At 33.6% G+C, this 115,343-nt stretch carries 121 protein-coding genes and 2 riboswitches (2 of these 123 cut by a window edge); of the genes, 98 read left to right on the forward strand and 23 right to left on the reverse strand.

The window, feature by feature from the left end; all coding sequences use genetic code 11:
• From KFV12_RS05470 to tenA, 5 genes are all read left to right on the forward strand, one after another.
• On the forward strand, positions 1-682 hold the 3' portion of the coding sequence (locus KFV12_RS05470) for a glycogen synthase (protein ID WP_254257488.1). Its footprint begins 719 nt before the window's first position; the window shows 682 of its 1,401 coding nt (coding positions 720-1,401); the start codon falls outside the window, past its left edge; its stop codon occupies positions 680-682.
• Positions 683-692: 10 nt separating this feature from the next.
• Entirely contained in the window at positions 693-3,098 is a 2,406-nt protein-coding gene (locus KFV12_RS05475) for a glycogen/starch/alpha-glucan phosphorylase (RefSeq protein WP_254257489.1), read from the forward strand.
• 209 nt (positions 3,099-3,307) lie between these two features.
• Entirely contained in the window at positions 3,308-3,607 is a 300-nt protein-coding gene (locus KFV12_RS05480; protein ID WP_239242935.1) for a hypothetical protein, read from the forward strand.
• A 106-nt stretch (positions 3,608-3,713) separates the two neighbouring features.
• The gene (gene fabG, locus KFV12_RS05485) at positions 3,714-4,469 is read left to right on the forward strand and encodes a 3-oxoacyl-ACP reductase FabG (protein ID WP_254257490.1); all 756 of its coding nucleotides are present in this window, start codon (positions 3,714-3,716) and stop codon (positions 4,467-4,469) included.
• 38 nt (positions 4,470-4,507) lie between these two features.
• Positions 4,508-4,605: riboswitch (TPP riboswitch) on the forward strand.
• Between the two features lie 37 nt (positions 4,606-4,642).
• The gene (tenA, locus tag KFV12_RS05490) at positions 4,643-5,317 is read left to right on the forward strand and encodes a thiaminase II (RefSeq protein WP_254257491.1); all 675 of its coding nucleotides are present in this window, start codon (positions 4,643-4,645) and stop codon (positions 5,315-5,317) included.
• 21 nt (positions 5,318-5,338) lie between these two features.
• On the opposite strand, the gene KFV12_RS05495 is transcribed toward tenA, so the two are convergent.
• Complete coding sequence (locus KFV12_RS05495; protein ID WP_254257492.1) at positions 5,339-6,550, reverse strand: esterase/lipase family protein; 1,212 nt, start codon at positions 6,548-6,550, stop codon at positions 5,339-5,341.
• A gap of 145 nt (positions 6,551-6,695) precedes the next feature.
• On the opposite strand from KFV12_RS05495, the gene KFV12_RS05500 reads away from it, so the two are divergent.
• From KFV12_RS05500 to KFV12_RS05575, 17 genes are all read left to right on the forward strand, one after another.
• Complete coding sequence (locus KFV12_RS05500) at positions 6,696-7,430, forward strand: MerR family transcriptional regulator (RefSeq protein WP_254257493.1); 735 nt, start codon at positions 6,696-6,698, stop codon at positions 7,428-7,430.
• 161 nt (positions 7,431-7,591) lie between these two features.
• Positions 7,592-8,620 (forward strand): S66 family peptidase, encoded by a 1,029-nt coding sequence (locus KFV12_RS05505; protein WP_254257494.1) that lies wholly within the window; start codon positions 7,592-7,594, stop codon positions 8,618-8,620.
• Positions 8,621-8,724: 104 nt separating this feature from the next.
• Entirely contained in the window at positions 8,725-9,147 is a 423-nt protein-coding gene (locus KFV12_RS05510) for a GNAT family N-acetyltransferase (RefSeq protein ID WP_254257495.1), read from the forward strand.
• Between the two features lie 150 nt (positions 9,148-9,297).
• Positions 9,298-9,849, forward strand: coding sequence for a GNAT family N-acetyltransferase (locus KFV12_RS05515; protein ID WP_254257496.1), 552 nt, complete (start codon positions 9,298-9,300; stop codon positions 9,847-9,849).
• Entirely contained in the window at positions 9,824-10,441 is a 618-nt protein-coding gene (locus KFV12_RS05520; protein ID WP_254257497.1) for an alpha/beta fold hydrolase, read from the forward strand. The genes KFV12_RS05515 and KFV12_RS05520 overlap by 26 nt, the downstream gene beginning before the upstream one ends.
• On the forward strand, positions 10,428-10,757 hold the full coding sequence (locus tag KFV12_RS05525) for an alpha/beta fold hydrolase (RefSeq protein WP_254257498.1): 330 nt from the start codon (positions 10,428-10,430) through the stop codon (positions 10,755-10,757). Before KFV12_RS05520 ends, KFV12_RS05525 begins: the two co-directional genes overlap by 14 nt.
• Positions 10,754-11,248 carry a GNAT family N-acetyltransferase gene (locus KFV12_RS05530; protein WP_254257499.1) on the forward strand — a complete coding sequence of 165 codons (495 nt, stop codon included), beginning with the start codon at positions 10,754-10,756 and terminating at the stop codon, positions 11,246-11,248. The genes KFV12_RS05525 and KFV12_RS05530 overlap by 4 nt, the downstream gene beginning before the upstream one ends.
• 8 nt (positions 11,249-11,256) lie before the next feature.
• Entirely contained in the window at positions 11,257-11,721 is a 465-nt protein-coding gene (locus tag KFV12_RS05535; RefSeq protein WP_254257500.1) for an NUDIX hydrolase, read from the forward strand.
• Positions 11,722-11,849: 128 nt separating this feature from the next.
• Positions 11,850-12,089 (forward strand): hypothetical protein, encoded by a 240-nt coding sequence (locus KFV12_RS05540; RefSeq protein WP_254257501.1) that lies wholly within the window; start codon positions 11,850-11,852, stop codon positions 12,087-12,089.
• A gap of 54 nt (positions 12,090-12,143) precedes the next feature.
• On the forward strand, positions 12,144-12,641 hold the full coding sequence (locus KFV12_RS05545) for a GNAT family N-acetyltransferase (RefSeq protein ID WP_254257502.1): 498 nt from the start codon (positions 12,144-12,146) through the stop codon (positions 12,639-12,641).
• A gap of 123 nt (positions 12,642-12,764) precedes the next feature.
• Positions 12,765-12,950 carry a GNAT family N-acetyltransferase gene (locus KFV12_RS13360; protein ID WP_367304775.1) on the forward strand — a complete coding sequence of 62 codons (186 nt, stop codon included), beginning with the start codon at positions 12,765-12,767 and terminating at the stop codon, positions 12,948-12,950.
• Between the two features lie 1,040 nt (positions 12,951-13,990).
• On the forward strand, positions 13,991-14,461 hold the full coding sequence (locus KFV12_RS05550; protein ID WP_254257503.1) for a GNAT family N-acetyltransferase: 471 nt from the start codon (positions 13,991-13,993) through the stop codon (positions 14,459-14,461).
• An 81-nt stretch (positions 14,462-14,542) separates the two neighbouring features.
• Positions 14,543-14,647, forward strand: a riboswitch (TPP riboswitch).
• Between the two features lie 81 nt (positions 14,648-14,728).
• Positions 14,729-15,481: a 3-oxoacyl-ACP reductase gene (locus KFV12_RS05555; protein WP_254257504.1), complete on the forward strand. Its 753-nt coding sequence runs from the start codon at positions 14,729-14,731 to the stop codon at positions 15,479-15,481.
• Positions 15,482-15,493: 12 nt separating this feature from the next.
• Positions 15,494-16,780, forward strand: a complete 1,287-nt coding sequence (locus KFV12_RS05560) for an NtaA/DmoA family FMN-dependent monooxygenase (RefSeq protein ID WP_254257505.1) — start codon at positions 15,494-15,496, stop codon at positions 16,778-16,780.
• 92 nt (positions 16,781-16,872) lie between these two features.
• On the forward strand, positions 16,873-17,721 hold the full coding sequence (locus KFV12_RS05565; protein WP_254257506.1) for an ABC transporter permease subunit: 849 nt from the start codon (positions 16,873-16,875) through the stop codon (positions 17,719-17,721).
• Positions 17,721-18,614, forward strand: a complete 894-nt coding sequence (locus KFV12_RS05570; RefSeq protein WP_254257507.1) for an ABC transporter permease subunit — start codon at positions 17,721-17,723, stop codon at positions 18,612-18,614. The genes KFV12_RS05565 and KFV12_RS05570 overlap by 1 nt, the downstream gene beginning before the upstream one ends.
• A 586-nt stretch (positions 18,615-19,200) precedes the next feature.
• Positions 19,201-19,773, forward strand: coding sequence for an NUDIX hydrolase (locus KFV12_RS05575; RefSeq protein ID WP_254257508.1), 573 nt, complete (start codon positions 19,201-19,203; stop codon positions 19,771-19,773).
• Here the strand turns inward: KFV12_RS05575 and KFV12_RS05580 are convergent.
• From KFV12_RS05580 to KFV12_RS05600, 5 genes are all read right to left on the reverse strand, one after another.
• Complete coding sequence (locus KFV12_RS05580) at positions 19,672-21,000, reverse strand: MFS transporter (RefSeq protein WP_254257509.1); 1,329 nt, start codon at positions 20,998-21,000, stop codon at positions 19,672-19,674. The two genes, KFV12_RS05575 and KFV12_RS05580, sit on opposite strands and share 102 nt — an antisense overlap.
• Positions 21,001-21,075: 75 nt before the next feature.
• Entirely contained in the window at positions 21,076-21,366 is a 291-nt protein-coding gene (locus tag KFV12_RS05585) for a DUF3784 domain-containing protein (RefSeq protein ID WP_254257510.1), read from the reverse strand.
• 4 nt (positions 21,367-21,370) lie between these two features.
• Entirely contained in the window at positions 21,371-21,646 is a 276-nt protein-coding gene (locus KFV12_RS05590) for a hypothetical protein (RefSeq protein WP_254257511.1), read from the reverse strand.
• A 4-nt stretch (positions 21,647-21,650) separates the two neighbouring features.
• Positions 21,651-21,917 carry a hypothetical protein gene (locus KFV12_RS05595; protein WP_254257512.1) on the reverse strand — a complete coding sequence of 89 codons (267 nt, stop codon included), beginning with the start codon at positions 21,915-21,917 and terminating at the stop codon, positions 21,651-21,653.
• A 49-nt stretch (positions 21,918-21,966) separates the two neighbouring features.
• Positions 21,967-22,581 carry a LysE/ArgO family amino acid transporter gene (locus tag KFV12_RS05600; RefSeq protein WP_254257513.1) on the reverse strand — a complete coding sequence of 205 codons (615 nt, stop codon included), beginning with the start codon at positions 22,579-22,581 and terminating at the stop codon, positions 21,967-21,969.
• 92 nt (positions 22,582-22,673) lie between these two features.
• Between KFV12_RS05600 and KFV12_RS05605 the strand changes: the two genes are divergently transcribed.
• The gene (locus KFV12_RS05605; RefSeq protein ID WP_254257514.1) at positions 22,674-23,186 is read left to right on the forward strand and encodes a GNAT family N-acetyltransferase; all 513 of its coding nucleotides are present in this window, start codon (positions 22,674-22,676) and stop codon (positions 23,184-23,186) included.
• A complete protein-coding gene (locus tag KFV12_RS05610) occupies positions 23,183-23,989 on the forward strand; it encodes a hypothetical protein (protein WP_254257515.1) in 807 nt (268 codons plus the stop codon). Before KFV12_RS05605 ends, KFV12_RS05610 begins: the two co-directional genes overlap by 4 nt.
• 1 nt (position 23,990) lies before the next feature.
• Here KFV12_RS05610 and KFV12_RS05615 read toward each other — a convergent pair whose 3' ends face one another.
• Positions 23,991-24,188 (reverse strand): DUF6366 family protein, encoded by a 198-nt coding sequence (locus KFV12_RS05615; protein WP_254257516.1) that lies wholly within the window; start codon positions 24,186-24,188, stop codon positions 23,991-23,993.
• A 133-nt stretch (positions 24,189-24,321) separates the two neighbouring features.
• Between KFV12_RS05615 and KFV12_RS05620 the strand changes: the two genes are divergently transcribed.
• From KFV12_RS05620 to KFV12_RS05650, 8 genes are all read left to right on the forward strand, one after another.
• Positions 24,322-24,807, forward strand: coding sequence for a GNAT family N-acetyltransferase (locus tag KFV12_RS05620; RefSeq protein ID WP_111714570.1), 486 nt, complete (start codon positions 24,322-24,324; stop codon positions 24,805-24,807).
• A 43-nt stretch (positions 24,808-24,850) separates the two neighbouring features.
• A complete protein-coding gene (locus KFV12_RS05625) occupies positions 24,851-25,252 on the forward strand; it encodes an HIT family protein (RefSeq protein ID WP_254257517.1) in 402 nt (133 codons plus the stop codon).
• Positions 25,253-25,459: 207 nt separating this feature from the next.
• Positions 25,460-25,861 carry a hypothetical protein gene (locus KFV12_RS05630; RefSeq protein ID WP_254257518.1) on the forward strand — a complete coding sequence of 134 codons (402 nt, stop codon included), beginning with the start codon at positions 25,460-25,462 and terminating at the stop codon, positions 25,859-25,861.
• An 11-nt stretch (positions 25,862-25,872) separates the two neighbouring features.
• Entirely contained in the window at positions 25,873-26,367 is a 495-nt protein-coding gene (locus KFV12_RS05635) for a DUF805 domain-containing protein (RefSeq protein ID WP_254257519.1), read from the forward strand.
• A 406-nt stretch (positions 26,368-26,773) separates the two neighbouring features.
• Positions 26,774-27,436: a hypothetical protein gene (locus KFV12_RS05640; RefSeq protein WP_254257520.1), complete on the forward strand. Its 663-nt coding sequence runs from the start codon at positions 26,774-26,776 to the stop codon at positions 27,434-27,436.
• A gap of 113 nt (positions 27,437-27,549) precedes the next feature.
• On the forward strand, positions 27,550-27,672 hold the full coding sequence (locus tag KFV12_RS13280) for a hypothetical protein (RefSeq protein WP_302054732.1): 123 nt from the start codon (positions 27,550-27,552) through the stop codon (positions 27,670-27,672).
• 113 nt (positions 27,673-27,785) lie between these two features.
• The gene (locus tag KFV12_RS05645) at positions 27,786-27,983 is read left to right on the forward strand and encodes a helix-turn-helix transcriptional regulator (protein WP_099577539.1); all 198 of its coding nucleotides are present in this window, start codon (positions 27,786-27,788) and stop codon (positions 27,981-27,983) included.
• The gene (locus KFV12_RS05650; protein WP_254257521.1) at positions 27,976-28,446 is read left to right on the forward strand and encodes a hypothetical protein; all 471 of its coding nucleotides are present in this window, start codon (positions 27,976-27,978) and stop codon (positions 28,444-28,446) included. Before KFV12_RS05645 ends, KFV12_RS05650 begins: the two co-directional genes overlap by 8 nt.
• A gap of 75 nt (positions 28,447-28,521) precedes the next feature.
• Here the strand turns inward: KFV12_RS05650 and KFV12_RS05655 are convergent, their stop codons facing one another.
• Positions 28,522-29,262 (reverse strand): DUF3169 family protein, encoded by a 741-nt coding sequence (locus KFV12_RS05655; protein ID WP_111714578.1) that lies wholly within the window; start codon positions 29,260-29,262, stop codon positions 28,522-28,524.
• A complete protein-coding gene (locus tag KFV12_RS05660; protein ID WP_111714579.1) occupies positions 29,259-29,462 on the reverse strand; it encodes a helix-turn-helix transcriptional regulator in 204 nt (67 codons plus the stop codon). The genes KFV12_RS05655 and KFV12_RS05660 overlap by 4 nt, the downstream gene beginning before the upstream one ends.
• 173 nt (positions 29,463-29,635) lie before the next feature.
• On the opposite strand from KFV12_RS05660, the gene KFV12_RS05665 reads away from it, so the two are divergent.
• Both KFV12_RS05665 and lepB read left to right on the forward strand, forming a co-directional pair.
• Positions 29,636-30,136 (forward strand): DUF805 domain-containing protein, encoded by a 501-nt coding sequence (locus KFV12_RS05665; RefSeq protein WP_254257522.1) that lies wholly within the window; start codon positions 29,636-29,638, stop codon positions 30,134-30,136.
• A 106-nt stretch (positions 30,137-30,242) separates the two neighbouring features.
• Positions 30,243-30,830: a signal peptidase I gene (lepB, locus tag KFV12_RS05670; protein WP_254257523.1), complete on the forward strand. Its 588-nt coding sequence runs from the start codon at positions 30,243-30,245 to the stop codon at positions 30,828-30,830.
• Positions 30,831-30,870: 40 nt separating this feature from the next.
• Here the strand turns inward: lepB and KFV12_RS05675 are convergent, their stop codons facing one another.
• The 3 genes from KFV12_RS05675 to KFV12_RS05685 all read right to left on the reverse strand — a co-directional run bounded on the left by KFV12_RS05675 (position 30,871) and on the right by KFV12_RS05685 (position 33,316).
• The gene (locus KFV12_RS05675) at positions 30,871-31,539 is read right to left on the reverse strand and encodes an MIP/aquaporin family protein (RefSeq protein WP_254257629.1); all 669 of its coding nucleotides are present in this window, start codon (positions 31,537-31,539) and stop codon (positions 30,871-30,873) included.
• 127 nt (positions 31,540-31,666) lie between these two features.
• Entirely contained in the window at positions 31,667-32,398 is a 732-nt protein-coding gene (locus KFV12_RS13285) for a transglycosylase family protein (RefSeq protein ID WP_275439902.1), read from the reverse strand.
• 222 nt (positions 32,399-32,620) lie between these two features.
• Positions 32,621-33,316 (reverse strand): transglycosylase family protein, encoded by a 696-nt coding sequence (locus KFV12_RS05685; protein ID WP_111714584.1) that lies wholly within the window; start codon positions 33,314-33,316, stop codon positions 32,621-32,623.
• A 665-nt stretch (positions 33,317-33,981) separates the two neighbouring features.
• On the opposite strand from KFV12_RS05685, the gene KFV12_RS05690 reads away from it, so the two are divergent.
• Entirely contained in the window at positions 33,982-36,051 is a 2,070-nt protein-coding gene (locus tag KFV12_RS05690; protein ID WP_254257524.1) for an ATP-dependent Clp protease ATP-binding subunit, read from the forward strand.
• Positions 36,052-36,323: 272 nt separating this feature from the next.
• Here the strand turns inward: KFV12_RS05690 and KFV12_RS05695 are convergent, their stop codons facing one another.
• Positions 36,324-38,003: an Rqc2 family fibronectin-binding protein gene (locus KFV12_RS05695; protein ID WP_254257525.1), complete on the reverse strand. Its 1,680-nt coding sequence runs from the start codon at positions 38,001-38,003 to the stop codon at positions 36,324-36,326.
• A 167-nt stretch (positions 38,004-38,170) separates the two neighbouring features.
• Here KFV12_RS05695 and gmk point away from each other — a divergent pair, with 167 nt between their 5' ends.
• The 15 genes from gmk (at position 38,171) to KFV12_RS05770 (ending at position 53,701) form a co-directional block, all read left to right on the forward strand.
• Positions 38,171-38,791 carry a guanylate kinase gene (gmk, locus tag KFV12_RS05700; protein ID WP_111714587.1) on the forward strand — a complete coding sequence of 207 codons (621 nt, stop codon included), beginning with the start codon at positions 38,171-38,173 and terminating at the stop codon, positions 38,789-38,791.
• The gene (gene rpoZ, locus KFV12_RS05705; protein ID WP_099577587.1) at positions 38,792-38,998 is read left to right on the forward strand and encodes a DNA-directed RNA polymerase subunit omega; all 207 of its coding nucleotides are present in this window, start codon (positions 38,792-38,794) and stop codon (positions 38,996-38,998) included.
• Positions 38,999-39,046: 48 nt separating this feature from the next.
• Complete coding sequence (gene coaBC / locus KFV12_RS05710) at positions 39,047-40,243, forward strand: bifunctional phosphopantothenoylcysteine decarboxylase/phosphopantothenate--cysteine ligase CoaBC (protein ID WP_254257630.1); 1,197 nt, start codon at positions 39,047-39,049, stop codon at positions 40,241-40,243.
• Positions 40,240-42,618: a primosomal protein N' gene (gene priA, locus KFV12_RS05715; RefSeq protein ID WP_254257526.1), complete on the forward strand. Its 2,379-nt coding sequence runs from the start codon at positions 40,240-40,242 to the stop codon at positions 42,616-42,618. Before coaBC ends, priA begins: the two co-directional genes overlap by 4 nt.
• A gap of 102 nt (positions 42,619-42,720) precedes the next feature.
• The gene (locus KFV12_RS05720) at positions 42,721-43,080 is read left to right on the forward strand and encodes a hypothetical protein (RefSeq protein WP_254257527.1); all 360 of its coding nucleotides are present in this window, start codon (positions 42,721-42,723) and stop codon (positions 43,078-43,080) included.
• Between the two features lie 183 nt (positions 43,081-43,263).
• Positions 43,264-43,464 carry a hypothetical protein gene (locus KFV12_RS05725; protein WP_254257528.1) on the forward strand — a complete coding sequence of 67 codons (201 nt, stop codon included), beginning with the start codon at positions 43,264-43,266 and terminating at the stop codon, positions 43,462-43,464.
• 543 nt (positions 43,465-44,007) lie between these two features.
• The gene (locus KFV12_RS05730; RefSeq protein WP_254257529.1) at positions 44,008-44,190 is read left to right on the forward strand and encodes a hypothetical protein; all 183 of its coding nucleotides are present in this window, start codon (positions 44,008-44,010) and stop codon (positions 44,188-44,190) included.
• A gap of 597 nt (positions 44,191-44,787) precedes the next feature.
• Positions 44,788-45,276, forward strand: coding sequence for a peptide deformylase (def, locus tag KFV12_RS05735; protein WP_239242608.1), 489 nt, complete (start codon positions 44,788-44,790; stop codon positions 45,274-45,276).
• Positions 45,263-46,201 carry a methionyl-tRNA formyltransferase gene (fmt, locus tag KFV12_RS05740; RefSeq protein WP_254257631.1) on the forward strand — a complete coding sequence of 313 codons (939 nt, stop codon included), beginning with the start codon at positions 45,263-45,265 and terminating at the stop codon, positions 46,199-46,201. The genes def and fmt overlap by 14 nt, the downstream gene beginning before the upstream one ends.
• Complete coding sequence (gene rsmB, locus KFV12_RS05745; protein WP_254257530.1) at positions 46,191-47,501, forward strand: 16S rRNA (cytosine(967)-C(5))-methyltransferase RsmB; 1,311 nt, start codon at positions 46,191-46,193, stop codon at positions 47,499-47,501. The genes fmt and rsmB overlap by 11 nt, the downstream gene beginning before the upstream one ends.
• A gap of 2 nt (positions 47,502-47,503) precedes the next feature.
• A complete protein-coding gene (rlmN, locus tag KFV12_RS05750) occupies positions 47,504-48,595 on the forward strand; it encodes a dual-specificity RNA methyltransferase RlmN (protein WP_099577601.1) in 1,092 nt (363 codons plus the stop codon).
• A 4-nt stretch (positions 48,596-48,599) separates the two neighbouring features.
• Positions 48,600-49,337, forward strand: coding sequence for a Stp1/IreP family PP2C-type Ser/Thr phosphatase (locus KFV12_RS05755; protein ID WP_254257531.1), 738 nt, complete (start codon positions 48,600-48,602; stop codon positions 49,335-49,337).
• Positions 49,338-51,395 (forward strand): Stk1 family PASTA domain-containing Ser/Thr kinase, encoded by a 2,058-nt coding sequence (gene pknB / locus KFV12_RS05760; protein ID WP_254257532.1) that lies wholly within the window; start codon positions 49,338-49,340, stop codon positions 51,393-51,395.
• A gap of 110 nt (positions 51,396-51,505) precedes the next feature.
• Positions 51,506-52,372, forward strand: a complete 867-nt coding sequence (locus tag KFV12_RS05765; protein ID WP_254257533.1) for a PDZ domain-containing protein — start codon at positions 51,506-51,508, stop codon at positions 52,370-52,372.
• A gap of 51 nt (positions 52,373-52,423) precedes the next feature.
• A complete protein-coding gene (locus KFV12_RS05770; protein WP_254257534.1) occupies positions 52,424-53,701 on the forward strand; it encodes a cytochrome P450 in 1,278 nt (425 codons plus the stop codon).
• Between the two features lie 41 nt (positions 53,702-53,742).
• Here the strand turns inward: KFV12_RS05770 and KFV12_RS05775 are convergent, their stop codons facing one another.
• Entirely contained in the window at positions 53,743-54,051 is a 309-nt protein-coding gene (locus KFV12_RS05775; protein WP_111714595.1) for a rhodanese-like domain-containing protein, read from the reverse strand.
• A gap of 90 nt (positions 54,052-54,141) precedes the next feature.
• On the opposite strand from KFV12_RS05775, the gene KFV12_RS05780 reads away from it, so the two are divergent.
• The 6 genes from KFV12_RS05780 (at position 54,142) to KFV12_RS05805 (ending at position 59,687) form a co-directional block, all read left to right on the forward strand.
• On the forward strand, positions 54,142-54,465 hold the full coding sequence (locus tag KFV12_RS05780) for a hypothetical protein (protein ID WP_254257535.1): 324 nt from the start codon (positions 54,142-54,144) through the stop codon (positions 54,463-54,465).
• Between the two features lie 91 nt (positions 54,466-54,556).
• Positions 54,557-56,539, forward strand: coding sequence for a KUP/HAK/KT family potassium transporter (locus tag KFV12_RS05785; protein WP_254257536.1), 1,983 nt, complete (start codon positions 54,557-54,559; stop codon positions 56,537-56,539).
• Between the two features lie 131 nt (positions 56,540-56,670).
• Positions 56,671-57,510 carry a formate/nitrite transporter family protein gene (locus KFV12_RS05790; protein ID WP_111714598.1) on the forward strand — a complete coding sequence of 280 codons (840 nt, stop codon included), beginning with the start codon at positions 56,671-56,673 and terminating at the stop codon, positions 57,508-57,510.
• A gap of 14 nt (positions 57,511-57,524) precedes the next feature.
• Positions 57,525-58,400 (forward strand): ribosome small subunit-dependent GTPase A, encoded by an 876-nt coding sequence (gene rsgA / locus KFV12_RS05795; RefSeq protein ID WP_254257632.1) that lies wholly within the window; start codon positions 57,525-57,527, stop codon positions 58,398-58,400.
• Positions 58,397-59,044, forward strand: coding sequence for a ribulose-phosphate 3-epimerase (rpe, locus tag KFV12_RS05800; protein ID WP_254257633.1), 648 nt, complete (start codon positions 58,397-58,399; stop codon positions 59,042-59,044). Before rsgA ends, rpe begins: the two co-directional genes overlap by 4 nt.
• 1 nt (position 59,045) lies before the next feature.
• Positions 59,046-59,687 (forward strand): thiamine diphosphokinase, encoded by a 642-nt coding sequence (locus tag KFV12_RS05805; RefSeq protein ID WP_254257537.1) that lies wholly within the window; start codon positions 59,046-59,048, stop codon positions 59,685-59,687.
• Positions 59,688-59,742: 55 nt separating this feature from the next.
• Here KFV12_RS05805 and rpmB read toward each other — a convergent pair whose 3' ends face one another.
• The 4 genes from rpmB to KFV12_RS05825 form a co-directional block, all read right to left on the reverse strand.
• Complete coding sequence (gene rpmB, locus KFV12_RS05810; protein ID WP_096076757.1) at positions 59,743-59,931, reverse strand: 50S ribosomal protein L28; 189 nt, start codon at positions 59,929-59,931, stop codon at positions 59,743-59,745.
• Between the two features lie 87 nt (positions 59,932-60,018).
• Entirely contained in the window at positions 60,019-61,038 is a 1,020-nt protein-coding gene (locus KFV12_RS05815; RefSeq protein WP_254257538.1) for a hypothetical protein, read from the reverse strand.
• Positions 61,028-62,119, reverse strand: coding sequence for a hypothetical protein (locus KFV12_RS05820; protein WP_254257539.1), 1,092 nt, complete (start codon positions 62,117-62,119; stop codon positions 61,028-61,030). Before KFV12_RS05820 ends, KFV12_RS05815 begins: the two co-directional genes overlap by 11 nt.
• The gene (locus KFV12_RS05825) at positions 62,106-63,005 is read right to left on the reverse strand and encodes an AAA family ATPase (RefSeq protein WP_254257540.1); all 900 of its coding nucleotides are present in this window, start codon (positions 63,003-63,005) and stop codon (positions 62,106-62,108) included. The genes KFV12_RS05820 and KFV12_RS05825 overlap by 14 nt, the downstream gene beginning before the upstream one ends.
• A 200-nt stretch (positions 63,006-63,205) precedes the next feature.
• On the opposite strand from KFV12_RS05825, the gene KFV12_RS05830 reads away from it, so the two are divergent.
• The 21 genes from KFV12_RS05830 to rplS all read left to right on the forward strand — a co-directional run bounded on the left by KFV12_RS05830 (position 63,206) and on the right by rplS (position 82,997).
• Positions 63,206-63,580: an Asp23/Gls24 family envelope stress response protein gene (locus tag KFV12_RS05830; protein ID WP_096076753.1), complete on the forward strand. Its 375-nt coding sequence runs from the start codon at positions 63,206-63,208 to the stop codon at positions 63,578-63,580.
• Positions 63,581-63,590: 10 nt separating this feature from the next.
• Positions 63,591-65,234 carry a DAK2 domain-containing protein gene (locus KFV12_RS05835; protein WP_254257634.1) on the forward strand — a complete coding sequence of 548 codons (1,644 nt, stop codon included), beginning with the start codon at positions 63,591-63,593 and terminating at the stop codon, positions 65,232-65,234.
• A gap of 122 nt (positions 65,235-65,356) precedes the next feature.
• On the forward strand, positions 65,357-66,022 hold the full coding sequence (sdaAB, locus tag KFV12_RS05840; protein ID WP_111714605.1) for an L-serine ammonia-lyase, iron-sulfur-dependent subunit beta: 666 nt from the start codon (positions 65,357-65,359) through the stop codon (positions 66,020-66,022).
• 10 nt (positions 66,023-66,032) lie between these two features.
• The gene (sdaAA, locus tag KFV12_RS05845; protein ID WP_111714606.1) at positions 66,033-66,917 is read left to right on the forward strand and encodes an L-serine ammonia-lyase, iron-sulfur-dependent, subunit alpha; all 885 of its coding nucleotides are present in this window, start codon (positions 66,033-66,035) and stop codon (positions 66,915-66,917) included.
• Positions 66,892-68,931, forward strand: a complete 2,040-nt coding sequence (gene recG / locus KFV12_RS05850; RefSeq protein ID WP_254257541.1) for an ATP-dependent DNA helicase RecG — start codon at positions 66,892-66,894, stop codon at positions 68,929-68,931. The genes sdaAA and recG overlap by 26 nt, the downstream gene beginning before the upstream one ends.
• A 10-nt stretch (positions 68,932-68,941) precedes the next feature.
• Complete coding sequence (locus KFV12_RS05855; protein ID WP_111714608.1) at positions 68,942-69,613, forward strand: class A sortase; 672 nt, start codon at positions 68,942-68,944, stop codon at positions 69,611-69,613.
• 112 nt (positions 69,614-69,725) lie between these two features.
• A complete protein-coding gene (gene fapR / locus KFV12_RS05860) occupies positions 69,726-70,298 on the forward strand; it encodes a transcription factor FapR (protein ID WP_111714609.1) in 573 nt (190 codons plus the stop codon).
• Entirely contained in the window at positions 70,291-71,274 is a 984-nt protein-coding gene (gene plsX / locus KFV12_RS05865; protein WP_111714610.1) for a phosphate acyltransferase PlsX, read from the forward strand. The genes fapR and plsX overlap by 8 nt, the downstream gene beginning before the upstream one ends.
• Positions 71,267-72,178 carry an ACP S-malonyltransferase gene (fabD, locus tag KFV12_RS05870; protein WP_111714611.1) on the forward strand — a complete coding sequence of 304 codons (912 nt, stop codon included), beginning with the start codon at positions 71,267-71,269 and terminating at the stop codon, positions 72,176-72,178. Before plsX ends, fabD begins: the two co-directional genes overlap by 8 nt.
• Positions 72,169-72,903, forward strand: a complete 735-nt coding sequence (gene fabG, locus KFV12_RS05875; RefSeq protein WP_111714612.1) for a 3-oxoacyl-[acyl-carrier-protein] reductase — start codon at positions 72,169-72,171, stop codon at positions 72,901-72,903. The genes fabD and fabG (KFV12_RS05875) overlap by 10 nt, the downstream gene beginning before the upstream one ends.
• 40 nt (positions 72,904-72,943) lie before the next feature.
• A complete protein-coding gene (locus KFV12_RS05880; RefSeq protein ID WP_096076743.1) occupies positions 72,944-73,177 on the forward strand; it encodes an acyl carrier protein in 234 nt (77 codons plus the stop codon).
• A 128-nt stretch (positions 73,178-73,305) separates the two neighbouring features.
• A complete protein-coding gene (gene rnc, locus KFV12_RS05885; protein WP_302054733.1) occupies positions 73,306-74,031 on the forward strand; it encodes a ribonuclease III in 726 nt (241 codons plus the stop codon).
• A gap of 1 nt (position 74,032) precedes the next feature.
• Positions 74,033-77,620, forward strand: coding sequence for a chromosome segregation protein SMC (gene smc, locus KFV12_RS05890; RefSeq protein ID WP_254257542.1), 3,588 nt, complete (start codon positions 74,033-74,035; stop codon positions 77,618-77,620).
• Positions 77,620-78,885, forward strand: a complete 1,266-nt coding sequence (gene ftsY / locus KFV12_RS05895; protein WP_254257543.1) for a signal recognition particle-docking protein FtsY — start codon at positions 77,620-77,622, stop codon at positions 78,883-78,885. The genes smc and ftsY overlap by 1 nt, the downstream gene beginning before the upstream one ends.
• Positions 78,878-79,219, forward strand: coding sequence for a putative DNA-binding protein (locus tag KFV12_RS05900; protein WP_239242632.1), 342 nt, complete (start codon positions 78,878-78,880; stop codon positions 79,217-79,219). The genes ftsY and KFV12_RS05900 overlap by 8 nt, the downstream gene beginning before the upstream one ends.
• 13 nt (positions 79,220-79,232) lie before the next feature.
• On the forward strand, positions 79,233-80,585 hold the full coding sequence (gene ffh, locus KFV12_RS05905; RefSeq protein WP_111714617.1) for a signal recognition particle protein: 1,353 nt from the start codon (positions 79,233-79,235) through the stop codon (positions 80,583-80,585).
• Positions 80,586-80,734: 149 nt separating this feature from the next.
• Positions 80,735-81,010, forward strand: a complete 276-nt coding sequence (gene rpsP / locus KFV12_RS05910; RefSeq protein ID WP_099577672.1) for a 30S ribosomal protein S16 — start codon at positions 80,735-80,737, stop codon at positions 81,008-81,010.
• A 5-nt stretch (positions 81,011-81,015) separates the two neighbouring features.
• Complete coding sequence (locus KFV12_RS05915) at positions 81,016-81,243, forward strand: KH domain-containing protein (protein ID WP_096076735.1); 228 nt, start codon at positions 81,016-81,018, stop codon at positions 81,241-81,243.
• A gap of 52 nt (positions 81,244-81,295) precedes the next feature.
• The gene (rimM, locus tag KFV12_RS05920) at positions 81,296-81,796 is read left to right on the forward strand and encodes a ribosome maturation factor RimM (RefSeq protein WP_111714618.1); all 501 of its coding nucleotides are present in this window, start codon (positions 81,296-81,298) and stop codon (positions 81,794-81,796) included.
• Positions 81,793-82,518 (forward strand): tRNA (guanosine(37)-N1)-methyltransferase TrmD, encoded by a 726-nt coding sequence (gene trmD / locus KFV12_RS05925; RefSeq protein WP_254257544.1) that lies wholly within the window; start codon positions 81,793-81,795, stop codon positions 82,516-82,518. Before rimM ends, trmD begins: the two co-directional genes overlap by 4 nt.
• A gap of 128 nt (positions 82,519-82,646) precedes the next feature.
• Positions 82,647-82,997: a 50S ribosomal protein L19 gene (rplS, locus tag KFV12_RS05930; protein WP_096076732.1), complete on the forward strand. Its 351-nt coding sequence runs from the start codon at positions 82,647-82,649 to the stop codon at positions 82,995-82,997.
• A 128-nt stretch (positions 82,998-83,125) separates the two neighbouring features.
• On the opposite strand, the gene KFV12_RS05935 is transcribed toward rplS, so the two are convergent.
• The 5 genes from KFV12_RS05935 to KFV12_RS05955 form a co-directional block, all read right to left on the reverse strand.
• Positions 83,126-84,994 (reverse strand): DUF2079 domain-containing protein, encoded by a 1,869-nt coding sequence (locus tag KFV12_RS05935; RefSeq protein ID WP_254257545.1) that lies wholly within the window; start codon positions 84,992-84,994, stop codon positions 83,126-83,128.
• Between the two features lie 223 nt (positions 84,995-85,217).
• The gene (locus KFV12_RS05940; RefSeq protein WP_254257546.1) at positions 85,218-87,824 is read right to left on the reverse strand and encodes a YfhO family protein; all 2,607 of its coding nucleotides are present in this window, start codon (positions 87,822-87,824) and stop codon (positions 85,218-85,220) included.
• Positions 87,825-87,852: 28 nt separating this feature from the next.
• Positions 87,853-90,486: a YfhO family protein gene (locus KFV12_RS05945; protein WP_254257547.1), complete on the reverse strand. Its 2,634-nt coding sequence runs from the start codon at positions 90,484-90,486 to the stop codon at positions 87,853-87,855.
• Positions 90,483-90,872 carry a GtrA family protein gene (locus KFV12_RS05950; protein WP_111714624.1) on the reverse strand — a complete coding sequence of 130 codons (390 nt, stop codon included), beginning with the start codon at positions 90,870-90,872 and terminating at the stop codon, positions 90,483-90,485. The genes KFV12_RS05945 and KFV12_RS05950 overlap by 4 nt, the downstream gene beginning before the upstream one ends.
• The gene (locus KFV12_RS05955) at positions 90,862-91,809 is read right to left on the reverse strand and encodes a glycosyltransferase family 2 protein (protein ID WP_254257548.1); all 948 of its coding nucleotides are present in this window, start codon (positions 91,807-91,809) and stop codon (positions 90,862-90,864) included. Before KFV12_RS05955 ends, KFV12_RS05950 begins: the two co-directional genes overlap by 11 nt.
• Before the next feature lie 114 nt (positions 91,810-91,923).
• Between KFV12_RS05955 and ylqF the strand changes: the two genes are divergently transcribed.
• The 21 genes from ylqF to KFV12_RS06060 all read left to right on the forward strand — a co-directional run.
• Complete coding sequence (ylqF, locus tag KFV12_RS05960; RefSeq protein WP_254257549.1) at positions 91,924-92,796, forward strand: ribosome biogenesis GTPase YlqF; 873 nt, start codon at positions 91,924-91,926, stop codon at positions 92,794-92,796.
• Positions 92,786-93,553: a ribonuclease HII gene (gene rnhB, locus KFV12_RS05965; RefSeq protein ID WP_254257550.1), complete on the forward strand. Its 768-nt coding sequence runs from the start codon at positions 92,786-92,788 to the stop codon at positions 93,551-93,553. The genes ylqF and rnhB overlap by 11 nt, the downstream gene beginning before the upstream one ends.
• Positions 93,554-93,705: 152 nt before the next feature.
• Positions 93,706-94,875 carry an ADP-forming succinate--CoA ligase subunit beta gene (sucC, locus tag KFV12_RS05970; RefSeq protein WP_111714631.1) on the forward strand — a complete coding sequence of 390 codons (1,170 nt, stop codon included), beginning with the start codon at positions 93,706-93,708 and terminating at the stop codon, positions 94,873-94,875.
• A 15-nt stretch (positions 94,876-94,890) separates the two neighbouring features.
• On the forward strand, positions 94,891-95,799 hold the full coding sequence (sucD, locus tag KFV12_RS05975; RefSeq protein WP_111714633.1) for a succinate--CoA ligase subunit alpha: 909 nt from the start codon (positions 94,891-94,893) through the stop codon (positions 95,797-95,799).
• A 271-nt stretch (positions 95,800-96,070) separates the two neighbouring features.
• The gene (dprA, locus tag KFV12_RS05980; protein WP_254257551.1) at positions 96,071-96,943 is read left to right on the forward strand and encodes a DNA-processing protein DprA; all 873 of its coding nucleotides are present in this window, start codon (positions 96,071-96,073) and stop codon (positions 96,941-96,943) included.
• 167 nt (positions 96,944-97,110) lie between these two features.
• Positions 97,111-99,183: a type I DNA topoisomerase gene (gene topA, locus KFV12_RS05985; protein ID WP_254257636.1), complete on the forward strand. Its 2,073-nt coding sequence runs from the start codon at positions 97,111-97,113 to the stop codon at positions 99,181-99,183.
• Positions 99,184-99,337: 154 nt separating this feature from the next.
• The gene (gene trmFO, locus KFV12_RS05990) at positions 99,338-100,639 is read left to right on the forward strand and encodes an FADH(2)-oxidizing methylenetetrahydrofolate--tRNA-(uracil(54)-C(5))-methyltransferase TrmFO (protein ID WP_254257552.1); all 1,302 of its coding nucleotides are present in this window, start codon (positions 99,338-99,340) and stop codon (positions 100,637-100,639) included.
• Between the two features lie 69 nt (positions 100,640-100,708).
• On the forward strand, positions 100,709-101,584 hold the full coding sequence (gene xerC / locus KFV12_RS05995) for a tyrosine recombinase XerC (RefSeq protein WP_436970158.1): 876 nt from the start codon (positions 100,709-100,711) through the stop codon (positions 101,582-101,584).
• Positions 101,585-101,593: 9 nt separating this feature from the next.
• Positions 101,594-102,139, forward strand: coding sequence for an ATP-dependent protease subunit HslV (hslV, locus tag KFV12_RS06000; protein ID WP_254257638.1), 546 nt, complete (start codon positions 101,594-101,596; stop codon positions 102,137-102,139).
• 14 nt (positions 102,140-102,153) lie between these two features.
• Complete coding sequence (gene hslU / locus KFV12_RS06005) at positions 102,154-103,536, forward strand: ATP-dependent protease ATPase subunit HslU (RefSeq protein ID WP_254257553.1); 1,383 nt, start codon at positions 102,154-102,156, stop codon at positions 103,534-103,536.
• A gap of 64 nt (positions 103,537-103,600) precedes the next feature.
• Complete coding sequence (codY, locus tag KFV12_RS06010) at positions 103,601-104,374, forward strand: GTP-sensing pleiotropic transcriptional regulator CodY (protein ID WP_111714645.1); 774 nt, start codon at positions 103,601-103,603, stop codon at positions 104,372-104,374.
• 195 nt (positions 104,375-104,569) lie between these two features.
• The gene (gene rpsB / locus KFV12_RS06015; protein ID WP_111714646.1) at positions 104,570-105,346 is read left to right on the forward strand and encodes a 30S ribosomal protein S2; all 777 of its coding nucleotides are present in this window, start codon (positions 104,570-104,572) and stop codon (positions 105,344-105,346) included.
• Positions 105,347-105,476: 130 nt separating this feature from the next.
• A complete protein-coding gene (gene tsf / locus KFV12_RS06020) occupies positions 105,477-106,361 on the forward strand; it encodes a translation elongation factor Ts (RefSeq protein WP_254257639.1) in 885 nt (294 codons plus the stop codon).
• Between the two features lie 203 nt (positions 106,362-106,564).
• On the forward strand, positions 106,565-107,287 hold the full coding sequence (gene pyrH / locus KFV12_RS06025) for a UMP kinase (protein WP_111714649.1): 723 nt from the start codon (positions 106,565-106,567) through the stop codon (positions 107,285-107,287).
• Positions 107,288-107,330: 43 nt separating this feature from the next.
• Positions 107,331-107,888 (forward strand): ribosome recycling factor, encoded by a 558-nt coding sequence (frr, locus tag KFV12_RS06030; RefSeq protein WP_111714651.1) that lies wholly within the window; start codon positions 107,331-107,333, stop codon positions 107,886-107,888.
• Between the two features lie 170 nt (positions 107,889-108,058).
• On the forward strand, positions 108,059-108,793 hold the full coding sequence (uppS, locus tag KFV12_RS06035; RefSeq protein WP_372486726.1) for an undecaprenyl pyrophosphate synthase: 735 nt from the start codon (positions 108,059-108,061) through the stop codon (positions 108,791-108,793).
• A 10-nt stretch (positions 108,794-108,803) separates the two neighbouring features.
• Entirely contained in the window at positions 108,804-109,595 is a 792-nt protein-coding gene (locus KFV12_RS06040) for a phosphatidate cytidylyltransferase (protein ID WP_254257554.1), read from the forward strand.
• A 111-nt stretch (positions 109,596-109,706) separates the two neighbouring features.
• Positions 109,707-110,843 carry a 1-deoxy-D-xylulose-5-phosphate reductoisomerase gene (locus KFV12_RS06045; protein ID WP_111714655.1) on the forward strand — a complete coding sequence of 379 codons (1,137 nt, stop codon included), beginning with the start codon at positions 109,707-109,709 and terminating at the stop codon, positions 110,841-110,843.
• A gap of 1 nt (position 110,844) precedes the next feature.
• Positions 110,845-112,122, forward strand: coding sequence for an RIP metalloprotease RseP (gene rseP / locus KFV12_RS06050; RefSeq protein ID WP_111714657.1), 1,278 nt, complete (start codon positions 110,845-110,847; stop codon positions 112,120-112,122).
• A gap of 158 nt (positions 112,123-112,280) precedes the next feature.
• On the forward strand, positions 112,281-113,987 hold the full coding sequence (locus KFV12_RS06055) for a proline--tRNA ligase (RefSeq protein ID WP_111714658.1): 1,707 nt from the start codon (positions 112,281-112,283) through the stop codon (positions 113,985-113,987).
• 71 nt (positions 113,988-114,058) lie between these two features.
• On the forward strand, positions 114,059-115,343 hold the 5' portion of the coding sequence (locus tag KFV12_RS06060; protein WP_254257555.1) for a PolC-type DNA polymerase III. It continues 3,017 nt past the right edge of the window; 1,285 of the gene's 4,302 nt are visible here — the first part of the coding sequence; its start codon is at positions 114,059-114,061; its stop codon lies off the right edge, out of view.

The following is a 115,343-nucleotide window of genomic DNA, read 5'->3' on the forward strand; positions in this document are numbered from 1 at the left end:
TATTGTGAATGGCATTGATGTTGATGATTATCATTCAATGAAAGATCCGTCAATACCGGTTAATTTCAAAAGTTCAATTCCTAAAAAACAAGAGAATAAGACAATTTTACAAGAGAAAATTAATTTACCAGTCAATAAAGATATCCCTATGTACGCGGTTATTACAAGAATGGTTGAACAAAAGGGACTCGATCTTGTTATGCGTATATTAGAAGAATTTGTTCAGCAAGATGTTCAAATTGTTATTTTAGGTAATGGTGATTATCGATATGAACAATATTTCCATTATTTAAGCGATAAGTATCCTGATAAAGTGAGTTTACATCTTGGATTTAATGAAGCATTTTCAAGAGAAATTTATGCTGCAAGTGATTTCTTTATTATGCCATCATTATTCGAACCATGTGGGTTAAGTCAGTTGATAGCACTTCAGTATAAATCAATACCAATTGTTAGAGAAACAGGTGGATTAAAAGATACTGTTATGCCATTTAATTATGTGACACATGAGGGTACTGGTTTAAGTTTCGCTAATTATAATGCACATGAATTACTGGACCGATTATATGCTTCATTAGCAATTTATAGAAATAAAGAAGAGTACAAATCATTAATTAAGAATATTGCCAAAGTAAATCATAGCTGGGATGCTTCAGCTCAAAAATATCTAGAGATCTATTAAGGAGACTTCAATGAAAACTTATTCAAAAACAGAATTCCGTGAACGCCTGGAGATGAAATTAACGAACAAAAGAAATACAACATTAGAAGATACGACTGATACAGATTTATTCTATGCGATTTGTTCAATTTTAAAAGATGAAATCAACCAAGCGAGTGTTGAAACGAAAAAAACTAATATAGAAAGAAAAAAACGTCAAATCAACTATTTATCTATGGAATTTTTAATTGGTCGTTTAATTGAAAGTAACTTACTAAATGCAGGATTGTTAGATGTTTGTAACGAAGTATTAACTGAATTAGGAAGAGATCCTAAAAAAGTATATAGTGAAGAAAATGATGCTGGACTTGGTAATGGTGGATTAGGACGACTTGCAGCCTGTTTCTTAGATTCTATCGCGAGTCTTGGTTATTTAGGTAATGGTTTCGGTATTCGTTATCGTTATGGATTATTTGAGCAACGCATCGTCAATGGTACGCAAATTGAATTACCAGATAACTGGTTACAAGAAGTATATCCTTGGGAAACACGTAAAATAGATGAAGCGGTGCATGTTAACTTCGGTGGTGAAGTATCAAGTGAAGTCGATGAGCAAGGTAATTTTAAATTCACGTATCACAATCAGGAAACAGTATTAGCTGTCCCATATGATGTGGGTGTAGTGGGATATGACAATGACGTTGTGAACCAGTTAAGATTGTGGAGCGCTGAATTACCATCAGACATCATCGATCATGGCAATTATAAAAATAGATTAGAACATATGCAGAATGTTGAACGTATCTCAGGATTCTTATATCCGGATGATTCGACTGAAGAAAGTCGTTTCCTGCGTCTAAAACAACAATATTTCTTAGTATCATCAACGATTCAGACATTAATTAAGCAATTTAAAGAAAAATATGATTTACCTGTGACGCAGTTCCATGAATATCATTGTATTCAAATTAATGATACGCATCCTACTTTCGGTATCCCTGAACTCATGCGTATTCTAATGGATGAAGAAGGATTAGGTTGGGATGAAGCCTGGTCGATTGTTACTAAGACATTTGCTTATACCAACCATACAATCATGCAGGAAGCATTAGAAAAATGGCCAGTAAGTCAAGTTCAAAAGGTAAATCCAAGAATCTTTATGATTATTAATGAAATTAATGAAAGATTCTGTCGTGAAGTATATGAGAAACATCCAGAAATGCGCGATAAAATAGCTGATTTAGCAGTAATTAGTAATGATGTCGTGCATATGAGTAAGTTAGCTATCGTGGGTTCGTTCTCAGTAAATGGTGTTGCAGCACTTCATTCTGAAATTATTAAAGATCATACATTTAATGATTTCTATAAGATACAACCTGAAAAATTCAATAATAAAACAAATGGTATTACGCACCGTCGTTGGTTAATGACAGCAAACCCTGGTTTAACACATTTGATCAATGAAGCAATAGGTGATGCTTGGCATAAATCACCACAGGAATTAACACAGTTAATGCGTTATTATAATGATGAATCATTCTTAAATAAATTAGCTGATGTAAAGTTAGAGAATAAGCGCGTATTAAAAGAAGTGATCTATCAAAAGACTGGTATCGAAGTTGATGAAAATTCAGTATTTGATGTACAGGTTAAACGCCTGCACGAATATAAACGTCAATTGCTGAATGTATTACACATTATTTATCTATATAATGAAATTAAACGCAAGCCATCAATTAAAATACAGCCAAGAACATTTATCTTTGGCGCGAAGGCCGCACCAAGTTATCATATTGCAAAAGAAATTATTAAGTTAATTCATTCTGTAGCACAAGTAGTCAATAATGATGCTGATGTAGATAACAGAATTAAAGTAGTATTTTTAGAGAACTATAATGTAACACTTGCAGAAGATATTATGCCAGCTGCTGAAATCTCTGAACAAATATCTACAGCATCTATGGAAGCATCTGGAACTGGTAATATGAAGATGATGATGAATGGTGCTGTAACACTTGGAACAATGGATGGTGCGAATGTTGAAATCGCTGAATTAGTAGGTAAGGAAAATATCTTTATCTTTGGATTAAGTTCAGAAGAAGTGATTAACTACCAGAACAATGGTGGTTATCAGGCGGAAGCTATCTATCAAACAGATGGACGTGTTAAAGGTGCGATGGATGCACTTAAAAACGAACAGTTTGGCCGTGACTTTGCATTTAACGATTTATATTATCATGTACTTACAAATAATGATCCATATTTCTTATTAAAAGACTTTAATTCTTATGTAGATATTCACTTAACTGCGATGGCAACATATCAGGATAAGAAGAAATGGAATCAAATGAGCTTGATGAATATTCTGAAATCAGGGCAATTCTCAAGTGATAGAACAATCCAGCAATATGCAACTGATATCTGGAAATTAGTATAAGATTGGTGAAGCCAAACCTAGTGATAGGATTGGCTTTTTTATTTGCTGGCAGAGATTTAGCGGAATCGAGGGTATGAAGAGTGCGATACCGCTAGAGGTAGTGAGTAATAGCGGAATCACTAACTAAAATACACAATATCGCTATTACTTTCGCTATAAATCCATTCTCTGATAATATATAATATAAATAAATGGAAGGAGTGGATAAAATGACTAAACATATCATGAGTGTCAATACATCGATGTCTTTATATCGATCAACTTTAGTACCAGGTAAATTAAATTTATATGATGACGTCATAACTTTTGAAGCACAGGGTCCCTTGTCAGGAACTGAAGTAAAGGATACTTTTTTATTAGATGAAATTAAGAGTATCAAAAGCGGTATCTCAACAGTCCCATTCCGTATCGTGATAATGGAAAAAAACGGTGAATCGTGGCTGTTTGATCAAGTGAATCGAAAGGAAGCAAAAGCATTTGTAGAAGCATATAAAGCAACCGTTGGATAATTATCTGATGGTTTTATCTTGTGTTTAACATTCTTAAAGCATCTCTCCTTTCTTACATGTATTATTTTATGATACATGTTATATTTAAGGAAAAGGAGGAGATCAAATGTTTAGTTTATCTAATCAAATTGCATTAGTTACTGGTGGAGCAAATGGTATTGGTCGTGGTATTGTAGAAGCTTTATATCAGGCTGGGGCATTCGTAATTATCGCTGACATTGATGAGGAGAATGGTCAGAAAGCATCAGAGGATGTGCAAGGTCAATTTATTAAATTAGATGTAACTGATCAGCATCGTTGTAAAGCAATTATCAAAGAAATAATTGATGAGCATGGAAAGTTGGATATATTATGTTCAAATACAGGGATTTTTCCACAGGTAATGATTGAAGACATGACTGAGGAAGATTGGGACAAGACACTTAATATTAACTTAAAAGGGATGTTTAATATAACGCAACAAGCATTATTAGCGATGAAAGAAAAGGGTTATGGTCGTGTCATTCTTACATCTTCTGTGACTGGTCCTATTACGGGTTACCCAGGATGGGCACATTATGGTGCATCAAAGGCGGGTCAGTTAGGCTTTATGAGAAGTGCTGCATTAGAATATGCAAAGTATGGTATTACTATCAATGCAATTCAACCCGGTAATATATTAACAGCAGGCTTAAAAGCACAAGGTGAAGATTACTTAGAAGGTACAAAAGCGATTGTACCGACACATGAGTTAGGTGAACCGATAGATATCGGATATGCTGCAGTGTTCTTTGCTTCAAAGGAAACTAAATATATTACGGGTCAAAGTATTGTAGTAGACGGAGGACAAATACTTCCAGAGGAGCCAAGCGGCATTTTGTAATTTGTTAAAACATTGTTATACTTATAGTAAATACTATACTTATACACTAGGGGTGCACAATTTGTGCTGAGAGGAAAATTCCGACCCTTTGAACCTGATGGTTAACACCAGCGTAGGGAAGTGGGATGATACCTATACCTTACGTGTATAGGTATTTTTTTAGGAGGATTAATATGTTTACAGAACGAATTTGGAAAAGAGTAGAACCAATTTGGAGTTCTTATTTAGAGCATCCTTTTGTGAAAGGTTTAGGAGATGGGACACTTTCAAATGAAAAGTTCCAGCATTGGTTGAAACAAGATTATGTCTATTTAATTGAATATGCAAAATTAATGGCAATTGGAAGTGCGAAATCAAGAGATTTATCTACAATGAGTACATTTGCTAATTTATTGCATGGTACATTATTCATGGAGATGGATTTACATCGCAAGTTTGCAGCATCATTTGGCATATCTTCTGATGAACTTGAAGCGACTGACTCTGCTGCTACAAACACTGCTTATACGAGTTATATGCTAAATCATGCACAAAGAGGCGGTGCAGAACATGTAGTTGCATGTCTACTTGCATGTGCATGGAGTTATAATTTTATTGGAAAGTCTTTAGCGGAAAAAGGTGGATTATCACAATCAAACCCTTATCATGCGTGGGTAGAAACTTATTCTGGAGAAGAATTTACTGATTTAACAAACGATGCAATTAGATTGATGGATGAGTTAACTGAAGGTAAACCTGAAGCGGAATTAGCAGAGCTAGAAGAAATTATCGTAAAAACAAGCTATTATGAATATATGTTCTGGGACATGTGTGAAAATCTTGAGACATGGAATATCCCACAAGAATAAACCTAGGAATGACCTAGGTTTTTATTTTTCAAATAAAACGAGTTCTTTAACGAGTGTCCGATAGAAATCAATTAATTCTCCTGGCGTATGAAGTAAATTTGTCATATTGCCGCCAATCTGATCCATATGATCCCAGCCATACATTCTAGGAACAACATGCCACACACCACGATCTATCATCACCTTTTTGTTGTAAGATTTAGGTTCGGTGAATGGACCTTCAGCAGAAATTGCTGGGACAAGTCCATCATTTTCCCACCATTCTGGTGTTCCTGATATTGTACTGATCATACCCGTAAGATAGAAAGGGGCAAACATCCCAACATTTGCAATTTGATATTTCGTGAAGAAACTTTTATGTGTAGCAACAGTCGAATAACTTTTATATCGAATGTTGGGATTGATTGAAAGCTTGTTATTGATTTCCTCTGAGCCTTTTAATGTTAAGTCATAAAAGCCGTTATCAGCAGTCTGCCAAAGCTTATTCGCTCTAACACGTTTAATGTATGCAAAGTAACTTTCACCTTTTTGTTGACGTAACCCCCATTGACCAAAGCCCCAGTCTACTTTAAAGCTTGCTAAACCTTCGTTCTCAACGAGACGATAAAAGAATGATTTAATCAAATTCTTAATACCTAATCGATCTGCAATATATGTTCCATTATGAGGTGTGCCAATTGTCGTAATTGTATTGATCATATTATCTTGTCCACCTATAAATAGAGGAGCAACTTTTAAATGGTGGGCGTTTGCATAGGCTACTTCTTCAGGACGACCAAAACGTAACATATGCTCTAATATACGAATTGTCTGTCCGCCCATACTATGACCTATGAAATGCACTTTTTTACCTGGCTGCCAATCTGGAAAAATGCCCTCATATGTCTTACCGAAACGATGATGCCCAAATTTCTTACTATGAAAAGCACCATAGTCTACACGACCACCTTTTATATAATAATATAATTCAACAGCGCGGTCATAACTCGAGGTCATAGAACCTATGCTCGCTTCATAAATATTATAGCCTTCAATATTTAGTGTAGAAGTTATATTAACTTTTAAACCACCCCAATAAGGCATTAACCCATGCGGTGTATTGTCCCTTGCAAATCCTGCAAAACCATGGACTAAAATAATCGGCTCTTTGTTAATTTTTAAATCATTGTCTGCGACTTTCTCAGGTAGAATCGGTGCACGTTCTGTAAGTAGTGTTGTAAGACGTTTACGCATTATCAAAACTCCTTGAAGAAAATAAGATCTTACTAAATTGTTTAATATATTATATCACTTCAAAATATTTATATCAGAAACTAAATTTATATATTGACCATGACGTAACGTTATAGTTTAAAGTAACATTGTGAGGAGGTAGGATATGAATATTAAAAAAGTATCTGAATTAACAGGTGTAAGCATAAGAACTTTGCATTATTATGATGAAATCGCATTACTATGTCCAAATAAAAATGACAACGGGTATCGTGATTATAGTGATTTAGATTTAGACAGACTTCAGCACATAATGCTCTATCGCAAAATGAATTTATCACTAAATGAAATCAAAGCCCTTTTAAAGAACAATGCAAATATGATAGATGTCCTTACAGATCAACGAACAAGACTGGAAGCGCAACAACAACAGATTCATTCAATGATTACACTAATCGACCAAACAATAAAAAGAAAAAAAGAGGGTAAGAAGATGACACCAGAAGAAAAATTTAAAGGTATTAATTTTAACGATAACCAGTATGAACAAGAAGCGCGTGAGAAGTATGGTGATAAAGCGGTAGATTTATCACAAAAGAAAATTAACCAGCTTTCAGATGATAGTAAAGATCAACTTTCACAGGAATGGATAGATATATTCGTGACATTTAATCAATTAAAAGATAAACCTATTGAAGACCAAACAGTCTTGCAGCATACTGAAAAATTTTATCACTTTCTAAATGAAAATTTTGGAACTTATTCACGAGATGCCTTTTATGGATTAGGTGATATGTATATAATTGATGAACGATTTACTAATAACATCAATCAGTATGGCGAAGGACTTGCGGAATATATGAGTGAAGCAATGAAATATTATGCTACGATAAATTCTTAAAACAGCGCATTAGCTGTTTTTATTTTGAATAAATTTAACTATGCAAAATAATTATTATACGTTAAAAATAAAGTCCTTAGTAATAAATTTTTACAAAGACTTTTAAAAATTCAGAATTTAATATAAAATGTTATTAACAAATATGAAAAATAGGTGACATGATGATAAAACCAGTAAAAATAAAAAAAGGTGATACAATCGCCATTGTATCTTTATCTAGTGGCATGGCAGGCGATGAAGATTTCATATGGAGAACGAAGCAGGGCTTAGAAAGACTTGAATCTGTATTCGGGTTAAAATATAAAGTAATGCCGAATGCATTAAAAGGTTCGGAATATTTATATGCACATCCTGAAAAAAGAGCAGAAGATTTCAATCAGGCAGTATTAGATCCAGAAGTTAAAGCAATTATTTGTACAATAGGCGGTACCGAATCAGTGCGTATTATGCCTTATATAGATGTAGAAGCGTTTAAACAGAATCCAAAGATTTTTATGGGATACTCAGATACGACAGTACAACATCTATATTTCTACCAGCACGGAATAACAACTTATTATGGTCCTGCACTGTTAACTGACTTTGCTGAAAATGTAAAGATGGATGAATATACAATCAGTCAAATATTAAATTTACTTTTTACTGATAATCCAGTTGGACGTATTTATACTTCAGAAACTGTGCGTAAATTTGGATTGTTATGGGATGAGATTGCCAAAGATTTTGAACGAGAAAATTTACTAAATACAGGGTACGAAGTGATTAATGGCGTAGGTAAAGTTCAAGGACACTTAATAGGTGGCTGTGTTGAATCGTTAAATCATATACAAGGAACGAAATACTTTCCAGAATTATCAGCATTTAAAGATGCGATTCTGTTCCTTGAAACATCAGAAAGACACACACATCCTGAAGTGTTAGAGCAATATATCAGAACGTATGCAGTGATGGGAATCTTTAAAATAATAAATGGGATGATTATCGGTAGACCACAAGATGGGGTTTATTATGAAGAAATTAAAGCAGTCTTTCAAAAGATACTTAAAGAAAACGACAGAGAAGATTTACCGGTATTTTATAATGCAAGCTTTGGCCATAATGAACCGAAAGGGATATTACCTTATGGTGCTCAGGCTGAACTCGATACTTACAATAAGACGTTTACAATATTAGAAAATGCAGTAGAATAACCAGCGCTGGCTGGTTATTTTTTTAACTAATCTTATTGATTCATTCTTTTGAAAAATCTGATAATAATATATCATTAATATAATATGTTAAGTAGGTGATGATTATGAGTAGCATACAATATACATCTCAAATCAAACAAGATGAGTATCAACAATTAGTAGCGGTCTATCATAGTGTCGGATGGATGGGACATGATTTAAATAAAGTTGAACAAATATATAATAATAGCTCACATTATATGATTGCGAAAGACAATGAAACAGTAATTGGATTTGCGAGGGCATTATCTGATGGCGTATTTAATGCAGCAATTTATGATGTTGTTGTACATCCGAATTATCAAGGACTAGGTATTGCTCGAAATCTCGTGCAGCAATTATTAGATCAATTTGAATCATTATCGTGTATCCATTTGATATCAACAACAGGAAATGAAGCGTTCTATAATAAGTTGGGTTTTAAAAAACTAACAACAGCAATGGCAGTGTATCATAAACCACAATTGGAAGCAGAATATACAGAATAAAGTTAAATTGATAAAAATTTGGTGAGTAAACGAACATACGAGATAAAAAAATCAAAATTATTCGCTAGCTCGAGAGCAAACGAACAATCGTAAATAAAAAAACTAAAATAGTACGCTTGTTCAAAAAAATTAATAAACCCGGAGGTCAATATGTCTAATAAAGTATCTATCATTTTACCAAATAAAAAATTTATTGCTGATTTATATTATTGGTTATTTGAAGATGAAGTACAAGAATCTGCGAAATGGAATGGACCATATTATGCAAGACCTGCGACGGAGCTAACAAAAGAGGAATATGTGAACAAGCCACTGACTTTAGAATATGTCTATCAAGGTATTCCGAAATCAATGTATATCATCCACGAAGGACAATTTCTTGGGACTCTTCATGCAAATTGGGTGAGTGAAGAAACAAATTGGATGGAGATAGGAATCGTCATTTTCAATCCTGAATATTGGAGTGGAGGTTATGGTACTTCTGCATTCCAGCAATGGGTTGATTATATCTTTAATCATAGTGATTTACACCGTATCGGGATATCAACATGGTCTGGGAATGTTCGTATGATGAAATTAGCTGAAAAAGTAGGAATGATAGAAGAAGCCAGAATTCGTGATGCCAGAATAGTTGATGGACAGTATTATGATGCAATTAAAATGGGCATGCTGAGAAGTGAGTGGGAAGATAAAAAGAGGTGATAATATGTTACAAGGTGAACATATCATAAATATTAATCAATGTAATCATTGGGTAAAAATTATTGGAGATTATCAAAATCAAATCCCTTTAATTATCGTTCATGGTGGTCCAGGAGGTAATCATTATACATTCGAGCGTACTTCTGGTCTAGAACTAGAGCAAAAAATGCCTATTATATATTATGAACAACGCCACTGTGGTAGAAGTGATAAAGTTGATGATATTAGTACTATTCATATTAAACAGTTAGTTAAGGATTTAGAGTCATTAAGAATCGAACTAGAAATTGATCAGTTTAATATACATGGTTATTCATTTGGAGGTGAGTTGGCATTACACTATGTTGTGACCCACCCACAACATATTCATAAAATAATATTAGAATCTCCGTCATTAATTACATTATCCATCAGTAATTTAGTTCAACTTTCTGGTTTCTTATCAGTCTTTAATGATGGAAATAGGAAATTAATAAATGATTACTTACAAAACCACGATATCTATCAATCTATACAATATGCCTGGTCAATTGCTAGTGTTGAAGAAACAGATCAACTGCTATTTCATAAATCTAATTATGCTATTTCATAAATCTAATTATGCTATTCTAAATCGTAAGTTGTGGGAAGAAAGTGGTTTAGTTAATGATGGGATATTCTATAATGAAATTGTGAAATCATTAAATAGTGAAAATCTACTTGAACAAATCACATCTTTCGATATTCCTACGTTAATCATTACTGGAATATTTGATAAGAATACTGGTATAGCAACAACAGAATTAATACAATCGAAGTTAAAAAATTGCCAGGTTGAATACTTTAAAGAAAGTGCTCATTTTCCGGATATTGAGGAAACAACATTGTTTGTAAAAACGATTAAACACTTTTTGGGAGGTTCAAAATGATCATAAGACATGCGACAATTAATGACGCTGAACAATTAATGAATTTAATAGCACATGTAGAATCGACATCTGACTTTATGTTAAAGGAACCGGGAGAGCGTAATAATAGTGTGGAGAAACAAACGAAAATGATTGAGCATTTTAATAATCAATCTAATAGCACATTATTAGTTGCTGATAATGATGGATTATGTGGTTATCTCATCGCGATAGGCAATACTTCATTACGAAATAAACATTCAGCGTATTTAGTAATAGGCGTACATCAAGAAGTCAGAGGGCAAGGTGTTGGGACTTTGTTATTTGAAGCGGTTGAACAGTGGGCTAAAACTGTCGGTATAACGAGATTAGAATTAACAGTCGTAACAGAGAATGAAGCAGGCATTAAATTATATCAGAAAAGTGGATTTGAAATCGAAGGTATAAAACGAAGATCATTGAAGATTAATGAGAAATTTTATGATGAATATTATATGAGTAAATTATTGTAGGTGAATATATGAATTATATACAAAAGATGAGACAACATGTTGGGCATGATTGTTTAATTGTGATTGGTGCCGGTGTGATTATTGAACAAGACGAAAAGATTCTTTTAGAACAAAGAGTAGACAACGGACTATGGGGTATTCCGGGTGGATTGATTGAAATAGGAGAAAAGGTAAAAGATGCTGCAATAAGAGAAGTGACAGAAGAAACAGGATTAATTCCAAAAGAATTAGAATTGTTTGGTATATATTCAGGCGCAGATTACATCGTGACTTATCCAAATGGTGATGAAGTTTATTCTGTTTCGACTATTTTTTATACAAAACAATTTGATGGTAAGCTTACTATTTCTGATGAGTCTAAACAATTACGATTTGTATCTCGTGAAGAAATGAAAGATGTTGAGATCAACCCACCACATAAAGAATTTGTAAGTGATTGGGTGGAAGGGAAAATGGATATTAATATTTATTAATGTAATTAAGTAAAAACATCATTAAATCACAGGATCACTAAGTTGGTAACGGACCCATCTTTTGATGACGAGTTAGAGAAAGGTAATGTATTTTTGTTTAGATAAATACAATATAAGGAGCATTATTAATGGATGATGAGGTAATTTTACTAAATTGGATTGAAGATTTTTTAAAACAAAACATTAGTATCAGTATTTTTGTGAAATATTATAGAGATATCTTCGATTTCCTAATTAGTGAAGAAGAAATAGAAGAACGAAGATATTATTTGTATAAAGAATTACATGAATACCTAGAATGTTATGATTTTATAAGTAATACAATTGATGAATATTATTATTTAGATGAAAATGATGTACGTGTGTAAGTCTCAGAAATGTATTCGAGAATTCTTAACTGATTATAATAGGAGATTAATAAGATGGAATTTAGAAGACTGACGATTAATGATGAAACATTATTTATGGAATATTTTAATGCTTGGGGAGAAGAACAGGAAAGTATTGTACCATCTGCTACAAACTTTAAACGATATAAATCTTTTCAAGACTTTATCAATAATTTAGAAGAACGTGAAAGATCATATGAAGTATTAAATTCTACATTATTTTTAATTGAGGATGGTAAAATCATAGGTTCTTCTAATGTACGTCATTACTTAAATGAGTTTTTAATGAATTATGGTGGCCATGTTGGTTATGGAGTTAGACCTGACTTGAGAGGTCAAGGTTATGCGTCAAAGATTCTAAATGAGTCCTTAAAATTTTTGAAATCTTTGAATGTAGAAAAAGCACTTATTACTTGTGATGAAGAAAATATTGCGAGTAGAAAAGTAATATTAAACAATGGTGGTGTACAAGATCAATCGCATATAAGAGAAGATGGTGGCGTTACGAATAGATTTTGGATTGAATTATAATATCCTTTTAAGATTTAGTATTACTTTATGCATATATAACGTATTATCTGTTTACTATTATTAAGGTATAAATACAACTCACCTTTATAATTTTTGATAAAATAATAATGATTTGTTTGTGCAATCAAATCATCGTTCAATGGAGCAGGTAAGAAATTAATTGAAAAATCATTAGAATACGCAAAAGAAAATAATGCAAGATATGTATGTTTAGAAACTGGTGTAGATAACGTGAAAGCACAAGGGTTATATGAAAAAATGGATATGTCAGTAGATAATGAAGTATTGCATTACTCAAGCGTATTTTAATATATTTGTATTTATAAGCTATCCATTGTAAAATGTAAATGAAAAGAGGAGTGCGGTAACACTCCTCCAGTAGATCCGTTTATACGGTGACTAGCCTAAGTTTTTTTTTTGCTCAATAACCACTCAGCTATGTACAGCTTATGAGTGGTTATTTTTTGTCTTTGTCATTAAGTCTAATAATGAGCGGTATAATGATTGCAAACATCATCAACATTATACTCAATAACTCAAAATCAGTCATGCTTTCCTTTCCAGGAGAAACACCTAACAAACAAAATCAAAGGCATCATCCCTTAGAGCTATCCACCACTATAAACTCATCTACAAATACTATTATAAAGAGTAAATAAAATAATTAGAACGAATGTTCTCTATTTTGTTATTTTTGCATTTTCATGAAATCCATTGTAAAATGTAAATGAAAAGAGGAGTGCTACACACACTCCCCTTGTAGAACCGTTTATACGGTGACAAGCTTTTTATGATTTCAATTTCGAATAACCACTCAGCTATGTCCAGCTTATGAGTGGTTATTTTTTGTCTTTGTCATATAGTCTAATAATGAGTGGTATAATGATGACAAAAATCATCAACATTATACTCAATAACTCAAAATCAGTCATGCTTTCCTTTCCAGGAGAAACAACTAACAAACAAAATCAAAGGCATCACCCCTTAGGGCTAGCCACCACTATAAACTTATCTACAAATACTATTATAAAGCGTAAATAAAATAATTAGAACTGATGTTCTGTTTAATTTGTTATTTTTATACCAAAGTCAGTACTCGCAATATACTTTATTTCTTTCTGATTGCGAAGTGTTGGTATCGTTAACCAGAGAATTGAAATGGCAAAGTAACATATTCCAGATAGAGAAATAAGTTGTATTTCAAAATGTACCTTTATGGACGGTATACACACCGCATGGTAATGTGTTAAATCATAAATTCTATCAAAAATTAAGATTTATAAAGTACGGTGAGGCAGAAATTAGTGATAAATTATCTTTTTACAAATTCAAAAAAGAGGAAGGATTTTATGATTGAAGCAATAAACGAACAGAATAGAGCATTGGTTATTGAATTCTTTAATAAACATTGGGGATCTTCAGAAATGATTGTTTCTTCTGGGAGATATAATTGTGCTGAGTTACCAGGTCTAATTTATATGGAAGATGAAAAGATTACTGGGCTATTAACATATATTATTAAGGATAAAACGATTGAAATCATTTCTTTGGATAGTGTGATTGAAAATAGAGGTATCGGTACACAATTAATGAATTTCTTGGAACGATTAGCGTATAAAAATTGTAAGTTTAATATTAGAGTAATAACAACTAATAATAATATAAATGCATTGAAGTTCTATCAAAAACTGGGCTACAGAATAAAAGAAATAATTCCCGATGCCGTAAACGAAGCAAGACTAATTAAACCACAAATACCAATGGTTGCTGAGAATGGAATCCAAATATTAGATGAATTAGTATTAGAAAAGTATATTTAATAATATATTAAATATAAACAACATAATAATCATCATATATTGACAGAACATACAATTATTTGTATATTGAAGTCAACTTAAGAAATACACTAGGGGCATTTAACGATAAATTGAGATGAGGTAGTCCTCAGACCCTTTGAACCTGATCTAGTTCAAACTAGCGTAGGGAAGTGTGCTAATGAACTGGTCTATTTATTATGTCTTTTTCATGCACCTTTCTATCAGGAAAGGTGTATTTTTTATGAATAAAATCATAGAGGAGAATATTTGATGAAAACTGTAATGGTTACTGGCGGAGCTAGAGGTTTAGGAGAAACAATCGTGAAAGGTCTCAATGCTGAAGGTTATAATGTGATTATTAATTATTTTCAAAGTGAAGATGCTGCAAATTCATTAGTAGCATCATTTGGAGAAGATAAAGCGTTAGCTTTTAAAGCTGACGTTACAAAACGTGCAGATGTAGATGCAATGGTGAAAGCAGGGATAGAGAAGTTTGGCAAAATTGACGTAGTTGTAAATAATGCACTTGTTGGATTTAAGTTTGATCCAGTAGCACAAAAGTCATTTAAAGATTTATCGTGGGAAGATTATCAACAACAAATTGATGGAACGATGAAAGCTGCATTCAATATAAGTCAAAGTGTAATCGATGGTTTTATTGAGCAAAGAGATGGAACGATTATTAGTATTGGCACAAATTTATTCCAAAATCCGGTTGTACCTTATCATGAATATACGACTGCTAAAGCAGGTTTACTAGGGATGATGCGCAATATCGCAAGTGAATTAGGACAATATGGCATTCGTGCAAATATGATTTCCGGTGGTTTACTGAAAACAACTGATGCTTCTAGTGTAACGACAGATGAAGTATTTGAATTAATCGCTAATTCTACACCACTAAGAAAAGTTACAACACCACAAGATGTTGCAAATATGGTTGTCTACTTAGCATCTGATAGAGCGAAAGGAATTACAGGTCAAAATATCACTGTTGATGGTGGGTTAACGATGAACTAGGGGGAGTTTTAAATGTCAAATATGCATATCGGCATATTGATTTATGGTATAGGACATCATTTGGCGGCATGGAAAGCACATGATTCTCAAATACATCGTTTAGGTGATATCAGTTATTATCAATCTCTTGCTCAAACTTGTGAACGTGGAAAGTTTGATATGATTTTCTTTGCTGATAATCAAGCATTTAATGCAACACATGAAAATATAATGCCAGCGATGTGGCTAGATCCAATCGTAAAACTTTCAGCAATATCACAAGTAACTAACAATGTTGGTTTAGTATGTACGATATCAGGAACATTTATGAATCCATATCATGTAGCCAGACAAATTCAATCTTTACAGCATATATCGAATGGCCGTATGGGATGGAATCTGGTTACATCTATGACAGATGAAGAAGCAAGAAATCATAGCATGGAGTATTTACCTGCTCATGCACAAAGATATGAAAAAGCTAGAGAATTTGGAATAATAATGGATAAATTATTTGAATCATGGGATGAAAAAGATTTTATTTATAATAAAGAAAATCATCAAATGATAAAACATCAAAATATACAACCAATCAATCATATGGGTAATTATTTCCAGGTACGAGGGCCGTTATCAACACCAAATTCTAAGTATGGAAAACCTATCGCAATGCAGGCAGGTGCTTCAGTTGAAGGCCTAAAATTAGCAGCAGAACAAGCTGATGCTGTGTTTTCCGTAATCTGGAATATCTCGATGGCTAAAAGATATCGCGAACGATTGAAACAGGCAGAAGAAAAAGAAGGAAGAAAGAATAAAATTAAAGTTCTACCAGGTTTAGTTACATACGTTGCTGAAACTGAAGAACAAGCTTATGCAAAGAAACAAGCCTTAGATAATATGCTGGATATTGCAAGTTCATTAAAAATGCTGGAATTATTTATTCATCAGGACACTTCAGGATGGGATTTAGATGCGAAAGTACCTGACTTACCACTTTTAGCATCGTTTACTGGACCGAAAGGAAGATATGAAACAGTACTTGAAATTATCAAAGATAAAGATCCAACGGTACGAGAACTTTTAGGATATTTAGCAGCAGGTGGTGGACATTTGACTTTAATCGGTACGCCGGAAATGATAGTAGATGAATTTGAAAAATGGTTGAAAGAAGGTGTAGCAGACGGATTTAATCTCATGCCACCAACTTTACCTAACAGTTTGGATGATTTTGTTGAACTCATCATACCAGAATTACAATCAAGAGGTTTGTTCAGAGAGGATTATCATACTTTAACATTGAGAGAACATTTAGAAATATAAAATAAAATATATAGATCTCTAAAAGAGGTCTATTTTTTTTTTTTTTTTCATATATAATATAAATAACTAAAAATTCTGAAAAAGGAGTATATATGAAATACATAATAAATATTTCCATCACCATTATCATGCTCTTTTTTATTGCATGTTTACCATCACTTTTTCACGATCAAAGAATAGATGTTCCTAATTTATTCATTGCAATTAAAGACACGTTTTATTCATTATTACATCCTAATACAATCGTATTTGAGAATTTAAAGTCAGGTGTCAAACATGATATTTTCCCATTTATTTTTGAACCTTGGGTAAATTCAATGACGATACTATTTATTGCGCTTATTATCTCTTTATTATTCTCATTAATAATCGCATTCTTGATGTATCAATCTCAAGTTTTTCACAATATTGTAATGCATATTAATCGCGTATTAAGTATTGTGCCTGATATTTTTTATATCCCTGTATTTATTTCAATTATTATATTCATTTATCTTAAAACACAAGTGTTGATATTTGATGTTGCATCAAGTCATGAACAAAACGCTGTCATATTTCCGATTTTATTACTGCTAATTATCCCAATAACAAATAGTATTACTGTCATTAATCAATTATTAATTGCAGAAAGAGAAGAAAGCTATGTATCATTTGCAAGAAGTAAGGGTTTAAATAACAAAGAAATTTTTTATCGTCATATTTTAAAGAATATTCTAACAGGCTATTTTATTAACTTTAAACAAATTGTCTGGATGACTTTATCAAGTTTATTATTTTTAGAACGATTATTAAATGTATTTGGAATTTCTGTTTTTATTTTTGAATATAATACGCCAGTAGTACTGTTCATCTCATTTCTAATGATGTATATCCCAATACGTTTATTATTCTTATTTTCTGATTTATATACTAGACACACTACAGGAAGGAGCATGTCATAATGAAACGCATTTATCTTTCTATTTGTTTGCTTATCATTCCTGCGATTATTGGATTTATTTACTTTGATATATTAAACGGCAAGGTGAAAAAGACCAATTTCTTATATGATAAAGATGGGAATATGTTGGCGAGTTCACCATTTCCGCCCGGAAAAGATTATATATTTGGCGTTGATAGGAACTCTAGACATATGGCTTATGAAGTATTATCTGGGTACAGAATCACATTAACACTACTTATCGTTGTTGCTTTATTGACACTCATCATAGCAATCAACATAGGAACTTATTTAGCCTTTAAGAAAAGTAATTTGGCGTTAATTGATCAATTCCTGCATCCGTTTTTTTATATACCACAGTCGATATTAGGTTATTTATTACTAAAACCTATACTTTATGAACCAATGGATCAATTTACGACAACACAAAGTTTTCGAATAATATTTAATTTAATTATTCTAATTTTACTCATGTTACCAACAACGATAGTATTAGTGAAATCAGCAACACAAATGATATTAGAAAAAGAATTTATCAGTAGTGCAAAGACAATGAGCCCATCTAAAGTTTATATCTTTATAAAGCATATATTACCAAATATGCTGATACAATATGTCATTGTATTTTTTAGAATTATGTTTCAGACACTAGTAGTCATATCACATCTCGCTTTTTTTAAAATATTCTTTGGAGGAACTGATGTATGTTATGGACCAGGTTGTTTAATAAATGAGCAACCAACGATACCAGAACTAAGCAGTTTACTAGGATTTCATTTCTATGATTTACAAGTTGCTTGGTGGACATTCTATTCACCATTATTTGCAATAATCTATATGTTGTTTATTTGTCAGTATGTTTATCAACGATTAGATGTTATGAGTTCAAAGTGATTTTTTCCTTAATTTATTATTTATTAATAAATTGCTTATTGATGAAATAGTATTAATTAAAGTAAAGGAGCACCACAATGTCAATAATATATAGGTTAGAAGCAGTACATAAAGCTGTTGTTCAAAATGTCATTCAAGAAGAAGATGTTCTTTTATTTAATGGATGAAAAAGCAGGAGATGTTATGGGAGATGTTTCATTCGACTATTTTCCAACATTTTCGTACTATTTTTGAACAGATCAAAGTATACCTCAAGCTCTAGCTGAAGCGCATTCACATTTAACGATAGAAATGATTGATAAAGGTACTTTTATTAATAGTATTTTAAACGACATTGACATGGAAGAAAATTGTATTAATCTAAATCCACTGAGTATTGAATCTATTAAATTCTTTCCAGAAGAAGTGTTTGAAGCGTTTCAAAAAATAACAAGAAATATTTATTAGATCTCTAAAAGAGGTCTATTTTTTTATAATTTAATGTATAATATAAATAACTAAAAATTCTGAAAAAGTAGCTTGTTTCAAAATTTTTGGATAGTTTAAATATTAATTAAAAATTTATAAGGGATAAGGGGATTTTATAATGGAAAAAATTAATATTTTTAATAGCAACTATACTTCAAAAGGGGTTATGACTTATGAAGAGGCGCATCGAAATGAAGAATGGCATGAGACTTTTCAATGTATCTTCACTTATAAAGACTTCGTTATTTTACAAAAACGCAGTCAGGAATTAAGTGATTATACTGGTATGTTAGACGTTTCAATTGGTGGCCATATTCGTCATGATGAGACGATGGCAGATTGTGTTAGAGAAATTAAAGAAGAATTAGGTATAGATGTATCATTTGATGATTTAAAAATGCTATGTGTCATTCCTGAAAGTATTGACAATGAAGGTACAATGGATAAGGAATTTATCAATATCTTTACTTGTGAAATCTCACGTGAATTATTGGATAAGATTGTAATCGATAACCATGAAGTTGAGGATTTAATATTGATGAATATTCTGGACTTTAAATCATTGCTTCAAAATAAACAGAAGGTTTTATCAGGAAAGACATTCAAAGATGATGAAAAATTTGAAATTACGAAGCAAATGTTTATTCCATACAGTGATAAATATTTCTGCATCGTAAGTGAAGTAATATAAAATGATATTAATAGTTGTAAATTTAATAACACCTGTAAACTGTAATTTTACAGGTGTTATTTTTGCGCTTTTGATAAAGAAGAATACAGATAAATATGTAACACCGCCTAAAATCGTCCAGATAAGAAAACCGTTAGATAAATTATCGATTAACAATCCTCCGGCAAGTGGTGCAATGATACGTGAAATACCAGTAAGACCTGTTAACGCATAATACGATCCTTTCATTGATTGAGGTGAAAGCTCATCAATTCTCAAATCCCACATCGTGAAGACGAAGATTTCACCGATTGTCAATATAAACATCGCGATACAAAGATTAAATAAGTCTGGAGAGATACCAACAAGCATCAAACCTAATGGTAGTAATATTGCTCCGATAATGATCGAAGTACTTGTCTTAATATGCTGTCCAATTTTATAGACGACAATCTGTAGACAGATAACAGCAATCGCATTGACTAATGTAAGTATTGCATAATGATGAATGGCAGTTGCATAAGGATAAATCTTACTTAAATAGATGCTCAGTGACGTCATCATCTGCGTATAACCAAATACGATGAATATATTTCCGAGTATTAAATACAGAAAAGCTTTATCCTGTTTGAAGATAAACATCATATTAAAGAAAGGGATATGTGTCATGGATTGTTTATTTTTAAGATCGATATCATATTTATTGAAGATAACAATAAACATGACTAAATTAATCAGTAAAGCAGTAACCACGATATAAAAAAGCTTTTCAATACCAACCCACTGAATTTGACTTGAAATATAAGGACCCATTGCAGCAGCAACGTTGATTAAATAATATCTGATATTGAATATCAGTTTCTTGTGCTCATCTGCAGTAAATTGTGTAATGAGTACACGATATGTCGGCTCGACTAGTGTATTGCCGATAGTGGAAGTAATAGAGAAAAGAATGAAACCAGGAAAGCTATGTATCATTGGAAATGAGAGATAACTCAGTATACCGATAAGGAGACCGAAATATATGACGTGTCTTTTATTGAAGCGGTCTATGACACTACCTGACGTCATGCTTAATAAAATCGCTACGATACCTGCCACTGATAAAATGATTCCAATCTGAAAACCTGAATAATGATATGTATTGATTAAATAGATAGATAAGAACGGCATAACCATCAGCATACTAAACCGTGCAATGAATGTTGCTGCAAGTAAAGCTAAGATAATCGGTGAGAAACGTTTCATATATAACCTCCCACAAAACAAATTTAAATCATTATAACATAATGAAAAATAAAAAAACTGCCTTTGAGAGCAGTTTTAATTGCGATGTTTAAAAATTCTTGAAGTATTTAAGAAGATTATAAAAGCAATTGTTATGCATAGAAAAATGATAATAGTTATATGCTCTTGTAATATATTGTATTCTAAAAAAATAACAAATATAGAAGTAAAAATCATATATATCCCTACAAACTGGCACAAACGTTTTTCATTATACTTCTCTTTTTCTGCTTCAGGCATAAAATTATATCCAGCAATTAAGAACCCACCACGACCTGTTAACATGTAAATGCCTATAAGCGCAAATAACAGAATAATAAATATCATAATGTCACTCCTTATATTTCTTCTTAAAAGGTATGAACCTTATTATAAAAGCTAAAAATAACATAAAGTAAAATGGGTACAAAGAAATGGTATAGTCATCTTCGTTATCTTTTGCTCCAATTAAGTCCGTATCAATTGTGAAATAGTGCCATGAAATTGAAAGTGGATTCTTAGCATGCATTGATATGTCACTTAAGTACAACTCAGGTCTAGAAATGAGCCAGATAAAATATGCGACAACACATAACATAAATATGTTAGAAATGATTCTTCTTTTCATCATATTACCACCCTGAAATGTAGTAGGCTAAAAGCAAAAGTGCACCCATCAATAATATTGGAACAAGACTAAATAACAATAAAAGTATTTGATGTTTTGCTTTGGAAATAATAGATAATATAAATCCGATGAATCCTGAGAACATAAAGATATTCATACAAATACCTTGAGTATCATAATCGCTCATTATATCGTATGGAAGTATATAGGATAGGGCGAAAGCGATTAAACTAATTGATGTAAATAATATACTTATCCACTTTAATTGCATAATACCACCTCTTACAATGATTATACACTATTTACAAAATTAGTATAAATTAAAACATATTGATGATATTTTTAATAATAATACAAGCAACGATTAGAATAATAATCGCTGAAACTTTATTAAGGATTACAATAATATTACCTTGCTTATCAATTGATCCTATAATTTTTCCGATATAGGCAAGTGATATGAACCATAACCACGATACTGCGATACAGGTTAATGTAAATGCAATTCTGTTATGACCAGCATATGTCGTTGCACTTGTACCGATGACACCAATTGTATCCATTATTGCATGAGGATTAAGTAAAGATACACTCATTACAAATCCAATTTGCTTTTTCGCTGACATTGCTTCGGATTTATCTTGATTTCCTGGATTTTCATTCCAAATTGAATATGCCATATATAATAGGAATAATAAACCTATGATATAAATGATGAGCTTCAAAGTGGGAAATGTATTTAAAAATAAAGTAACACCAAGAACCGCTAATAATATTAAGAAAGTATCACAAAGACTTGCTGTAATGATAACAGGTAAAGATTTCTTCAAACTTTTATGGTTTGCACCTTGATTAAATACAAAGACATTTTGTGCACCTAACGGAAGAATTAATCCGAAGGCGAGTAGAATACCGTGAATAATTGCTTGTGACATTGGTTCTCCTTTACACTTTATATTAATTTGTAATAATTGATAAATATTATAAGATATTAATAATAGCATAAAAGATAGGGGGAGAGAACTTCATGAACATTGCTTACAGACCATTAGTCATAGAAGATAAAGATGCAATTTTTAATCTATTAACGAATGCTGAAGTCTCACGTTATCAATCATGGGTTATAGAAACCATGGAAGATACCGAGGCGTATATCCATCAAATGCTATCACTCTCTGATAAGATGCATTATCGAGTAATTGAAGATAAAGATTCAAATAAATTAATTGGAATTTGCAGAATCACATTAAATCATAAACATCAAAAAGGTGAGATTGGATATATGATTCATCCAGATTATTGGGGGAAAGGTATTGCAACACATGCTGCGAAGTATTTAGTCCAATATGGTTTTAACGATCAGGGACTAAATAGAATTTATGCAGTAACAGATATTAAAAATACAGGTTCGATTCATGTGCTAGAGAAAACAGGACTCCAAAGAGAAGGATTAATGCGTCAGGATAAAATTATTAGAGGGCATTACAGAGACAGTTACATGTATAGTATATTAAAAAATGAATATAGGGCATTGCAATGAAACATATTAAAGTAGATGATAAACTAGTTAATCAAATATTTAAAAGATTTATTAAAAAAGTATCTCCATTTGGAATAGCATATCTTGGTTTACATCAAATTAAACGAATACCGCATAAGAGATACGATGTATTATTCACACATAGTGAGGAAAAGTTCCATCGTGGTGAGAATGAAGCAATAGATCTGTATACTTACTTTTTTGTAAAAAATATTATCGCTGCTTTTCCTGATAAACGTTTACTAACTTTAAGTTACCATACAGAAAGTTTTAAAATTCAGTATTCACCGGATTTATATGTAGATTATCCAGCATTTCCAAATAGTGATGATGTCTTATATTATATAGATGATGATAATATGATTTGGATACCATGGTTTGGTCATTCTATATATGTTATCGGAGAAAAGTTGATAGAAGTAATAGATGTTTTTAGTGAGAAGAATAATTCTAATAATAAATTTATTAAACTTTTAGAACATAAGAGTCGTAAATTTTTTAAAGATAAAGAAGTTGAAGAACGAGGTCCAGTGGTTGATTTAATTATGAAAGCAAATGAGGCGGTAATTGATCACGTTGAGATTTACGAAGAAACTTTTGCTTTAATTGATGATTTAGTAGCGCATCATAATAAAAATTATTCTATTTATGGTGAAACAATAATAGATGAAAAACTAAAGTTGCAAATATTAAAAGATATTAGAAATAAGCACTATAATCCTGAACATGAACCTATCGTTAAAGAATTCGAGGCCATATTAAATACATATAATATGACTTCACTAATAATATCGGGTGTTTAAATTAATGAACAATTAACCACCCGATAAATGCTACTATAACTAATACTATAATAAATATGCCTAAAGCTTTATTACTCATAGAACTTAAAAAATTACCGGTATATGCATTTTGTGAACTGTCTTTAAGATTACCGATTCTATTTCGTTCAATTTCTTTTCTTCTTAACTGATCTCTTTGATCCTCTGGTGACAGACTCATTAATATCAACTCATTTCAGTTTTTTCATTTATTATACATAATATTCGGAAATTTGGAAGTAAAGTTTATATCGAGCTTCTCTGGGTATTTATTAACTTTAAGATATTACATTACTAACTTAGAGGAGGCGCATATGAAAGATATCGAAATCATCCAATACACAGACGACTATAAGCAAGAGGTAAATGAGTTTATCATAAATATCAAACTCCATGAATTTGATATTGAAAACGTAACGTATGATAACCAACCAGATTTAAAGAACATATTAGGAACCTATATTAATACAGGTGGTCAGTTCTGGTTAGCACTCTATGAAGGTAAAGTCGTTGGTACAATCGCTTTATTAAAATTAAAAGATAACAACAGTGCTTTGAAGAGAGTATATGTTGATTCAAATACAAGGAATATGAAGATAGGTAAGAAACTATTAGATCATGTCACTCAACACGCACATGACGATGGTATTAAATCCATTTATTTAGGAACAATTGATAAGTTTGAAGCAGCTCAGCATTTCTATAGAAAGAACGGGTTTCATTTAATACCGAAAGAAGAACTGCCAAGCGATTTCAGTATTGTTCCACAGGATAATCGTTTTTATTATAAAGATATTTAAGATACCGAGAGGTGTCTTTTTTTATTACTATAAGGTTTATACTATGAAGATAGGTGATATAATGTGTATTTTCTGTAATGGTCTTGATAAAGATCAAATTTTATATGAGACAAAGCATTTTAAGGTTGTATTTGATATCAATCCAGAACAAGTAGGACATATGCTTTTAATATCAAAGAAACATTATATGAATTATCTAGAACTACCGGATAGAGTGGTTTTAGATTTAATTCAACTAGAAAGAAAACTAATTCAAATATTAGAAAATGATATGAATATATTTGGCGTTTCTATAATAAGAAATAATGGACGAGTAATGGACAATGGAACACATTTTCACGAACATATTATACCGCGATATGAATCAGATGGATTTTGGGAAGAGGGTCCAACTGAAAATTTCCCATTTGATTTTACACGATTTATTAAACTTTTAAATTCCTGAATGAGCATAGCAGAAGCTATGCTTTTTTATATAATCTAAAATTTAGATAATAATAGCGGTATCGGTTTATAAAAAGTTACGATTCCGCTATCTACATAAAGAAATGTTCTTCTATACCTTAAATATACCTTAAATATTTAGTATTTTTATCCAATTTTTTAATTTTAGTGGTAAATTTAAGTTGTACTCATAGAAAGGGTGTTGTATATGAAAGAAAAAATTATTATTAAAGATTATAAATTTATGCTGCTTTATTTGATACCATTTGCATTTTTTGATGCATGGGCAGAAATTGTCAGAGGGGATATGATAGTATTTATCCCAATTTTAATTTTTGTTGTAATTATGAATACGATAATTTATAGAAAGAAACTGAATTTTGGTTTCATAGCGCTTGGTGTATTTATGAGTTATCTCGTAAGTTTAGGCGTGAGCTATATTGCACCTGTTACAGTAAATGCTAGAAATGATAGCTATGCATTAATGCCACTTGGCGTAAATTTATATATTTTACTGTCTTCCATTGTATTTTTATTTATACATGCAATTTCTTATTTCGTGATGAAAGTGATCTATAACACGAGAAGGAAAGGTTATTATAAGAACTAACGGAGGTAAATATGGTAAGTAATATATTTTTTAAAGATGCCTATATGGATTTCTGGAAACGTGCTTTAGATTTCTCAGGCCGCTCATCACGTAAAGCATACTGGTTTCCGATGTTAGTGAATATCATTATTCTATTGTCAATATGGACAATTTGTACATATATAGATGGACAGTTAGGTATTGATCCAGAAGCGAGATTTAGTATAAGTAATATTGTATATAAAACACTTAGTTTCTTTTTCTCGATTGGTGTTTTAAGCGTTTCAGTTAGAAGATTGCATGACACAAATTTATCAGGAATTATTGCAATAGTACCTGGCGTACTCGTTATGACAATCGTTTTAATATCGATGTTATTAAATCAATTTGGAGTGGATACAGAAAGTATGATTAGTATTGCAATGCCCGTTTGCCTGATTGGTATTGTAATTATATATCTTGTGTTACTTCTTAGAGACGGAACACATGGACCAAATGAATATGGTGAAGACCCATTGAACAGGTAATAATAGCGGTATCACTTGATTTAAAATAGGGATACCGCTATTATTCGTTTGTTTTAGCGGAATCGGCACATAAAAAGTTGCGATACCGCTAAGTACATTGCATAAAGTCGGTACTTACCTTAAATTTACCTTAAACATCAAAATAATTAGCACTATTTAACAATAATAATGGTACATTTAACTCAAGAGGTGATGATATGAGATGGATGTTTATAATAATGATATTTATACTCTACATCAGTCTCACAACGCGTTTAAATATGATGACATTTAATCGTAGAAAAATGGATCGTAATATAAGTAAGGATACATATTTTAAGTTAAGCCTTGTTGTTAACGCTTTATGTATAACTATATTTACTATTTATAACATTTTTACAAAATAAAGAATAAGAGGTGCAATATCATGAAAAAATTACTTGCAGCAACAATTATTATGACGTCTTTAGTATCACCTGTAGTTATGAATCAATCAGCAGAAGCGGCAACGAAGTTAGAAAAGAAAACGATTTATCTACCTAAATTTAATAAGGCAACTTTTGATCAAATGAAAAAGGGAACTTACAAATATCATGGTGTGGGTTTAGGAATGACAAAAAAACAAGTTGAAGCACAAATAGGTAAAACGAGCATTACACAAGGACACCATGATAAAGACGATACTATGGGAACACATGTATTATCTGTATACGGAAAAAGTGAACGTTTATGGTTAAACTTTTATGATATAAACTATAAAACTAAATTTAATAATGCAAAGCTTGCAACTATGACTTTTATTGTTGAAGATAAAAATATTACTAAGAAAGCCTTTGAAAAATATACAGGTAAAGCTACTGGATATGAAGGTAGTATGAAATCTAATAAAAATATTGCAAGATATTATGGTAACTTAGGCGTCGTTTATTATAAAGATAAAGGTACTTGGAAAGTTGCTGAATATAGTATGCTAAGTCCTATGAATGAAATAGGTATGCACGAATATGGATATAAAGAAGGGCGTAAATTACCAGCTGGTGTGAAGTTACCTGAATGGATTACTGCAGACAATGGTGTTGAATATCAGTAAGGTATCGAAAGAAATTATGAGGTGATGATATGGACATTTTTTCAATGATATCAAGTTGGACTTTTGTTATTATTATTTCAACTCTAATGACTTATGAAGATAAGTAGGATAACGTGAAGCTTGCGAGTAAACGTAGTTATTGCTACATTGCAACTGATGCTATCATGAGAATAGCAATCTTATCAATCGTTATGAAATATACGATGGAAATTATGATTGATTTATTAAACTTATAAAATGAAATCGACAGCCCTTACTTGAAAGTAAGGGCTGTCGTGTATATTTGACACCTTGATATAATTACCATATACTAGTAGTACAATATATATGACACATTGGGGTGGGTGATTTGAATAAAGTAAGAGAAAATAGATTGGCATTAGGTCTTTCACAAAAAGATCTTGCACTAAAAGTTGAAGTATCCAGACAAACAATTAATCTGATAGAAAACGATAAGTACAATCCCACAATTCAATTATGCTTAAAGATTTGCTGGGCATTAAACAGTGATTTAAATACTTTATTTTGGGAGGATTATCATGCGTGATATATATAAGAAAGATGAACGTGAAATGCTTAATTACAATCAAGCTATGGCGAGCTCTTTTAAAATAACTTTCACCGTAATAGTTGGATGTTTATTGCTAAGTACTGTATTTGATACAATTAAAAGAGAGATTTCTTTAAGTTCGGTTTTATTATTACTGACATTACTAATTATTTCGATAGTGACATTAATTCAAGCCACAAAACATGATAGTAGAGATATCGCTGTATATAGTGAAGAAGAATATAAAGGGGCACTACGAAAAATAAAAAATACGATGATAATACTTTGCATTCCTACAACATTTATTTGTCATATTTTATTTAATATACTCCCGCAATTCTTTCAAAACAAATCAATTACGATTGACCCCTTAGCGTTAATTGATGATTTTGTTTTCATGACCATATTAGGAATTATCTTTTATTTTATTGAGAAACAAAGGATTAAGAAGGAGTACTAAATATTTTATATCTCTAGTATCCAAAGTAAAACCCAGATGCTAATCCTCATTATTTAGCATCTGGGTTTTTGTAGTCTATTTATTAAATTCTTCTGATTTTTTGTAGTATGCGATAGTAGAATAGATGAGCACTGATGTAATTCCAATCATTGCTAAATATTGATTTTCACCACTAGTAGCTTGATAGAAAGCCAGTAATAATAATAAGCCGCTTAACATATATATCATTACGATATATGTCTTTGATAGTGCATGTAACATCACAAGTCTTTCACCTTCATCTATATTGTTAATAAGCGTTGTCATGATTTGTCTATCTTCATAATCTAATTCGAATCCACTATTAGTGATTGAAGGAAAGGCTAATAATACAGTTCGATTATGTTTTGTGTATATTAGTACTAGAAACAAAAATATAACTACAATTATTGCATAATAAATTAAATATTGAGTTGAAGGCTTCAAAATAAAATCTGCTGTTGCTAAAGCAATTGCCAGAATAAGAATATTACTGGCATTTACAATATTTTTAGAAGATTTATTATATTGATTAAGTTGATAGATATATTGATCATCTTCACTTTTATTTTGTGGTTGAGACATAGCATTATATTGGTGCTTAGATTTTAAATATAATAAAACAGAGACAATCATTAACAATGGAACGATATATATCATAAAATTAATTTGATATTTATGCGTAAAGTAAGTTATAAAGTCATTTACTAAAGGGAGTCCACCTCCGATTATCCCACCGAATATAGCTCCGATTAATACTACATATAAGCTTCTTCCTAACTTTTTATCTTTTTTCACAGCTCTTCCTCCTCAATTATAAATACATTTTCTACGGGTTCATCAAATATTCTAGCAATACGTACTGCGGTAAGAATAGAAGGCATGAAATCATCTCGCTCTATGAGAGAAATGGTTTGTCGAGATACTTTAGCGAGTTTAGCGAGTTGCGTCTGGTTATAGCCATCGCGTGCTCTTAGTTCTTTGAGTCTGTTTTTCATCTCTTAACTCCTTTCTGCATTCTTTATAAGTAGTGTAATGTATATTTATCATTTTGACAAGTATATAAGTCAAAATATATAATATGATAGTCAAACTGATAACAAACTTTAAGGTAACTTTAAGATTTACTGTTAACAATTTATGTTAAAGTATTTAGTGGGAGGTGTGAATATTGAAAAAAGATCTCGGTTTTTTTGAAGCTTATAAAATATATTGGAAGAAGACTTTCAAAATGAAAGGTAGAGCTCGAAGGCTAGAATATTGGTCTCCAGCAATTATCAATACTATTATTGCTATTATTTTAATGGTGATTGGAAGTTATATAGATGCAGCTAATGGTGTTGCTATAGATGATGAAGATAGTATGACTGAAATGTTCAATTATATTTGGGGCTTAATTAATTTTATTCCTTTATTTACAGTGACAGCACGTCGATTACAAGATATTAATATAAATGGTTGGTGGGCGTTGTTTCCCTATTTAGGTGTTGTAGCTATTGGAATTATTTTAGTCCTAATAGGTATGTTATTAAATTTTAGTAATTTTGAAATCGTAATTGTTATATGTATAATCTATTTCATTACAATAATCGTCTATTTCATATTTACATTAATTGAAGGAACCTCAGGTCCTAATAAATTTGGTGAAGATCCGAAGCGACAAATGTACTAAGTTGATTAGTTAAGTTAAATTTTACTATTGAAATGTCTTATAAATTTTGGCACATTTTTGTATTTATGTGCGTGGTATTGTATCATGAATGCAGGAGTGTGAAAAAATGAAAAAAGAATTAAGAGAATGGATTATATCGATTGGATTAGCATTAATTGCATTGTTTATTATCCGATCATTTTTCTTTGTACAATATCAAGTAAGTGGTGACTCAATGGCACCAACTTTTGAGGATAAAGATCGTGTCATCATTAACAAAATGGCAACATGGACAAATGGTCTTGATAGGGGAGACGTTATCGTATTTCATGCGAATGATAAGAGTGATTATATTAAACGTTTAGTGGGTCTTCCTGGTGACAAGGTAGAATATAAGGATGATCTATTATATGTTAATGGTAAGGTTGTAGAAGAGAATTATTTGCAGGCGAATCGTGAAATCAATGTTAACCCAATGCTAACTGAAAATTTCTCAGTGAAAACATTATCACATTCAGGCGGTAAAGATACTATTCCTGCTGGTAAATATTTAGTGCTTGGAGATAATCGCGAAATCAGTCTTGATAGTCGTAAACCTGAGCTTGGTTTAATCAATAGCAAGAATATAGTAGGTAAAGTTTCAGTACGTATCTGGCCATTCAAAGATTTTGAGACTGACTTTTACGAAGAAGATTTTGATAAGGTAAATCAATAGAAAAAGCCTATTCAGTAGCTTTACTGAATAGGCTTATTTTTTATGATTCTAGGAAGTTATGTGTAAATGTAGCAATTGCTGCACCTACTAATGGTGCTACGATAAAGATCCATAATGTTGATAAAGCATCTCCGCCAGTAAAGATTGCTGGTGCAATACTTCTTGCTGGATTCACTGATGTTCCTGTTAATGGAATACCGATTAAATGTACCATTGTTAATGTTAAACCGATTACAAGTACGGCTAAACTTGGTGCGATAAATTTAGTTTTTGTTACAGATAATACAACGAACACAAATACGAACGTAAGAATTACTTCTACTAAGAATGCGCCCTTATTGTTGATGTTATTTGGCACGTTAGCACCATAGATGAATTCAACTTTTTTAGTAAATGAGCTTAGAATCGCCCAGATTAATGATGTCGCAATAAACGCTCCGATAATTTGGAATACTGAATAGATTGCGAAGTCTTTGAAAGATAAACGCTTATCTAGAAACATTGCAAAAGATATTGCAGGATTTAAATGTCCTCCAGAAATATCACCGATTGCATATGCTGCTGCAATAACTGTTAAACCGAATGCGAATGCGATTCCGAAGATTCCTACGCTAGCGTCTGGATTTAAAGTAGCCATAACTGCTGTGCCAGTACCAAAGAATACGAGTACGAATGTACCTAGTAATTCAGATAAATATTTTTTCATTATAAAATTTCCTCCTAAAAATAGTGACAAGAACAATCATAATACAAATAATATGTATATGCAAGAGTAAAATTTCAATAAAAAAGAAGAATCATATATATGATTCTTCTTGAAAGTATAGTAATTGTTATTATAAACGAGCTCCACATACTGGCCATGGTTGAGATCCACGTTGGCTGTAAAGGATTTGTGCACGTTTCGTTTGCTCAGCAGCTGATGCTTGTGAAGGAACACCAGATCCTCCAACTGCACGCCATGTTTGAACGTCAAATTGATATAAACCGTGGTAAGTTCCAGAAGCATCTACGATACTTGGATTTCCACCAGATTCACATTGTGCTAAAGCTGACCAGTTAACTCCACCAGTGTTAGATACAGTAGCTGTTTGTTGAACAGGTGCTTTGTAAGTTTTTACTGCAGCAGGTTGTGCTACAGGAGCTTTATAAGCTGTTTGTTGAACAACTGGTTTAACAGCAGTTTGAGCAGCTGTTTTCGCAACTGGTGCACTTACTACTGATTGTACTTCAGCTTTAGGAGCTTCAACAGATGCAACTTCTACTGATTTATTAACTACAGTATCAGCAGCGCCAGTGTATTTATATTCCCAAGTCCAGTAGATACCATCTGATTTGAATTCATAAGAGAATCCATCTTTGCTGAATTCGTAGTGGTAAGGTCCTGCATGAACTGGTTTTTCGTTTAATGATGCAGATTCTGCTTTAGCTAATTCAGCTAATTGAGCGAAGTCTACAGTTTCTTTTTGAGTGTTTTCAGTTTCAGAAGCGTATGCTTGACCAGCAGTTGCTACCGACGTTGTACCTAATGCTAATGCTAATGATGATGTTAAAATTGCTTTTTTCATAATATATAAGTCCTCCATTAATTTACGTTTTGTTATTTTCGTTATCGATTGTCAAAGTTGACTGTCGATAATTATCTCTCTTTCGACATTAATAATGTAACATATAAAATCATTACATACGTTACAGTAAAATAACAATTCATTACAATGCCGAAATGTTTTTGTAATATAAAAAGCGAAGAATGCACTACAGAGCATCCTTCGCATGTAATAATTTAAATATTAAGCTGTAACCCAGTTTTGTGCACCGTACTCATTATATAATTTTACGGCAGCTGCATCTTGAACCGATTCCGGTGCTGAAGCTGGTGATTTACCTTTCCATTCTGCCGGAGCAACAGTATCCCATGTACTTTGTAAAAATTGATATTTACCTGCTGCACCTGAAGTAGGGTTGATCGCACGGATATTACCACCTGATTCGCGTTGTGCAATTAACTGTAAATGTGCATTGACACTTACATTTGATGTTGACGTTTGTGAAACAGGAGCTTTATAAGTGCTTTGTTGAACCGGTGCTTTTTGTTGAACTGGTGCTTGATAAGCTGTATGTTGAATTGGTGTATGTTCTTTAACATTGTCAAATTGTTGTACGGTTTTTGGTTGGGTAAATGTATGATTTACAACCGTGTCTGCTGCACCCGTGTATTTATATTCCCAAGTCCAGTAAATGCCATCTGATTCAAAGTTATAAGAATATCCATCTTTATTAAATGAATAATTGTATGCTCCAGCGTGTACTGGGCGTTCATTTAATGTTTCAGAATTGTTTCTTGCTAGGTTTGCAAGTTCATTGAAATCCACTTTAACAGCTTGTGTCGTTTCTGATGCTTGTGCTTCGTTTGAACCGTTTACTCCTGATAATCCTGTTACACCTAATGCTAATGCTAATGATGAAGTTAATAATGCTTTTTTCATAATATATAATCCTCCAGTAATTTAAAAATTTTATGTCTCTTGTCCAGCTATGTCGAAATTGATGTGTATTTCGACAAGAAGAAACGATTAAAAAATATATTTTTATAAGTTACAGATATAAGAATAATTTTTTATTCTGCATATAAACTGCAATATAAAGTTTATTTTCTGTAACGGTACATATTAGACCATATATATTCTTTGAGTTCAAAAATTTTGAGTAAGAAAAGGTTAATTCTATTCATATTGCTTACATTTTATGTAAAAAATATATAGTGTTTTTATTATCATTGATGATGATTAAATATAGGAGATGAAAGGGATGAAATATATATATATATTTTGCAACGAATATGTTTGTCAAAAAATGGTCACAAATAAAAATTTTTTATAAGAATCATATACTTCTGATTTATTTATCGCATTTTGCAAATAAAAATTGAGGTTTAATAACACTATATTAATTTGAGTTTCTTCTATTATAATTGTTGATTATTATTTGCTGCTGGTTTAATAAGAAGTATTTAATGAAATAAAATAAAAACAAAGGTCAAATAAAGTCAAAATAATGTTTGACCTTCTTTGACCAAATTGGTATAATAAGATTATCAAAGGAACATAATACCCTTTGTAGCCATACTTACAACTAAATAGGAGTGATTTTTATGAATAACGGAATTTTTGACAGTAACTTTGATAAAATGTTCAACAGCATGTTCAATGAATTAGGACAAGGTCAAGTGAAGCGCAAATTTTATATTAATGGGCATGAAGTAACACCTGAAGCAATTCAAAATATACAAAATAACCAATTTAATGATAATCAGACACAACAATTAAAACATCAAAATAACAATGTGCAGGGTGAGTTTTTATCAAAGATTGGTAGAAATTTAACTGAAGAAGCACGTAATGGAAAACTAGATCCAGTGATTGGACGTTCAAAAGAAATACGTAATACAGCAGAAGTATTAAGTAGAAGAATAAAGAATAATCCAATCTTAGTTGGTGAAGCAGGGGTGGGTAAGACTGCGATTGTCGAAGGTTTAGCTCAAGCTATTATTGGCGGAGATGTACCACAGGCAATTAAAGATAAAGAAATTATTTCAATAGATATTTCTGCGCTTGAAGCAGGGACACAATATCGTGGTGCTTTTGAAGAAAATGTTCAAAAGTTAATTAATGAAGTGAAAGCACATGATAATATCGTATTATTCTTAGATGAGATTCATCAAATGATCGGTAGCGGAGCAACAGGTGCTGATTCTGGTAGTAAAGGCTTATCTGATATTTTAAAACCAGCATTAAGCAGAGGAGATATTACAATCATCGGTGCTACTACTCAAGATGAGTATCGTAATAATATATTAAAAGATCCAGCTTTATCTCGTCGATTTAATGAAGTTGTCGTGAATGAGCCAACTGCAGAGGATACAATCGCAATATTGGAAGGTATAAAAGAACAATATGAACAACATCATGCAGTAGAAATACCCGATAATGTGATCAAAGCTTGTGTAGATTTATCGATTCAATATATCCCGCAAAGATTATTACCGGATAAAGCGATAGATTTACTGGATATCACTGCAGCACATGTTTCTTCTAATCATACAGTTGTTGATACTGTTCAATCAGAAAAACAAATCGACCAGCTTGAACAAGATAAATTAAAAGCAGTAGATAGAGAAGATTATGAACAGGCAAATGCACTACAAATGGAGATTAAATCAATAAAGGATAGTATAGAGGAAAGCGTCGAAACAAACACGTTAACAGTTGATGATGTAGCAGGCACAGTTGAGAGATTAACTGGAATTCCTGTTTCGCAGATGGATAGTAACGATCTTGAACGCCTGAAAAATATTAAAGATAGATTATCAGAAAAAATTATCGGTCAAGATGAAGCGGTACAAGCGGTGGCAAAAGCAATCCGTAGAAATCGTGCTGGATTTGACGAAGGTAACCGACCGATCGGTAGCTTCTTGTTTGTTGGTCCGACTGGCGTCGGTAAAACAGAACTCGCAAAACAGTTAGCTGTTGATTTATTTGGTCATAAAGAAGCATTAATTCGTCTGGACATGAGTGAATATAGTGATTTAACAGCTGTTTCTAAAATGATCGGTACTACTGCTGGTTACGTGGGATACGATGATAACTCAAATACATTAACAGAACGTGTTCGCCGTAATCCTTATTCAGTGATTCTGTTCGATGAAATTGAAAAAGCAAATCCACAAATATTAACATTGTTATTACAAGTATTAGATGATGGAAAATTGACTGATGGTCAAGGTAATGTAATCAACTTTAAAAACACGATTATCATTGCTACAAGTAATGCAGGATTTAGTTTGGACAGTAAGAAGTCGGAAGGCACTGACATTATGGCAATCATTAAAGATTATTTCAGACCTGAATTCTTAAATCGATTTAATGGTATTATAGAATTTAAACCTTTAAATAAAGCAAGTTTACTTCAAATTGTTGATCTTATGTTAGATGATGTTAAACGAACATTAGCTAAAAAGGAAATCACAATGACAATTACAGATGAAGCGAAAAACTGGTTAATTGATAATGGTTATGATGAACTGCTTGGTGCGAGACCGCTACGCCGTGTTGTTGAACAGCATGTTAGGGATAATATAACTGATTACTATTTAGAACATCCGGAAGTTAAAAATGTTCATTTAACGTTAAATAATGATAAAACAGATATTAAGGTAGCATAAAAAGTGCGGGTACAAAATGTACCCGCACTTTTTATTTGTCTTTATTAAAGAGATGAATTCAGTCATTTCCTGAGTACATACGTAGCCTCTTTTTAATGATATGCCTATTGGATAATAGTTATTTTCATCGGTTAAATGAAATATTTTAGTTGTCTGATATCTACTTCTTAACATCCTTTTCATTTATCACTGCAATGATAACAAATTCTTTTATTATTGTAGATTGCCAAAGTAAAGACATAATAATAAAGAAATCGTAAGACTAAATAGCCCTACGATTCATTTTCTCTGTAATCTTCTTTCATCTGCTGAATATATTTCACATCTGGTGTAACAACTACTGTCGATTGATCGGTATATGTGACAAATCCTGGTTTAGAACCATTTGGTTTATATACATAACGAATTTCTGTGTAATCCACAGGTATCTTAGATGATCCTTGTGCTTTCGAGAAATGTCCTGCTAAAAAGGCTGCATCTTCAATCGTACCATCAGTCGGTTGTGCATCTAATATAACGACATGACTGCCTGGAATATCTTTTGTATGGAACCAGAGATAATTATTTCTGCCCATCTTATGTGTGATATATTCATTTTGCAGATTATTTCTTCCAACTACAATTACTTGATTATCTCGCGATAAATAGTGATCGATTTCTTGTGTCTTCTTTTTCTTCTTATCATTCTTTTTATGTTTTTTCTTAATTAAATTTTGTTCAGCCAGCTCATTACGAATATCATCGATATCATCGAGCTCAATATGATTGAGCTGCATTTGAATGGTCTGGATATATTCAATTTCATCTTTTGTTTCTTCTATCTGAACGATAGCATGTTGTTTTCTCGTTTTAAGACGATTGTACTGCTTGTAATAATATTGCGCATTTTCAGCAGGCGATTTTCTTGGATTTAAAGGAATTGTTACTGTTTCATCGTTATAATAATTCACAGTTTCAAATGCTTCCATGCCTTGTTTTAGCATATACATATTACTTGTAATTAATTCACCGAATAAATTCATTTCATCCATTCGTTTTGTTTCTTCAAGTTCATTCACGAGTTTTGCCAGTTTCTTCTCGTTTTTCTGAAGTAAGCTGGTTAAGTGACGGGCAAGATCGTTCGTCTGGTTTCTTACGCGCTCACGTGTTGCACGGTCTTTATAAAAGTGATCTAACAATTCACTTAAACTATCGAAAGATTCTACATCTGTAATAAATGGTACAGGTTTATAATAGAAATCTTCTTTATCGTTTAATGTAAATGCAACTGGTCTGATAAACTGATCAGTCATAAAGTTTTTAAATGCAGCATCTATATCGTTATCTGAAGCTAACAGTGCATTGACGGCAACCGGACTGAACCCCTCTAGTGCTTTGAGTAATGCTTTTTTAATCGGCAGCTCTGGATTAAGTAAGTCACTGACTGTATTAATTTCGTGTGGATTATGTTTTTTTAATGTTGGCGGGAATTCATAACTAAAGCCTGGCATTAACGTTCTAGCACTGTTCGTATTTGGTGTTAAATGTTTTAAGCTATCGAGTATTTTTTTATTTTCATCAGTAAGAATAATGTTGCTATGTTTACCCATTATTTCAATATAAAGATGTCGTACGATACGATCACCAATTTCATTTGTGTTATTGATGATGATTTCTATAATTCGGTCATTTCCAATTTGATTGATGTTCGAGACAATGCCGCCTTCAATATGTTTACGTAATACACGTAAGAACATCGGTGGCTCGAACGGGTTATCAAAGTTACCAGTTGTTAATTGTAATCGTGCAAAGTTAGGATGTGCTGATATAAGAAGTTTCTGATTCTTTCTATTCGCACGGATGACGAGTATTACTGTATAATCATCAGGTTGTGTAATTTTATTAATACGTGCTGTTTCTAAAAATGATATTTCTTTAATCATTTGATGTGTAAATAAGCCATCAAAAGCCATATGCTCACCTCTTTTTTTCGTCCCTTTAGTGTATCATGAATTCATTCATCATCATATATTAGTGCACATTTATAATAGAAAACATAGCTGTTTAATATTATCATGTATTTTTCTTAAGTTTTATGATAAATTTAAATATAATCACTTTTAGATGAAAGGTCGTTATTATGGAGAAAGAAAAAGGGTTATTAATTGTTCTATCAGGTCCATCAGGTGTTGGTAAAGGTACAGTGCGTAAAGCAATATTCGATGATCCGGAAACTGATTTTGAGTATTCAATTTCTATGACTACACGCGGCCAACGCGTTGGAGAGGTTGATGGCGTAGATTACTTCTTTAAATCAAGAGAAGAATTTGAAGCATTGATAAAAGAAGATGCATTTATAGAATATGCAGAATATGTTGGTAATTATTACGGAACACCTGTACAATATGTTAGGGATACGATGGATGCAGGTAAAGATGTATTTTTAGAAATAGAAGTGCAGGGTGCACGTCAAGTACGTAAGAAATTTCCTGAAGCTTTATTTATCTTTTTGGCACCACCTACTTTAGAACATTTAGAACAGCGTTTAATCGGTCGTGGTACTGAATCACAAGAAGTGATACAAAACCGTATTAATGAAGCGCGTAAAGAAGTAGAAATGATGAATTTATATGATTATGTTGTCATCAATGATGAAGTAATGGAAGCAAAACAAAAGGTGCAGACCATCGTAGAAGCAGAACACTTAAAACGTGAACGCATAGAAGCGCGTTTTAGAAAAATGATATTGGAGGCAAAATAGATGTTAAATCCACCGTTAGATCAATTGAAGAAAAATGTAAATTCTAAATACTTAATCGTAACACTTGCAGCTAAACGTGCGCGTGAATTACAGGATAATCCAGAAGGTGCATTATTAGATGATTACATCTCATATAAACCAGTTGGCCGTTCTTTAGAAGAAATCGCAGCGCATAAAATTAGAATTACGAATGAATTACCAAATTAAAACTAAGTCTGACAAATTAATTTTTGTCAGTTTTTTTACTAGGAGGAAATCATGAAAATAATATTAGGTGTAACAGGTGGTATTGCGGCATATAAAGCGATTGACTTAACGAGCAAACTGACACAGGCTGGTCATGAAGTACGTGTGATTATGACGGAGGGTGCACTGGAATTCGTAACACCACTGGCATTTCAGGCACTGAGTCGAAATCCTGTGTATACGGATATCTTTAAAGAACATAATCCAGCTGAAATTCAACATATTAGTCTCACCGATTGGGCAGACTGTATGGTAATCGCACCGATTACCGCATCAACTATTGGTAAGATGGCACATGGTATCAGTGATAATATGCTTACTGCAACGTATTTAGCATATACTGGTCCTGTATATATTGCACCTGCGATGAACGCTAAAATGTACGATCATCCTGCAGTCATTGAAAATTTAAAGACATTACATCATAGAGGTGTCCAAATCATTGAACCAGGCGCAGGTTTTTTAGCCTGTGGTTATATTGCAAAAGGACGCATGAGTGAACCGATTGATATTATGAACATCATCACTACAAAACAGCAGATTAAACAAGTTGAACAGAATTTAACGGGTAAAAGTGTGCTGATTACAGCTGGACCTACCATTGAGAAAATAGATCCGGTGCGTTATTTAACAAATCGTTCTTCTGGCAAAATGGGGTACAGTTTAGCTGAAGCGGCAAGTGTACGCGGTGCGCATGTCACGTTAATTTCAATGGATTTACCACTAGATGTGCCACAAGGTGTAAATCATATCAAAATTGAAAGTGCTGAAGAAATGTTCAATGCAGTAAAAGATAACATGGAAGAAGCGGATATTATTATCAAAGCAGCCGCAGTTGCAGACTATACGCCTGTTGAAGTGTATGATCAGAAGCTTAAGAAAAAAGACGGTGATTTAACGATTACATTTAAACGTACACAGGACATTCTAATGTATATCGGGACACATAAAACGCATCAATATGTTATCGGATTTGCAGCTGAAACCGAACAGGTTGAAAAGTATGCACGCGGCAAACTCGTTAAGAAAAATGCTGATGTCATTATTGCAAATAACGTTGGTGACAAAACGATTGGTTTCAAGTCAGATGATAATGCAGTAACGATGTATTTTAAAGATGGAAGTGAAGCTTTAATTGAAAAACAGCCGAAATTAGGTGTTGCTCACGAAATATTAACACAAGTGATAAAGAAGGGATTTAATTGATCGCAAAAGTTATTGTAGATGTGAATAGCAAACGGGTCGACAGATTATTTGATTATTTAATTCCCGATCATCTAGAAACACAAATAATACCTGGCATGCGCGTCGTCGTTCCCTTTGGGCCACGGAAAGTCCAAGGGTATGTGATTGCATTAAGTGAGACAGCTGAATTTGATAAATTAAAACCGATCATCAGTGTACAGGATTATGTACCAGAATTGACACAGGAACTGATTGAGTTGAGTGAATGGATGAGCTATACACATGTTTCAAAACGCATTGCAGTACTTGATGCCATGCTGCCTGCAGCTTTAAAAGGAAAGTATAAGAAGATATTACGTATCGTAAATGACGAGGATATACCGCAAGATTTAATAAAATATTTTAACAATGATCAATTATATTTAGAGCGTGCACAAGAATTAGAAATGATGTCGATACTTACCCCATTTATTAAAAACGGAAATATCGTAGAAGATATTGAAGTGACACAGAAAAATAAGGTGAAGAAATTACTCGGAGTAAGATTAGTTGAAGGCATTGATTATGCGTCTTTAGCAAAAAATGATAAGCAGCTTGCAGCATGTGAGGAAGTGTTGTCGAACCGTGAAGGATTAACATTTGTTGCATTAGAAGCACGAGGTATCTCAAAAGGGGTATGTAATACACTGATAAAGAACGGTGTGTTCGAAAAAGTCGAACTAGAACAAATGCGAGATCCATTTGCACATAAAGTATTTTTTGAAGATGATAAGAAACAACTGCTTCCTGAACAGCAAATTGCGTATAACGTAATTCACGAAGCTTATGAAAATAAAAAAGCTGAGACATTTTTACTACATGGTGTTACAGGGTCAGGTAAGACAGAAGTATATTTACAGCTCATTAGCGATGTTTTAGACAATAATCAGCAGGCGATTGTGCTTGTCCCTGAAATTGCATTGACACCTCAAATGGTTGACCGTTTTAAATCACGATTTGGTGATGAAGTGGCAGTATTACATTCGGGACTATCAAGCGGTGAACGATATGATGAGTGGCGTAAAATTAAGAACCAGACTGCAAGTGTATCAGTTGGTGCGCGAAGTAGTATATTCGCACCATTCAAAGATATCGGTATCATCATCATCGACGAAGAACATGAAACGACTTATAAACAAGAAGATTATCCAAGATATCATGCACGAGAGATAGCAGAATGGCGTGCGCAATATCATCAATGCCCACTCGTATTAGGAAGTGCGACACCATCACTGGAAAGTTATGCAAGAGCTGAAAAGGGCGTCTATACGAAGCTTGAAATGTTAACGCGTGCAAATCAGCAGGCGATGCCTGAAATGTATATTGCCAATATGCGTGATGAACTGGCAAATGGCAATCGATCGATGTTCTCTGAAATTTTGAAAGAAAAGATTCAGGAAAAAATCGATAAAGATGAACAGGTCGTACTATTTTTAAATCGACGAGGACATGCACAATTTATGTTATGCCGTGATTGTGGTCATGTACCGATGTGTCCAAACTGTGATATCAGTCTGACATATCATAAGTTTACCGATGAACTTAAATGTCACTATTGTGGATATAAAGAACCTCCAGTAAACGTATGTCCAAGCTGTGGCAGTGACCATATCCGTGAGATGGGTGTTGGGACACAAAAAGTTGAAGAAATTATTTATGAGACATTTCGTGATGCGAAAGTTATCCGCATGGATAATGACACGACAAGAAAGAAAGGATCTCATGAAAAACTGCTTGAGCAGTTTAAGCGAAAAGAAGCGAATATATTACTTGGTACCCAGATGATTGCGAAAGGCTTAGACTTTCCGGATATTACACTCGTTGGAGTATTAAATGCAGACACGATGCTGAATCTACCCGATTTCCGTGCTAGCGAGAAAACGTATCAATTACTTACACAAGTATCCGGACGTGCAGGAAGAAGCACGAAAAGCGGTGAAGTCGTCATTCAGACATACAATCCGGAACATTATGCCATACAATATGCAGTAGCAAATAATTACCATGGATTTTATAAAGAAGAAATGGCGTATCGTAGACTAGGGAAGTATCCACCGTATTTTTATATGGTATACCTGAATTTTAGTCATCACGATTTAAGGAAAGTACTACTCGAAAGTAAACATATACATCAAATATTATTACAACATTTGACGCCGGGAAGTTATGTATTAGGGCCTGCACCAAGTCCGATTGCACGCATTAACAACCAGTACCGTTTCCAGATTATGATTAAGTTTAAGTCGGAACCGGAATTACTGAAAGCATTGAACTACCTTGATGATTATTATCATGAGCAGTTTGTGAAAGATAAGTTTACGCTGCATATAGATATTAATCCATATATGATGATGTGATTATATGGGCAAAATTGCTTGAAATATGTATTTATTACTTATAATAAGTATGATAATCGATAAAAAACAATAACTTCCCTATAGAAAGTGTTTGATTGCTGTATGAGTAAGGAAAAACGGGAATTAAAGAAGTACATATTAAATTATCATAAACAGATTGAAGATGTTGAAATTGATGATCATATGCTGGAGGATGATGGTTTCTTTAATTTAGTTGTTGTGAGTGATGTTGATTACAATGAAGCACTTGAACAAGTTACCAATATAGCAGATTCAAATACTATTAATGTGCTGATTGAAAAAGTACAAGAGGTTGCGACTGAAAGAGAAGAGGCTATATTCCTTTGTTTCTTGCAGGGTAAGGATATTGTAGAGATTAAGCGTATATTTATGATAGGTGAGGCAATGATTAATAAACATCTTGATAGAGTGATTGATAAAGTTATAGAGGGTAGCCATTAAGTTGGTTATCCTTTTTTAATGGTGATAAATGTTGATTTGGGTGATAGTCAGATAGCCAATGATTACCGGTAAAATAGTAGTTTACAGTGTGATAAGTCATTTCATATTCACTATTATGATTTGCCAATCATTTTCCATTCCATTAAGATTATAGTAATAAATGAATTCAATGGAGGGTTTTTAGTGAATAATGTATTTTTCAAATCTAAACTACTTATTTCATTAGCAATAATCGGGACATTATTTGGTATCCTCGGTGTCTTTCTAGCAATTTATAAAAGTGAGTATGCTATGATTCCAACTTTAATATGTGCATTAATACCTATACTTTTTATACACTACTATGATAGTGAAGAAAAAAAGTATTATAAAAATCATAAATAACCACATTGTATAAATAGCAATGTGGTTTTCTTATGCAAAAATTTAAAACACTTTTCACACAATCGCCCACAAAATAAAAGTTATCGTGCTTAAAATCGGAATGTCAGAACACTGTAATTTGCATAAATCATTGAAAAACAATCTTTATATCATTATGATGATTGTAATGGAAGATAATTCTATATGATATTACTTTGTGAAAGGGATGTTATTATGAATAATAAAAGCTACAAACTAAAAGAATTAGATGTAATTTTGATGGTAGTTTGTATGGGAATAGGTGCATTTCTAGGGTTATTAGCATATACACAAAACTGGTTAGGATAAACTTTTAATATCATAATCAAGTCCTTATACTTTGTGTAGGGATTTTATTTTGTCTTTAATTTATAGTCTTAACTACATTTTTTATTTGTACGCTTAAAATCGGAATGTCAGAGTAGTGAAACCTTAAATTTACCTTAAATTTCAATTATTTTTAACCACTTCTATTATGTTATATTACAATGTAATAAAGAATAGGTTAATTAGGAGGTTTCAATTTTGCTTAGAACAATTATTTTATCTTTATTAGCAGTTGTTTTATTTTTCCTTACAATGAAACAAGTAAATCAAAGTCATTTAGACACATGGTTTTTATTATATTTTTTAGTTTATGTTTCTATTACTCTTGTTTGGAATAATGAAAAAACTACAAAAAAACGACAACAAAACTACAATAGATAACATCCAATGAAATATAAAACTACAGATAGGGTGCTTTAAACCCTTGATAATACTGTATTTTGTATTTTATCGGATGTTATTTTTTTGCTATACGTGATACATATATGATGATGTGATGTGAATTGTAAAGTTGTGACGGAAACGGTAGTATTTGCAGAATACAACCGCTTCTGCAAAGAAAAAATTAAAATCACGGGAGTAAGCGGTAGTATTTCAAAAATACAGCCGCTTCCGCAAAGAAAAAATTAAAATCACGGGAGTAAACGGTAGTATTTCAAAAATACAGCCGCTTCTGCAAAGAAAAATTAAAATCACGGGAGTAAGCGGTAGTATTTCAAAAATACAGCCGCTTCCGCAAAGAAAAAATTAAAATCACGGGAGTAAGCGGTAGTATTTACAGAATACAGCCGCTTCCGCATCATAAAATCAAACCCACTCACCCCAACATTTTGTATATAACCGCAAAATGTAGTAAAATGACACTAAACACTCTCTTTAGCCAAAGTTAAAGAGAGTTTTATCATTCAAACGAATATATCGCAATCTTACGCAAAATAAAGTAAAATAGAATGATTGAATAAAAAAGGAGCAAGTCCATTGATTAAACCATTAATAGATAAAAATGATGCATTACTGCATAGAGAAGTGAAAGATGTAACGGCTTTTGACGATAGTCTAAAAGCTTTGATTCAGGATTTAGAAGATAGTTTATACCATTATAATGGTGTAGGTATTGCAGCACCTCAAATTGGTGTCGATTTAAAAGTTGCACTGGTTGATATGGAACAGGATGGTATTTTACAGCTCGTAAATCCAGAGATTACTTATTACTCGGAAGTTAAAGAGAGTGATGTTGAGGGTTGTTTATCGGTGCCGGATGTATTTGGTATGGTTGATCGTTCAACAGAAATTGTTGTAAAAGCAAATGATTTAGAAGGTAATGAAATTGAAATGACAGCATATGATGATATCGCGCGTATCATTCAACATGAAGTTGATCACCTGTACGGTACAATGTTTACTGATAAAGTAACGCGTTACGTATCTGAAGAAGAGCTGGAGGCGATGTATGATGAAGAAGCCTAATATTATTTTTATGGGAACACCTGACTTTTCAGCACCGATCTTAAAGGCTGTACACGAAGTATATGGTGTATCACATGTAATAACACAACCGGATAAACCTGTCGGACGTAAGAGAGTGCTTACGGCTCCCCCTGTAAAAGTTCAGGCAACAGAACTTGGGATCGCAGTTTATCAACCGGAAAAGATGACAAGTGATGAAGCTTATGAATATGTTCAAAACTTAAATCCAGATCTTATTATTACAGCAGCATACGGTCAATTGTTACCTGAGCGTGTGCTTGAAATTCCTCGACTTGGTTGTATAAATGTACATGCTTCATTGTTACCGAAATATCGTGGAGGTGCACCGATTCATAAAGCTATTATCAATGGTGAAAGAGAATCAGGTGTTACTATTATGTACATGGCTAAAAAACTAGATGCTGGTGATATGATTGCTCAAGTTGTTGTACCAATTGAACAAAATGATACAGTTGGCACATTACATGACAAATTAAGTACAGCAGGTACGAAATTGTTAATACAGACTTTACCGGATATATTTGCAGAAACAAATGACAGAATACCGCAAGATCACGACGCCGCAACGTTTGCTTCAAACGTCAGTCGAGAAGAAGAATTTGTTTCTTTTGATCGAACTAGTCAAGCCGTTCATGATCATATCCGTGGGTTAAGTCCATGGCCGGTAGGTTTTGCTAAACTTGATGGACAAAACATGAAACTCTGGATGTCTGAAATTGTGGAGGGTTCAGGACAACCGGGAGAAATAATAAGTACAGATAATAAAGGGATTAAAGTGGCGACAAACGACGGTGCAGTGTTGCTCACTGAAGTTCAACCTGCTGGCAAGAAACGAATGAATGCCGGTAGTTACGTTGCAGGATTAAAACAAACGATTGTGGGGCAGACATTTAATGGAGCATAAACGTAGTGTTAGATATATTGCCTTAGAAATTTTGGATCAGGTTTTAACGGATGGTGGCTATAGCAATTTGCTTATTAATGAAGCGATTAAAGAAGGTTATGTTGAACCTGTTGATAGAGCATTACTCACTGAACTTGTTTACGGGACTTTACAACATAAATTAACGCTTGAGTTTTACATTGAACCTTTTATAAAAGCAAATATTAAAGGTTGGATGCGTCGTTTACTATTAATGAGTGTTTATCAGGCTGTATATTTAGACAAAGTACCTGATCATGCGATTATTAATGAAGCGGTTGAAATCACAAAGCAACGTGGCTCAGTTAGTGGTGCCAATACAATGAATGCTATTTTGCGTAACTTCCAGCGTAGTGAATTACGCGATTTTGCTGAAATTAAAGATGACCTAAAGCGTTTAAGTATTGAAACAAGTACACCGCTTTGGTTAATTAAACATTGGAATACACATTTCGGTTACGATAAGACACGTGCGATGGCGGAAGAATTTCTGACGTATCCTGATACAACGGTACGTGTCAATACGACAAAAATTACGATCGATGAAGCTATTCAGCGTTTACAGAACGAAGGGTATGCAGTTGAACAATCTGAAATCATTCCTGAATGTTTATTGATAGATGGACCACCGATTGTTCAGAATCCATTATTTAAACATGGTTTCTTAAGTGTTCAGGATGCTTCAAGTATGCTTGTTGCGCATGTATTAGATCCAAAAGAAGGGGAAACAATTCTCGATACATGTAGTGCGCCAGGTGGTAAAGCTTGTCATATCGCTGAAAAGATGAACCGAACTGGTCGCGTTATCAGTCATGATGTTTATCCCCATAAAATTGATTTAATTAAATATAATATTAATCGTTTAAGTTTACGCAATATAGAACCTTCAGTTCATGATGCGCTCGAACCTTTTGAAGGAATGTATGATAGAGTCCTTGTCGACGCACCTTGCTCAGGCTTTGGTGTTATTAAACGTAAACCTGAGATTAAATATGAAAAGACACCTAAAGATATTGATACACTTTGGCCGATGCAATTAGAAATACTCACGAATGCCAGTAAAGTTGTAAAACCAGGTGGTCTCTTAGTATACTCAACATGTACGATAGAACAGATGGAAAATGACAACGTAGTCTACTCATTTATAAAACAGAACCCGGATTTCGAGATTGAACCGATAAAATTACCAGTATTAGGTGAACATAAACTATTGCAAATATTACCGCAAGATTTAAAGTCTGACGGATTCTTTATTGCAAAGTTAAGAAGGAAGAGTGAATAATTATGGCTTTATTAGAAAAGAAGAATAAAAAATTTATGCCCAATTTTGAAAAACCGTCAATCTACTCATTACAATTGGATGAGTTAAAAGATTGGTTAGCAGATCACAAGCAACAATCATTTAGAGCGAAACAAATTTTTGACTGGTTATATGTAAAACGTGTAACAAGTTTTGAAGATATGACGAACTTATCAAAAGAATTACGCGAAGTGCTAGAAAGCAACTTTACGATGACGACTTTAAAAACAGTCGTTAAGCAGGAAAGTAAGGATGGAACAATTAAGTTCTTATTTGAACTACAAGACGGATATACAATTGAAACAGTATTAATGCGTCACGATTACGGTAATTCTGTCTGTGTTACGACACAAGTTGGTTGTCGTATCGGCTGTACATTCTGTGCATCTACGTTAGGTGGATTAAAACGTAATTTAGAAGCGGGTGAAATCGTTGCTCAAGTACTTGCAGTACAACAAGCGCTGGATTTAACAGAAGAACGTGTAAGTCACGTTGTTATTATGGGTATCGGTGAACCATTCGAAAACTACGAAGAAATGATGGACTTTTTAAAGATTATTAACCATGATGATGGATTAAACATTGGCGCACGTCATATCACAGTTTCTACATCTGGTATCATACCAAGAATCTATGATTTCGCGGATGAAGCATTACAAATTAACTTTGCATTAAGTCTACACGGTCCTAATAATGATATTAGAAGTCGTTTAATGCCGATTAACCGTGCATATGATCTTGAGAAGTTAATGGAATCAATTGAATACTATGTGAATAAGACAGGACGCCGTATCACTTTTGAATATGGTTTATTTGGTGGCGTGAATGATCAGGTACATCATGCGAAAGAGCTTGCTAAACTAATTAAACATTTAAACTGTCACGTGAATTTAATTCCGGTTAACCATGTACCGGAACGTGATTACGTACGTACACCGAAAGAAGACATCTTTAAGTTCGAAAAAGAATTAAAAAGAAATGGAATAAATGCTACAATTAGACGTGAACATGGTGCAGATATTGATGCTGCATGTGGACAATTACGCGCGAAAGAAAGAGCAGAAGAAACGAGGTAGTCATATGCACGCACGTTTTTTTACGGATATGGGACCGGTCAGACAACGCAATGAAGATGCTGGCGGAGTATATTACAATCATACTGGACAGATGCTCGTAGTTATTTGTGATGGTATGGGTGGACATAATGCAGGGGATGTAGCAAGTAATTTTGTTAATGATTTACTTGGTGCACGTTTTACAGAGGAAAACTATATTGAACGTCAAAATGCTGAAAGTTGGCTGAAAAGTAATATCTCGGATATTAATCGTCAACTTTATCAGCGAAGTCATGAAAATAATGAAAATCAAGGAATGGGTACTACTCTAGTTTGTGCTTTAATGTTCGACCATCAGGTTGTAATTGCGAACGTTGGTGATTCACGTGCTTATCTTATCAATGAGCGTGAAATGCGCCAGGTAACGCATGATCATACATTTGTAAATCATTTACTGATGGCTGGTGGTTTAACGAAAGAAGAGGCACGTAACCATCCTCAACGCAATGTTATCACAAAAGTTATGGGGTCTGACAAACGTATCCATCCGGATATGTTTGAATATGATTTCGACCGTTATGATTATCTTTTATTATCCTCTGATGGTCTAACTGATTATCTTGAAGAATCATACATACATGATGTTATCAAGACGCGTGAAAATGTAAAAGCAGCTGGAGAAGCATTGATTAATGCTTCTGTTGAGGCAGGAGCACGTGATAATATATCTGTAGTACTAGTCCCTTTAAAAGGGGGCGAATAAATGATTGGTACAATTATTAGTGATCGCTATAAGTTAGTGAAATATATCGGCGGTGGAGGAATGAGTAGTGTATACCTCGCCGATGATATTATTTTAGATACACAGGTCGCTGTAAAAATCATTAATATTCCTCCTGTCGATGTTGATCGTGCGGTTAAGCGTTTTGAACGTGAAGTACAGAATGCAACGACATTATCTCATCCTAATATCGTTAAAGTGCTCGATGTCGATGAAGATGAACGTCATTATTATATGATTATGGAATATATTGATGGCCCAACTTTACATGAATATATACGTGATAATAGTCCGTTAGATGTTGAAGAAGCAGTATTCTTCACAAAACAAATACTGCGTGGTATTGAACATGCGCATCAACATCGTATTATACATCGTGATATTAAACCTCAAAATATTTTAATGACGCAATCAAAAGAGCTTAAAATATCTGATTTTGGGATAGCACGCGCATTGAGTGAGACAGCGATGACGCATACGAACCATATTATGGGAAGTGTGCATTACTTGTCACCTGAACAAGCGAAAGGAAAACAAACGGATGAAGCAAGTGATATATATTCAATAGGTATCGTTTTATTTGAAATGTTGACCGGACATCCTCCTCATGAAGGTGAATCTGCAGTCGGTGTAGCAATTAAGCACATTCAGGAACAACTGCCATCTGTAATCGAAGAAAACCCAGCAGTACCTCAAGCGCTTGAAAATATTATTTTGAAAGCAACGATGAAAGAGAAATATCAACGTTACCGTACTACGCAGGAAATGTATGATGATTTAAACACCTGTCTTGACGAAGAACGATCTGAAGAACCGAAAATGATGATTGTTGACGATGCGACAAGGATGATTCCAGTTGTACAAGCTGATGATACGATTGAAATGCATCCTGTTTCAACGATACCAACAGAATCAGTAGAGGTTCAAAATAATGATGAAATTGATAATCATGAACCGAAGAAAAAAAAGAGAAAATGGTGGTTATGGTTATTACCGTTGTTACTTATTTTAGGTTTAGGAACGGCTATTGCTTATATGACCTTTGCACCAAAATATAGTGAAGTACCGGATATCAATGGTAAATCAATATCAGAAGCAACAAGTTTACTTGAACAAAATAATTTACGAAAAGGTCATGTTGATTATGTTTATAATGATTCATATGACGATGGTACTGTGATAGAATCTGACCCAATGATTGGAGAAAAAGTGAAAGAGTTATCACTAATAAATCTCACTGTATCGAAAGGCACTAAAAAGTTTATGTTTGAAGATTATGTGGGTCAGGATATCATGAAGGTCAAGAAAAAATTAGAAAAGCAAGGTTTCAAATCAGTGAAAGTTAAGCAAGTCTATAATTATGAGAAGTCAGGCACGATTATTAAGCAAAATGTAAAGGGTAATAAAGAAGTGGTGCCTCAAGATACGAATCTTGTTTTTACAGTTTCTAAAGGCGTTGAAGAGATATTTGTACAGGATTATACGGGTCAATCCTTTGAAAAAGCCAAAGTTGAACTTGAGCAATTAGGTTTTGTCGTTAATGTGGTACAAGTAATATATTCTGATGACGTTGCAAAAGGTGATATTATTTCTCAGAATGTCCGTAACATAAAGTTCCCTTATGGATCAACAATAAATTTTGAAGTATCAAAAGGAAAAGAGAAAAAGAATACAGAAGAGAAAGTCACTACTGAAACACCAGAAGAAAAAGATAAGAAGTACATCGGAACGGTTAGTATTCCGTATAAAGGCAAAGAAGTGACGCCAACAACAGAAGCACCTGCTACAAATGAAGAAGGTGATACTGTAGAACAACCTTCTGAACCGCCTGCTACCGAAAAGATGCCACAACTTGTCGAGATTTTTATTAAAGATAAAAACAATGATATTTCAACAATCTATGAATCTTATGAAACAACAAAAGAAAGTAAGAAAAGATTAGTACTTACAGTTGAACCAGATACACAAGGTGCGATTATTATAAAAATTGATGGCAAGACGTATTTGCAGGAACAAATCGATTATGACGAAATTGAATAGTTTTTTAGACGGCATAGTAAATTCATTTTTTGCCGTCTTTTTATGCTTTTTATTTGTAATATTTAATAATTAAACCTATATTTTAAATATACACACAAGGGGGTCACGACATGTCATACCATTACCACGAAATATTTTCTGAAGTGAAAGAGAAAATAGCAGCACAGTATGATTTATCAGATGATGCTGCAAATACATTATATTTAAATATTATCAAAAATCTAGCACCGAACAATGACTATACTTTTCAACAGATTATGTTGGAATATTTAACTGAACTACAAATAAAAAGCCTGTTTTTCTTTCACAAAGATATGGTAGGACATAATGGCTTTTACGTAAAAAAACAAGGTGATGTGTTAATCGTCACAGAAGTAAATGATGATAATCGTCTCGTTGTTGGGGATGTCATTACAAAAATGAGTAATGATGAAATTAATATTCTTGAATCGAGATACAAAAAATTGTTATTTCATGAAGATGATAATAATCAGGACTGGACACATATTATTGCTAAACAATCACAGCTTACAGTTTTACGCAGGGCAGAAGAATATACATTTGATGTACAGCACTTCAATCAATTTCCAGAAAATACAGTAAGACGATATGACGGCTATCAGGTTGTTACAATCTATAATTTTGATGAATTGATTACATATCAGCATGATGTTCCTGTAATTTTAGATCTTCGTTATGCACGTGGTATAAAGTCACATCAATATGCAGCTGATATTATCCTGATATCACCATTAACGAAAGGAAGTCCTGAGTATTTTGCATCACAAAGTAATGCAAAGAAAATTGGAGAAAATTCTTTCGGTGCGGCAAACATCTTTAATACAATTGAATTTGATGACTTTGTATTCGTATATGGCACAGATGAAGAATTTGTAGTTCAACCGGATATACATATAACGAACGAAGCAGAAAGTGATGCAATAATGGAAGAGGCAAAACGAATAATTTTAAGTTAAATTTTTGTAATTTAGGGTATAGATAATTAATACTTATTAGGGGGAATCATCATGGCGAAAAGAATGCCAAAAGATAGAGGTCTTGATAATACTTTAACGATTATGAAAGAAGGATATGAATATATCCAGAATCGTACGAAAAAATTTAATTCAAATGTATTTGAAACGCGTGTTCTAGGCGGTAAACAAGCTGTTGTTATTAGCGGTAAACAAGCTGCTGAATTATTTTATGATAACGATAAAATTGAAAGATCTGGTACATTACCACCTCGTGTAGTTAAGACGTTATTTGGGAAAGGTGCGATACATACAACGACGGGCAAAAAGCATATTGATAGAAAAGCTTTATTTATGTCATTAATGACAGATGAAAATTTAACATATTTACGTAAGTTAACGCGCAATTACTGGTTTCAGAATACGCAACGTATGCAGTTAATGGATGAAGTGAACGTATATAAAGAGTCTATTATTTTATTAACAAAAGTTGGCTTTAGATGGGCCGGTATTATCGAAACACCTGAAAATATTGAACAACATGCAATGGATATGGATAAGATGATTGATTCATTTGGAGCAATCGGTTCACCGTATAAAGGATATCGTGAAGCTAAAAAAGCACGTGCACGTGTAGAAGATTTCTTAGAAGAGCAAATTATTAAGACACGTAAAGGGAAAATTCATCCTGAACCAGGAAGTGCCTTATATGAATTCAGTCATTGGGAAGATATGAACGGCAAACCAATGGATTCGAGACTTTGTTCTGTAGATTTAATGAATGTGATTCGACCGCTTGTTGCTATTAACCGATTTGTTGCTTATGGGGTACTTGCGATGCATGAGTTTCCTGGAGAAAGAACGCGTGTTGCACGTAATGATAATGATTATGCGTATAAGTTTGTTCAGGAAGTTCGTCGTTATTATCCTTTCGTACCTTTCTTGCCAGGTAAAGCTGCTAAGAATATAGAATTTGATGGCTATAAGATTAAGAAAGATACGATGATTATATTAGATGTATTTGGTACATTGCATAGAGAAGATACATTTAGCGAACCAGAACGATTTAATCCGTATCGTTTTGATAATTGGGATGGTAGTCCGTTTGATTTGATTCCTCAAGGTGGAGGAGACTATCATACGAATCATCGCTGTGCAGGAGAATGGATGACAATTATCATTATGGAAGAAACAATGAAATACTTCGCGCAGGAAATTAATTACGATGTGCCACCACAAGATTTTACTGTTGATCGTACGAAATTACCAGGGCGTGTGAAATCAGGCATGCTTATAAATAATGTTAGATTGAATATTGATCGTACTAAATAGAAATGTATTTAAAAACCGTGCTCGATTGAGCACGGTTATTTTTAATCTTCTATCTTTACTTCGCCAGTCCAGTCATCCATACCTTGTTCTGCAACTGTAACGTTATAGCCTTTATCTTCTAAGTACTGACCAGCTTTCATTGCACGGCCACCTTTTTTACAAATAATAATATATTCAACATCTTTAGCAAGAGCAACTGATTGTGTTTCAATTTCAGATAGTGGAAGATGTGTAGCTTGAGGAATATGACCTGCTACAAATTCATCTAATTCTCTTACATCTAATATTACTGCATCTGTTCCAGTATTGATTGCATCCTGTATCGCGTCTAATGTGATTGTTTTTGTCATTTGTTTCACTCCATTCTTCATTTATAGTAATATCATACATATATTTAGTGCATTTATAAAACAATAAGAAAAATATAAGGGGGGTTATTCATGATATTTTTTACAAAACCATTTAAAAATCTAGAAGATTTTATTATTGAAAAACAGGATCAGTTTCAAGCGATGATAGATCAGCTTCAATTGATGGTGATATTCGGATTTTCTAGTCTAGTTATCTTGATGTTATCGATACTATTCTTCAACTATAGGATCTATCGTCGTATGAGTCAGTCACATATAGATCGAATAAAGCTGGAAGTAGAAAGAGAATTACTTAAAAAATACGATTTGGAATTAAAGCCGGAATATAAAGAAAATCTTGGCAAATCATATAAAAATATTGATCGTAAAAACGAGAAACTGGGTAATCAATAATTGTTAAAAAATTTTATTGTAATTTGCTTTAAATAAGAATAAAATGCAAGAATCGGTTGAAATCGATAAGTAAATGATTAGAGGTGCGATAATGCATATAAATCAGAATAAAAAAGTGAATATAGGGATGTTGTTAATCGCTCTTGGTATTGTATATGGCGATATAGGAACATCACCTTTATATGTAATGAAAGCAATAGTATCTGTTAACGGAGGATTATCAAATTTAACAAGAGAATATATTTTAGGATGTCTTTCACTTGTTATATGGACACTCACGATGCTGACAACAATAAAGTACGTGATGATTTGTATGCGTGCGGATAACCATGGTGAGGGTGGTATATTTAGTCTATATACACTCGTACGCAAGCAGAAGAAATGGTTACTTGTTCCGGCAATCATCGGTGGTGCTGCTTTACTCGCCGACGGTATTTTGACACCTGCAGTTACTGTGACATCAGCTATCGAAGGGCTACAGGAAATTCCTTATTTTTATCATAGTTTCGCATCTGATCAAAATAATATTATTATGATTGTTATCGCGATTATTACGGCTATATTTTTTGCTCAACGATTTGGTACAGGAAGTATCGGTAAAATCTTTGGACCGGTGATGCTGTTATGGTTTTCGATGATGGGTATATTCGGAACGATTCAGCTTATGCAGGATTTATCTGTTTTAGAAGCTTTTAATCCATTACTTGGCATTAAAATATTATTTAGTCCTGACAATAAGATGGGATTATTAATTTTAGGGACAGTATTTTTATGTGCGACTGGTGCAGAAGCACTTTATTCAGATATGGGACATGTCGGTAAAAAGTCAATTTACTACACATGGCCATTTGTAAAAATAATGTTGATTTTAAGCTATCTTGGACAGGGTGCCTGGACAATTCAGCATATTGGAGATACAAAGCATCTAGAAGAAATTAATCCATTTTTTCAGATTATGCCTGAGTCTTTCATTCTTTATGGTGTATTAATGGCGACATTTGCTGCAATCATTGCATCGCAATCTTTAATTACTGGAGCATACACTTTAGTTTCTGAAGCAATCCATTTAAAGTTTATGCCTAAACTGGATATTAAATATCCTTCGACAGTAAAAGGTCAAATGTATATTCCAACTGTGACAGCAGTTATCTGGTTTTTATGTATACTTGTTGTCCTCTATTTTAAAACGAGTGTCAACATGGAAGCAGCTTATGGATTAAGTATTACTGTCACAATGATGATGACAACAATTTTACTTTCTTATTATCTTAAAACGAAACAAGTCAATACATTGTTATTATATTTAACGATTGGCTTCTTCTTTATATTAGAATTCGCATTCTTTATCTCAAGTCTGGCAAAATTTATGCATGGTGGTTATGTGGCAGTGCTTATTTCTTGCTTGATCATATTTATCATGATCGTATGGTATAACGGTTATTTGATAAAAGATAAACAATCGCATGATGTTGCGATCGATGAATATTTAGGACAACTGAAGTCATTAAAACAAGATCGTAGTGTACCGAAATTTGCGACTAATCTGGTTTACTTAACGACGAATGAAGAGAATCGTATGATAGAGAAACAAGTGATTAAGTCTATATTAGACGGACGTCCAAAACGTGCTGATGTGTATTGGTTTGTAAATGTAAAAGTTAGTGACGAACCGTTTCAGGTTAATTATCGAATAGAAAACTTTAATACTGACTCAATATTTAAAGTTCAGTTAATATTAGGATTTAGAATGCACCAGAACGTCAATTACTATGTTAAGAACATTGCCAGAACTTTAGTTAAAACAAAACAGATGAAAGAGCAGTTCAGACCGTATGGTACTAACAATTTGCGAATTATTAGTGACTTTAAATTTGTAGTACTTAAGGACGAAGTTTTACTGGATGGTGACCTGTTATGGTATGAGCGTCTTATCCTTCAATGGAAGATTGCTATAAAACGATTTACTGCATCACCAGTGAAGTGGTTTGAACTTCCATCCAATGAAGTGATGTACGAAACGATACCGCTTACTACACCGATGACAAAAACGATACCGATGAAACGTATCGATTAATTATAAGCATATCAAAGCAACAGGGCATTTATTTGTCCTGTTGCTTTTTTTCTTGGAAAAATAGTTATTGTATATTTAGTGAGAATGCATTAAAATTATCTTGTGAAATAAATCACATAAGGAGATAGGATATGAAAAATAATACTCAGTCAACTGAAGCAGACAACTTTAACTTTCCGGAAACCGAAAAGTTTTTTTACGGAAGAAAGTTAATGGATGGGATACAGGACACAGTTTTAACGAAAGAAAGTCTCGTAAAAGATTTTTTTATCAGATATATATTTAGAGCGATGATGGCAGGTTTTATTATCGGATTAATGATAGTATTCACCTGGAAAACGCGCATTGATTTTACGCCATACATTGGTGCAGATCTGGCTAGTCTTGTCGGTGGAATAACTTTCAGTTTTGCACTAATTTTTATTATATTTACCTATTCGGAACTGCTAACAAGTAATTTTATGTATTTTACAGTTGGTATTTTCTATAAATCAGTGACAGTTCGTCGTGCATTACTTGTTTTTACCCTGTGTTTTCTTAGTAATATGATAGGTGGTATATTGTTGTTTAGTCTGTTAAAATTTAGTACAGTAGTATCAAATGATATGCTTGGATTAATGCGTATAATCGTTGATAAGAAGCTTCATTTATCAAATGGTGATATTTTTATTCGCGGAATATTAGCCAACTTTTTTATCAATATTTCTATCATCGTAACGATGCATTTTAAAGAAGCTTTACCAAAGATGGTTGCCATGATTATCGGTGTGACGATATTTGCATATATGGGATATGAACACGTTATCGCTAATGGCGTTATGTTTATCTGTTCTTTATTTTATCAATTCAACCCGGAGAACATCTTACCTATGCTAAGAAATTTATTATTTAGTGGTCTGGGTAATTATGTTGGTGGGGGACTATTTATCGGTTTATTCTATGCATATTTAAATGCTCCGAAAAGACATTAATATAAGAGGTGAATATTATTAAAGGTCAAATTATTAAAGCTTTAAGCGGTTTTTATTATGTGAAAAGTGAAGATGATAGCGCAATTTATCAATGTCGTGCACGAGGAAATTTCAGAAAAAAAGGTATAACACCATATGTCGGTGATTTCGTGACATTTCAAATAGAGAACGAAAACGATGGTTACATTCTTGAGATTCATGAAAGAAAAAATGCACTGGTGCGACCGCCTGTGGCAAATGTAGATCGCGTAATAATCGTCATGAGTGCAAAAGAACCTGAATTCAGTTTAAATTTAGTAGATAAGTTTATTACGATTATTGAATCTTATGATGTAGAACCTGTCCTTCTTGTGACAAAGAAAGATTTATTAAATGAACAGGAGATTAGTTTTATTACGACGCAGTTAAATTATTACGAACGTATTGGATATGAAGTAATGTTCGTTTCAAATCTAGAACAACAAAACTTTAATGATTTAATAAAAGGCATCACTGTGCTTGCTGGACAATCTGGTGTAGGTAAATCATCGTTTATCAATGCTTTAATACCAGATGCGAATTTGAATACTGGTGTTATTAGTAATGCGCTTAATCGTGGGAAACATACGACAAGACATGTTGAATTGATTCCATTAGATCATGGCTATATCGCAGATACACCGGGCTTTAGTTCATTAAATTTAGATAATCTTGATAGAAATACATTAAAATATTGTTTTATTGAATTCGCTGAACGTGCCAATGAATGTAAATTCAGAGAATGTATGCATATCAATGAACCAGGTTGTGCAATTAAAGCAGGTGTTGAAAATGGAGAAATTCTAGAATCTAGATATTTACATTATCAGCAAATGTTAAATGAAATAGACACGAGAAAGGTGAGATACTGATGAAAGTAGCACCAAGTTTACTATCTTGTAATTTTTTAAATTTACAGCAGGAAATTAAGCGTCTGGAAGAAGCAGGAGTAGACTATATACATTTTGATGTGATGGATGGCAATTTCGTTCCAAATATTTCTTTTGCTTTTCCAATCTTAAATCAAATTAGACAAGTTACTGATTTAACGATTGATACACATTTAATGGTCCAGGATCCTGAGCGATACATTCAAACCTTTGCTGAAGCGGGTAGTGATATTATTACCATACATGTTGAAGCAACAAATCATATTCATAGGGCAGTTCAAATGATTCATGCTACAGGGAAGAAAGCTGGTGTTACCCTAAATCCAGGTACACCTATTGATTCCGTTGTACCTCTGCTTAAGGATGTTGACCTTGTGCTTGTCATGACAGTCAATCCTGGCTTTGGTGGTCAGCAATTTATCGAAAATGGTATTGAGAAAATTAAATTTTTAAAAGATTATAAAGAAAAACATCATCTTAATTTTGAAATCGAAGTTGATGGTGGGGTAAACAAAGATACTGCTAAAACTTGTATTGAAGCGGGTGCTGATGTATTAGTAGCAGGATCATACTTCTTTAAGCATAAAGATTTATCAATACCAACAAGTGTATTGAGAGGTGAGTAATATGGACTTACATATACTTTGTACACATTTAGGGGTATCAAATTCCCTTTTAGAAAAATATCATAATGAAGATTGGATTGGTATTGATTACGGGACAATAATGCTTGTTGATGCAGGTATTCGACCTATAGCAGCATTTGGTGATTTTGATTCTGTGTCTGAAGATGAACGTTTAAGGATTGAAGAAGTAATTGAAATTGAATATCTGCCATCTGAGAAAAACGAAACAGATCTTGAAGTTGGTGTACAATATGCAAATGGATTAGGTTATGACAAAGTTTATATTCATGGGGCAACTGGTGGAAGACTTGATCACTTTCTAGGTAATTTACAGACACTTGTCCATCCAGACCTGTTATTATCTGAAACGGAATTTATTATTGTAGATGCATTTAATGAAATACAGGTATTATCTACCGGTACACATATTATTGAAAGAAGCGAAGATAAAAAATATATATCATTTATTCCGGTAAATGATGGTGTTCTGTTAACGATAGAAGGATTAAAATATGATACAGACCGTTTAGAAGTAAAAATGGGGTTTACCCGCACAGTAAGCAATGAATTTATAAAGGACCGAGCAGAAATAACAGTCGAACAAGGTATGGTCTATATGATTCAAAGTAGCGAAGCTAAATAAGACAAATAAAAAAAGACCTTTCACACAAAGGTCTTTTTTGTATCTATATATTCAATTAAACGCGAGTCACTTTACCTGATTTTAATGCACGAGCTGAAACCCATACACGTTTAGGCTTACCATCAACTAAGATTCTAACTTTTTGTAAGTTAGCACCAAAGCGACGTTTGCTGTAGTTCATTGCGTGAGAACGGTTGTTACCTGAAACTGCTTTACGACCTGTAACATGACATACTTTAGCCATTGTTTTGCCTCCTTTAATAGAATATAGAGATACACTTGATCTTACATACTATAACAATTTATCACAATCGACTTTTGATTGCAAGATTTATTTATCTGTTAATCCATTTTTTACTGCTTCTATATGACTGATAAATTGCTTTCTATTCCCTTTTGTATCCTGTAGATTATAATAACGCATTTCATAGATAAAATCTATTAATGGATTTGCAGTATTGATCTGACTGAAGTTTTGAGCAAACGTTTTATTCGGCTTAATCGGATAACCCTTTTTAATATAAAGTGATTCCAGTTTCTTAAGGTGCTTCATATAAAAAGGTGGTAGATGTTTATAATCTGAATTTACTGTTTTAAATTGATGAACATATTGAATCTTTCTACTTTCTTGTTGGATTTGTGGTATCTGAAATACATCTCGTCTTTTGTAGAGTATTAACGCGATAATTGAAAGTATTATCGTTGCCAATGCATAAACCCATAAGAAGTTGTCAGGTTCTTTTTTTATTTTTCTCATCGGTTTTGTTTCTATTGAAGGTGATTCTTTCTGTTTTATATCTTCAATCTGCCTAGGATTGATTTTCATCGGCTCATAATCAATATTTTTCAAAATATTAGAAGGGATATGCATAACAACCGTTTGATATGTTATTAATAAACCTATACCGATTATGAAGGTTGCGATCATAATACTTATTAAAGCAATAATCTTTTTATAATCGTTAAATATCGGGAACAATAAAATGAAAATCATACATACCGTATAGATTGCAGCGAGCACATAAAAATGTTGATAATAACTTAGAAATAACAATAGATGCACGATAAAGAATGATTGAACGTAATATGCTAAATGCATGTCGTTTGTCACATTATATAATGCAACTAAACCGTATAATAATATCAAATAAAAATGTGATACATCAAGATAAATACTTGCAAATATACTGATGATTATCGTAATACTTAAGATTAGTAAAAAATTTTCTTTCGTATGATATAGCATCAATAACAAAAAAACATGAACGATAAAAAATGAAGAATGAATAAACGTTAAAGGTGATAAAGCAATAAAAAAAATAAAATAATTAAAAATATTTTTATATTGCATCGATTTCACCTCGCTCAAAATGAATCATATTATGCTTTATTTTCATAACTTCACTATCTTTTATTTCTCCGAAATGAATCCATCGGTTTACTTTATGAGTATGAAGCACTTCGTCAACGAGGTTACTGAATTGAAAAGTGTAACTATCCTGATTGAATTCAGCAATAGCCCGATGCATCACATGCATATCACCTGTGTTTTTTATAGTAATGACAACTGGTTCATCTGAAATGAGGCTCGTTTTTATATTAACCGCAATGTAAAAAGACATGTGCTGTTCGAAATAAGTATAGGCATAATCTGAAAGTGACTTTAGAATTTCTTCGATTTTATGATGGATGTGCTGATTACTTAATACATTTGCGCTAAGCATAATTTGATTTGCTTCATAAACTTCTGTTTGTTTAACTAGCAGCTCATTAGCTTTTAATGATGCATTAAAGTCAATGAGATGGAAAGGCAAGTCATATTGATAAGGCAAATTACTATATTTATCGTTAGAAGGACCTGTGACTTTATGACCTGTTTCATCCAGTGACAGCTCGTGCTCAATATTTTTTTGATTATAGGTACCGTAACTTGCATATAATGTTGATAAAGAGAATGGTTGGTCTACTTTATAACGCAATAACTTAAAGAATCCATCTACTTCAACTTCATATATATTTACTTTGAATCTACCGCGCTTATTGATTGTTATCGGTAGTGAAATAACTGTCATTTCATTAGGGTTTAATTCAGTTTCTATTATTTGTGAGCGATTTTGATTTGCAAAGTAATTTTGTTCCAGCCCAAAGCGAATTTTTAACTTTAGTGATGATTTTGATGTTATAAAAACTTTGTAATTAAAGTCTGAATCAACGAATGGATAAGTGTGTTGCTGATCATCTTCAATTAAAATAGCGTGTTTTAAAGCGAAACGTCTATCTAAAAAAAATAAGATATAGATTAATACGATAAAATAAGAAAACAAGAAAAATCTTAAAAATAAACTAAAAATTAATACAAGCATTAGTAATGCATTGGCTGGTGCAAGGTTATATACAGGTTTTAAGTTGATATCATTTTTATAATGGAACATGAATATTTCCTAAACATTCATTTAGACAATCAATCTTTTCATTATGATTTCTAACATGATTGTTAAACTGAATTTTATGAAGTGCTACATATGGTATGACTGCCTGTATATCGTCAGGTATGACATATTTTCTGTCATGCAGATAAGCATAGCTTTGTGCCATCTGTCTTATTTGAATGCCTGCACGGGTACTTAATCCTGTTGTGATATTATGATGATTTCTCGTTTCATTCAATATTTGAACGATATAAGTTGTTAAATCTTCATCGATATGTATCTTTTCAATTTCTTTTTGATGAGCGATTAATGTTTCTTTATCCAGAACATTTTGTATATTGGTAAATTGTTTCAACAATATATTTTTTTCTGCATCAATATCTGGATAAGTTACGTTAATCTTGACGATAAATCTATCTAATTGTGCTTCCGGTAAAGGGTATGTACCTTGATTTGTCTCAATATTATTTTGAGTGCCGATGACAAAAAAAGGTTCGGGTATCACGTGTGTAGTGTCATCAATCGTTATAGTATGTTCCTGCATTGCTTCAAGCAAACTACTTTGTGTTTTCGGTGTCGCACGGTTAATTTCATCTGCAAGTAATATATTTGTAAATGCTGGGCCATATTTAATTTCAAACTGTTTCGATCCAGGGTGGAAAAACTTTATTCCTGTAATATCGCTCGGTAACACATCAGGTGTAAACTGAATACGATTAAATTGTAGACCTAAAGAATGTGCGATTGTATGTGCGAGTTGTGTTTTTCCGACACCTGGTGGACCTTCCAGTAAAATATGTCCTCTACTGAGCATTGCACAGTAGATAATATTTAAACTTTCTGTATGGCCGATAAATCCTTTTTCCCATTCCTGTATTATGGTGTTCATCTTATCTACCTCATTTTTTTGAATATTTAGTAAATTAATTATAGCAAAAAGTTAAATTTCTGAGTATAATTTTGTCATTTTGTGTATGATTTACTATTCATTTATAATAAATTACACAGAATACAATAGAATTCTTGTAATTATCATAAATTATTGATTATAATAATGTGACGAATGTAAAACGATAAGGAGGATGGATTATGACGTTAGAGATAACAAATGAATTAGGCTCTATTGATATTTCAAGTGATGTCATTGCTACAATTGCAGGTGGTACTGCAGTAGAATGCTATGGCATTATTGGAATGGCGAGTAAACATCAGGTAAGAGACGGTATAGCAGATATCGTTGGAAGAGATAATTATTCAAAAGGTGTCATTGTAACGAATAATGATGGTGTATTAGATGTTGATATGTATATCATCGTTGCATACGGTACAAAGATTTCTGAAATTGCAAATAACGTTCAATCATCTGTTAAATATACATTAGAAAAAACATTAAACTTAAAAGTAAATTCAGTAAACATCTATATACAAGGTGTACGTGTTATTAAACTGGACGATGAAGAATAGGGAGGATAATATAATGAAAACGATTGACGGCAAGCTATTTGCTGAAATGATTATCACAGGAGCAAATAACTTATCTCAAAATGCAGATTATGTAGATTCATTAAATGTCTTCCCGGTACCAGATGGTGACACAGGAACAAATATGAATTTATCAATTACATCAGGTGCTCAAGAAACTGAAGCACATATTGAATCACATATTGGTAATGTTGGAATCGCATTTTCTAAAGGTTTACTTATGGGAGCACGTGGAAACTCAGGTGTAATTCTTTCACAGTTATTCCGTGGCTTCTCAAAATATATTGAACAAGATGAAGAAATCGATGCGAAAAAATTTGCTAAGGCATTTAAAGCGGGTGTGAAAACTGCTTATAAAGCAGTAATGAAACCTGTTGAAGGTACAATCTTAACAGTTGCGCGTGAAGCTAGTGAAGGTGCAATGAAAGTTGCTGAAGAAACTGACGATTGCATCGCTGTTATGGAAGAAGTAGTTCGTGCAGGTAATGCATCATTGCAACGAACACCTGATTTATTACCAGTGCTTAAAGAAGTTGGCGTTGTAGATAGTGGTGGTCAGGGATTAATGTATGTTTATGAAGGTTTCTTGAGCGTAATGAAAGGTGAAGCGATTGCTGCACCTGTTACACGTAAAGTGGATGATGATTTTATAAATGATGATCATGACTTTGGTGATGTTGTAAAAACTGAAGACATTGTTCCTGGATTCTGTACAGAATTTATGGTTCGCTTCAAACCAGGTATGAAACCATTTAATGAAGATGATTTCAGAAACGATATGTCTGAATTCGGTGACTCATTACTGGTAATCTCTGATGAAGAAATTGTTAAAACGCATGTCCATTCTGAAACACCTGGTGAAGCGTTAACATATGGTAGTCAGTATGGTGAAATCATTAAAATTAAGATTGAAAATATGCGAGAACAACACAGAGAAGTATTGCGTAAACGTGGTATTCGTCAGGAAGAAACAGCTAAAGTAGAAAAAGCAATTATTACTATTTCTATGGGTGACGGTATCACTGAACTGTTTAAATCAATTGGTGCAACACATGTGATCAGTGGTGGACAAACAATGAACCCATCAACTGAGGATATCGTTAAGATTATTGAGAAAAGCGGATGTAAAGAAGCTATCGTTTTACCGAATAATAAGAATATCATCATGGCTGCTGAACAAGCAGCTCAAGTTACAGATATTCCTGTAAAAGTTGTACCGTCAAAAACAATACCACAAGGTTTAACAGCAATGTTATCATATAATTCTGATGCTTCAATTGAAGAAAATGCACAAAATATGACAGATGCGCTGTCTAATGTTAAATCTGGTTCAGTAACGTATGCGGTAAGAGATACTTCAATAGATGGTGTGAACATTGAAAAAGGTGCTTTCATGGGTATCAATGAAAGTAAAATTACGGTATCTGATAAAAATCAACAAAAAGTGTGTATTGAATTATTAAAATCTATGTTAGATGAAGACTCAGAAATTGTTACTGTTATAAAAGGAGCAGATGCTTCTGACGCGGATGTTCAGGCGATTGAGTCGTTCCTAGAAGAACATTATGAAGATGTTGAAGTGGAAGTTCAGGATGGTAAACAACCGATTTACAGCTTTATGTTCGCTGTAGAATAAATCATATTGTAAAATAAAATCCGAGCAGCTTATTTATCCATGCGGATGATTAGTTTGTTCGGATTTTATCACAATAAGGAAGCAATGAACATTCATGAATATAAATTAAAGGGGAAATGGAAATGAAATATAGAAGTGTTTTTGATATTATTGGTCCGATAATGGTTGGCCCATCTTCATCACATACTGCCGGGGCTGTTCGAATCGGTCTGGTTGCAAGAGATTTATTTGGTGGAACACCTGCTCAAGCTGACATCTATTTATATGGTTCATTTATGGAAACATATAAAGGACATGGAACGGATGTTGCATTAGTTGCTGGATTGCTTGGTTTTGATACAGATGACAGTCGTATTCCCGAAAGTCTTGAACTTGCTAAACAATCCGGTCTAAACGTAACATTTATTGAGCAGGATGAAGAGAAAAGTCATCCGAATACTGCAGTCATCCATATGAAAGATGGAGATAAAGAATTAACGATAGAAGGTATTTCTATCGGTGGAGGTAAAATTGAAATTGTTGCATTAAACGGTTTCCCGATTACGATTTCAGGTAATTATCCGGCATTACTTGTTTTCCATCAGGATTCATTTGGTACAATAGCAAATGTGACACAAATACTTGGTGCAAACAAGATAAATGTTGGTCAAATGCAGGTATCTCGTAAAAACAAAGGTGAAATTGCCTTAATGACATGTGAACTTGATGATTTAATTGACGAAAGAATTATAGAAGAAATTAGACAATGTAATGGCATATCTACTGTTACTTTAATGTCTGAAGCTTAAGGGGGATAATATGTTTAATAGTGTAGAAGCATTAATAGAACTATGTAAAACTGAAAATATTGCTATATCTGAAGCGATGATACGTCAAGAAATGGAAGTTTCTCGTGCGACGCGTGAAGAAGTATTTGCTAAGATGGAACGCAATCTCGTAGTAATGGAGCAAGCTGTTGAAAGAGGTTTAAATGGTGTAAAAAGTCCGACAGGTCTAACAGGAATGGATGCTGTAAAATTACGTGAATATATAGCGCGTGGCAATACATTAAGCGGTGAAACATTACTGGATGCTGTAAGTAAAGCTGTTGCAACTAATGAAGTCAATGCTGCGATGGGATTAATCTGTGCGACACCAACTGCTGGTAGTGCAGGTGTTGTTCCGGGTACATTGTTTGCTATGAAGACGAGACTGAATCCGACGCGTGAACAGATGATTGAGTTTTTATTTACTACTGGTGCATTTGGATTTATTGTGGCTAATAACGCTTCAATTTCTGGGGCAGCTGGCGGTTGTCAAGCTGAAGTAGGTAGTGCCGCTGCAATGGCAGCCGCTGCGATTGTTGAAATGGCTGGTGGAACACCTGAAATGAGTGCGCATGCATTTAGTATCTGTCTGAAAAATATGTTAGGACTTGTTTGTGATCCGGTTGCAGGTCTTGTAGAAGTGCCTTGTGTGAAACGAAATGCAGCGGGTGCATCAAATGCTATCGTTTCAGCAGATATGGCATTAGCAGGTGTTGAGAGTAGAATTCCTACAGATGAAGTAATTGAAGCGATGTACAAAATTGGACAAACAATGCCAAGTGCATTACGTGAGACTGGTAGAGGTGGTCTTGCAGGCACTAAGACTGGCCAGGAAATGAAGGAAAGAATTTTTGGAAGCAAAACAACAACTCATTAAAGAACAGTCGATTGCTACATTAAAAGGTGTTGGACCTAAAACACTTGAACATTTAAATACATTAAATATATATGATATGGAAAGTTTATTATTATATTTACCATATCGTTACAATGATGAAACGATAATTAATATTCATGACGCTATGGATGGTGAAAAGATAACAGTTGCCGGAGAAATTTATTCTCAGGCAACTGTTGCACATTTCGGCAGAAAAAAATCTAAAGTATCTTTTCATATCATGGTTGATAATGTTGCAGTACGTGTAGAATATTTTAATCAGCTATATATTAAGCCGCAGGTTGTCGTCGGTGAACAAGTAAAGATAACAGGTAAGTGGATGAGAGGTAAACAAATTATTCAAGGTACTGGTTTTAAGAAATTATCAGAGACCAACCAAAATGATGATCTTGTCCCACAATATAGTCTTAAAGGACTGATTAAACGCGCTACTTTTCAGAAAATATTGCATAATGCGTTATTAACAGCTGATTTGCCACCATTTTTACCTGATTATTTAAAACAAAAATATAAACTTTGGGATTTTAAAGAAGCAGTTGCTGAACTTCATTTCCCAGTTTCTCATGAGCGTCTTATACAGGCAAAACGAACATTTGCTTTCTGTGAATTATTATTGTTTCAGTTAAAGATGCGTATGCTGCATCTTAAGGAACATCAATCAAGCAATAGTGATATTCGCTATAATATAGATGACGTCAAAACATTTATTCAAACGTTGCCATTTGAACTGACTGACGCTCAAAAACAAGTTGTCAATGAAATATTCCGTGATTTAAAATCACCGATGCGAATGAATCGGTTATTGCAGGGAGATGTTGGTTCAGGAAAGACGGTTGTTGCAGCAATAGCAATGTATGCACTTAAAACAAGTGGTTTACAAAGTGCATTAATGGTTCCAACTGAAATTTTAGCAGAGCAACATGCTGAAAGTTTAAGTGAATTATACGGTGAGACGGTTAATGTTGCGCTATTAACATCATCCATAAAAGGGAAACGTCGAAATATTATTCTTGAACAATTAGCTTTAGGTGAGATAGATGTTTTAGTGGGTACACATGCACTCATTAGTGATCCGGTAAATTTTCATCATCTTGGCCTCGTTATAACAGATGAACAGCATCGTTTCGGCGTGAATCAAAGAAAGTTATTACGCGAAAAAGGTGAAAATGCTAACGTATTATTCATGACAGCTACACCTATTCCACGAACTTTAGCAATTTCTGTCTTTGGTCAACTTGATGTATCTACGATTAAACAAATGCCTAAAGGTAGAAAACCGATTATTACTGAATGGGCAAAACATGAAGCAATAGACACTGTCTATGAGAAAACAAAAAGGCAGATAGAGATTGGGCATCAAGTATATGTCATATGCCCACTCATTGAAGCATCTGAGCATCTGGATGTCAAGAATGCTACTGAAATATATATGGCTTATCAAGCTATTTTTGGAAAAGACCGTGTAGGTCTCATGCATGGTAAGATGAAAGCCGAAGATAAAGATAGCATTATGCAGCAGTTTGCTAATCATGAAATCGACGTTCTCGTATCAACTACTGTCGTTGAGGTAGGTGTAAATGTTCCGAACGCTACAATGATGATTATCTATGATGCAGAGCGATTTGGATTATCAACATTACATCAATTAAGAGGTCGTGTAGGTAGAAGTAGTCATCAAAGTTATTGTATACTAGTAGGTAATCCAGAAACTGAAACGGGTATCGAACGTCTTCAAATAATGACTCAGACGACAGATGGCTTTATTCTAAGTGAAAAAGATCTGGAAATGCGTGGCCCAGGTGACTTCTTTGGGGTGAAACAAAGTGGTTTGCCAGATTTTAAAGTTGCAAATATTGTAGAAGACTATAGAATGTTAGAAGTAGCAAGAGATGAAGCAAGTGAAATTATTTTAAGCGGAATGATTGATTCACCTGAATTATCGTTTTTAAAACAACGATTAACCGACGAGATACATTCACAAGAAATTGATTAAGGAGCACATGATGGGAAGAATATTACTGAGAGTTATTGGTGTACTATGTATTGTAGCAGCATTGGTTATGTTTTTCTGGCAGAATATCCGTGAGTATTACACTGAAATTGTAAACGAAAAGATTATTACTGCATATGAAAAAAATGAAGATAAACCTAAAGTAAATGAATTGGAAAAATGGATTACGAAGACTGAACCTGATAAATTAAAATTAAAGGCCAATATGTTAGGATACTTAAAGGTACCGGCAGCTAAAATTAATGAACCGCTACTTAAAGGACCAGCAACACAAAAGAATTTGAAGAATGGTGTGTCTCTTGTTGAAGAAGGAGAAAAGCTATCTGAACAAAATGTAGCAATCGCTGGCCATAGAGTGGAAGGTGCAGGGATACGATTCAATTATTTAGATCGCGCCAAAGTAGGAGATACTGTCATTCTGCAGTCACGTGATGGAATTAAAAAGTACCGTATCTATAAAATCTTTAACGTAAAACCGACACAGGTTGGTGTATTAGATGAAAAGAAAAACGCACTACAGGAACTTACTTTAATCACGTGTGATAATTATGATCCACAGCGTATGCTTTTTAGTGAACGCATGATTTTTAAAGCAAAGTTATATGAAGAGAATGGTGAAAAAGTAAAAGCACCACAAAAATCAAATACTAAAAAAGCTGCATAATAGAGATCAGACATTCAAGTCTGGTCTTTTTTTGTATAAAAAGTTGCAGTTAAAATAACAGTTGTGTTATATTTACTAGTACTAAGACCAACTACTAAAAGGATTTGTATATATGAAAAAACTAAATAAAAAAGACCGTCAGTCAGAACTCACGAAACGACTTAATGAGGACCCTTTTTTGACCGATGAAGACTTGAGTCGTGATCTCAATGTGAGTATCCAGACAATTAGATTAGATCGATTAGAACAAAATATTCCGGAACTACGCGAACGTATTAAAGATGTAGCAGTAAAACAACGAGACGAGGTACGTGCATTACCAATAGATGAAATTATTGGTGAAGTCATTGATCTGGAACTTGATAAATCTGCTATCTCTATACTTGATATAAAAGACGAACACGTATTTTATAGAAATAAGATTGCACGTGGACATTACTTATTTGCACAAGCTAATTCATTATGTGTAGCTGTGATTAACGACGAATTAGCACTTACAGCTAAGAGTGAAATTAATTTTAAGAAACCTGTAAAGCTAGGAGATCGTGTCATTACAAAAGCTACCGTTATCTCGAAAGGAAATAAACGTGCTAAAATCGAAGTTGTAAGTACAGTTAAACAGACGACGGTATTTACCGGACAATTTGAAATGTATTATACAGGTGAGGATGAGATAAATGATTAAAATAGCAGTTGATTTGATGGGTGGAGACGATGCTCCTCAAGTAGTATTGGACGGTATTGAACTTTTCTTAAAAACGTTTAATGATGTTGAGATTCAGGGATATGGCTTACCAGAATATAATACGATTAAACATGATAATTTTAAATTTATTGCTTGTTCAGAACAAATTACGATGGATGATGAACCGGTGCGATCAGTACGTAGAAAGAAAGATGCATCGATGGTACGTGCTGCAGAAGCCGTTAAGTTAAAAACAGCGGATGCATGTGTTTCAGCAGGTAATACTGGTGCATTAATGTCAGCAGGATTATTTATTGTCGGCCGTATTAAAGGTATAGAGCGTCCAGCCTTAGCGATGACAATGCCGACAATTGATAATAAAGGCTTCATGCTACTTGATATGGGAGCAAATGCTGATGCAAAACCTGAACATCTAGTACAATATGCAAAGATGGCGAATATCTATGCGAAAGCAAATCGTAAAATTGCTAACCCGACAATTGGATTAGCCAATATTGGTACTGAAGATAAAAAAGGAAATACATTAACGAAAGAAACATTTGCATTATTAAAAGCAGAAACTTCAATAAATTTTATCGGCAATGTTGAGCCTAAAACGCTATTGAATAGTACGGCAGATATCGTGGTAACAGATGGTTTTACCGGAAATATTATATTAAAAACATTAGAAGGTACAGCTAACAATATTTTTAAAATGTTAAAACAAACGTTAACAAGCAGTACTAAAAATAAACTCGCAACAGCAATTATAAAGAACGATTTGGCAAAACTAAAAGGTAAGATGGATTATTCTGAGTATGGAGGAGCTGTATTGTTTGGTGTGAATGGTCTTGTAATAAAAGCGCATGGCTCTAGTGATAAAGTCGCGATTTACAATGCACTGCGCCAGGCTCGACTTGCCGTTCAAGAAGATGTTGTATCAACATTAACGAAAGAGGTAGGAACAGATGAGTAAAGTATTGATGTTCCCTGGACAAGGCTCACAGTACACTGGTATGGCAAATGATATCTATCATGATGCTACAGGTAAGTCGTTATTAAATGACTTAAATGCAGCTCTTGATGAAGATATTATTGCAATCATGGAGAGTGGAGAAAGATTAGCTGAGACAGAAAATACACAACCTGCAATTGTCATGCATAGTATAGCAGCAATGAAACTTGCGCAGTTAAATGCTGATTATGTAATAGGACATAGTTTAGGTGAATATGCAGCACTTGTTGCAGCAGAAGTCATTTCACCGATAGATGCTGTACGCATCGTACGTAAACGTGGTCAATTGATGCAATCTGCATTTCCTCCGGGCGTAGGATCTATGGCAGCAATAATGGGGACTGACCGAGATGTTATTGAAAAAGCATGTCAATTATTATCAAATGACAGCGAAAAGCTAGATATTGCAAACTTAAATTGTCCAGGTCAAATCGTCGTTGCAGGTCATAAGACATTGATCGATAAATTAGTTGAATCGAAAGCTGAACATCAAATTAAGAAGATTATTCCTTTAAATGTTACAGGTCCGTTTCACTCAAGCTTAATGAAAGTTATTGAAAGTGAGTTTAGTGCATTTTTGGATACAATTGATTTTAGTGATGCATCAATTCCAGTTATCCAGAATGTGACAGCATTACCTGTAACGGATAAAGACGAAATCAAAGCAAATTTAGTGAAACAATTGTATTCTCCAGTTGAGTTTACCGCTTCTATAGCATATTTGCTGGCTCAAAATGCAGATACATTTATAGAAGTAGGTCCAGGAAAAGTATTATCTGGATTAGTGCGAAAGATAGATAGAAATGTAATTACGATACAAGTGGATACACTTGAACAAATCAATGAGGTGAAGTCATGGCATTAGCAATCGTAACAGGAAGTTCAAGAGGAATAGGTGAAGCAACTGCAATTAAACTTGCTGAGGATGGATTCGATGTTCTCGTAAACTATTCAGGGAATCAGGAACGTGCAGAAGCGGTTGTGGCAAAGATTGAAGCATTAGGACAAAAAGCGATTGCTGTTAAAGCGAATGTCAGTGATGCTGAAGAAGTGAAAGAAATGATACGTATTGCAATTGAAACTTTTGGTTCGATTGATGTCGTTGTCAATAATGCAGGGATAACACGTGACAATTTAACGATGCGTATGAAAGCCGAAGATTTTGATGATGTTATTGCGACAAATTTAAAAGGTGTATTTAACGTTGTGCAATCGGTAACACGACAAATGCTTAAGCAACGATCAGGCGTCATTATTAATATGAGTAGTGTTGTTGGTGCTTTGGGTAATGCCGGACAAGCGAACTATGTTGCAAGTAAAGCAGGTGTTGAAGGTTTAACGAAAACATTTGCTCGTGAGTTTGCTAGTCGTGGCGTGCGAGTAAATGCTGTAGCTCCTGGTTTTATTGTAAGTGATATGACAGATAAATTAGGTGCAGATTTAGTAGAAGGTATGAAACAGCAAATTCCACTCGGTACCCTTGGTGAAGTGAATGATATCGCTGAGGCAGTGAGCTTCCTTGCAAGTAATAAAGCAAAATATATCACGGGTCAGACATTACACGTAAATGGTGGCATGTTTATGAACTAAGGGGTAAAATAATATAGGATATTTTAAGGAGGTGAAACACATGGAAAACTTCGACAAAGTAAAAGAAATCATCGTTGACCGCTTAGGCGTTGATGCGGATAAAGTTACTGAAAATGCTTCATTTAAAGATGATTTAGGTGCTGATTCTTTAGATATCGCTGAATTAGTAATGGAATTAGAAGATCAATTTGGAATGGAAATTCCGGATGAAGAAGCTGAAAAAATCAACACAGTTGGTGATGCAGTTAAATACATTGAATCTTTAGAGGCTTAATCATATCAATCCTATAACACTAATATTTTAGTGCTATAGGATTTTTTTAGAAATCTCATATATTGCTTTTTTTATAAATCGTTTTAACGTAAAATATAAAGAGTATTACTTGAAAAAGGAGGAAAAAAATGAACAAAAGACTAGCAATTATTGAGAAGTTTAAGAAAAAAATTAACATAACGTTTGAAATGCTGGATATTGTACCTCAAGACATCACGATTTATACGCAGGCATTTTCACATTCTAGTTTCATCAATGATTTTAAACTAGATAAAGTGAATGATAACGAGCGTTTAGAATTTTTAGGTGATGCGGTGTTAGAATTGGTGGTCTCACAATATTTATACAAAGAGCACAGTCATTTACCAGAGGGTAAATTAACGAAGTTACGTGCAGCAATCGTATGTGAACCTTCACTTGTGACATTTGCGAAACAATTAGGATTTGATCAATTGATCCTTCTTGGTAAAGGAGAAGAAAAAACTGGTGGCAGAACCCGTCCATCTTTAATTGCTGACGTATTTGAGGCTTTCGTTGGTGCATTATATTTAGATTTAGGGTATGATGCAACGTTAAAGTTTTTCAACCAGTTTATTTTTCCGAATATTACTGAAGACTTAATTGAAGGCATATTAGATCATAAGACATTTTTACAGGAATATATTCATAAGACGAAAAATGTTCAGGTGACATATCAATTGATTAGTGAAGAAGGTCCGGCACACTTTAAAACGTTTACTTCGGTTGTCTGCATCGAAGGTGAGCGTTTAGGTATCGGAAGCGGAAGAACGAAGAAAGAATCAGAACAGAAAGCGGCGCAGGATGCGTTAGCAATTCTGATGGCAGGAGCGTAATATGGTTTATTTGAAACAAGTCTCTGCATATGGCTTTAAATCATTTGCAGATAAGACAACTGTTAATTTCGATTCGGGTGTAACAGCAATAGTTGGACCAAACGGTTCAGGAAAAAGTAACATTACTGATGCAATTAAATGGGTGTTAGGTGAACAATCAGCTAAGAGTTTACGTGGTGCGAAGATGGAAGATGTAATATTCTCGGGTGCACAGGATAGAAAGCCACAAAATTATGCTGAAGTTACACTTACAATGGATAATCACAAACGCATGTTAAACATAGATGCTGATATTGTAGAAGTAACGCGTAAATTATATCGTAATGGTGACAGTGAATACTTATTAAATAAACAAAAAAGCCGTTTAAAAGATGTGACGGAATTATTTTTGGATAGTGGATTAGGACGAGATGCATTCAGCATGATCTCACAAGGGAAAGTCGATCAAGTATTAAACGCAAAACCAGAAGAACGCAGACAATTAATTGAAGAAGCGGCTGGTGTATTAAAGTATAAAAAACGCAAAAAAGAAACAGAATCCAAACTCGAAGATACGAATAATAATTTATTGCGTGTGCATGATATCATCTACGACCTAAAAGATAGAGTGGAACCTTTAAAGATTGAAGCCAGTATCGCTGAAGAATACTTAGCACTTTCTGAAGAAATGAAAGATGCAGATATACAAGTGACAATTGCTGATATTGAAACGACGCGACAAGACTTTACGAAATATGAAGATGAAATCAATGAATTTAATGGTTTGATTCAGTTTAAAAAAGAAAAAAGTGAGCGTATTAATGAAAGGTTATCACACTATAAATCACAAAGAAAAGCACTTCAGGAAAGCATTCATACTTTGAATCAATCGCTTCTCTCAACGACTGAACAAATTGAACGATATATCGGTCAGGTAAACGTTCTAAAAGAACGTTTAACCAACCAGAATGAATCTTCAGCGAAACGAAACGAACGTTTAAAAAAATATAATGAACAGTTAACAAATGAATTAGCACGAAAAGAAGAAATCGAGACGAAGATTCAAACTTTATCGGTGAATAAGAAAGCGTTAGATCGTCAATTAAAAGCGCAACAAAAGAAATTAACAGAACTAGATTTAGATAACGAAACGTTGATTGATGAAACACGTGATAGCTATTATGAAAAGTTAAGCGAGCAAACTGCACTGTCGAATGAAATAAAACTTATTGAAAAAGAAGTCGAGCAATTTAATCAGAAACAATCGAAACAACAAACTGTCAATAATAATGTAGAACAAGACTTTGAAGCAATTCAGCAAACAATAGGACATTTGAACAATACAATTACATCCAAGACAAATGACCTTGATAAATTGCGAGAAGAATATAAACAGGCTCTTTCTAATATAGAATCCAGGAAAGCAGAATATAATACCGTGCGCGAAAAATATTCACAAGCACGCCGTTATATTGAAGATTTAGAGCGTAAAAGAGAACGTTTAACGTTAATGCAGGAAGAGTATCAAGGCTATTATCAAGGCGTACGTATATTGTTGAAGCATAAAGATCAATTAAATGGTATCCACACTACTGTATTAGATGTCATTGAAATAGATGCACAATATAATGATGCGTTAGATAGTGCACTTAGTGCTAGCTTACAACATATTATCGTAGATGATGAACAGGCGGGACGTGCAGCAATTCAATTTTTACGCGATAAAAAGTATGGCAGAGCAACATTTTTACCGCTCTCAGTGATTAAACCGAGATCAATCACACTCGAAGTCCGTCAAATGGTAAACAATATGCCAGGTTTTATTAATACTCTGAATGAACTGATTCACACAGAGCAAACATATCAATCAATTATTGATAATGTATCAGGAAATGTACTTGTTTGTGATACTTTGAAGCATGCTAATGAAATCGCCAGAGCCATCGGGTTTAAATATCGTATCGTAACATTAGATGGGGATATTGTTAATCCAGGCGGATCAATGTCTGGAGGAAGTAAAAATAAACCGACGCAAGCTTTAACAGCACGAAATGATTTACAAGTGATAACAAATCAACTTGCAGAATTTAGAGCATCTACAGAGCAACTTAAAAAGCAGGTTGATACTTTATCAGAAATGATAACAACTGAAGAAATGAAAGTGAACCAGTTGCGTATTGATGGCGAAACATTGCGTGATGATGTGCATCAACTGAAATTGTCATTAGAAGAAGCTACTGCAAAAGAACGCCGACTAAAAGTGATGCATGAAGAAGTGGAATCATTAATGAAAGAGTCTGAATACATTGCTTCTAGACAACGGCTTATTAAAGTGCATCGCGAAACGATAAAGGCAATCGAATTAGAACTGGTTAATTTAAATGCACGTATTCAAAATTTTAATAATAATGCGAGCGACAAGAAGTCGATTGAAAAAAAATTAAATGATAATATTAATGATTTGAAAAATGAACTTGCAGTATTAACAACGAAGATTACGCATCAAACTGATATATTAAATGAACGTATAGCTCAAATCAAAGATGTACAAGCTGAAATAGATGCGCTTCATCTGGATGCAAATCAAATAAATGTAGCAGCTGTTGAGCAGGAGATTATTGCTAAAGAAGAAACATTAAGAACATTATCTGAAGAAAAATTAGCAATTGAGTCGCGTATGCAGACTGAAGATGAAAATTTATCTGAACTTGCATCATCCATTGATAATATGGATAAAGAATATAATGAATTATTGCGTCAGATTAGTGGTATTGAGAATGGAGTAGGTGAATTAAAAGGAAAGCATTCCAGATTAAATGTTCTACTGGACAACCTGATTAATCATTTACTTGAGCAATATCAGATGACATTTGAATCAGCAAAAGATTATGTTTGGGAAACACTTGGTGTAGAGGATGTCTTCCAGACAGATCTAGAACATCTACGTAAGCGTGTACGTTTAACGAAGATTTCAATCGAAGAACTAGGTAATGTTAATTTAAATGCGATAGAGCAATATAAGACAGTCGGTGAACGTTATGAATTTTTAACAAACCAGGAAGCGGACTTATTAGAAGCGAAAGCAAATTTAGAATCAATTATTCATGAAATGGATGAGACAGTTTCTGTTCGTTTTATGGAGACGTTTGAAACTGTATCTCGTGCCTTTGAACGTATATTCAAACAGTTGTTTGGTGGCGGTACGGGATTATTACAACTTACAAGTGAAGATGTACTCACTGCGGGTATTGACATATTTGTTGAGCCGCCAGGGAAACGTCGTCAAAATTTAAGTCTTTTATCAGGTGGGGAACGAGCGCTGACTGCGATTGTATTATTATTCTCAATTTTACAGGCAAGAAGCGCGCCATTTGTTATACTAGATGAAGTAGAAGCGGCACTTGATGAAGCAAATGTTAATCGATTTGCTGATTTTCTGAATACTTTAACACAAGATACGCAGTTTATCGTAATTACGCATCGAAAAGGTACGATGGAAAAAAGCGATCGTTTATATGGTGTTACGATGCAAAACTCTGGAATAACACAACTTGTAAGCGTGAATTTAAAAGATTTAGATGATAAAAAACTAAAGGAGCTGACTAAATAATGAGTTTTTTTAAGAAACTTAAAGATAGATTCGTCGCAAAAGAGGAACCGAAAAATTTACAAGATGACCTGCAACCATTAGATGATATTGGAACGCAGGATATCGATCCCCAAAGCGAGAGTCAAACGAAAACGTACGATCATAAACCGGTAGATGTATTTGAACAGCCACAGCAAGAAACAAAGTCAGCACCTAAGAAACATTCTACTGGTTGGGAATTTGACTTTGAAGATGATGATTTAATCTCTATAGAAGAGTTCGAAGAATGGGAATCACAACAACTTGGTGCGAAATTCCGAGAAGGTTTAGAGAAATCTCGTGAAAACTTCCAGAATAAATTAAATGATTTATTAGCGATGTATCGTACTGTAGATGAAGATTTCTTCGAGGCATTGGAAGAAATGTTAATTCAGGCGGACGTTGGATTTAATACAGTGATGGAACTTGTAGAATCATTACGTATGGAAGCAAAACGCCAGAATATCACTGAAACTGCAGATTTACGTGAAGTTATTGTTGAAAAAATTGTAGAAATTTACGAGCAGGAAGACGATGAACTTCAAAAGATGAATATTCAGGAAGGCGAGTTAACTGTTATTTTAATGGTTGGGGTAAACGGTGTTGGTAAAACGACAACAATCGGTAAGCTCGCGCACCGCTATAAAGCGCAAGGTAAGCAAGTAATGCTTGCAGCAGGAGACACTTTCCGTGCCGGTGCCATTGAACAATTACAAGTATGGGGAGACCGTGTTGGTGTCGAAGTCATTAAACAGAAAGAAGGATCAGATCCAGCGGCTGTTATGTATGATGCTGTAAATGCTGCGAAGAACCGCGGTGCAGACATTTTAATTTGTGATACGGCAGGTCGTTTGCAAAATAAAGCGAACTTAATGACAGAGCTTGAAAAAGTAAAGAAAGTATTATCAAAAGCAGTACCAGGTGCACCACATGAAGTATTATTAGCACTTGATGCGACGACCGGACAAAATGCTTTAGTTCAAGCGAAAGCTTTTAAAGAAGTAACAGATGTGTCAGGTATCGTATTGACCAAATTAGATGGTACTGCAAAAGGTGGTATCGTACTTGCTATACGTAATGAATTACACATTCCTGTTAAGTTTGTCGGATTAGGAGAAAAGCTGGATGACCTGCAACCTTTTGATGCAGAAAGTTATGTATACGGATTATTTGCTGATATGATTGAACAATCTACAGATGAAGAAAACAAAGCAGCAGAAGTTTTAAAGGATGCTCGAGATGAGTAGTGATTTAGTTAAAACGATGCGCATGAATTATTTGTTTGATTTTTATCAGTCATTATTAACAGATAAACAGCGTAATTATTTGGAGCGTTATTACTTACTGGATGAATCACTTTCTGAAATTGCAGAAACTTTTAATGTGTCACGTCAGGCTGTTTATGATAATATTAGACGTACTGACGAATTATTAGAAGATTATGAGACGCGTCTAGGCTTATATGAAAAATTTGAACAAAGACAACAATTAATTAATAGCATTCATACTGAATTAGCAAAGGCAACAATTAACAAAGAGAAGATTAATCAATATATTGAAGCATTACAGAAAATAGAATGAGGGGGGTCATTGTATGGCTTTTGAAGGATTATCAGATCGACTCCAGGCTACAATGCAGAAAATTAAAGGAAAAGGTAAAGTTACTGAAGCGGATATAAAAGTGATGATGCGTGAAGTACGTTTAGCATTGCTTGAGGCAGACGTTAACTTTAAAGTTGTAAAGCAGTTCGTTGCAACTGTTTCTGAACGTGCGTTAGGTTCAGATGTTATGAGTTCTTTAACACCTGGACAACAAGTCATTAAGATTGTACAGGATGAATTAACAACATTGATGGGTGGAGAAAACACTCAGATTAATATGAGTAAGAAACCACCGACAGTAGTTATGATGGTCGGTTTGCAGGGGGCAGGTAAAACGACAACTGCAGGGAAACTTGCACTATTAATGAGAAAGAAATATAATAAAAAACCTTTACTTGTTGCCTGTGATATTTATAGACCAGCAGCAATCCAGCAGTTACAAACAGTAGGTAAGCAAATCGATATACCTGTATTTACTTTAGGTGATCAAGTATCTCCTGCTGAAATTACAGAACGCGCATTACAACATGCAAAAGAGGAACATCTTGATTTTGTGATTATTGATACTGCAGGTCGACTGCATATTGATGAAAAGCTGATGCAGGAACTTGTAGATGTTAAAGAAGTAGCGAAACCTGATGAAATAATGCTCGTTGTAGATTCTATGACCGGTCAGGATGCAGTAAATGTTGCTGAAAGTTTTGATGGGCAATTAGATGTTACAGGTGTTACCTTAACTAAACTTGATGGAGATACACGTGGTGGTGCGGCGCTTTCTATTAGAAGTGTTACGCAAAAACCTATTAAGTTTGTTGGTATGAGTGAGAAGATGGACGGCTTAGAACCTTTCCATCCTGAACGTATGGCATCACGTATTTTAGGTATGGGTGATGTATTAAGCTTAATCGAAAAGGCTCAATCTCAGGTTGATGAATCGAAAGCAAAAGAATTAGAACAAAAGATGCGTACGTCATCATTTACTTTTGATGATTTTCTCGATCAGCTGGAGCAAGTGAAAGCACTTGGACCTTTAGATGATCTGCTTAAAATGATACCAGGTGCAAATAAGATGAAGCAAGTTAATCAGCTGAATATGAATCCAAAGCAAATCGATCATATTCAGGCGATTATTCGAAGCATGACAAAAGAAGAGCGTGAAAATCCGGCAATCATCAATGTGAGTCGTAAAAAACGTATCGCTAAAGGCTCAGGACGCAGTTTATCGGAAGTAAACAAACTGATTAAACAATTTGATGAGATGAAGAAAATGATGAAGCAGTTTAGCGGAATGAAAAAAGGTAAAAAAGGCAAAAATCCATTTGCAGGTATGAATTTACCATTTTAATCAATAAAGGAATGAAACGTTATCTGTTTCATTCTTTTTTGAATTTAGATAAAAAAATATAATTTTGTAAAGAAAAAATACTTTACAGGTTGGAGGGAGTCTGTTATTATTAATTCTTGTAGAAAGTTATGAAATGGAGAGATTTAATTATGGCAGTAAAAATTCGTTTAACTCGTATGGGATCAAAAAGAAACCCATTCTATCGTATCGTAGTAGCAGACGCTCGTGCACCTCGTGACGGACGTATCATCGAAGCAATCGGAACTTATAATCCAGTTGCTAAACCAGAAGCTGAAATTAAAGTTAATGAAGAGTTAGCTTTAAAATGGTTAGCAGAAGGTGCTAAACCTACTGATACAGTACGTAATATCTTGTCTGGACAAGGTATCATGGAAAAATTCCATAACCAAAAAATCGCGAAGTAATTCCGATGGAAAAATTATTACAAACGATTATTGAACCACTCGTCGATCATCCGCAAGATATTAAGATTGAAAAAGAAGAACATGCAACGAGTATTACCTATCATTTAATTCTACATTCAGATGATGTTGGAAAAGTAATAGGTAAACATGGACGTATTGCGAAAGCGATTCGAACGGTCGTTTCAGGGTCTAATAACGAGTCAAGTAAGAAAGTGTTTGTAGAAATTGATTAAGAGTGCCATTTTTGGTACTCTTTTTTTATGAGGATGAGTGGAGGTAATCTTAATGAATGTAAATGTTGGAAAGATTGTAAATATGCATGGTGTTAAAGGTGAGGTTAAAATATTATCAGCATCTGATTTTGCTGAAGAACGGTTTCAGCCCGGTAAAGTATTATTGATTCCTTTTAAAGATGAAACAGTAGAACTTACAATTAAGTCGTATCGTGTGCATAAGAACTTTCATATGGTCGCATTCGTTGGCATTAATAATATTAATGACGTTGAACAATATAAAGGTCTTGATGTTTATCAGGATGTAGATACTGCATCACTTCCTTTAGAAGAAAATGAATATTATTATAGCGACATCATTGGGTGTGAAGTTTTTAATGATGGTGTATCAATCGGTAAAGTGACAGATATTTTTGAAACAGGTGCAAATGATGTTTGGGTAATTCGTGGAGAAAAAGAACATCTTATTCCATATATTGAAGATGTCGTAAAAGAAATTGATATTGAAAATAAACGTATTACAATAGAAGCGATGGAAGGTCTCTTATCGTGAGAATTGATTACTTAACACTTTTTCCAGAAATGTTTGAAATATTAAATCATTCCATTATGAAACGTTCACAGGATAAGGGCATCATTCAATTCAATACTATTAACTTTAGAGATTATTCAAACAATAAACATCATCAAGTTGATGATTATCCATATGGTGGAGGGCAAGGGATGGTGTTAAAACCAGAACCAATCTTCAATGCGATGGATCATCTTGACAAAACTGATAAGACACGTGTCATATTAATGTGTCCACAAGGAAAACGTTTTGATCAGGCTAAAGCAGAGGAATTAGCACATGCAGACCATCTTGTATTTATTTGTGGTCATTATGAAGGATATGATGAGCGTATTCGAACAGAACTCGTAACAGATGAAATTTCTTTAGGAGACTTTGTATTAACAGGTGGAGAATATGCAGCGATAACAATGACAGATGCGATTGTTCGGTTAATACCGGAAGTATTGGGTAATGAAGTATCTCATGAAGATGACTCATTTTCAAGCGGTCTACTGGAGCATCCTCAATATACAAGACCGGCAGAATTTCAAGGGTTAAAGGTGCCAGACGTATTAATGAGCGGCGATCATAAACGCATTGCAGAATGGCGTCATAAAGCATCTTTAAAAAGAACGTTTGAACGTCGTCCAGATTTGTTAGAAACTTATCCTTTAACCGAGCAAGATTTAAAAATATTAAAAGAATTGAAAGATAATAAGTAGGATAATATAAAAAATATATTGACTTGTATTATGTAACCTAGTATACTTATAAAAGTGTGAAAAACACATAAATCACTATGATCCGCTGAGCTGAGCCTTAAGAACATAGGTAGAAGGAGAAGAATAATATGTCAAATAATGTATTAATCGATGCAATTACAAAAGACCAATTGCGTACAGACTTACCATCATTCCGTCCTGGTGATACTTTAAAAGTACACGTACGTATCGTTGAGGGATCTCGCGAACGTATCCAGGTTTTCGAAGGTGTTGTCATTAAACGTCGCGGTGGCGGAATTTCTGAAACTTTCACGGTTCGTAAGATTTCTTACGGTGTTGGTGTTGAGCGTACATTCCCTGTACACACACCTAAAATCGAGAAAATTGAAGTATTACGTCGTGGTAAAGTACGTCGTGCGAAACTTTATTACTTACGTAGCCTTCGTGGTAAAGCTGCTCGTATTAAAGAAATTCGTTAATAGAAGCAATAATTTGAGTCACTTCAGAAATGAAGTGGCTTTTATTATTCAAAAATAAACACCCCTAAAGTTGATTGCTAATGTTCAACTTTAGGGGTGTATTTCATATTTGACTCACACATTTTTTGTTATCTTTTTAATATTAGAATCTCTGGTGTTGATAAATGGTATTCTTTATAACCATGCTTTATATATTGTGCGATTAACTGTGACTGCGCAGAGCCATCAGTTGATAATGCTCTAGGTACAACGACATATTCAATATTTGTATCTATTTTCTTATCATTATGATAATCAAGATCATATAAATATTTGTTTTGAGCAAGTTGCGTCGTATAAAAGCCATTGGCCAATATTTTTTTATTTTGAGGCAATGATTGTATCGTTTGCTTTTTTTCTTTATAATATGCACTTTGTTCTGCATATGCTTTAATACCGTAAGTTGATGGATGCATTAATGTAAAGAATATCGACGCTGACATAATGCATGCACATGTTAATAATAATATGATTTTGCGATGACCGTTTGTCATTAAGACAAATTGTTGTTTTTCATGCTGTTCGTTGATTGAAGCTCTATTTTTGGCTAATGTATTAACTGCAAGTATTGTCATAAACAATAACAATGCTGTACTTCCATAATGGTACTGAAAGCCGAAGTCAGCCTGATACGGGAAATCACTTAATAGATTAATGACCAGCATTGGAAGCAGGAGAATATAACTGATCCAATGTTTCTGTATTAGTGGTAATAATACATACATTGAAAGCAAAGTAACGATGTATTTGATTTTATTAAACGTAAATAGCGCACTAAAGAAATAGGTTGGATTCGTGAATATGTTGATAATTACATCCTTTAGATCCGTTTGACCTGGCAACATAAAGTTTGTGAACCGCGTTGTCATTGAACCGTCACCAAATGTATTTAAATAGTACATACATATAGCAAAGTATCCTATTGGCACAATGATTTGAGTTAACACTGTAAATAACGTACGTTTTGACGACATATCGAATTGTTTTTGAAAAGTAAAATACAATCCAATCGCAATAATATAGATCATAATATCTTCTTTAATCAGTAATGTGAATCCTAAAATAAGAATCAGACGATACGTCCAGCCTTTTAAATTTGCCAGTATAAGCCATAACAAGAGTGGTGTAAGAAAACAGTTCTCATGTAAGCCGTATAAATGAGAACTTGAAAGTGTTGGTGTAACAATAAATAGTAATAAAAATAATGATTGTATCACTTTGTTGAACTGGAAATGTTTCAGTATAAAGTAAAGTGGAATAATGCCGCTCATTGTAACAAGCACCTGTAATAATTCCAGCGTTTCAGGTTTCGGCCAAAGTATATAGAAAGGAAGCATTAAATAAAATATTGGTGAGATATGCACATGAAAATGTGACATCCACTGATCTCTTTCGAGCGAAGTCATCGGGCCTCTTCCTTGACGCATACTTTCAAACATTTGTGTAAACAAACCTTTGTCATATGTTGCAAAACCCATAACGAGCTCTTTACCAATCATAATTATCGATGTGTAACTTGTAATGAGTATAAACATAACGATGACAAATATCTTTAAAGCAGCTTCTATTTTTATTTTATTAATTAGTTTATTTAAAAATTGAGTGCGTTGCAAAATTAAAAGTATACCAGCCGTAAAAATTGACAGATACAGTCCGATTAACAGACCTTTTTTTAAAGCAAGTTCTTTTTCTGTGATACTATAGTTGAACTTTTGTAAAGCTTCACCATTTACATCATGTAAAAATATGCCTTTAATCATAATAACAATAAATGAAATGCCGATAAATATCGCAAACATGCTTTTTTCAAATAATAGTTTTGTAAATATCATGATACTGATCACTAGAAAACCGACAATGATTAAAGGACTCGGTGCTTTTAAACAAACACTTATCATATAAACACCTAAACATATACTTGCTAATTCAAATGGAGAGATAGGTATGAAACGATTCATAAAATAACATCCAAATGCAAGGGCTAAAACTGAAAGACAAACCATTGAGAACTCATATGGACGTGCCAGATGAAAATATAAATTGTTGGAATCAATAGTAAAAAGAGTGAAAAGTGCATACATAGTATATGCACTTAAAAAGTAGTAGAACCAATTTGAAATAATGCTCTTTGAAAAATTTTTTGAGTGTTGATTTGCTTCGTTATTCACTTATTTCATCTCCTTACATCTCAGTTGTTAAATGATGATCAAACTGTTTATCTTCTTCCTTATAAGTAATATTATTTCGTTTATGATGTAAGAATTTACGGTGATAGACTGCTTTAGCAAACAGAATAGCTAAAATAATAGATATTAATGAGATAAATTGCATCAAGTGAAAATGAGGAGGCGTATAGCGTATAATGATTTGCTTTGTTTCTTTTTCAATCGGGACAGCTGTCATTAAATAGTTACCTTCTTGAACTTCACTCGTCTTTCCATCTACTTCTGCATTCATTCCTTTTAAATAAGGTACTGGAATGACCGCGTAACCACCGTTATGCTTGCCAAGTTTAATAATCATCTTATCTTTATCTTGTGTGAACTGATGATTATTTTTTTGTTTTGTTGCTTGTGCTAATGTTTTATAATCCTCACCATAGATGCCATTTAGTTTGTAATGATATTCACCAGGTTTAAGTTTTAATTCTAATAAAGCACTTGACTTAACTTTCAATGTTATTGTTGGATTAAATCGGCGATAGTCATCATCAAGAGGTTTACGTGATTGATAAATCTCGTTGATCCAGACATAATGAAAGTCTTTAAATGTTTTTGATTCTATGCTTAAAGTGACATAGAGATCTTTATATTGATCGACGATTTCTTGAGGTAATTGTATTCTCGGACCACCATTTTCCTGAGTGACAATCAATTTATTACCATCAAATGTTGCATCTTTATAGGTCACTTGAGCTTGGTCTAATAAGTTTTTGGCAGGTAGCATAGTTGCTTTGCCTTTACTATCAAGCACTACACCATTTAACATCGCATGTTCACGGTCGATAGGCGTGTTTAATGTCTGTGCATTATACACTTTGTTTGTAACGCGAACAAATGGAAGTTGATTTTCATTGTTATAGACAATATATTGCTTTGTACCATTTGGCTCAGCGTATGTTTTATCTTTTGAGAAACCATAGGGTAACGTACTGCTTTCTGTATTTCTAATTGTAGTATCGACATTAAATAAACTATAAAGATTTGCACGTTCTCCAAGTCCATAATAGATAGAGTTACTATCTGTTGGCATCGTGATATTGAGTTCTTTATCATAAAACTTTAAAATGTCCTGATCAAAGATTGATGAATATAATTTAATGCCATTGAATTTTTGATACATTGGTGTATTATGTGTGCTCGAGGTTTGCCATTCAATGCGTTCGCCAGGCAACTGGTCTTTCTTAATGTCATTAATCATTTGTTGCTGTGTTTTTGAATTAAAGCTTTCAGAGTTTAAGAAATCAATATTATGTTCTTTTGCTGGATGTAACGTATCCATCTGCTGCGTCACATAATCATAGACAAAGATTAAATTCATAATAATGATGGTTGCATGTAATAATTGATATGTCATCCTATTTTTATTGTATATATAGAAACCTATCATAAGACAGATGATTGGAATAAATAATAACCACATCAATGCTTTTTCATGACCATACATTGATACCGGATAGATGATACACACCGGGATAAGTGAAATTAGAAAAGTCTTTAAATCAATGTGTTTTAAATGATTTAAATAATGCGCAATTAATACAGCTGACGTAAATGCGAGTAGATAAATCCAACGGCGCTGGTCGATTGAAAAGCCATTAAAAAAGCTGTCGAATAATGGACTTAATGAACAAATCATAAAGATTAACGTAATAGTCGCGAACAGACGATACAAATAATATTGATACATTTTAAATGACATTAATGCCAGAACGGTGATAAAGCAAATAACAACGTAATAGCCATCATAGAATAGATTATAGAAACCTACCATATCAATAAATGGCTTGACCTGAATCGGTGGTAATGTTCTATCATTCATCAAATAACTTGATATTCCTGTAAATATACCTACAGCCGCTATGCCAAGACCGAGTATTGAGGCTATAGCTAATAATAATAGTTTTTGTATACGCTCAACGACGTCAGTCTCTTTTGGATAAATAATGCGATATAGAAAATAGAATAATACAAAAATAAATTCATAATAGCTAAAGTAAAAATTCGAATGTAATGTGAGTGCAATCGCTACAATAAATAACCCGATTTTTCTTTCATGAAAGAAACGTTCAATGCCTAAGATAGTTAACGGCAACCATAGCATCACATCACTAAAAAAACTCCACGTAAATGTAAAGAAGAAATATGCTGTAGACCAGCCATATATAAATGCACCAGCCCAGCTTGAAAGTTGATTTAAATTGAAATAGCGTAAAAGTTTATACGTCGTGAAGATAATAAACGTAAGCTTTATGATAGAAATGACGAATTGATTCTTTGCCCAAAATACTGGGTCAGTCGTATCTATTGGCAAGACGATATTACTAAGCCACACGATTGCGAAATTTAAATATGCAAGTGGGGCAGTTGAATAGTAATAAGCAAGACTTCTAAAAAAGTCACCGCCTATACCAAAATCAATATCATAAAAGAAATGTAAATGTGTGAATTTGTCATACAAATACATTTGAAATGGAATCATTTGTGCGATACCATCACCTTTACCCGTAAATAAGGTGCCATCCTTAAATAAACGGAAAAGGACGAAACTATGAGCAAGGAGTGACAATATACTTGCCACTCCTAAGATTTTTATGTTAGACCAGTTCCTGTTTTTTATTTTTTGAGAAAACATATTTTATCTTCTTCCTTTCACTACTCGAATTTCTCGTGTACAACACAGAAAGAATAATACCTAAAAGTGATATTGCGACCATCAAATAAAAATATGGTGGCGTATAACGAAATTCTACTGTTTTTGTATTTTCATCGACTTTCACAGCGCTCATAATATAGTTTGCTCTTTCGACATTGACTTTTTTACCATCAACATATGCGCGCATGCCATCACGATATGTGATAGGTACTGCTAAGTAGCCATCTTTTGATGATTTAAGCTGAACAGTCATTTTATTACCTTTATCAGTAAACGTATAATTGTTTGACTGATTCACTTTAGATAAAGTTTTATAGTCTTCTCCGTAAATACCATTAATTGTTAATTGATATGTCCCGCCAGTTAGACCAATCAATATCTTTCCATTTTTCGGTGATTTAACGCTATACATTAGATCGTCATAATGCGTACGATATTTACTCGTTTGAAACAGTCGATTATTTGCATATCCATTGATATTGATCTGATGATTTGTGACAGGTGATTGTAACTGTACATGCATATCTACATAAAAATCTTTATACTGTTTTAATAAAGTTTTTGGGATGTCAATTACTAATCCACCGCTCGGCGGATTCACTTTTAATGTCTTATTATCAGCAATCCAAGCAGCACCTGAAGGTGTGACTTTCATTTCAGATAATAAATTTTTAGCTGGATTGATCTTATAATTCGTTGCTAAACGATTTGATACGATACCATCTATCATTGCATGTTCTCTGTCTATCGGAGTTGTTAAATCTTTGCTGTTTACTACGTTTGATGTAATTCGAGCGAATGGAATCATTTTAGTATTTTCATATATTTTATATTTTCCATTATCAGCAATTAACTTAAAGTTTTCAGGGATATCTGTCTGATATGATTTTCTTACTAAATATCGAATATTCATAAGAGACTCTAAGTTACTTCTTGAATTAAATGTAGAGTATCGAGATAATGACTCTTCTTTAATATTAATTTTTAATTGTTTGTAGTAAAAATCGATAAGTGAGCCATCAAAGATACTTGAATATAATGAAACCCCGTTAAAGTTTTGATACATCGGTGTATTATCTTGTTCTAATACACGCCAGTCGATACGTTCCCCAGGCTTTAATTTTTTCTTTAGTTCATCTACAATTTGTCTTTGCAGTGGAGAGTCATAAACACTAGACTCGATATAACTCATCTTTGCACGCTCATCTATACCTGGATTATAGTTATCGAGTTTATTATGTACGCGAACGATATCCCAGTTCAGTATAATCAACATTGCAATCAGTAAATAGTAAAAAGTCTGTTTGATTGCATCGTCTTTTACAATCAATACAATTAATCCAATCATTGCGATAACAGGTAACAGCCATACCCAGGTTACAGCTTTATCTATATAATGATGACTCATAAATACAATAACGAATCCCGGAATTAAAGAATATAAGTAATTCTGGATTGAAATCTCTTTAAATTTCATTATATAGAAACCAATTAAGCCACTCGTAAAGAAAGTTATTAAATAATGCCAGCGTTTTTGAGGTGCACTAAAACCATTAAATACCGAGTCGATAAAAGGTGTGAAGCTAAGTAACATCAAAGCAATAGACAAAATAGCAAAAAAGCGATAGAAATAATTTTTATAGAATTTAAACGTAAGCAATGCCTGTAAAGTAATAAATAGGACAATGACAAGATAATTATCATAAAATATATTTGCATTTTGATCGAAAGGATCGAATAATGGAATTTTTACGTTGTATGGCGCACGTTCATTCTGCAGAAAACTCTTTGCCCCGTAAAAAAATGCAAAAGCGCTGACCATTAATCCAAGCACAGCCATGATCACAAAATTAATCCACTGTTTGCCGCGTTTAACTGTATCATACTCACTTTTGAAGATATTTCTTAGAATAAAATAGATTAATCCGAATAATACCTGATAATATGCAAAATAGAAGTTGTTGATAAAAATACATGCGGTAGCGATGATAAAAATACCTTTTTTCTCATCTTGTATGTAACGCTCGATACCAAGTAATAACAATGGTAAGAAAATAAAAACATCACTAAAGAATGACCAGTATAATGTAAACCTAAAGTATATTGCTGATGTTAAGAATAGAAAACCGGACAATAATGCAGGCAGTGGTGTCATTTTTATTTTTCTGAAATAATAGTAACTTGCTAAGATGCCAGCTGTTGATTTAGCTATCGAAATAAAGAATGCATTTTTAGCCCAGAAAGTAACAGTGTCTATTTGAAAATTAAAAAATAAATCAAAAAAACGTACAGCGAGCATATTAATAAAGAAAATAATTGATGTAGAATAGTAATAAGCTAAATCTGTATAATAATCTCCGCCGAGACCAAAGTCTAAATTATAAAAGAATTCGCCGGAGATGAATTTGTCATAAAGATAAAGTTGCATCGGTAACATTTGTTCCAGTCCATCATTTGGGCCTGTAAAAATAGTCCCGTCTTTAAAGAATCGGTAGATGTAAAAACTATGACCGAATATAGCTAATAATAAAGCAATTACAGTTAACAATAGTGGTGAGTATTTTTTGTTATTCATTTTTGCTCCTTCGTTAAAATATAAGTTGTAATGATATATGTTATTGGAATTGTAAAGATCAATGCAGGAAAAGGTGCCCAGACTTTATTGATAGAAAGAATGTCAACGAATATGTACAGTAATGCTGTCTGAATCCCCATATTGACAGCCTGTGTTAAAGGAAATGCTATAAATTTTTGCCATGTAGGTTTAACTTTATAGACAAAGTAGCAGTTAAGGAAAAACGAAATAATAAACGAACAGATAAATCCTGTTAAGTGACTAAATAAATAGTTGGCATGCACTATTTTTAAAAAGAAAAGATATATCACATAATAGTTTAAAGTATTGATGATACCTACAATAATGAACTTGATAAATCGGTGATATGATGGATTAATTTTCATCTGATTCACCAGCACTGCGTTTAATATTCGTATCCTTAATGATATAATGTGGTCTTTTCTTCGTTTCAAAATAAATTCTGCCGATATACTCTCCAATGATACCTAAACTAAAAAGCTGCAAAGCACCTAAAAACAATACAGATGAAATAATCGTGAAATAGCCTGGTTCATCAATGCCGTGTGTCATTATCTGGATCAAAGTCATTAAAATATATAATAAACATAGCACCATCGTAATACTTCCTAAATAAAAACAGATTCTAAGTGGCTTATTGTTATAACTGATAATGCCATCAATTGCATAATCGATAAGTTTAAGACTGGAAAATGATGATTGGCCTGATTCACGCTGAATATTCTTAAATGGTATCGTTTTTTTGTTATAACCAACCCATTCAAAAATACCTTTAGAAAATCGATTATATTCTTCTAGAAAAATGATACTGTCAATCACATCACGTGATATTAATCGAAAATCTCCTTCACCATCTGTTAATTTAACGTCAACTGCACTGTTGATTAATTTATAAAAAATTTGAGTAGGGATTTTTCTTAAAAAATGCTCTCCGGATCGGTCTCTACGCATAACGACCTGATCATATCCTTCTTGATATGCCGCAATCATTTCGGGAATAAATTCTGGAGGATGCTGAAGATCGGCATCTAAAATGATTGCACAGTCACCTGAACAATTTTTAAGACCCGCAAACATTGCTGCTTCCTTACCGAAATTTCTTGAAAAAGATATATATTTAAAATTGTGATGCTGTGCTGCGATTTCTTTTAATAACTGTAAAGAACGGTCTTCTGAACCGTCGTTAACAAGCATTACTTCATAGTGATAATGATGTTTATCCATCGTTTGCTGAATCGTTTCAGCTAGCTTATAAATATTTTTTTCTTCATTGTAAATAGGAATAATCAAAGATATTAACATATGTACGCCTCTTTTTTAAAATATATCTTCAAAATAGTATATAATATTATAATGACATTATAATAAAGTTCACGTGTTAAATCATTAAATATATAGTAGGGAGATATAATATAGATGACGATTCAATGGTTTCCTGGTCATATGGCCAAGGCAAGAAGAGAAGTAACCGAACAATTAAAGCTGGTAGATGTAGTATTTGAGCTTGTAGATGCACGTATTCCGTATTCATCTCGTAACCCGATGATTGATGAAGTAATAAAAGATAAGCCACGTGTAGTATTACTGAATAAGATGGATATGGCAGATCTTAATAAGACGCGTCAATGGATGCATTATTTTGAAGATAAGGGTTTCTATCCTGTGCTAATAGATAGTAAGAACGGTAAAAATTTATCGCAAGTGACGAAAGCTGCAGAAATTGTAACGAAAGAAAAATTTGATCGTATGAGAGCGAAAGGTTTAAGACCACGTGCAATACGTGCGATGATAGTAGGTATCCCAAATGTTGGTAAGTCAACGCTGATTAACCGTTTAGCAAAGAAAACAATCGCTAAGACCGGCAATATGCCGGGTGTTACTAAAAAGCAGCAATGGATAAAGGTAGGAACTAGTTTAGAATTACTTGATACGCCAGGTATACTCTGGCCGAAGTTTGAAGATCAGTTTGTCGGTAAAAAATTAAGTTTAACCGGTGCTATTAAAGATAGTATCGTTCATTTAGATGAGGTCGCGATATATGGGATTGAGTTTTTACAACAACATGATCTCCAAACACTGAATAAACATTATAATATCAAGGTTGAAGCGGGTACACCCTATGTTGAAGTATTCGATGCTATCGGAAAGTCTCGTGGAATGAAATTACGTGGTAATGAAATTGATTATGAAAGTGTTGTTGAATTGATTATTCGTGATATACGTAATGAGAAAATCGGTAAATATACGTTTGATTCACTTGATATATTAGAGGATAAAGATGAAGAGTAATGACTATAATATCGCCCAGTTAAAATCAATGATACAAACAATTCCTGAAAGTGAACTTGATGCTTTCTTTGAAAATGAGACAAGAGCTGGTGCTATAAAAATTAAAACACAGCAACACAAAATTTATGAAAAAGGGAAGCAATTAATTAAACAATATAATGAGATGCTTTTATATGAAAATAAATATCCAGGGAAAGTTATAGCCGGTATTGATGAAGTAGGGCGTGGACCGTTAGCAGGACCTGTTGTAGCATGTGCTGTTATACTCAATGAGCATCATGCATTTTACGGACTAAATGATTCTAAACAAATGTCAAAATTAAATCGTGCTAAAGTGGAAGCAGAATTACTGGAAAATGTGACTTATGCAATCGGTATTGCGACGGTAGAAGAAATTGACGCTATTAATATTTATGAGGCGACAAAAATAGCGATGTTGCGTGCGATAGAAGGATTACCTGTAACACCTGATGTGCTGTTAATTGATGCGATGAAGTTACAGACTGGATTAATTGAAGAGTCCATCATAAAAGGTGATAGCATAAGTATTTCAATTGCAGCAGCGAGTGTTATTGCAAAAGAATACCGTGATCGTTTAATGGTAGAATTAGCTGAAACCTATCCAGGTTATGATTTTGAAAATAACGCAGGCTATGGTACGAAGAAACATCTGGAAGGTTTAGTGACTTATGGCATAACACCTATTCACCGAAAAACATTTGAACCAATTAAATCGATCGTAACACGCAATTTTTGATTTAAACGTTACTTAAAACGTGTTTTTACTCATTTTTGAAAAATTTGAGTGAAAACACGTTTCTTTTTAGGTTTATTCAGTTTACAATAGCGCTTACATTTTCTATAATTGAAACGTAACATAAATAATTGTGCAATCTAGGAGGATGGAAGATGAATATCCATGAGTATCAAGGGAAAGAAATTTTTCGCTCGATGGGTGTAGCAGTACCGAACGGTTCAGTTGCATATACACCTGAAGAAGCAGTTGAAGTAGCAAAAGGTTTAACAGAAGGCGTGTATGTTGTTAAAGCTCAAATTCACGCTGGTGGCCGTGGAAAAGCGGGCGGCGTTAAAATTGCTAAATCATTAGATGAAGTAGAAAGCTATGCTAAAGAATTATTAGGCAAAGTTTTAGTTACGCATCAAACTGGCCCTGAAGGTAAAGAAATTAAACGCCTTTTAATTGAAGAGGGTTGCGACATTCAAAAAGAATACTACCTAGGTTTTGTATTAGACCGTGCAACAGATTCAGTTGTATTAATGGGATCTGAAGAAGGTGGAACTGAAATTGAAGAAGTAGCAGAAGCTACTCCTGAAAAAATCTTCAAAGAAGTCATCGATCCTGTAGTAGGATTAATGCCTTATCAAGCACGTCGTTTAGCATTCAACATTAATATTCCTAAAGAATCAGTAAATAAAGCAGTTAAAATTATGATGGGATTATATGATGTATTCATCCAAAAAGATGCATCTATCATTGAAATTAACCCATTAGTTACAACAGGTTCTGGCGACGTGCTAGCTTTAGATGCTAAAATTAACTTCGACGCTAATGCTTTATTCCGTCAAAAAGACGTGGTTGAATTACGTGACTTAGACGAAGAAGATCCAAAAGAAATCGAAGCATCTAAATATGATTTATCATACATTGCTTTAGATGGAAATATTGGCTGTATGGTTAACGGTGCGGGTCTTGCGATGGCTACAATGGACACAATTAACCACTTCGGCGGAAATCCTGCGAACTTCTTGGATGTAGGGGGCGGCGCTACGAAAGAAAAAGTTACTGAAGCTTTCAAAATCATTTTAGGTGATGAAAAAGTTGAAGGTATTTTTGTAAATATCTTTGGTGGTATCATGAAATGTGACATTATCGCTGAAGGTGTTGTAGCTGCAGCGAAAGAATTAGAGTTAACGATTCCATTAGTTGTACGTTTAGAAGGTACTAACGTTGAACAAGGTAAAGAAATTCTAAACAATTCTGGATTAGCAATTACTTCAGCTAGCACAATGGCTGAAGGTGCACAAAAAATCGTTGAATTAGTAAAAGAAGCTAAATAGGAAGCGGGGATAAACGTGGGAGTATTTATTGATAAAGATACGAAAGTAATCGTACAAGGTATAACAGGATCAACAGCATTATTTCATACAAAACAAATGATCGAATATGGTACAAAAATCGTTGCAGGTGTTACACCTGGTAAAGGCGGTATGGAAGTTGAAGGCGTACCAGTATTCAATACAGTAGAAGAGGCAGTTAAAGCAACTGGCGCAACAGTTTCAGTAATTTATGTACCAGCACCATTTGCTGCTGATGCAATCGTAGAATGTGTAGATGCAGAGTTAGATTTAGCAATTTGTATCACTGAACACATTCCAGTATTAGATATGGTTAAAGTTAAACGTTATATGCAAGGCAAGAAAACACGTTTAGTTGGACCTAACTGTCCAGGTGTTATTACAGCTGACGAATGTAAAATTGGTATCATGCCAGGTTACATCCATAAAAAAGGACATGTTGGTGTTGTAAGTCGTTCTGGAACATTAACATATGAAGCAGTGCATCAATTAACACAATTAGGTATTGGTCAAACAACAGCAGTAGGTATTGGTGGAGACCCAGTAAACGGTACAAACTTCATCGATGCGTTAGAAGCATTTAATAATGACCCTGAAACATTAGCTGTTGTTATGATTGGTGAAATCGGTGGAACAGCAGAAGAAGAAGCTGCTGAATGGGTTAAAGCCAATATGACAAAACCAGTTGTAGGATTTATCGGTGGGCAAACAGCTCCTCCAGGAAAACGTATGGGACATGCTGGTGCAATCATCTCTGGTGGTAAAGGTACGGCTGCAGAGAAGATTAAAGCAATGAATGCTTGTGGTATTAAAACAGCAGCAACACCATCTGATATCGGTTCAACATTAGTAGAACGCATTAAAGAAGAAGATGGGTTATACGAAAAATGTTTAACAGTTAAATAATAAATGTTAGTAAGCTGAGACTCAATTAAGGGTCTTGGCTTTTTTATTTAGAGAAATTCAGGAGAAAATGTTTCAATAATATGTACTAAATAAATCAATTAGGGATATTACAATATTAGAAAATAAGTGATAATTTTTTACATATATTATGAAATAAAAGAGTAGGAAAATATTTTAATCCTAAAATTTTTATTAAATCTCAATAATATTATGAATTAATTTAACAATGAGTTAATATCAAACAATTATTGTAATGTTTGAGGTGATAAAAATGAATTATTCACATGAAGAGCAACTCATATTAAGGCTCATCGCATCTGGATTTACGACGCAACAACTTCATAAAATAAAACAGAACTTTAATACATTTGATTTACATTATAAACGTGTCTTTCCGATATTAAATAATTTATTTAATCGGGATAATAAATTATATATAAAAATTCTACGATTCAATTCACTTAGTATTGAGGAAATACACCACGCTTTATCATCCCGTTTTATTACACCTGTATTTTACAATTCTGATCAATATCCATATTTATTAAAACAAGTTCATGATTTTCCCTTTTTGATTTTCTGTAAAGGGGACATTTCTATTTTATCGCGTAAGTATTTTTTAGCGATTGTCGGTAGTCGTAATAGAACAGATTATTCGTCAGAAGTGATAGATCATTTTATGCCGCAATTAGTGAAACATAATATTACAATTGTAAGTGGTTTAGCTAAAGGTGCAGATAGTGATGCACATTTAGCTGCAAATTATCATGGCGGCAAAACCATTGGAGTTCTTGGTTTTGGTCATGATTTTTATTATCCTGAAGAGGTGACGTTATTACGACGCAATATGGAATGTCATCATCTTGTTATAAGCGAATATTATCCGACAACACAGATTGCTAAATTTCAATTTCCTGAACGAAATAGAATTATTAGTGGATTATCTCAAGGTGTTTTAATTACTGAAGCACAATTGAGAAGCGGTAGTTTAATAACGTGTGACCAGGCAATAGATCAAAATCGAGAAGTTTACTGCTTGCCTGGCAAGATAACTTCAAAACTTTCTCAAGGTTGTAATCAAAAGATTGCTGAAGGTGCTAAAATAATTGTTCAAGTAGAAGATATTTTAGAAGATTTTATATAGATGAGTTTCTTCTATTATAATTATAATTTTTTAGAAATTTTATCATCTATTTTATTGTTTATATTTTTATTTTAGTATGAATTTAGAAATAAAATTTGACAAGATAGAAATGAAACGTATATTATTTATCATTGAAAAGCAAAACAGTTTTAAAACAAAAGGGGGATATCAAAATGGCAGAGAATCTCGTCATTGTAGAATCGCCTGCAAAAGCAAAAACCATTGAGAAATATTTAGGAAAAAAATTTAAAGTTGTTGCATCGATGGGACATGTTAGGGATTTACCTAGAAGTCAAATGGGTGTGGATACTGAAAACAATTTTGAACCAAGATATATCACGATACGCGGTAAGGGTCCTGTTGTACAGGATTTAAAAAAACATGCGAAAAAAGCGAAGAACGTTTATCTCGCAAGTGACCCGGACCGCGAAGGGGAAGCGATTGCCTGGCATTTAGCACATATTTTAGATATAGATCAATCAGCAAAATCTCGCGTTGTATTTAATGAGATAACTAAAGATGCTGTTAAAGAAAGCTTTAAAAATCCACGTGAGATTAAGCATGAATTAGTTGATGCCCAACAGGCGCGACGTGTATTAGACCGTCTCGTTGGTTATAATATCTCGCCTGTATTATGGAAAAAAGTTAAGAAAGGTCTATCTGCTGGTCGCGTTCAATCTGTTGCATTGAAACTCATCATCGATCGAGAAGAAGAGATTAATGCTTTTAAACCCGAGGAATACTGGACAATTGATGGATTATTTTCATTTAAAAATAAAGAATTTAAAGCAAAGTTTTTGCATGAATCAAACAAACCGAAAAAGCTAACGAACGATAAAGATGTTAAAGCGATTGTTAGTCAGTTAAAGACGGATATGTTTGAGGTAATGGATGTTACTAAGAAAGAAAAACTGAGAAATCCTGCTTTGCCTTTTACAACGAGTTCTTTGCAACAGGAAGCTGCACGTAAACTCAACTTTAAAGCGCGTAAAACGATGATGTTGGCGCAACAATTATACGAAGGGATAGACCTTAAGAAGCAAGGTACTGTAGGTTTAATAACGTATATGCGTACGGATTCAACACGTATCTCTGATACAGCAAAGACTGAAGCTGCTGGCTACATTGAAGAAAAGTTTGGTAAAGAATATTTATCTAAACGAAAAGCGAGCGCTAAAGGTGGTGCACAAGATGCTCACGAAGCAGTACGTCCAACTTCAGCACTTCGAACACCGACTGAAATGAAAGCTTATTTATCACGAGACCAGCTTCGACTATATAAATTAATTTGGGAACGATTTATGGCAAGCCAAATGGCGCCAGCTGTTATTGATACTGTAAGCGTCGACCTTGTTCAGGATAATATTAAATTCCGTGCGAATGGTCAGACGATTAAATTTAAAGGGTTTATGAGTGTATACGTTGAAGGTAATGATGAAGATAAAGAGGAAGACGAAAACAGATTACCTGAACTGAATATCGGCGATAAAGTAAAAGCAGTAAATATTGAAGAAAATCAACATTTTACTCAGCCACCGCCACGGTATACTGAAGCGCGTCTTGTTAAAACTTTAGAAGAAAAAGGAATCGGTCGACCATCTACATATGCACCGACGATTGATACGATTCAAAAACGTAATTATGTTAAAGTTGATCAGAAAAAATTCTATCCGACAGAACTCGGACAAATCGTTCATGAATCTGTAAAAGAATACTTTCCGGAGATTATTGATGTTGATTTTACAGTAAATATGGAAACGCTTCTTGATAGAGTTGCGAACGGAGAGATAGAGTGGAAAAAAGTTATTTCAACTTTCTATGGTGACTTTAAGACACATGTTGATCGTGCAGAACAAGAAATGGAAAAAATTGAAATCAAGGATGAGCCAGCAGGTGAAGATTGCGAAAAATGTGGTTCACCTATGGTTTATAAAATGGGTAGATACGGAAAATTTATGGCATGTTCAAATTTTCCTGATTGTCGTAACACGAAAGCAATTGTCAAGACAATCGGTGTACCATGTCCTAAATGTAACGATGGTGAAGTCGTAGAACGTAAATCGAAGAAGAATAGAATCTTTTATGGTTGCAGTAACTTTCCGGAATGTGATTACTTATCATGGGATAAACCGATCGCACGTAAATGTCCGAAATGTGATACTCAACTTGTAGAACGTAAAAAAGGCAAGCAAACGCAAGTCGTATGTACAAATTGTGATTACGACGAGAAAGCACAATAAAAAATGTGCACATCAAATATACAGATGTGCACATTTTTTTGTCTTTGTAAATTTTCTATTAAGAATTAGACAAATTTATAATAAATTCAGATAAATCTCTTTTTAAAAATGTGAAAATATATTACAATCGGGTAGGACTTAGAGGAGGAATAAAATGAAGACAGTAAATATCATTGGTGCAGGTTTAGCAGGTTCTGAGGCTGCATATCAATTAGCAAAACGAGACGTGAAAGTTAAATTATATGAAATGCGCCTAGTCAAACAGACCCCGGCACATCATACAGATAAATTTGCAGAGTTAGTATGTTCTAATTCACTACGAGGCAACGCACTTACAAATGCAGTAGGTGTATTAAAGGAAGAAATGAGACGCCTGGATTCATTAGTAATTAAAGCTGCCGATAATGCTTCAGTTCCAGCAGGAGGTGCATTAGCTGTTGATCGACATGAATTCAGTGGATATATTACTGACACTTTAAAAAATCATCCGAATATTGAAGTAATCAATGAAGAAATAACGAGTGTTCCTGCCGGTCCAACCATCATTGCAACCGGTCCTTTAACGACTGAAAACTTGAGTAAAGATATCCAACGCTTAACTGGACAAGAACATCTTTATTTTTATGATGCGGCTGCTCCTATCATTGAAAAGGATTCAATTAATATGGAAAAAGTTTATTTAAAGTCACGTTACGACAAAGGTGAAGCTGCTTATTTAAATTGTCCGATGACAGAAGAAGAATTTAAAAGATTCTATGATGCATTACTTGAAGCAGAAGTTGTTCCATTAAAAGAATTTGAAAAAGAAATTTATTTCGAAGGTTGTATGCCATTTGAAGAAATGGCTAAACGCGGTCGAAAAACTTTATTATTTGGACCAATGAAACCTGTTGGGTTAGAAGATCCTAAAACGGGAAAACGACCATATGCAGTTGTTCAATTACGTCAGGATGATGCTGCTGGAACTTTGTATAATATTGTAGGTTTCCAGACACATCTTAAATGGGGGGCACAAAAAGAAATATTAAAGTTAATTCCAGGTTTAGAAAATGTGGAAGTAGTCAGATATGGCGTTATGCATCGTAACACATTTATTAATTCACCGACTAATTTACAACAGACATATCAATTCAAAGGAAACGATGATTTATTTTTAGCTGGCCAGATGACTGGTGTTGAAGGATACGTGGAATCAGCAGCGAGTGGATTAGTTGCAGGTATAAATATGGCTAAGCATATTAGTGGTGCAGCTCCTGTTTTATTTCCTGAAAAAACAGTAATCGGTTCAATGGCATATTACATTACGCATACGAACAGTAAAAACTTTCAGCCGATGAATGCCAACTTTGGACTTCTGCCAAATTTAGATACACGTATAAAAGATAAAAAAGAGCGTTATGAAGCACTTGCTGATCGTGCGTTAACTACTTTAGAACATTTTAAAGTAACACTTTAATTTATTGATAGAAATCATTTCAAAATAAAAATGAATTGTGTTACAATTCAGATAAATAGGGGTGAAAGTATGATAAACACTGAAGTTAAAGTATTTCTTAAATATTTAGAACAAGAACGCAACTTTTCAGAGCATACGATTGCTGCCTATGAAAATGATTTACAGGATTTTTTAATCTTTTTACAAAAAGAATGTTTAACGATATCAATTTTTGAGTATCGAGATGCGAGAAATTATTTAGTCCACATGTATAACAGAGGACTTAAAAGAACGACTGTTTCCAGACATATCTCATCATTAAGGTCATTTTATAAATATTTATATCAGGATTCAGAAAAAGTTAATCCTTTTAATCAGCTCGTTCATCCAAAACAAGAAAAATATTTACCTAAATTTTTTTATGAAGAAGAGATGGCGCAATTATTTGAAGCGATCGACACATCGAAACCTTTTTATACGCGTGATAAAGTAATTTTGGAATTACTTTATGCCACAGGTATACGTGCGGCAGAATTAACGAATCTTAAACTTACGGATCTTGACCAGCAAATGATGATGCTAAAAGTTCGAGGTAAGGGGAACAAAGAAAGAATAGTGCCATATGGTGCATTTGCACAAAGTGCCATTGAAGATTATCTTGTATTGAGAGAAACCCGTAAAATTGATCATGATTATTTATTGATAAATAACAGAAATGCCCCGTTAACTGAAAGGGGCGTTCGTTATGTCTTAGACCAAATCGTAAAGAGAGCATCTGGACCGAATGAAATACATCCACATAAATTGAGACATACATTTGCCACTCATTTATTAAATAACGGTGCAGATTTACGAACGGTGCAGGATTTACTCGGTCACGTTAACTTATCTACAACTGGAAAGTATACACATGTCACAAAAGAACATCTTAGAAAATCTTATTTAAATGCACATCCTAGAGCTTAAGGAGCTGATATTTTGAATAACCAATTACATGCTACAACGATATTTGCAATACGTCATAATAATCAATGTGCTATGAGTGGTGATGGACAAGTCACACTCGGTCAACAAGTTATCATGAAACAAACTGCACGCAAAGTGCGAAGATTATTTAATGATGAAGTAGTTGCCGGTTTTGCAGGTAGTGTGGCAGATGCATTTACATTGTTTGAAAAATTTGAAATGAAATTACATGAATATAATGGCAATTTATCACGTGCAGCTGTGGAACTTGCTAAAGAATGGCGTGGCGATAAAATGTTACGACAATTGGAAGCAATGTTAATCGTGATGAATAAAAATGAATTACTAGTTGTTAGTGGGACTGGTGAAGTGATACAACCAGATGACGATATTATCGCAATTGGTTCTGGAGGCAATTACGCACTTAGCGCAGGACGCGCTTTGAAAAAGCATGCTAGTCATTTAAGTGCAAAGGAAATTGCATTGGCGTCTCTTGAAATTGCTGCAGATATTTGTGTGTTTACAAACCATAATATTATCGTTGAAGAATTATAGTTGGAGGGTTAAACTTGGATAAAAATAATTTAACACCGAAAGCAATTGTTGCAAGTCTTGATGAACATATTGTAGGACAAGCTGATGCTAAAAGAAAAGTTGCGATCAGTTTACGCAATCGTTATCGTCGTATGGCTTTAGATGAAACCATGCAAAAAGAAATTATTCCGAAAAATATTCTTATGATTGGACCTACTGGTGTCGGTAAAACAGAAATTGCACGACGTATGGCGACCCTAGTTGGTGCACCATTTGTCAAAGTAGAAGCAACAAAGTATACAGAAGTTGGGTATGTAGGTCGTGATGTAGAAAGCATGATTCGTGATTTAACCGAAAACGGTGTACGATTAATTAAAAATAGAATGAAAAATGAAGTGCGTACTGAAGCAGAAAAAAATGCAACAGAACGTCTCATAAAATTATTAGCACCAGCAATGAAGAAAAAAGAAAAGCAATCTTCTAATCCTTTTGAAATGTTGTTTAATCAAACGATACAACAGGAAGAAGAAGTTGAAGATGTACCTGATGAAAATGTAAAACTTAAACGAAAAGATATTAGAGAAAGACTTTTGGCAGGTCAATTAGAAGATGAGACCGTAAAGATTAAAGTAGAACAGGAAATGAAAGGTTTGGGTATGTTTGGAATGAACGGCTTGCAGGATAACATGCAGGATATGTTCAGTCAGATGATGCCTAAGAAAAAAGTAGAACGTACATTACCTGTATCACGTGCGCGTGAAATTCTTATCGATGAAGAAGCAACGAAATTGATTGATGAAGAGTCTGTACAAGATGAAGCGATTCAGCTTGTAGAAACGATGGGAATTGTCTTTATCGATGAAATTGATAAAATTGCTGGTAGTAATCATGGCGCAGATGTTTCCCGTCAAGGTGTGCAACGTGACATTTTACCAATCGTAGAAGGCAGTGTTGTACAGACGAAATATGGTGCTGTTAATACTGAACATATTTTATTCATCGGTGCTGGCGCTTTCCATGTAACTAAACCTAGTGACTTGATACCAGAATTACAAGGACGTTTTCCAATTCGTGTTGAATTAGAGAAGCTATCTGTAGAGGACTTTATTAAAATATTAAAAGAACCGAAAACATCACTATTAAAACAATATGAAAGTTTAATGCAGACAGAACATGTAACAATCAACTTTACAGATGAAGCAATAGAGAAGCTTGCTCAAATTGCATATGATGTCAACCAGGAAACGGATAATATCGGAGCACGTCGTTTGCACACGATATTAGAAAAAATGCTTGAAGATTTATCGTATGAAGCGCCTGATATGCCGCATGCAACGGTTGAAATCACTGCGCAATATGTTGAGTCTAAGCTTGGAACAATTGCTAAAAATAAAGATTTAAGTGAATTTATATTATAAGAATCCTTAAATGAAAAAGTTAAATATTAAATAAATATAAAATATATTTTAAAGGAGAATCATTATGTCATTATTAAAAAGAACGCGTGAAATCAATCAGTTATTACAAGAACATAAAGGTTTAGCAGTTGATTTTAAAGAGATGGCCGATCAATTAGGTTCGACGATGCAGTCCAATGTATTCATCTTGTCTCGTCGCGGTAAATTATTAGGATTTGGTGTTAATGAACTTTTAAAAAATGAACGTATCATTAAAATGCTTGAAGAACGCCAATTCCCAAAAGAATACGTTGATTTATTACTAGAAGTTGATGCTACTAAAAGCAATATTACATTAGATAATAAATTAACAGTTTTCCCACCTGAAAATGAGGAACTATTTAAAAAGTCAAATACAGTCGTTATACCTATTAAGGGTGGCGGTACACGTTTAGGTACTTTAGTGCTTGGCCGAGTAGACAAAGATTATGATGATAACGATCTTGTATTAGGAGAATATGCTGCAACAGTGGTTGGTATGGAAATTTTAAGAGAAAAGCATGCGGATATTGAAAAGATTGCCCGCGATAAAGCAGCGATCAATATGGCAATCAGTTCACTTTCATATTCAGAAAAAGAAGCAATTGAACATATCTTTGAAGAACTTGGTGCTAATGAAGGATTACTTGTTGCATCAAAAGTTGCAGACCGTGTTGGGATAACACGTTCAGTGATTGTTAACGCATTAAGAAAATTAGAATCTGCGGGTGTTATTGAATCTCGTTCATTAGGAATGAAAGGTACATTTATTAAAATTAAGAAAGAAAAGTTCTTAGAAGAATTAGCAAATGCACATTAAAATAAAAAAGGTACACGTTTCATCACTATTTTACATTTAAAGTATTGATGAACGTGTTTTTTTATGATATATTTACATATGGCTTGAAAAAAGCCAAATTCACACACTATAGATGAATATTTTGGATGGTGCAACGTAAGTTGTTTCCAAAGTTGCCTGTAGTGGAGGAATAAAACCAATTAGGAGGAAAATAAAATGGCAGTAATCTCAATGAAACAATTGTTAGAAGCTGGTGTACACTTTGGTCACCAAACACGTCGCTGGAACCCGAAAATGAAGAAATATATCTTCACAGAAAGAAACGGTATCTACATTATCGACTTACAAAAAACAGTTAAAAAAGTTGAAGAAGCATACAACTTTATGAAATCTGTTTCTGAAGAAGGTGGTACTGTATTATTCGTAGGTACTAAAAAACAAGCACAAGATGCGATCAAAGACGAAGCAATTCGTTCTGGTCAATTCTTTATCAACGAACGTTGGTTAGGTGGAACTTTAACGAACTATAAAACAATTAACAAACGTGTTAAACGTATTTCTGAAATTGAAAAAATGGAAGAAGACGGTACATTCGACGTACTTCCTAAAAAAGAAGTTGTTGAACTTAAAAAAGAATATGATCGTTTAATCAAATTCTTAGGCGGAATTCGTGAAATGAAATCAATGCCTGCAGCATTATTCGTAGTTGACCCTCGTAAAGAGCGTAACGCGATAGCTGAAGCTAAAAAATTACACATTCCTATCGTTGGTATCGTTGATACAAACTGTGATCCAGACGAAATCGATTATGTTATCCCAGCAAATGATGACGCAATCCGTGCCGTTAAATTATTAACTGGTAAAATGGCAGATGCTATCTTAGAAGGACGTCAAGGCGTTTCTAATGAAGAAGTAGCTGCTGAACAAAATATCGATTTAACTGAAACTGCTGAAGAGCCTGCTGCAGAAGCAACAGAAACTACAGAAGCATAAGTTTTAAAATGAAGGTGATAAGTGTATAACATTTATCACTTTTTTTAAGAATTAATACTTTACTTTAGCGTTTTTCGCTTGAGTTTAGTATTATTATATTGTAAAAACACAAATTCTTTGGAGGTATTATATAATGGCTATTACAGCACAATTAGTTAAACAATTACGTGAAAGAACAGGCGCAGGTATGATGGACTGCAAAAAAGCATTAACTGAAACAAACGGAGATATCGACGCAGCTGTTGATTACTTACGTGAAAAAGGTATTGCTAAAGCAGCTAAGAAAGCTGACCGTATCGCAGCAGAAGGTACTACTTATGTAGCTTCTAAAGGAAACGATGCAGTATTATTAGAATTAAACTCTGAGACTGACTTCGTTGCACGTAATGAAGGCTTCCAAGCTTTAGTTAAAGAAATCGCTGATCACATTTTAGCAACAAAACCTGCAGATTTAGATGCTTTAATGACTTCTGAAATCGAAGCAGGTAAAACTGTCGATACTAAAATGAACGAAGCAATCTCTACTATCGGTGAAAAATTAACTTTACGTCGTTTCGTATTAGTATCTAAAACAGATGCAGATACATTCGGTGAATACTTACACATGGGTGGACGTATCGGTGTATTAGCTTTAGTTGAAAACTCAACTGACGCTGAAGGTGCTAAAGACGTTGCGATGCATATCGCTGCTTTAAACCCTAAATTCGTATCTCGTGAACAAGTTTCTGCTGAAGAATTAGAACACGAAAAGAACGTATTAAAACAACAAGCTTTAAATGAAGGTAAACCTGAAAATATCGTAGAAAAAATGGTTGAAGGTCGTCTACGTAAATATTTAGAAGAAATTTGTGCAGTTGACCAACCATTCGTTAAGAATCCAGATCAAACAGTTGCTGAATTCTTAAAATCTAAAGGTGGCACTTTAAAATCATTCGTACGTTATGAAGTTGGAGAAGGTATCGAGAAGCGTCAAGATAACTTTGCTGATGAAGTAATGGGACAAATGGGTAAATAATATGAATCAAAGACACTTCGGTGTCTTTTTTTATACATATTGAATAAATGTAAGGTTTATTCTGATTTTCTTTTCATTCATATTTATTTATTGGTATAATACTTATAGTTTTGTGTATAATAGAATTTAAATTAATGCAGTTTTTTGAGTTAATAAACGATGAAACTGAGCATTAATATCATTGAGAGGGCGGAGTTAATAAAATGAAAGAATTATCTAAATACAAACGTGTCGTATTAAAATTAAGTGGAGAAGCACTTGCTGGAGAAACTGGTTTTGGTATCAATCCTTTCGTTATAAAAAGTATTGCTGAGCAAGTAGCAGAAGTTGCTAAAATGGATTGTGAAGTTGCAGTTATCGTTGGCGGAGGTAACATCTGGCGCGGTAAAACAGGTAGTGACTTAGGTATGGACAGAGGTACAGCTGACTACATGGGTATGCTTGCAACGGTAATGAATTCTTTAGCCCTGCAGGATTCATTAGAACAATTAGACTGTGATACTCGCGTGTTAACATCAATCGAAATGAAACAAGTTGCTGAGCCGTATATTAGACGTCGTGCGATTCGTCATTTAGAAAAAGGCCGTGTTGTAATATTTGCAGCAGGTATCGGTAATCCTTACTTCTCAACAGATACAACAGCAGCTTTACGTGCAGCTGAAATGGAAGCTGATGTTATTCTTATGGGTAAAAATAATGTAGATGGTGTTTATTCTGCAGATCCTAAAGTAGATCCGAATGCAGTTAAGTATGAAAGATTAACATATATCCAAATGTTGCAGGAAGGATTACAAGTAATGGATTCTACTGCAAGCTCGTTCTGTATGGATAACGATATTCCTTTAGTTGTATTTTCTATTATGGAGGATGGCAATATTAAACGTGCAATTATGGGTGAAGAAATTGGTACGACGATTACGAAATAATTTGGTATAATTAAATTATCAATGATATAAAAGGAGATTCATAATGACGACTGAAATAATTAATGACTTAAAGTCTAAAATGGAAAAAAGTATTGAAAGCCTAGTTCGTGAATTTGCTGGTATTCGTGCAGGACACGCAAATGCGAATTTATTAGAACGCGTATCTGTAAACTACTATGGTGCTGATACTCCTGTTCAACAATTAGCTGGTATCTCTGTACCAGAACCAAGAATGTTACTTGTAACACCATATGATAAAACTTCAATCGATGATATTTTAAAAGCAATTAATATGGCAAACTTAGGTGTTAATCCTACTTCAGATGGAAACGTAATCCGTATTACAGTGCCTGCATTAACTGAAGAACGCCGTAAAGAATTAGTTAAAGAAGCGAAAAAAGAAGCTGAAAATGCTAAAGTTGCAATCCGAAATATTCGTCGTGATGCAAATGATGCTTTAAAGAAAGCTGAAAAGAACGGTGAATTAACAGAAGATGATTTGAAATCATTTACTGATGATGTGCAAACTGAAACAGATAATCACATTAAAAAGATTGATGCATTAACAGCTGAAAAAGAAAGCAGTATTTTAGAAGTTTAATCGTTTATATTTAGGCTGAGATAATTGTAACTTTATCTCAGTCTTTTTTTGTCCTTTTTTCTGTATATCCATGTCACTCTGTTAGATTTATGATAGAATATATTAATAATGTTTTGAATTTGGAGGACATCATGATTCCTTTCTTTAAAAGAAATAATAAAAAAAGAAATATAGATAAGAATAATAAACAAACACAAGTATCTGCAGAAGCCGTTCCAACGCATATTGCAATTATTATGGATGGTAACGGAAGATGGGCAAAACAGCGCAATATGCCACGAATTAAAGGGCATTATGAAGGGATGCAGACTGTTAAAGCAATAACGCGACACGCAAGTGATATAGGTGTTAATTATTTAACACTCTATGCTTTTTCTACTGAAAACTGGTCACGACCTAAAGATGAAGTAAATTATCTAATGAAATTACCAGGTGATTTTCTTTCAACATTTTTACCGGAACTGATTGAGAAAAATGTAAAAGTAGAAACAATCGGCTTTATCGATCAGCTTCCTGACCATACGCGTAAAGCTGTACTTGAAGCAAAAGAAAAAACGAAAAATAATAGTGGTTTAACATTAGTCTTTGCTTTAAACTACGGTGGACGTAAAGAAATTGTATCTGCAGTACAGTTAATTGCTGAACGATATAAAGATAACCAGATTGATTTAAGTGAAATTAATGAAGATACTTTTGCAGATTATTTATTTACAAAAGATATACCTGATCCTGAGTTATTGATAAGAACATCTGGAGAAGAGCGATTAAGTAACTTTTTAATCTGGCAATCCTCATATAGTGAATTTGTATTTGAAGACACTTTATGGCCTGATTTCGATGCAGAAGCACTGGATCGTTGTATAGAAGAATACCATAGCCGACATAGACGTTTCGGTGGATTATAAGGAGTAAATAATGAAAACGAGAACAATAACAGCAATCATTGCTATGGCAATTTTCTTACCTGTTGTTATATATGGCCAGTTACCATTACTGATAATGGCATATTTATTAGCAATTGTTGCATTAAAAGAAGTATTAAATATGAAAAATATTAAGCTCTATTCATTGCCTGGTATATTTAGTGTAGTAGCTTTATGTTTAATTATGTCGCCGCAAAAAAGTGATCTTGTTTCCTTAGATTACCAAGTACCATTCTTGACAATAATGAGTTTAATTATGCTGAGCTATACCGTAATGTCTAAAAACCGCTTTAACTTTGTAGATGCTGCGTTTTGTATGCTGGCAGTTGCATATATCGGTATTGGCTTTATGTATTTTTATGAAACACGCGCAGCAGAGAATGGATTAGTCTTTATATTATATGCATTATTAGTTGTCTGGGTCACAGATACTGGCGCATATATTTTTGGAAGATTATTTGGTAAACATAAATTATGGCCGGAGATTAGTCCAAACAAAACAATTGAAGGTTTTGTCGGCGGTATTGCATGTAGTACGATTATTGCAGTCATCTTCAGCATAAACTATGATATGCCACTTTCTATTATGCCATTAATACTCGTAACGTGGTTATTCAGTATGTTCGGCCAGTTAGGTGATTTAGTGGAATCTGCATTAAAGCGACATTTTGATGTGAAAGACTCTGGAAACTTATTACCGGGTCACGGTGGTATATTAGATCGATTTGATTCATTTATCTTTGTATTACCTTTGATGAATATACTTCTTATTAATTTTCAGTAATAAACACGTAGATATAAATGCTACGTGTTTTTCTTTTTGAAAGTATAAAGTAGGTGTTCATTTTATTTTATGATAGAATTAAACTAATATATTTTAGAATAAGGTGAAGTCATGAAACATATAGGAATATTAGGAGCAAGTGGCTCTGTTGGAATGCAAGGGTTAGACATCATTCGTGAGCATTCGGATAGCTTTAAACTCGTAAGTTTTGCAGTTGGTAAATCAGTAGAAGTTGCACAGAACATTATCGATGAATTTGAACCGGATATTTGCTGTATTCAAAATGAATCTGATTTAAATAAACTTAATTTAAAAGGAAAACAGATTGAAGTTGTATTTGGAGATGAAGGTTTATTAAAGGTTGCAGGTTATGAAAAAAATGATATATTACTCAATTCTATTTTAGGGAGTGTAGGGTTAAAGCCTACATTACACGCCATTGATAACGGCATAGATATTGCCCTCGCTAACAAAGAAACGCTTGTTGTTGCAGGAGAGATTGTTATGCAGCGTGCTAGAGAAAAGGGGGTAAACATATTACCTGTAGATTCTGAGCATTCAGCAATATTTCAATGTCTAAACGGTGAAAATCATAAAAATATTGAAAAACTGATTATTACAGCTAGTGGCGGATCTTTTAGAGATAAGACGCGTGAACAGTTAAAAGATGTAACGCTTGAAGATGCATTAAATCATCCCAACTGGTCAATGGGTAAGAAAATAACGATAGATAGTGCGACGATGATGAATAAGGGCTTAGAGGTTATCGAAGCAAAATGGTTATTTGACCTGCCAATCGAGAAGATTGAAACAATATTACATAAACAAAGTATTATACATTCTATGGTTGAATTTAACGATACAAGTGTTATTGCGCAACTAGGGACACCAGATATGCGTATGCCAATTTTGTATGCATTCAGCTATCCAGATCGCAAACCGCGTAATGCCGAACGACTAGATTTAGCACAAGTTGGCACGCTTGATTTCAAAAAAATGGATTTAGAACGCTATAAATGTCTAGCACTTGCATATCGTGCAATCGAAGTAGGTGGGACTTTACCTGTTGTGATGAATGCAGTAAATGAAGTAGCAGTTCAACTGTTCCTGGATGGAAAAATATCATTTTTAGATATAGAAACAATCATAGAGCGTGAAATGGATGCACATATCGTGACAGAAAATCCAGGTTTAGATACAATTTTAGCAGTAGACGCAGACTATAAATCAAGAAATTACGAGGTGTAATATGGGGATTATTGCTTTTATTATAATATTTGGTTTGCTCGTAACCGTGCATGAATATGGACATCTACTCTTTGCAAAGAGAGCAGGGATTATGTGTCCGGAATTTGCAATCGGTATGGGACCAAAAATATTTTCTTACAAAAAAGATGAAACGTTATATACGATCAGACTTTTGCCGGTAGGTGGCTATGTCATGATGGCAGGAAGCGGAATGGAACAAAATCCGTTAACAGAAGGTATGACAGTCAACATTAAACGCAATGAAGCTGGTGAAGTAACACATATTTTATTAGATGATCAGCATCAGTTTCAACAGATTGAACAGCTTGAAGTAACTGACTCTGATTTTGAAGAACGATTATTTATTGAAGGTATCAATCAATACACAAATGAACAAGTGAGATATAGTGTGGCACATGAAGCGTACTTTGTACGTGAAGGAGATTTAATTCAGATTGCGCCACTAGAACGTCAATTTAAGAATAAGAAACCATGGCCAAAATTCCTGGCACTTTTTGCAGGACCATTGTTTAACTTTATTTTAGCTTTTGTGTTGTTTTTAGCACTTGCTTTTATGGTAGGGGCACCGACAACGACGATTAGTGGTGTTGCTAAAGAAAGTCCGGCACAGGAAGTGGGACTTAAAAAAGGTGATACGATAAAGCAGTTAAATGGTGAAAAAGTAACAAATTTTAATCAAATAAAAAACTTTTTAAATCAAAATGGTGGAAAAACCATTAAGGTAATCGTTGATCGTGCTGGTCAGGAAAAGACATTTGACTTAAAGCCGAAGCTGATGAAACAGGAAGTAAGTAAAGGAAAAAGTTTAGAACGATATGTCATTGGGTTTGAATCGGAGTTAGGTGGGAGTTTCTTAGATAAATTACTATACGGTATCACGATGACGATTGAAGGTGCTACAAAGATTTTCACCTTACTTGGTATCATGTTTGCTTCTATATTCAATGGTACGTTCTCATTTGATATGCTGAATGGTCCGGTTGGTATATATAAGAATACTGAAAAAGTTGCTAGTATGGGTTTAGAAAGCTTGATTTTTTATACTGCAATGCTTTCAGTCAACTTAGGGATTATGAATTTATTACCTATACCAGCGCTTGATGGGGGTAGAATTTTATTTGTGATTTATGAAGCGATTTTTAGAAAGCCCGTCAATAAAAAAGCAGAAATGTATATTGTCGCAGCTGGTGCGATATTCGTATTCTTTGTCATGATCATGGTAACATGGAATGACATTTCAAGATATTTCTTAAAATAATGATGATCCGACTTCGGTCGGATTTTTTTATGTTTTTGATTCGTGTTATATAAACTTGGTAAGTAACAATATTTATATTATGTTAACTTATATTTTTGTTTAACAATTAATCAATTTATTATATGATATATATATTATCGAAATTCAAGGAGGCAGCTATGAAACAGAGTAAAATGTTCATTCCAACATTAAGAGAAGTACCAAACGATGCTGATTCAAAAAGTCATCAGCTATTACTAAAAGCAGGTATGATAAAGCAAGTAGCGAGTGGGGTATATAGTTACTTACCGATTGCTAAGCGTGTACTTAATAAGATTGAAGCAATCGTTCGCGAAGAGATGGAAGCGATTGATGGTGTAGAAATATTAATGCCTGCATTACAGCCTTCTGAATTATGGTCAGAATCTGGTCGCTGGCAGAGTTATGGTGCAGAACTCATGCGTATGACAGATCGTCATGGTCGTGAATTTGCACTCGGACCAACACATGAGGAAATCATAACATCTTTAGTACGTGATGAATTAAAATCATATAAGAAATTACCAGTTACGTTATTCCAGATTCAAAATAAATTCCGTGATGAAAAGCGTCCACGTTTCGGATTGTTGCGTGGTCGTGAATTTATTATGAAAGATGCTTATAGTTTCCATGCAACAGAAGCAAGTTTAGATGAAACATATCAGGATATGTATGATGCGTATTCAAGAATTTTCTCTCGTGTGAATCTTAAATTCCGTCCGGTTATAGCAGATAGTGGAGCGATTGGTGGTAGTCATACACACGAATTTATGGCTTTAGCAGAAATTGGTGAAGATACAATTTGCTATACTGATGAAAGTGACTATGCTGCTAACATTGAAAAAGCTGAAGTGAAATATGTACCAAATATAGAACATACAGAAGAAAAAGCGTTGGACAAGGTACATACACCAGGCGTCAAAACAGCACAGCAATTAGCTGACTTATTAGGTAAACGCTTAGATGAGATAGTAAAATCTATGATTGTAAAAGTTGATGATCAGTTTATCATGTTCTTAATTCGTGGACATCACGAATTAAATGATGTAAAAGTAAAATCATATTTTGGTACTGAAACAGTGGAAATGGCTACAGATGAAGAAATTCAGGCGATTTTAGGTGCTTCACCAGGTTCTCTTGGACCAGTTGGTGTAGAAAAGATTGAGATTTATGCAGATAATAGTGTTCAGGATTTAAATAATTTAGCGGTTGGTGCGAATGAAACGGACTATCACTATGTTAATGCAAACCTTGGACGTGACTTTAATGTTAAAGCATTCGATGACTTCAGGTTTATTTTAGAAGGTGAGATGGCTGCTGATGGTAGTGGGCCGATTAAGTTTGCTGAAGGTATTGAAGTTGGACAAGTATTCAAACTAGGTACGAAATATTCTGAGTCTATGAATGCAACATTCTTAAATGATCAAGGTAGAGCAGAACCGATGATCATGGGTTGCTATGGTATCGGAGTATCTCGTACATTATCAGCAGTTATTGAGCAGCATCATGATGACAAAGGTATCATCTGGCCAACGTCAATTACACCATTTGAGATTCATATTATTACTGCAAATGCGAAACAAGACACACAACGTGAACTAGCAGATCAATTATACGATGCCTATAAACGTGACTATGAAGTATTATATGATGATCGCAATGAGCGTGCAGGTGTTAAGTTTAACGATGCTGATTTAATCGGAGTGCCGGTGCGAATCGTTGTAGGTAAACAAGCAGCAGATGAAATTGTAGAAGTTAAGAACAGACGTACCGGAGAATCATTTGAAGTACCAGTATCAGAACTTGACGCAAAAATTAAAGCAATCTATGCATCATTTGAACATTAATTTGTTATAATAGAAGAAATAAGTGTGGGACTTTTGTCTCACGCTTTTCATTTTTGATAAGGTGGTTACTCATGACGTTAACACACACAGAAAAATTTAATGTATTACTTACGCAATTGGGTATTACAGACCTATTTGAAGATATTCATAACGGTGAATTGTCACGTATCGATATTTCTAAGGAAGAACGATTATGGCACATGCATTTTACATTTGAAACACATTTGCCATTTGTGCTCTATAATTTGTTACAAACGAAACTTCATGAACACTTTTCACATATCGCTAATGTCACTTTTGAAATAAAAGTGAAAGATGATGCGTATTTAACAGACCGTATTCGTGAGTATATTCCTTATGCAATCGATCAGACTGGGATGAGTCCAAGCTTAAAAGGACAATTGAAACAAAAGCTGTTTAATTTTTCAGGAGATGTACTTAAGTTTCAGGTTGTTAATGAAATTGAACAGAAGCATTTTGAGAAATCATGTAACGGCAAATTAATAGCAGCGTTCAAACAGGCAGGATTTCAATTATCTCTGATTATCTTTGAAATTAGTGATGAAGATCAACTACGTGAACTTGCTTCTCTTGAGGCACATATACAGGAAGAAGAAGCACAACAAAGCGTGCTTCTACGCGAAAAGATGGTTGAGCGAGAGAAACAGAAAGCAGAAAGTGTATCTGAAGAGATTACACATTGTTCTATTGGTAAAAAGATTCAGGTAGAAACGATTAAACCGATCGAATCAATTATTGAAGAAGAGTTTAAAGTTGCTTTAGAAGGTGTTATCTTTGATATTGAAATTAAAGCGCTTAAAAGTGGTCGACATATCGTTCAGCTAAAAATCACAGACTATACGGATTCATTAATTTTAAAGATGTTCACGCGTAAAGGTAAAAATGATTTAGATCATCTATCTTCATTAAAAGTCGGAGATTGGGTTCGTGCCCAGGGACGTATCGAGCAAGATACATTTATTCGTGATCTTGTGATGATGATGAGTGATATTGAAAAGATAAATAAAGCATCGAAACAAGATAAGTCAGAAAATAAGCGAGTTGAGTTCCATTTACACACTGCGATGAGTCAAATGGATGGGATTACCCATATTAGTAGATATGTTGATCAGGCAGCGAAGTGGGGTCATAAAGCAATTGCAATTACAGATCATAATGGATGTCAAGGTTTCCCAGATGCCCACGCAGCAGCAAGTAAAGCGGGCATTAAAATGATTTACGGGATAGAAGGTATGCTGGTTGATGATGGCGTGGCAATTGCATATAAACCTCAGGATATAGCCTTAAAGACAGCGACGTATGTTGTGTTTGACGTTGAAACTACAGGTCTTAGTT

The sequence above is a fragment of the Macrococcus epidermidis genome (assembly GCF_024205965.1).
Taxonomy (GTDB): domain Bacteria; phylum Bacillota; class Bacilli; order Staphylococcales; family Staphylococcaceae; genus Macrococcoides; species Macrococcoides epidermidis.

Coding starts and splice junctions, on each gene's coding strand:
- KFV12_RS05585 (WP_254257510.1), bottom strand. CDS start 21,366: ATGATATTTATTATTCTGTTATTTGCGCTTATAGGCATTTACATGTTA.
- pyrH (WP_111714649.1), top strand. CDS start 106,565: ATGAAAGAATTATCTAAATACAAACGTGTCGTATTAAAATTAAGTGGA.
- smc (WP_254257542.1), top strand. CDS start 74,033: ATGGTTTATTTGAAACAAGTCTCTGCATATGGCTTTAAATCATTTGCA.
- KFV12_RS05605 (WP_254257514.1), top strand. CDS start 22,674: ATGAACATTGCTTACAGACCATTAGTCATAGAAGATAAAGATGCAATT.
- KFV12_RS05765 (WP_254257533.1), top strand. CDS start 51,506: ATGTCATACCATTACCACGAAATATTTTCTGAAGTGAAAGAGAAAATA.
- KFV12_RS06040 (WP_254257554.1), top strand. CDS start 108,804: ATGAAAACGAGAACAATAACAGCAATCATTGCTATGGCAATTTTCTTA.
- dprA (WP_254257551.1), top strand. CDS start 96,071: ATGAATTATTCACATGAAGAGCAACTCATATTAAGGCTCATCGCATCT.
- sdaAB (WP_111714605.1), top strand. CDS start 65,357: ATGAAATATAGAAGTGTTTTTGATATTATTGGTCCGATAATGGTTGGC.
- frr (WP_111714651.1), top strand. CDS start 107,331: ATGACGACTGAAATAATTAATGACTTAAAGTCTAAAATGGAAAAAAGT.
- KFV12_RS05720 (WP_254257527.1), top strand. CDS start 42,721: ATGAGTAAGGAAAAACGGGAATTAAAGAAGTACATATTAAATTATCAT.
- KFV12_RS05620 (WP_111714570.1), top strand. CDS start 24,322: ATGAAAGATATCGAAATCATCCAATACACAGACGACTATAAGCAAGAG.
- KFV12_RS05685 (WP_111714584.1), bottom strand. CDS start 33,316: ATGAAAAAAGCATTATTAACTTCATCATTAGCATTAGCATTAGGTGTA.
- KFV12_RS05695 (WP_254257525.1), bottom strand. CDS start 38,003: ATGGCTTTTGATGGCTTATTTACACATCAAATGATTAAAGAAATATCA.
- KFV12_RS05480 (WP_239242935.1), top strand. CDS start 3,308: ATGACTAAACATATCATGAGTGTCAATACATCGATGTCTTTATATCGA.
- KFV12_RS05650 (WP_254257521.1), top strand. CDS start 27,976: ATGCGTGATATATATAAGAAAGATGAACGTGAAATGCTTAATTACAAT.
- fmt (WP_254257631.1), top strand. CDS start 45,263: ATGAAGAAGCCTAATATTATTTTTATGGGAACACCTGACTTTTCAGCA.
- KFV12_RS06045 (WP_111714655.1), top strand. CDS start 109,707: ATGAAACATATAGGAATATTAGGAGCAAGTGGCTCTGTTGGAATGCAA.
- fabG (WP_111714612.1), top strand. CDS start 72,169: ATGGCATTAGCAATCGTAACAGGAAGTTCAAGAGGAATAGGTGAAGCA.
- KFV12_RS13285 (WP_275439902.1), bottom strand. CDS start 32,398: ATGAAAAAAGCAATTTTAACATCATCATTAGCATTAGCATTAGGTACA.
- ffh (WP_111714617.1), top strand. CDS start 79,233: ATGGCTTTTGAAGGATTATCAGATCGACTCCAGGCTACAATGCAGAAA.
- KFV12_RS05590 (WP_254257511.1), bottom strand. CDS start 21,646: ATGAAAAGAAGAATCATTTCTAACATATTTATGTTATGTGTTGTCGCA.
- KFV12_RS05855 (WP_111714608.1), top strand. CDS start 68,942: ATGGGAAGAATATTACTGAGAGTTATTGGTGTACTATGTATTGTAGCA.
- KFV12_RS05955 (WP_254257548.1), bottom strand. CDS start 91,809: ATGTTAATATCTTTGATTATTCCTATTTACAATGAAGAAAAAAATATT.
- KFV12_RS05815 (WP_254257538.1), bottom strand. CDS start 61,038: ATGCAATATAAAAATATTTTTAATTATTTTATTTTTTTTATTGCTTTA.
- rlmN (WP_099577601.1), top strand. CDS start 47,504: ATGGCTTTATTAGAAAAGAAGAATAAAAAATTTATGCCCAATTTTGAA.
- KFV12_RS05945 (WP_254257547.1), bottom strand. CDS start 90,486: ATGAATAACAAAAAATACTCACCACTATTGTTAACTGTAATTGCTTTA.
- KFV12_RS05915 (WP_096076735.1), top strand. CDS start 81,016: ATGGAAAAATTATTACAAACGATTATTGAACCACTCGTCGATCATCCG.
- sucC (WP_111714631.1), top strand. CDS start 93,706: ATGAATATCCATGAGTATCAAGGGAAAGAAATTTTTCGCTCGATGGGT.
- KFV12_RS05625 (WP_254257517.1), top strand. CDS start 24,851: ATGAAGATAGGTGATATAATGTGTATTTTCTGTAATGGTCTTGATAAA.
- KFV12_RS05640 (WP_254257520.1), top strand. CDS start 26,774: ATGAAAAAATTACTTGCAGCAACAATTATTATGACGTCTTTAGTATCA.
- KFV12_RS05755 (WP_254257531.1), top strand. CDS start 48,600: ATGCACGCACGTTTTTTTACGGATATGGGACCGGTCAGACAACGCAAT.
- fabD (WP_111714611.1), top strand. CDS start 71,267: ATGAGTAAAGTATTGATGTTCCCTGGACAAGGCTCACAGTACACTGGT.
- KFV12_RS05900 (WP_239242632.1), top strand. CDS start 78,878: ATGAGTAGTGATTTAGTTAAAACGATGCGCATGAATTATTTGTTTGAT.
- ylqF (WP_254257549.1), top strand. CDS start 91,924: ATGACGATTCAATGGTTTCCTGGTCATATGGCCAAGGCAAGAAGAGAA.
- KFV12_RS05690 (WP_254257524.1), top strand. CDS start 33,982: ATGAATAACGGAATTTTTGACAGTAACTTTGATAAAATGTTCAACAGC.
- rseP (WP_111714657.1), top strand. CDS start 110,845: ATGGGGATTATTGCTTTTATTATAATATTTGGTTTGCTCGTAACCGTG.
- rnhB (WP_254257550.1), top strand. CDS start 92,786: ATGAAGAGTAATGACTATAATATCGCCCAGTTAAAATCAATGATACAA.
- KFV12_RS05535 (WP_254257500.1), top strand. CDS start 11,257: ATGAATTATATACAAAAGATGAGACAACATGTTGGGCATGATTGTTTA.
- KFV12_RS05880 (WP_096076743.1), top strand. CDS start 72,944: ATGGAAAACTTCGACAAAGTAAAAGAAATCATCGTTGACCGCTTAGGC.
- KFV12_RS05950 (WP_111714624.1), bottom strand. CDS start 90,872: ATGAAAATTAATCCATCATATCACCGATTTATCAAGTTCATTATTGTA.
- KFV12_RS05595 (WP_254257512.1), bottom strand. CDS start 21,917: ATGCAATTAAAGTGGATAAGTATATTATTTACATCAATTAGTTTAATC.
- fabG (WP_254257490.1), top strand. CDS start 3,714: ATGTTTAGTTTATCTAATCAAATTGCATTAGTTACTGGTGGAGCAAAT.
- KFV12_RS05790 (WP_111714598.1), top strand. CDS start 56,671: ATGAAAAATAATACTCAGTCAACTGAAGCAGACAACTTTAACTTTCCG.
- gmk (WP_111714587.1), top strand. CDS start 38,171: ATGGAGAAAGAAAAAGGGTTATTAATTGTTCTATCAGGTCCATCAGGT.
- ftsY (WP_254257543.1), top strand. CDS start 77,620: ATGAGTTTTTTTAAGAAACTTAAAGATAGATTCGTCGCAAAAGAGGAA.
- KFV12_RS05780 (WP_254257535.1), top strand. CDS start 54,142: ATGATATTTTTTACAAAACCATTTAAAAATCTAGAAGATTTTATTATT.
- KFV12_RS05545 (WP_254257502.1), top strand. CDS start 12,144: ATGGAATTTAGAAGACTGACGATTAATGATGAAACATTATTTATGGAA.
- KFV12_RS05580 (WP_254257509.1), bottom strand. CDS start 21,000: ATGAAACGTTTCTCACCGATTATCTTAGCTTTACTTGCAGCAACATTC.
- rnc (WP_302054733.1), top strand. CDS start 73,306: ATGAACAAAAGACTAGCAATTATTGAGAAGTTTAAGAAAAAAATTAAC.
- KFV12_RS05830 (WP_096076753.1), top strand. CDS start 63,206: ATGACGTTAGAGATAACAAATGAATTAGGCTCTATTGATATTTCAAGT.
- KFV12_RS05560 (WP_254257505.1), top strand. CDS start 15,494: ATGTCAAATATGCATATCGGCATATTGATTTATGGTATAGGACATCAT.
- KFV12_RS05540 (WP_254257501.1), top strand. CDS start 11,850: ATGGATGATGAGGTAATTTTACTAAATTGGATTGAAGATTTTTTAAAA.
- KFV12_RS05525 (WP_254257498.1), top strand. CDS start 10,428: ATGCTATTTCATAAATCTAATTATGCTATTCTAAATCGTAAGTTGTGG.
- KFV12_RS05635 (WP_254257519.1), top strand. CDS start 25,873: ATGGTAAGTAATATATTTTTTAAAGATGCCTATATGGATTTCTGGAAA.
- rpmB (WP_096076757.1), bottom strand. CDS start 59,931: ATGGCTAAAGTATGTCATGTTACAGGTCGTAAAGCAGTTTCAGGTAAC.
- KFV12_RS05935 (WP_254257545.1), bottom strand. CDS start 84,994: ATGAATCGTTTCATACCTATCTCTCCATTTGAATTAGCAAGTATATGT.
- KFV12_RS05530 (WP_254257499.1), top strand. CDS start 10,754: ATGATCATAAGACATGCGACAATTAATGACGCTGAACAATTAATGAAT.
- KFV12_RS05775 (WP_111714595.1), bottom strand. CDS start 54,051: ATGACAAAAACAATCACATTAGACGCGATACAGGATGCAATCAATACT.
- KFV12_RS06055 (WP_111714658.1), top strand. CDS start 112,281: ATGAAACAGAGTAAAATGTTCATTCCAACATTAAGAGAAGTACCAAAC.
- rimM (WP_111714618.1), top strand. CDS start 81,296: ATGAATGTAAATGTTGGAAAGATTGTAAATATGCATGGTGTTAAAGGT.
- lepB (WP_254257523.1), top strand. CDS start 30,243: ATGAAAAAAGAATTAAGAGAATGGATTATATCGATTGGATTAGCATTA.
- KFV12_RS05600 (WP_254257513.1), bottom strand. CDS start 22,581: ATGTCACAAGCAATTATTCACGGTATTCTACTCGCCTTCGGATTAATT.
- KFV12_RS05565 (WP_254257506.1), top strand. CDS start 16,873: ATGAAATACATAATAAATATTTCCATCACCATTATCATGCTCTTTTTT.
- fapR (WP_111714609.1), top strand. CDS start 69,726: ATGAAAAAACTAAATAAAAAAGACCGTCAGTCAGAACTCACGAAACGA.
- rpsP (WP_099577672.1), top strand. CDS start 80,735: ATGGCAGTAAAAATTCGTTTAACTCGTATGGGATCAAAAAGAAACCCA.
- KFV12_RS05630 (WP_254257518.1), top strand. CDS start 25,460: ATGAAAGAAAAAATTATTATTAAAGATTATAAATTTATGCTGCTTTAT.
- codY (WP_111714645.1), top strand. CDS start 103,601: ATGTCATTATTAAAAAGAACGCGTGAAATCAATCAGTTATTACAAGAA.
- xerC (WP_436970158.1), top strand. CDS start 100,709: ATGATAAACACTGAAGTTAAAGTATTTCTTAAATATTTAGAACAAGAA.
- rpsB (WP_111714646.1), top strand. CDS start 104,570: ATGGCAGTAATCTCAATGAAACAATTGTTAGAAGCTGGTGTACACTTT.
- KFV12_RS05500 (WP_254257493.1), top strand. CDS start 6,696: ATGAATATTAAAAAAGTATCTGAATTAACAGGTGTAAGCATAAGAACT.
- KFV12_RS05495 (WP_254257492.1), bottom strand. CDS start 6,550: ATGCGTAAACGTCTTACAACACTACTTACAGAACGTGCACCGATTCTA.
- KFV12_RS05660 (WP_111714579.1), bottom strand. CDS start 29,462: ATGAAAAACAGACTCAAAGAACTAAGAGCACGCGATGGCTATAACCAG.
- plsX (WP_111714610.1), top strand. CDS start 70,291: ATGATTAAAATAGCAGTTGATTTGATGGGTGGAGACGATGCTCCTCAA.
- KFV12_RS05785 (WP_254257536.1), top strand. CDS start 54,557: ATGCATATAAATCAGAATAAAAAAGTGAATATAGGGATGTTGTTAATC.
- rplS (WP_096076732.1), top strand. CDS start 82,647: ATGTCAAATAATGTATTAATCGATGCAATTACAAAAGACCAATTGCGT.
- tenA (WP_254257491.1), top strand. CDS start 4,643: ATGTTTACAGAACGAATTTGGAAAAGAGTAGAACCAATTTGGAGTTCT.
- KFV12_RS05610 (WP_254257515.1), top strand. CDS start 23,183: ATGAAACATATTAAAGTAGATGATAAACTAGTTAATCAAATATTTAAA.
- KFV12_RS05820 (WP_254257539.1), bottom strand. CDS start 62,119: ATGTTCCATTATAAAAATGATATCAACTTAAAACCTGTATATAACCTT.
- sdaAA (WP_111714606.1), top strand. CDS start 66,033: ATGTTTAATAGTGTAGAAGCATTAATAGAACTATGTAAAACTGAAAAT.
- KFV12_RS05615 (WP_254257516.1), bottom strand. CDS start 24,188: ATGAGTCTGTCACCAGAGGATCAAAGAGATCAGTTAAGAAGAAAAGAA.
- KFV12_RS05550 (WP_254257503.1), top strand. CDS start 13,991: ATGATTGAAGCAATAAACGAACAGAATAGAGCATTGGTTATTGAATTC.
- KFV12_RS05570 (WP_254257507.1), top strand. CDS start 17,721: ATGAAACGCATTTATCTTTCTATTTGTTTGCTTATCATTCCTGCGATT.
- KFV12_RS05510 (WP_254257495.1), top strand. CDS start 8,725: ATGAGTAGCATACAATATACATCTCAAATCAAACAAGATGAGTATCAA.
- rpoZ (WP_099577587.1), top strand. CDS start 38,792: ATGTTAAATCCACCGTTAGATCAATTGAAGAAAAATGTAAATTCTAAA.
- KFV12_RS05505 (WP_254257494.1), top strand. CDS start 7,592: ATGATAAAACCAGTAAAAATAAAAAAAGGTGATACAATCGCCATTGTA.
- KFV12_RS05770 (WP_254257534.1), top strand. CDS start 52,424: ATGGCGAAAAGAATGCCAAAAGATAGAGGTCTTGATAATACTTTAACG.
- KFV12_RS05805 (WP_254257537.1), top strand. CDS start 59,046: ATGGACTTACATATACTTTGTACACATTTAGGGGTATCAAATTCCCTT.
- rsmB (WP_254257530.1), top strand. CDS start 46,191: ATGGAGCATAAACGTAGTGTTAGATATATTGCCTTAGAAATTTTGGAT.
- KFV12_RS05515 (WP_254257496.1), top strand. CDS start 9,298: ATGTCTAATAAAGTATCTATCATTTTACCAAATAAAAAATTTATTGCT.
- pknB (WP_254257532.1), top strand. CDS start 49,338: ATGATTGGTACAATTATTAGTGATCGCTATAAGTTAGTGAAATATATC.
- KFV12_RS05825 (WP_254257540.1), bottom strand. CDS start 63,005: ATGAACACCATAATACAGGAATGGGAAAAAGGATTTATCGGCCATACA.
- trmFO (WP_254257552.1), top strand. CDS start 99,338: ATGAAGACAGTAAATATCATTGGTGCAGGTTTAGCAGGTTCTGAGGCT.
- KFV12_RS05575 (WP_254257508.1), top strand. CDS start 19,201: ATGGAAAAAATTAATATTTTTAATAGCAACTATACTTCAAAAGGGGTT.
- KFV12_RS05475 (WP_254257489.1), top strand. CDS start 693: ATGAAAACTTATTCAAAAACAGAATTCCGTGAACGCCTGGAGATGAAA.